The organism is Pseudomonas fluorescens (genome assembly GCF_002022275.1).
Lineage (GTDB): Bacteria > Pseudomonadota > Gammaproteobacteria > Pseudomonadales > Pseudomonadaceae > Aquipseudomonas > Aquipseudomonas fluorescens_AJ.
In genome coordinates this window covers 1-110,367 of sequence record NZ_MSDF01000012.1, presented here as the reverse complement: position 1 = coordinate 110,367, position 110,367 = coordinate 1, and the positions used below count along the sequence as shown (strand labels likewise).

The following is a 110,367-nucleotide window of genomic DNA, read 5'->3' as shown; positions in this document are numbered from 1 at the left end:
GCTTGCTCGCGAATGCGGTCGTTCAGCCAAGAATCTATTACCTGACCCACCGCCATCGCAGGCAAGCCAGCTCCCACACTAGTTTGTGCAAGGCCTGAATTTTGTGCCCGGCGCAGTTCAACTGTGGGAGCCGGGCTTGCCCGCGATGGCGGTTATCCAGGCAAGGATTTATTGGGTCATCGCCTGCGTCAGGTCATCCACCACGGCTTTGCCCATCTCGCACAGGTAATGCGCGGCCCATGCGTATTGCTCGCCGCGTACATCCATGGCGGCTTCCATGGCGAGTTTCTTGGAGTAGAAGAGCAGGGTGGAGGCGTGTTCCAGGGCTTCTTCGATGGGCATGCCGGCATTGACGCGGAATAGCGGTTTTTCGTTTTCGCCGTAATCGCCGAAAGTGACGACGCCGAGGGTGGTGATGGAGGAAAGGGGTGGATCGGGGACGATTTTAGACATGATGTTTCCCAAATTTGCGGTAGGGGTCACCACGGCATGTCGCTAAACATGAAGAGGTGGCAGCTGTACACGGGTTAGCGAACCGGTAAATTTGGGAACCCGGCAGACCCGGAGGTCTCCCGCGTACAGCCGCCATAAAACGGTAACGACAGGTAAAAAAGCCTGGCAATACTCTGGCATCACATCCCAACTAATCCGAGTCGCTAAACCCGATCGCTGATGAGCAGCGAAGTCAGGAGGCTAGTGACCCAGACGGTAAGGCGCAATAGGCTAGAGAGTCTCTAGGAAACGTCCTGCAATTTAAAGCGAATCGTCGTTGATGGCCCTTTAATCCGCAAACCGCATCTCCCTTGTCTCCCCCATCAACAACCCCTGATTCTGCTCCGTCACCTCCCGGAGGTAGTCCCATAACAACGTAATCCGCTTCAACTTCCTCAGATCCTCCCGGCAATACATCCAGAACTGCCGCGTAATCGAAATCTGCTCCCCCAACACCGGCAACAACCGCGGGTCCTGCGCCGCCAAAAAGCACGGCAGTATCGCCATCGACCGCCCTTGCTGCGCCGCCACGTACTGCGCAATCACGCTGGTACTGCGCAAACTCGCGCTGGCGCCGGGCACCACGTTCGCCAGATACAACAGCTCCGAGCTGAACGCCAGGTCATCCACATAACTGATAAACGGATGCTCCGCCAAATCCGCCGGTTTGCGGATGGGCGGGTGTTGGTCCAGATACTCCTGGGTCGCGTACAGCTGCAATTTGTAGTCGCACAATTTGCAGCACACATACGGCCCGTGTTCCGGGCGTTCCAGGGCGATGACGATGTCGGCTTCGCGTTTGGACAAACTGATGAAGTGGGGCAGGGGCAGGATATCGACCGAGATGGCCGGGTAGGTGTCGACGAAATGACTCAACTGCGGCGTGACAAAGAAGCTGCCAAACCCCTCGGTGCACCCCATGCGCACATGCCCGGACAGCGCCACGCCGGAGCCGGATACCTGCTCGCAAGCCATGTGCAAGGTGCTTTCGATGGACTCCGCATACCCCAGCAAACGCTGGCCTTCGGGGGTGAGCACAAAGCCGTTGGTCCGGGATTTTTCGAACAACAGTGTGCCGAGGGACACTTCCAGTGAGCTGATGCGCCGCGACACAGTGGTGTAGTCCACCGCCAGGCGCTTGGCGGCGACGCTGGCCTTGCGGGTGCGCGCCACTTCGAGGAAAAACTTCAGGTCATCCCAGTTCAGGGAGCCCAGGGACGTGATGTTTTTTTGCATATTGGACCGGCTTTTATGTGCGTTCTTATTAGAGATTTGCACATCTATACTCGAAAAACAGTCCGAACGCCTCATTTCCAAGGCGATTCACGCGCCTTGTCTCTGCATAACTACAAGATTGGAGACCACATGAACGCTTCTGCCGATATTTCCGTGCAACAGGTCAAGTTGCTGATCAATGGTGAATGGGTCGAGTCCAAGACCACCCACTGGCAAGACATCGTCAACCCGGCCACCCAAGAGGTGCTGGCCAAAGTCCCGTTTGCCACCGCCGATGAAGTCAACGCCGCCATCGACGCCGCCCATCGCGCTTTCCAGACCTGGAAGCTGACGCCGATCGGCGCGCGCATGCGCATCATGCTCAAGCTACAAGCCCTGATTCGCGAACATTCCAAGCGTATTGCCGTAGTCCTCAGTGCCGAGCAGGGTAAGACCATTGCCGATGCCGAGGGCGATATTTTCCGTGGCCTGGAAGTGGTCGAACACGCGTGCTCCATCGGCACCTTGCAGATGGGCGAATTCGCTGAAAACGTCGCCGGTGGCGTCGACACCTACACCCTGCGCCAGCCGATCGGCGTGTGCGCGGGCATTACTCCGTTCAATTTCCCGGCGATGATTCCGCTGTGGATGTTCCCGATGGCCATCGCCTGCGGCAACACCTTCGTCCTTAAACCGTCCGAGCAGGACCCGCTGTCCACCGTGCTGCTGGTTGAGTTGGCGCTGGAAGCCGGTGTGCCGGCTGGCGTGCTTAACGTGGTGCACGGCGGCAAAGACGTGGTGGATGCGCTGTGCACCCACAAAGACATCAAGGCCGTATCGTTCGTCGGTTCGACTGCCGTTGGCACTCACGTGTACGACCTGGCCGGCAAACACGGCAAGCGCGTGCAGTCGATGATGGGCGCCAAGAACCACGCCGTGGTGCTGCCGGACGCTAACCGCGAACACACCCTCAATGCGCTGGTCGGCGCCGGTTTCGGCGCGGCGGGTCAGCGTTGCATGGCCACCTCGGTGGTGGTGCTGGTGGGCGCGGCCAAACAATGGCTGCCGGATCTGAAAGCGCTGGCGCAAAAACTCAAAGTGAATGCGGGCAGCGAAGCGGGCACGGATGTCGGCCCGGTGATTTCCAAGCGCGCCAAGGCACGCATCCTGGAGCTGATCGAAAGCGGCGTGAAAGAAGGCGCCACGCTGGAGCTGGACGGTCGCGACATCAAGGTGCCGGGCTTCGAGCAAGGTAACTTCGTCGGCCCGACTTTGTTCTCGGGCGTGACCACCGACATGCAGATCTACACCCAGGAAATCTTCGGCCCGGTGCTGGTGGTGCTGGAAGTCGCCACCCTCGACGAAGCCATCGCGCTGGTCAACGCCAACCCGTTCGGCAACGGCACCGGCCTGTTCACCCAAAGCGGTGCGGCGGCGCGCAAGTTCCAGAGCGAAATCGACGTGGGCCAGGTCGGCATCAACATCCCGATTCCGGTGCCCGTGCCGTTCTTCAGCTTCACCGGTTCGCGCGGTTCCAAACTCGGCGACCTCGGCCCGTACGGCAAGCAAGTGGTGCAGTTCTACACCCAGACCAAAACCGTCACCAGCCGCTGGTTCGACGACGACACGGTCAACGATGGCGTCAACACCACCATCAACCTGCGCTGATTTCGGGAGAAGACCATGAAGATTGCATTTATCGGTTTGGGCAACATGGGCGCACCCATGGCCCGCAACCTGATCAAGGCCGGGCACGCGCTGAACCTGTTCGACCTGAACCAAACCGTACTCAAGGAACTGGCCGAGCTGGGCGGCACCATCAGCGACTCGCCGCGTGATGCCTCGAAAGACGCTGAGCTGGTGATCACCATGCTGCCCGCCGCTGCCCATGTGCGCAGCGTGTGGCTCAATGAAGACGGCGTGTTGGCAGGCATCGGCAAAGGTGTGCCGGCGGTGGATTGCAGCACCATCGACCCGCAGACCATTCGCGATGTTTCTGCGGCGGCGGCCAAGCAAGGTGTTGTGGTGGCCGATGCGCCTGTGTCCGGTGGCACCGGTGGCGCGCAGGCGGGCACACTGACCTTCATGGTCGGCGCCACCCCGGAACTGTTCGCCACCCTGCAGCCGGTGCTGGCGCAGATGGGCCGTAACATCGTGCATTGCGGCGACGTCGGTACCGGCCAGATCGCCAAGATATGCAACAACCTGTTGCTTGGTATCAGCATGGTCGGCGTCAGCGAAGCCATGGCGCTGGGCGATGCACTGGGCATCGATACCCAAGTGCTCGCAGGCATTATCAACAGCTCCACCGGGCGCTGCTGGAGTTCGGACACCTACAACCCTTGGCCGGGCGTGATTGAAACCGCGCCGTCGTCCCGGGGTTACACCGGCGGGTTTGGTGCGGACTTGATGCTCAAGGATTTGGGGCTGGCTACCGAGGCGGCGCGCCAGGCCAAGCAGCCAGTGATTTTGGGCGCCGTGGCTCAGCAGTTGTATCAATCGATGAGCCAGCGCGGGGAGGGGGGGAAGGACTTCTCGGCGATTATCAACAGCTATCGCAAGCCCAAGTAAGGGTTGAGCGCGCTTAGTGTGGCGAGCGGGCTTGTTGTGGCGAGCGGGCTTGCCCCGCGTTGGGCTGCGCAGCAGCCCCAATGAAAACGCCGCATTCTTTCAGGAAGAATGCGGCGTCTGGTTTTAGGGCTGCTGCGCAGCCCAACGCGGGGCAAGCCCGCTCGCCACAACAAGCCTGCTCGCCACATCAGGCCCGCTGGCCACAAAAGACGGGTCTGGCTCAGGCAAACACAAAATACTTACGCACCGTCTCCACCACTTCCCACGTCCCCTTCATCCCCGGTTCCACCACAAAGATATCCCCAGCCCGCAAGTGAATCGGTTCCAGGCCTTCTGGCGTGATGATGCAGTAGCCTTCCTGGAAGTGGCAGTACTCCCACTTCACGTAGTTCACGTACCACTTGCCCGGGGTGCAGATCCAGGTGCCCATGATCTTGCTGCCGTCTTCGCTGGTGTAGGCGTTCAGGTTGACGGTGTGCGGGTCGCCCTCGAGTTTTTCCCATTTGCAGGCATCCAGAACCGGCAAAGGGTGGGTGTCGCGCAGTACGGTGATCGGCTGGGTCATGATGGCTCCAAGGCAGGAAAGGGAAAGAGCAACCCTACGGCTTGGGGCGTTGCGTCAGTGGTCTGAACTCGACATCGGGATGCCCAGAAGCGCAAGGCGAGTGCGATCTCTCAGATGCTGCGCCGTCCCTGTGGGAGCGGGCTTGCCCGCGATAGCGGTGTATCTGGCAATGGAGATGCAACCTGTGCCGCCGCCATCGCGGGCAAGCCCGGCTCCCACAGTGGACGTGCTGGTGACAGATGTGTGCGCCAATACGACCTTTCTTCGCAGTAAGTGCGAAAGATTTCCCACTCGGCGCCAGAATTCGCAAGAAAATTCGCAACCGGCCCTCGTATCATTCACCGGAGAACGAGTGAGAGCCTTCAAATGAACCCAATAAAAACGTGGTGGGACATCAGCCCGCCCTTGAGCACGGCGACGCCGACCTGGCCGGGCGATACGCCGTTTCAGGAAGAGCGCGTGTGGCAGTTCGGCCCCGAGTGCCCGGTGAATGTGGGCCGCGTAACCTTGTCGCCGCACACTGGCGCCCATGTGGATGCGCCGCTGCATTACAGCGCGAACGGTGCGCCGATTGGCGAGGTCTCGCTGGACGTGTACATGGGCCCGTGCCGCGTGTTGCATTGCCTGGGCAGCGGCGCGTTGGTCCAACCCCATCAGCTGGAAGGGCGTGTGGATAACTTGCCGGAGCGCGTGCTGTTGCGCACTTATGCACAGGCGCCGCTGACCGAATGGGATTCGAATTTCACCGCCATTGCCCCGCAAACCATCGCGCTGCTCGCCAGTCTGGGCGTGCGCCTGATCGGAATCGACACGCCATCGCTGGACCCGCAACAGTCCAAGACCATGGATTCCCACAACGCCGTGGCGCGCCATGGCATGGCGATTCTCGAAGGCATCGTGCTCGATGACGTGCCGGAGGGCGACTATGAATTGATCGCGCTGCCGCTGCGTTTTGCCAACCTTGACGCGAGCCCGGTCCGCGCCATTCTCCGTCCGCTCAAGGAGCCCACGCGATGAGCCAGTGTCCTTTCTCTGCCGATTACCAACCGCCCGAAGAATGGCATAACGCCGAACTGAATTTCTCCGAGGCCATGAGCTACGGCGACTACCTGGACCTGGGCAAAGTCCTCAGCGCCCAGCACCCGCTGTCGCCGGACCACAACGAAATGCTCTTCATCATCCAGCACCAGACCTCCGAGTTGTGGATGAAACTGATGCTCCACGAACTCAAGGCCGCCCGCGAGCACGTGCGCCTGGGCGAGTTGCCGCCGGCGTTCAAGATGCTGGCGCGGGTGTCGCGGATTTTCGATCAATTGGTGCACGCCTGGGCGGTGCTGGCGACGATGACACCGTCGGAGTACAGGGCGATTCGTCCGTTCCTGGGGCAGTCGTCCGGGTTTCAGTCGTTTCAGTACCGCGAAATCGAATTTATCCTCGGCAATAAAAGCGCGGCGCTGTTGCGGCCGCATGCCCATCGGCCGGAGCTTTTAAACGAGTTGAAAGTGGCGATTGCCACGCCGTCGCTGTATGACGAGGCCGTCAACCTCATGGCCAAAGCGGGTCTGGCGATTGACCCCAAACGCGCCGAGCGCGACCCGACGGCGGCGACGGTTCACGATGATTCCGTGGAGGCGGCATGGCGCGAGGTGTATCGCGACCCGAGCCGGTATTGGGATTTGTATCAGTTGGCCGAGAAATTTATCGACCTGGAGGATTCGTTCCGCCAGTGGCGCTTTCGGCATGTGACCACGGTGGAGCGGATTATCGGTTTCCAGCCCGGCACCGGTGGCACTGAAGGTGTGGGGTATTTGCGCAAGATGCTCGACACCGTGCTGTTCCCCGAGCTGTGGCGAGTGCGTTCAACGCTCTAAACAAAAAGCCCCGGATCACCGGGGCTTTTTGTTTGGAATGCGTTCAAAACTGTGGGAGCGGGCTTGCTCGCGAATGCGGTGGTTCAGTCAACTAATGAATAGCTGACACACCGCATTCGCGAGCAAGCCCGCTCCCACATGGGTTACTGCGCCACGGCTACTTTCGCTTTTCTCATCCGCAACCGGTAAGCCACATAGATAATCCCCACCCACACCGGCATCGCATACACCGACTCGCTGATCCCCGGAATCGCCAGCATCACGCTGATGATCATCACCATGAACGCCAGGCACAGGTAGTTGCTGAACGGGAACCAGAAGGTCTTGAACGTCGGCGTCACGCCTTGCACGCCCATGGCTTTGCGGAACTTGATGTGGGTGATGCTGATCAGCGCCCAGTTGATCATCAGCGAAGCAACCACCAGCGCGAACAGCAGTTCCAGCGCACTTTGCGGCGCGACGTAGTTGACCACCACGCACAGCATCGTCACCAACGCCGAGATCGCCAGGGCCCGGATCGGCACGCCTTGTTTATTCAGTTTCATCAGCGCTTTTGGCGCGTCGCCTTGTTCCGCCAAACCGAACAGCATGCGGCTGTTGCAGTACACGCCGCTGTTGTACACCGACAACGCTGCGGTCAGCACCACGAAGTTGAGGATGTGCGCCGCAGTGTCGTTGCCGATCAGCGAGAAGATCTGCACAAACGGGCTGCCGCTGTAGGCATCGCCCGAGGCGCCGAGGGTTTGCAGCAGCTGGTCCCACGGGTACAGCGACAGCAACACGGTGAGTGCGCCGACGTAGAAAATCAGGATCCGGTACACCACCTGGTTGATGGCTTTGGGGATGACTTTGCGCGGCTCGCTGGCCTCGGCGGCAGTGATGCCGACCAATTCCAGGCCACCAAACGAGAACATGATGAACGCCATGGACATTAACAGACCCATGCCGCCATTCGGGAAGAACCCGCCGTGGCTCCACAGGTTGCTGACGCTCGCTTGCGGGCCGCCGGTGCCGCTGAACAGCAGGTAGCAGCCGAGCACGATCATGCCGACAATCGCCACCACCTTGATGATCGCGAACCAGAATTCGGCCTCACCGAAGAATTTCACGTTCAAGGTGTTGATCAGGTTCACCGCGACAAAGAACACCAGCGCGCTGACCCAGGTCGGGATTTCCGGCCACCAGAACTGGATGTATTTGCCCACCGCCGTCAGTTCGGCCATGCCCACCAGCACGTAAAGTACCCAGTAGTTCCAGCCGGCCAGGAAGCCTGCGTAGCCGCCCCAGTACTTGTGCGCGAAGTGGCTGAAGGAGCCGGCCACCGGCTCTTCGACGATCATCTCGCCGAGCTGGCGCATGATCAGGAACGCGATAAACCCGGCAATCGCGTAGCCGAGGATCATCGACGGCCCCGCCGACTTGAGCACCCCGGCCGAGCCGAGGAACAACCCCGTGCCAATCGCCCCTCCCAAGGCGATCAGCTGAATATGCCGGTTTTTCAGGCCACGCTTGAGGCCCACCGGGTTAACCATGTCATCCGCCATTAACAGTCCCTTCTACTTGTTTTTCTCAGGGTTGAATGCACGCCGCATCCGCCCCTCAAAACGTCTGAGGGTTCAGATATTACTCTGCGTAAACTTTTCGTAATACAGCTGAACGCCATCAAGTGCCTGATCCGCCAGCCATTGCTGTATGGATTCGACCATTGGAGGGGGACCGCACAGGTACATATCCGCCGATCTGTCCCGCAATTCGGCCAGGTCGAAATGCTCGGTGAGGTAGCCGCGTTTGCCGGGCCACTCGGGGGAGGGGGCGCTGAGTACTTCGGTATAGCGAAAGTCAGGGATTTTTGATGCGTAGGCGGCAATGCGCTTGGGCTCGCACAAGTCCTCGGCAGCGCGTACGCCGTAGTACAGGTGCACCGGCTGATTGCAGCCGTTGGCGGCCAATTCATCGAGCATGCCGAGCAATGCCGACAACCCGGTGCCACCCGCTACCAGCATCAGTGGTTTGGTCACGTGGCGCAGGTAAAACGCACCCAAAGGTGCTTCCATCAAAATCGTGTCGCCCGCCTGGCAACGCTCGCGCAGGTAGTTGCTCATCACGCCGTCGGGCAACAGGCGCACCAGAAATTGCAATTGATCGCCCGGAAGGTTGGCGAAGGAATACGACCGCCAACTGTCAGTGCCAGGCACCGACAGGCGGGCGTACTGGCCGGGCAGAAAATCCAGTGGCGCATCCAACTGCACGTGCAAAATCGCCGTGCTGGCCGACACCTGCTGCGCCTCGCTCACCGTGCCACGCACCTGCACCGGCCCCGGCGCGTTGCACAGGCTCGAATCAAAATCGAAGTAAAACGCTGCGTCGGATTTCACCCGGGTCTGGCAGCTGAGCATTTTGCGTTGTTGCAGGTCGAGCGCCGAAAGGGCCTCTTCATCCACATAATCCTGGGTGTAATCGCCAGATTCGCAACGGCCCTGGCAGGTGCCGCACACGCCTTCGCGGCAATCCAGCGGGATCTTGATGCCGTTGCGCAGGGCTGCGTCCAGCAGGATTTCATTTGCGCCTACTGGAAAGAACAGGGTCTTGCCGTCGGCAAAGCTGAAGGCGACTTTGTGATTCATTGATAGATCTCCACGAATTTATGACCTGGGGCGAGCGGGCTTCTTGTGACCGGCGGGCTTGTTGTGGCGAGCGGGCTTGCCCCGCGTTGGGCTGCGAAGCAGCCCCAAAAAGACCACCGCATTTTTCCGGCTGAAAACCCGGTGTCTTCCAGAGGGGCCGCTACGCAGCCCAACGCGGGGGAAGCCCGCTCGCCACAGGAAGCCCGCTCGCCACAACAAGCCCCTGTGCCACAAAAGTTCGCTGCTACAGGTGATAGAAATCCAGCACCGAGTTGATGGTGTCGTTGAGCAGCAACGCGTGCTTGCGGGTGATCAGCCAGCTGTCGCCGTGGGGTTTCAGGCTGTAAGTCGCCCGCCCGTAAAACTGCTCCGAAGTCGCCAGGCGATAGAACAGCGTGTGCCAGTTGAGCCGCACTTCCAGCGTGCCGTCGGCCTGTTCGGCAATCCGTACGTTATTGATCAGGTGCAGCGTGCGCGGCATCGGCGTGGCTGACGCGGCCTTACCGGTACGCAGGCGGAACACGCGGTCTTCCAGCCCCGAGCGGTTGGCGTAATAGATCAGCGACATTTCGCGCTTGGGGTCGCGGGTGTAGACGTGTTCCGAATCCCATTGCGGCAGGTGGAATTCGCTCTGCGGGTCGAACAGCTGCACGTAAGCGTCCCAGTCCTGGGCGTCGCACAGCTCGGATTTGCGGTAGAAGAACTGCTCAATCTGATACTGCAATTGCGCGTTCATCATTCCACCTCCCGCAGTTTCAGCGCTTGTTTGTCGAGGCCGTTGAGCAGGAACCGCTGCCAATTACGGTGCTGGTTCACGTACAAACCTTCATGGGTGAATTCGGTGCCGGTCATCGCCGGCTGAATGCCGATGGCTTCACTGTTTGGCGTCGGCCCAGTTTCCCAGCGATGGCTGCCGCGCGAGATATCGCTCCAGCGCTCCAGCCGTCCCTGAAACCCGCGCTGGGCCTCGCGGAACTCCACCAGGTCATCCGGCGTGCCCATGCCCGACACGTTGAAGAAGTCCTCAAACTGGCGAATGCGGTTTTCGCGGTCGACGTCGGACTCGTTCTTCACCCCCAAACACTGGCTGATGATCTCGGTTTTGTTCCACGCCACCGGGCGGATGATGCGCAGCTGCGAGCTGATCTGGTCGAGGAAAAACAGGCTGGGGTAGATGTTCAGGTTGCGCAGGCGGTGCATCATCCATTCGGCCTTTTGCTGGCCGTGTTCTTCTACCAAACGCGGCATGATCGTGGCGTAACCGGAGCGCACGCTGGGGTTGGGCATGTCGCTGAACAACAGGCTGTGGCCATTGTTGAAGGCGAACCAGCCGTCGTCGGTGTTGGCGTCGCCGGCGCCGAGTTTGCTGTAGTCCAGCGTGGTGCCGGACCCTGTGCCGTTTTCGGTGTTGACCTGTTGGCGATGCTGCACGGTGGCCACGTAGTTGTAGTGCACGGTGCTGACGTGATAACCGTCCAGGCCGTTTTCGTTTTGCAGCTTCCAGTTGCCGTCGTAGGTGTAGGCGGATTTGCCCGGCAGCACTTCCAACTCACCGGTGGCGGACTGGGCGACCATCATGTCGAAGAACACTTTGGCGTCGCCGAGGAAGTCTTCCAGGCTGTCTCTGCCGTGCACGTCAAGGCTGATAAACACAAAGCCCTTGTAGCTCTCTATGCGCGCCTTTTTCAGGCCGCGCGTGGCCTTGTCGAAACCTTCCGGGTATTCACCCGGCGCCTTGACCTTCACCAGCCGGCCGTCGCTCTTGTAGCACCAGGCGTGGAACGGGCAGGTGAAGGTGGACTGGTTGCCCTTGCCCACGCGGGTGAGGGTGGTCCCGCGATGCTGGCAGGCGTTGATCAGCGCGTTGAGTTGGCCTTCGCCGTCGCGGGTGATGATCATCGGTTGGCGCCCGGCGCGCATCGTCACGAAGTCGTGGTTATTCGCCAGTTCACTTTCGTGGCAGGCGTAGATCCAGTTTTTCTCGAAGATCAGTTCCATTTCGAGATCAAACAGTTCCGGTTCGGTAAACATGTCGCGGGCGATGCGGAACACTTCATCCACAGGCCGAAAATCCAGACAGCCTTCGATAAACGTTTTCCACTGCTCGACGCTTCTTGCACCACTCATGGGAGGCACCTTTTTTGACAGGGGCTAATCGGTGGGTCATTAGAGGCAGCGGGGCAGGGGGCGGGCTATCCGCTTAGTGGGGGAAGACAGGCCACATAGTTGGGCAGCAAATACCCACCACGGTGCGAGGTGCGCTACTGTCATGCAGGCAAAAGGCGGCACGTTATCCACATAGTCGGCGGTTGCTATCCACCCGGTTGCAATCCGGCTGGCGTGGCGTAGAACTTGCTGTTGAACAACAACGATGACGCGCCGCCAGAGCGCGCAAACAGCCTGACCGCCGTGGGTGCACCCTGATGAGTAGCCATACACGCGAAATCCATATTCAACGCTTCGACCTGGAAGGCGCCTGCAGCTGGATGTCCGGCATCTGCGGCCCGCACCGGTTGGCGACGTCCACGCCGGAACGCCTGCGTTTTCACCACAGCGCCAATGTGTTCAAGTCCCGCGCCACCACCCTGGGCGTGATCGAATACGGCACGGACGTGACCATCGGCATTGAAGACGCCGAGCATTTCAGCAGCTACAGCCTCAGCCTGCCGCTGGTGGGTGAGCAGGAACTGAGCAAAAACGGTGAACGCCTGAGTTCCAACCGTGATCAGGGCGTGATCCTCGCGCCGAACGAGCATCAGGTGCTGGCGATTTCCGGTGATTGCCGCAAGTTGCAGGTGGTGATTACGCGGGCGGCGATGAGTGAGTCGCTGGAAGGTTTGCTGCAACGACCGATTGAAGCGCCGCTGCGGTTTGAGTCAGTGATGGACGCGGTAGACGGCGCTTCAGCGTCGTGGTGGCGCATGGCGCGGTACTTCATTGCGGAGTTGGAACACGGCAGCGAGTTGTATGAGCAGCCGGCGTTCACCCGCGACCTGGAAAGCTCGTTGATCAAGGGGCTGATCCTCGCCCAGCCGAATAACTACTCAGAAGAATTGCGCGACGTATTGGGCGTGAAGCTGCCGCATTACCTGATCCGCGCGCGGCAATACATTCACGACAATGCCCGCGAAGACGTGCACCTCGAAGACCTCGAAGTGGCCGCCGGTGTGTCGCGGTTCAAGCTGTTTGATGCGTTTCGCAAATACTTTGCGCTGTCGCCCATGGCGTATTTGAAGAAGTACCGGTTGGGGGCGGTGCGTCAGGAAATGCTGGAGCAGGGTTCTACGCGCACCATTTCTGAAATTGCCTTGGGCTGGGGGTTTACGCATCTGGGGCGGTTTTCGGCGGAGTATCGAAAACTGTTTGATGAGACTCCGAGCCAGACACTGCAACGCAAGCGCCTGCGCAGTCTCTGAACTCGATGAAGATCCAAATGTGGGAGCTGCTTGCCTGCGATAGCGGTGGCACATGCACCACCGCCATCGCAGGCAAGCCAGCTCCCACAGGGGTTTTGTGGTGTTTGGGGGATTTCAGATCAACTCTTCCACCAGTTGCAAACAATGACTGAGCCCCGGCGACTGATCATTCACCCGCCGGCTCAGAATAATCGGCGACGTCGCTGTGGCCTCCACCACCGGCGTGTAACCAATATCCGCCCGGTGCAACACCTGCACCGACGCCGGCACCAGCGTCACGCCCATCCCCGCACCGACCAGCCCAATGGCTGTCTGCAATTCATTGGTCCACTGCGCCACCTTGAGGCTCAGCCCGTGGGCGTCAAACAGCGCAATCACATGGTCGGCATAGCTGGGTCGCGGGTTACCCGGGTACAGCACAAAGGGCTCGGCGGCCAACTGCGCGAGGGTGGCGGGCGCGCCCAGCAACGGGTGACCGGCGGGCAGCACGGCGACCAGTCGATCCTCCACCAGCACGCGCTGGACAATCGCCGGATCATCGATACGAATCCGCCCGAAGCCCACATCGATCCGCCCGGCCTTGAGCGCTTCGACCTGCTGCAAGGTGGTCATTTCCGACAGACCCAATTCCAGCTCCAGCGCGTCATGGGTGCGCAGCCGCCGAATCAATTCCGGCAGCACGCCGTACAAGGTCGACGGCGCAAACCCGATGCCCAGCCAGGTCTTCTCGCCCTGGCCGATGCGCCGCGTGTTCTCGCAGACCTTGCCCAACTGTTCGAGCAGCACATTGGCGTGTTCATAGAAAAACCGCCCGGCTTCGGTCAGCCGCAAGGGGCGGCCGCGCTCCAGCAAAATCACACCCAACTCATCCTCGAGTTGCTGGATCTGCCGGCTCAACGGCGGTTGGGCGATGTGCAGGCGTTCGGCTGCGCGGGTGAAGTTGAGGGTTTCACCCAGCACCTGAAAATAGCGCAGATGACGCAGTTCCATGACGGTTCCTTTCATACCTTAAGGGTATCGTGCGAGACCCATTCTATATTGGAAGCCTTGAAAAATACGGCACAGAATCGACGCAAACCTATAAAGAACCCAACGGGTATAGCCATGCCGATTTGCGCCATCGAGTCGATCGACACGATCATCATCGACCTCCCCACTATTCGCCCGCACAAGCTGGCGATGCACACCATGCAAAACCAGACGCTGGTGATCATCCGCCTGCGTTGCGCTGACGGCATCGAAGGCATCGGCGAAGCCACTACTATTGGCGGCCTGAGCTACGGCAATGAAAGCCCCGACAGCATCAAAATCAACATCGACCGCCACTTTGCGCCGCTGCTGATCGGCCAGGATGCGAGCAATATCAACGCGGCCATGTTGCGCCTGGAGCGCAGCATTCGCGGCAACACCTTTGCCAAGTCCGGTATCGAAAGCGCATTGCTGGATGCGTTGGGCAAGCGCCTGAACCTGCCGGTCAGCGAATTGCTCGGTGGCCGCGTGCGTGATGCCTTGCCGGTCGCCTGGACTCTGGCCAGTGGCAACACCGAGCAGGACATTGCCGAGGCGGAAAAGATGCTCGACCTGCGCCGCCACTGCATTTTCAAGTTGAAGATTGGCGCCGGTGAAGTCAGCCGCGATCTGGCCCATGTAATTGCGATCAAAAAGGCTTTGGGCGAACGCGCCAGTGTGCGCGTCGACGTCAACCAGGCCTGGGACGAAGCCGTTGCCCTGCGTGCTTGCAAGGTGCTCGGTGACAACGGCATCGACCTCATCGAGCAGCCGATTTCGCGCAACAATCGCGGCGGCATGGCCCGGCTCAACCTGTCGAGCCCGGCGCCGATCATGGCCGATGAATCCATCGAATGTGTGGAGGATGCCTTCAACCTGGCTCGCGAAGGTGCAGCCTCGGTGTTCGCGCTGAAGATCGCCAAGAACGGCGGCCCGCGTGCCGTGTTGCGCACGGCGGCCATTGCTGAAGCGGCGGGTATTGGCCTGTACGGCGGCACCATGCTTGAAGGCGGCATCGGCACCCTGGCGTCGGCGCACGCCTTCCTCACGCTGAATAAACTGGCGTGGGGCACCGAGCTGTTCGGCCCGTTGCTGCTCACCGAAGACATCCTCACCGAACCGCCGGAGTACCGCGATTTTCAGCTCCATGTGTCCACCGCACCGGGCCTTGGCCTGAGCATTGATGAAGAGCGCCTGGCGTTCTTCCGTCGTGACAAACACTAAGAGGCGACTGCCATGTTGTTCCACGTAAAAATGACCGTGAACCTGCCGCTCGACATGAACCCCGAGCATGCGGCGGGTTTGAAAGCCGAGGAGAAAGCCCTCGCGCAACGTCTGCAGCAGGAGGGCAAATGGCGCCACCTGTGGCGCATTGCCGGGCACTACGCCAACTACAGCGTGTTCGACGTGAGCAGCGTTCAGGAACTGCACGACCTGCTGATGCAACTGCCGCTTTTCCCTTACATGGCCATCGAAGTGAATGCGCTGTGCCGCCATCCTTCGTCGATCCATGAGGACGACCGCTGAGCCTGTTTCCACTCTAATAATGACAAGATGAGGATTGCACCATGTCCATCCGGATTTCCCAGACTGCCCACGCCCAACAGTTTCTCGAAGAAGCCAGCGGCAACCTCAACGACGGCGGCAACCCGCGCGCCAAGGCGCTGATCTACCGGATCCTGCGGGATACGGTGAACATCATCGAAGACCTGGAAGTGACCCCGGAAGAATTCTGGAAGGCGGTCAATTACCTCAATGAGCTGGGTAAAAATCAGGAAGCCGGTTTGCTCGCGGCCGGGTTGGGCCTGGAGCATTACCTGGACTTGCTGATGGACGCCGCCGACGAAGAAGCCGGCAAATCCGGCGGCACCCCGCGCACCATCGAAGGCCCGCTGTACGTGGCCGGTGCGCCGTTGAGCCAATACGAAGCGCGGCTGGATGACGGCACGGACGCGGCGGTGCCGCTGTTCATGCGTGGGCAGGTGCGCGACACCGATGGCAAGCCGCTGGCGGGCGCGATTGTGGACGTGTGGCAGGCCAATACCGGCGGTACCTATTCGTGGTTTGATCCGGCGCAGTCCGAGTTCAACCTGCGCCGCCGCATCGAGACCGATGCCCAGGGCAACTACCGTTTTCGCAGCATCGTGCCGTCCGGTTACGGCTGCCCACCGACCGGTCCCACCCAGCAACTGCTCGATCAACTGGGCCGCCACGGGCAGCGGCCGGCGCATATTCATTTCTTCATTTCGGCAGCGGGGCATCGGCACCTGACCACGCAGATCAACCTGTCGGATGACCCGTACCTGCATGATGATTTTGCCTATGCGACGCGCGATGAGTTGATTGCTGAAATCCGGTTTAGTGACGACCCGCAATTGGCGCGGGAGTTTGGCGTGGAAGGGCGGTTTGCACAGATTGATTTTGACTTTGAGTTGCAACCAGCAGCGGCGCCAGTAGAGCAAAAACGCATGCAGCGCGTTCGCGCTTTGGAAGATTAAACGCAGTTAAAAAATGTGGGAGCTGGCTTGCCTGCGATAGCGGTGGTGAATATTCCTCCGCTATCGCAGGCAAGCCAGCTCCCACAGGTTCCAGTTCCCACAAGTTTTTGCGGTGTTGCGGTTATTTGCGGATAACCAGATCCAGCACCTCATCCCGATCCTTGATCTTCTGCAGCACAATCTCCGAGCGAATATCCACCACCCCCGCCGTACGGTTCAGGTGGTTCACGATAAAGTCCGAAAAGTGCTTCAAATTCCGCGCCTGCACCCTCAGCACATAATTGCTCGCGCCCGTAATCACGTATGCACTGGCCACCTCCGGCCAGCTCTGCACCTTCTTGATAAACGTCTCGTGCCAGTCCTCCACATCCTGGCGCAGCGACAGGTGCACGATGGCCTCCAGCTCAATCCCCAATTGCTCGGCATTCAACACGGCGCGGTAGCCGCTGATGATTCCCTCGCTCTCCAACAGGCGCAAACGGCGCAGGCAGGCGGAGGGTGACAGCGCGACTTTTTCCGCCAGTTCCTGGTTACTGATACGGCCATCCTGTTGCAGGAAATGCAGGAGGCGCAGGTCGGTGGCGTCGAGAATCATGGTTAGAATAAATCCGCGTGTTTGGAGGTTAAATTCGAATTTCCTACTGCTTAATTAGCCTGTTGCCCGGCACTTTGCACGAAAATTCTCTAAATCTTCGTTCATTATTGGGCCCATCTCTACTCATAAAAAGCAGGATCGCTTATGACCACCCGCAGCCATTGCCAAGCCCTCGATGCCCAGGACCCGCTGGCGCCTTTGCGTCAGCAGTTCGCGTTGCCGGAGGGCGTGATCTACCTCGACGGCAACTCCCTCGGCGCACGGCCGGTAGCAGCACTGGCGCGGGCGCAGCAGGTGATCAGTGATGAATGGGGCAATGGCTTGATCCGCAGCTGGAACAGCGCCGGCTGGGCGGAGTTGTCCCAGCGCCTGGGCAACCGCCTGGCGCCGCTGATCGGTGCGCGCGATGGTGAAGTGGTGATCACCGATACCACCTCGATTAACCTGTTCAAGGTGCTCAGCGCCGCCTTGAGCGTGCAGCGCCAACGCCAACCCAAGCGCAAGGTGATCGTCAGTGAAGCGAGCAACTTTCCCACCGACCTGTACATCGCCGAAGGCCTGACCGAGCTGCTGCAACAGGGCTACTCGCTGCGCCTGGTCAACAGCCCGGACGAGCTCACGCAGGCCATCGACGCTGACGTAGCGGTGGTGATGCTCACCCACGTCAACTACAAAACCGGCTACATGTACGACATGCAGGCGCTCACCGCCCTGAGCCATGAATGCGGCGCCCTGAGCATTTGGGACCTGGCCCACTCGGCGGGCGCGGTGCCCATCGATTTGCACAAGGCGGGTGCCGATTACGCGATTGGCTGCACCTACAAATACCTCAACGGCGGGCCGGGCTCCCAGGCGTTTGTGTGGGTCAACCCGGCGCTGGTGGACGTGGTGCGCCAGCCGTTGTCGGGCTGGTTTGGGCACACCCGCCAGTTCGCCATGGAATCGAACTACGCGCCGAGTGCGGGTATCGCGCGTTATTTGTGTGGCACGCAGCCGATTACTTCGCTGGCGATGGTGGAGTGCGGTTTGGAGATTTTTGCCCAGACCGATATGGCCAGCCTGCGCGCGAAATCCCTGGCGCTGACGGACCTTTTTATTACGCTGGTCGAATCTCGGTGCGCCGCCCATGGTCTGGAACTGATCACCCCGCGCGAACATGCCAGACGTGGCAGTCACGTGAGTTTCGAACACCCTGAAGGTTATGCGGTGATTCAGGCCCTGATTGCTCGTGGTGTGATCGGTGATTACCGCGAGCCGCGGATCATGCGTTTCGGGTTTACGCCGTTGTACACGAGCTTCACCGAGGTGTTTGACGCCGTAGAAGTCCTCGGGGAAATCCTCGACAACGGCACGTGGGACCAACCGCAATTCAAAGTCCGCAACAGCGTTACTTAAGCACAACACAAATCCAATGTGGGAGCTGGCTTGCCTGCGATAGCGATAGTGAATTCACCACCGCTATCGCAGGCAAGCCAGCTCCCACAGGGTTCACCGCCAGCAACAACCATCACAATAATAAAGGGGCACACCACGTGACCACGCCAGACACCGGCTTTGCAGAAATCACCCACCGCGAACTGGGCCTGCGGCGCCAGCTCACTTCCGGCCAGATGAGCATGATCGCCATCGGCGGCGCCATTGGCACCGGGCTGTTCATGGGCAGCGCCTACGCCATCGGTTATGCCGGGCCCAGCGTGCTGGTGAGCTACGCCATCGGCGCGTTGATCACTTTGCTGTTGATGGGTTGCCTGGCGGAAATGACGGTGGCGCATTCCACCTCGGGTTCGTTTGGCGCCTACGCCGAGTTCTACATCAGCCCGCTCGCCGGGTTCCTGGTGCGATATGCGTATTGGGCCGCGATTGTGCTGGCGGTGGGCGCCGAGGTCACGGCGGTGGCGATGTACATGAAGTACTGGTTCGCAGACGTGCCGGAATGGGTGTGGATTGTGTCGTTTTCCAGCGTGTTGATCGCGCTCAATGCGATCAGCGTGAAGACCTTCGGCAACTTTGAATACTGGTTCTCGACGATCAAGATCAGCGCCATTGTCGGCTTTATCCTCCTCGCCGTGTACGTGGTGTTCGGCTCCGGCAACCCGGAATACGGCGTGCAGAATTACACCGCCCACGACGGTTTTTTCCCCCATGGGCTGAGCGGCATGTGGGTCGCGGTCATCGTTTCGATCTTCAGCTACCTGAGCGTGGAGATGATCGCCGTGGCCGCCGGTGAAGCCGCCGACCCGGAGCAGGCAGTAAAAAAAGCCTTTCGCGCGACCATCGTGCGGCTGGTGGTGTTTTACCTGCTGACCCTGGCGCTGATGCTCGCCATCGTGCCGTGGAACCAGGCCGGGCAGACCCAAAGCCCCTTCGTTACCGTGATGCAGGCCATCGGTATTCCCGGCGCGACCGGGCTGATGAATTTCGTGATTCTGATCGCGGCGCTGTCGGCGATGAACAGCCAGCTCTACATCACCACGCGCATGATGTTCAGCCTGTCGCGCGCGGGGTTTGCGCCCAAGTCCATGGGGGCGCTGAGCAAGAGCGGTATCCCGCTGAACGCACTGCTGCTGTCCAGTTCGGGCATTGCCCTGGCGACGCTGCTGAACGTGGTGTACCCGGAAAGCTCGTTCACGCTGATGATGGCGATCTCGATGTTTGGCGCGATCTTTACCTGGTTCATGATCTTCCTCACGCACCTGTTCTTCCGCCGTTATCGCAAGCGCCACGGCGGGCCTAAGCTGTCGTTTCAGCTGCGGCTGTTTCCCTACAGCACGCTGTTGGGGCTGGTGCTGATGGGGGCGGTGATGATCACCACGTACTTCACCGAGGCGTTCAAGATGACGCTGGTGTTTGGCGTGCCATTTCTGCTGATTCTATCGGCGGTGTATTACGTGTTTTTCCGCAAGGGCAGGGCCAGGGCGTCGAACAAAGCCTTGGCATAGCCCGGCAGTTGTTCGAATGAGCGCGCGCACAGCAGCAGCGTTCGGCAGGCCCAGTCTTCGCGTAATGGCTGGGCTCTGAAACGCTGTTCTGCGGGCCAGCGGTCCAATGCAGCCTGGGGGACAATCCCCAGGCCTGCGCCGCCGGCGACCATGCGAATCAACCCGTCAAACCCCTCGGCGCGGATGCGCGTTTGCAGGCGGAAACCTGCGTGCAACGCTTGCTCTTCGAGGTAAACCGTCAGCGCGCTGTTGGCCGCCAGGCCCACAAAGTCGTGCTGCAGGCTGTCGATAAAACTCCCCTGGGTGAACGGATGATCCAGCGGCGCGATCAGCACCAGCGGGTCGTCGCGAAAGGGCAGGGTTTGTAAGCCGTGGGTGTCGACGGCGTCGGAGATGATGCCCAGGTCTGCCGTGCCTTGGCGTAACGCGTGAGTGATGCGCAGGCTCGGCAGTTCCTGCAGGTCGATATCGAGGTTGGGGTGTTTGCGCAGGAAGTCCGCGAGCAATTCCGGGAGGTATTCACTGAGCGCCGTGGTGTTGCACAGCAGGCGCACCTGGCCTTTGACGCCGTTGGCGTATTCGGCGAGGTCTTGTTGCAGGTGTTCGGCTTGTTGCAGCAGCAGGCGAGCGTGGCGGGCCAGAGCTTTGCCGGCCGGGGTGGGCGTGACGCCCCGGCGGTTGCGTTCAAGGAACTCGATGCCCAGAGACGCTTCCATCGCTCGGATGCGCGCGCTGGCGGCGGCCAGGGACAGGTGGCTGCGGGCCGCGCCGGCGGTGATGTTGCCGGTATCGAGGATGTGCAGGTAGAGGCGCAGGTCGATCAGGTCAAAGTGCATGGCTTTGTTTCTCGGGTGATATCACTGGCCTCATCGCAGGCAAGCCAGCTCCCACACTTGAATGTATTCACACAGCCAAATGTGGGAGCTGGCTTGCCTGCGATGGCGATTTCAGCCTCATGCAAAACAAGAGGCTGCCTCAGTATATGGCGAATTTCAGACCTCATCGAAATCCCCCACAATCCCCCCATGAATACCTTCCTCGCTTTCTACCAAGACATCGGCCTTACCCTGACCCTGCTGGTGTTTGGCACCTTTCTGCTGGCCGGCACCGTCAAGGGCGTCATCGGCCTGGGCCTGCCCACCGTCGCCATGGGCATGCTCGGCCTGGCTATGCTGCCGGCGCAGGCTGCGGCGCTGCTGATCATCCCGTCCACCGTGACCAACCTTTGGCAACTGGCCTTCGGCGGCTACTTGAGCGCGTTGATCAAACGCGTGTGGCCGATGCTGCTGCTGATCTTCCTCGGCACCGGGCTGGGCACGTTGTGGCTGGGCATGGACGGCGGGCATTGGGTGGTGCGCGCCCTGGGCGGAGCGTTGCTGGTGTATGCGTTGAGTGGTTTGTTGTTGCCCACGTTCAAGGTCAAGCCTGAAACCGAACGCTGGCTGGGCCCGTTGTGTGGTGTGATCACCGGCGTGATCACCTCGGCCACGGGCGTGTTCGTGATTCCGGCGGTGCCGTATCTGCAAGCGCTGGGCTTGAATCGTGATCAGTTGGTGCAGGCGCTGGGGTTGTCGTTCACGGTTTCGACCCTGGCGTTGGCCGCCGGGTTGGCCTGGCGCGGTACCCTGGGCGGCGGTGAACTCAATGCATCCGTGCTGGCGCTGGTCCCCGCGTTGCTGGGCATGTGGCTGGGCCAGGCGGTGCGGCAACGCATCAGTGCTGTGCTGTTCAAGCGCGTATTTTTTATCGGCATGGCGCTGTTGGGCGGGCACCTGCTGATCAGTGGCTGAATCAAGAGTAGGGGTTTATTCGTGCGTTTTGGTCAAATGTATTTTGCGGCGCCGCCGCTTATTCCTCGGGGCCAATGTCGATAGCCTGCCGGCAGACATTTTCCACCCTCTGGATCCCCCCCATGAAGAAAATCCTTCTGCTGAACGGCGGCAAGCAGTTCGCCCACTCCGACGGTCGCTACAACACCACTCTGCACGACGCCGCCGTGGCGGTGCTGGACCGCGCAGGGATCGACGTCAAAGTCACGCACATCGATGAAGGCTACGACGTGGCCGAAGAAGTCGCCAAATACCTCTGGGCCGATGTGGTCATCTACCAGATGCCCGGCTGGTGGATGGGCGCGCCATGGATCGTGAAAAAATACATCGACGAAGTCTTCACCGAAGGCCACGGCCACCTGTATGCCAGCGACGGCCGCACGCGCTCCGATTCGTCGCAGAAATACGGCAGCGGCGGCTTGATTCAGGGCAAGCAGTACATGCTGTCGCTGACCTGGAATGCGCCGCAGCAAGCCTTCGACGACCCGACCGACTTCTTTGAAGCCAAGGGTGTGGACGCCGTGTACTTCCCGTTCCACAAGGCCAACGAATTTCTCGGCATGACCGGCCTGCCGACCTTCCTCTGTGTGGACGTGATGAAGCGCCCGCAGGTTGAGGTCGACGTGGTGCGTTACGAACAGCATCTGGCGCAGGTGTTCAATTTCTCGGTGTAAGCTGCCAGCAACCGATAAAGAGGACAGCCTGTGAAAGCCCGATCCGATGAGCTACAGATCTTCGTCAGCGTGATTGAGTGCGGCTCGATTTCCGCCGCGGCGGAGCAGGTCGGGCAGACGCCGTCGGCGGTCAGCCGCACGTTGTCGCGCCTGGAGGCCAAGCTCGACACCACGCTGATCAACCGCACCACGCGGCGCATGGACCTGACCGAGGAGGGCAAGTACTTCTTCGAGCAGGCCAAGGTGATCCTGGCGCAGATGGACGACCTGGAGGAGCGCCTGTCGTCACGCCAGAAAAAACCGGCGGGGCGGCTGCGCATCAATGCCGCCGTACCGTTCATGCTCCACGGGTTGATGCCCTACATCGCCGAGTTTCGCAGCCTCTACCCGGATATCCAGCTGGAGCTCAACAGCGATGACCTGATCATTGACCTGCTGGAACAAAGCACCGACATCGCAATTCGTATCGGCATCCTGGCTGACTCCACGTTGCATGCGCGCTTCCTCGGTTGTACACCGTTGCACATCCTCGCCAGCCCCGAGTACCTCCAGCGATACGGCACGCCGACCACGGTGGCCGAGTTGGCGGATCACACGTTGATGGGGTTTACCCAGACTGAAACCCTCAACCACTGGCCGCTGCGCCATGTAGAAGGCGACCGCTGGCTGATCCAGCCGAGCATTGCAGCGTCCAGTGGTGAAACCGTGCGCCACCTGGCGCTGGAAGGGCAGGGCATTTGCTGCCTGTCGAATTTCATGACGAGTGCCGACATCGACGCCGGGCGCCTGGTGCCGATTCTGGAGGAGTTCAACAGCGGCTATCGCCAGCCGATCCACGCGGTGTTCTACCGCAACTCGCAATTGGCCCTGCGTATTCAGTGTTTCCTGGATTTCATTCAAGCCAAACTCGTGCGCTATGCCTGCTGATTCGTGACCTTTGCGCAAGAGTGATTTGGGCGGCGGGGGCTTATTCGACGCCGGGCAGGTCTGGATACTGGACCCATCACTTACCCACGCAGGAGAGTCCTCCATGAATGTATTCATTACCGGCGCAGCAGGTTTTATCGGCGGTTCCATCGCCACTGGACTGGTCAAGGCTGGCCATACCGTCACCGGCCTGGTGCGCAGTGCCGAGCAGGCGGCTGAAATGACCGTCTTGGGCATCAACCCGATTATCGGCACCCTCGATGACGCCGCAGTGCTGACCGAGCAGGCACAGAAGGCCGACGCGGTGATCAATGCCGCCAGCAGCGACCATCGTGCCGCTGTGGAAACCTTGCTGGCGGCCTTGCAAGGCTCCAACAAACCTTTCTTGCACACCAGCGGTTCTAGCATCGTCGGTGATGCGTCGGGCGGTAAATCCAGCGACGTTATCTACTTCGAAGACAACCTGCCGGAGCCGACTGTCGACAAGGCCGCCCGTGTGGCGATCGATAACCTGATTCTCGCGGCGGCCAACGACGGCGTGAACTCGGCAGTGATCTGCAACACCCTGATCTACGGCCACAGCCTGGGCGTGAAGCGCGACAGCGTGCAATTGCCACGCTTGCTCAAGCAGGCGCGCAAGAGCGGTGTGGTGCGCCATGTGGGCACCGGGCAGAACATTTGGTCCAATGTGCATATTGAAGACGTGGTGGCGTTGTATCTGCTGGCGCTGACCAAGAACCTGCCGGGCACTTTCTACTTCGTGGAAAGCAGCGAAGCGGCGTTTGTCGACATGACCACTGCCATCGCCGAAGCGCTGAAGCTGGGCAAGCCACAGGATTGGCCGCTGGCCGAGGCGGAGGCCGAGTGGGGTTATGAAATGGCCAACTATGGTTTGGGCTCCAACAGCCGGGTGCGTGGCAAGCATGCGCGTGAACTGCTGGGTTGGGCGCCGAAGCGCACCTCGGTAGTCGAGTGGATTCGTAACGAGATGGTGTGATGTTCGCTTAGCACCGAGGTGCTGCCATCGCAGGCAAGCCAGCTCCCACATTTTGATCAGTGAACACGGTCAAAGGTGGGAGCTGGCTTGCCTGCGATGCAGACCACTCGGTCTCTCAGGCTAGCCCCTTCCGCCGCATTTCCGTACCATCCCCGCCTTATCCCCCGCATGACCCCGGTACCCCATGAACCTAACCCATCTGCGCGCCGATGCCCTGGCCGGCCTCACCACGTCCTTTGCGTTGCTGCCCGAATGCATCGCCTTTGCCCTGGTGGCTCACCTCAACCCGCTGATGGGCCTGTATGGCGCGTTTATCATCTGCACGCTTACCGCACTGTTCGGCGGGCGGCCGGGCATGGTTTCCGGTGCAGCGGGCTCGATGGCCGTGGTGATCGTCGCGCTGGTGGTGCAGCACGGCGTCGAGTACCTGCTGGCGACGGTGCTGTTGGGCGGGCTGATCATGATTGCCTTTGGCGTGTTGCGCCTGGGCAAGCTGGTGCGCATGGTGCCGCACCCGGTGATGCTCGGCTTCGTCAACGGCCTGGCGATCATCATCGCACTGGCGCAACTGGAGCATTTCAAAAGCGGTGACACCTGGCTCTCGGGCACGCCGTTGTACGTGATGACCGGGCTGGTCGTGCTGACCATGGCCATCGTCTACCTGCTGCCGCGCCTGACCCGTGCCGTGCCGCCCGCACTGGTGGCGATCCTCGGCGTCGGCCTGGCGGTGTACCTGCTCGGCCTGCCGACGCGTACCCTGGGCGACATGGCCCATATCGCCGGCGGCCTGCCAACCTTCGCCTTGCCGCAGATTCCGTGGACCCTGGAAACCCTCGGCATCATCGCGCCCTACGCGTTTTTGATGGCAATGGTCGGCCTGCTGGAAACCCTGCTGACCCTGAACCTCACCGACGAAATCACCGAAACCCGTGGCTACCCCGACCGTGAAAGCGTGGCGCTGGGCGCGGCGAATATGGTCTCGGGCCTGTTCGGCGGCATGGGCGGTTGCGCGATGATCGGGCAAACCGTGATCAACCTCAGCTCCGGCGGGCGCGGGCGTTTCTCCGGGGTGTTTGCCGGGGTGATGATCCTGTTGTTCATTCTGTTTTTGTCGCCGCTGATCGAGCGCATTCCGCTGGCGGCGCTGGTGGGGGTGATGTTTGTGGTGTCGCAGCAGACCTTCGCCTGGGCCTCGTTGCGGGTGATCAACAAAGTGCCGCTGAATGACGTGCTGGTGATCGTAGCGGTGACGGTGATCACGGTGTTCACCGACCTGGCCACGGCGGTGTTTTGCGGGATTGTGATTGCGGCGTTGAATTTCGCCTGGCAGCAGGCCCGCGAGCTGTACGCGGATGAGCATCTGGAAGCCGACGGCAGCAAGCTTTATCGCCTGCACGGCACCTTGTTCTTCGCCTCGACCACGCCGTTTTTGAATCAGTTCGACCCGGCCAACGACCCGGTTCAGGTGACGCTTGATTGCCGTCACCTGAGCTTTGTCGACTATTCAGCGATTGCCGCGCTGATGACCCTGCGCGAGCGCTACGCCAAGGCGGACAAGCATTTGCGGGTGCTGCATTTGTCGGAGCGCTGCAAGAAGTTGCTCAAGCGAGCTCGCGTTCATCACGACTGATCGCTTACGGCCCGACCAGGTCTTCCAGCTCCTGGGCGCGGGTCTGGGTCATGTCCAGCAGGCAGCCGGAGCCGTTGATCTGATCGATGGTGCCGCCGGTGGCTGAGCCGGCGAAGCTGCAATTGGCATCACGGTATTTGATCCACAGGCGCTGCACGTCCTGCAGCTTTTGCTTGCGGTCACCTTCTTGGGCGGCAAGGGCAGTTTTGTAGGCTTTATTCAGGCGCTCATCCTGCACCTTGGCTTCCTTGGCGTTGCAATTGACCATGTCGACGGTGGTATTGGCGCCGTCCATGCACTTTTTCAGCGCCGGGTTATCGGCGGCCGAGGCGGTGCCGCACAGGGCCAGCAGCAGGGCGCCGGCAGCGAAGGGAACAAGCAGGGTCTTGCGATTCATTGTTGGTTTTCCTGGTTGTGAATGCGGGTTGCCATGTGAGACTCGGCCCCGGCAGTTGAGTTTCCGCGCGCAAAAAACTTCATGTAAGAACACCCCCCGAATTTTCATCGGCTGGCGTTGGGCATATCCCAAAGCGACAGCGCTTATCCGTGGGCGAAAATTACTTTCATAAAAATTGAAAATAATCCCCGGTAATGATTTATGAGTTTCACAACAGATTCGACGTGACCCTTTCCGAGGAGTACCGCATGGCCGCATCACCGGGCTTCGGGCTATTGGCATACGCTGCCATCGCCATCATTGCTTTGATCGTGCTGATTGCACGTTACCGACTCAACCCGTTTATTGTCATCACCCTGGTGTCGATCGGCCTGGCGCTGATGGCCGGGATGCCGGCGGACACCATTATGGGATCCTACGAGGCGGGCGTCGGTAAAACCCTGGGGCACATCGCTTTGGTGGTGGCGCTGGGCACCATGCTTGGCAAGATGATGGCCGAGTCCGGCGGCGCCGAGCAGGTGGCGCGCACGCTGATCAACCGGTTTGGCGAGCGCAATGCCCATTGGGCGATGGTGTGCATCGCGTTTCTGGTGGGGCTGCCGCTGTTTTTCGAGGTCGGTTTTGTGTTGCTGGTGCCCATCGCCTTTACCGTGGCGCGGCGTGTCGGCGTGTCGATCCTGATGGTCGGCTTGCCGATGGTCGCGGGTTTGTCGGTGGTGCATGCGTTGGTGCCGCCGCACCCGGCGGCGATGATGGCGGTGCTGGCGTATAACGCGTCGGTTGGCCAGACCGTGCTGTATGCGATTTTGATCGGCATTCCCACGGCTATCATCGCCGGCCCGCTGTACGCCAAATTCATCGTGCCGCGCATTCACTTGCCGGCGGAAAACCCGCTGGAACGCCAGTTTATCGACCGCGAGCCGCGCACCCGTTTGCCGAGTTTTGCCATGACCATGGGCACGATCCTGTTGCCGGTGGTGTTGATGATGATCGGCGGTTGGGCCAATGTGCTGTCCACGCCGGGCACCGGGTTTAACCAGTTTCTGCTGTTTATCGGCAACTCGGTGATTGCTCTGCTGGTCGCGACCCTCGTGAGTTTTTACACCCTGGGCCTGGCGCAGGGATTCAACCGCGAATCGATCCTCAAGTTCACCAATGAATGCCTGGCGCCGACCGCGAGTATCACCTTGCTGGTGGGCGCGGGCGGCGGCTTGAACCGTATTCTGGTGGACGCCGGCGTCACCAACGAGATTCTCGGTTTGGCTCACGCCTTCCACCTGTCGCCGCTGGTGATGGGCTGGCTGTTCGCAGCACTGATGCGCATTGCTACCGGTTCGGCGACGGTGGCCATGACCACCGCCTCCGGGGTAGTCGCCCCCGTTGCCATGGGCCTGGGTTATCCACACCCTGAATTGCTGGTGCTGGCCACCGGCGCCGGCTCGGTGATCTTTTCCCATGTGAACGACGGCGGCTTCTGGCTGATCAAGGAATACTTCAATATGACGGTGATCCAGACCTTCAAGACCTGGACCGTGCTGGAGACCCTGATTTCGGTGGTCGCTTTCGGTCTCACTTATGGTTTGTCCTGCATTTTGTAACCCGGAGCCCCCATGGACATCCTCTACCAGATCCGCGCCCGCCAGGACTCCTTCAGCGCCGGCGAAGGGCGTATCGCCAGGCTGATGCTGGATGACGTGGGCTTTGCTGCGTCGGCCAGCCTTGAAGCGTTGTCGCAACGGGCCGAGGTCAGCACCGCCACCTTGTCGCGGTTTGCGCGCAGCGTGGGGTGCCGGGATTTGCGTGATTTGCGCCTGCAATTGGCGCAGGCCAGCGGCGTCGGCAGCCGCTTTTTGGACCCTGCGGGGTTGCCGGAACAATCGGCGTTTCATCGGCAGATTCTGGGTGACATCGAAGCGACATTGCGTCAGCACTTGTCGGGGTTTAACCAGGCGAGTTTTGTCGACGCGGTCAGCTTGCTGGGCAAGGCGCGGATGATTCATGCGTTCGGCATGGGCGGCCCGTCGAGCTTGTGCAGCGATGAGTTGCAGGTGCGCCTGGTGCGTCTGGGCTATCCGATTGCTGCCAGCCATGACCCGGTGATGATGCGTGTCACCGCTGCGACGCTGGGCCCGGAGCATGTGCTGATCGTCTGCTCGCTCACTGGCCTCACGCCTGAATTACTCGACGTGGTTGCGCTGGCACGCAACTACGACGCGCGCATCATCGCCATCACCCTGGCCGAGTCGCCTTTGGCACAGTTGGCGGACGTCGTGCTGCCGCTGCAACCGGCGGAAACCAGTTTTATCTACAAGCCCACTGCGGCGCGCTACGGAATGCTGCTGGCCATCGACCTGCTCGCCACCGAGCTGGCACTGGCCCTGCCGGACGACAACCAGGAACGCCTGCGCCGGATCAAGCTGGCCCTGGACGATTATCGCGGTGGGCCTGACAGCCTGCCGCTTGGAGACTGATATGCAGTACGACACGTTGATTCGCCAGGCGCTGATCATTGATGGCAGCAACACCCCGGGGTATGTGGCAGATGTGGGGCTCCTGGCCGGGCGCATCGAGAGCATTGGGGACTTATCCACCGCGACGGCCGAGCATGAGATTGACGCCAATGGCCGCGTGCTGGCACCGGGTTTCATCGATGTGCACACCCACGATGACACGGTGGTGATCCGTCATCCGCAGATGTTGCCCAAGCTTAGTCAAGGCGTGACCACGGTCATCGTTGGCAACTGCGGCATCAGCGCTTCGCCGGTCAGTTTGCGCAGCGATCCGCCCGACCCGATGAACCTGCTCGGCAGGCGTGAGGCATTCACTTATCCACGGTTTGCCGATTATCGCAGCGCCGTCGAAGCGGCTCATCCGGCAGTCAACGTCGCCGCCTTGATCGGCCATACGGCATTGCGCAGCAACCATATGGACGACCTGCACCGCACCGCCACGCCGGATGAAATCGCCGCCATGCGCGTGCAATTGCAGGAGAGCCTCGAGGACGGCGCCCTCGGTTTATCCACCGGCCTGGCCTACGCCAGCGCGTTCAATGCCGAGACCGACGAAGTACTGCAACTCAGTGAAGAACTGACGGCTTTCGGGGCGGTGTACACCACCCATTTGCGCAGTGAATTCGAGCCGGTGCTGGAGGCGATGGATGAGGCGTTTCAGATTGGCCGGCATGCGCAGGTACCGGTGATCATTTCCCACCTTAAATGTGCGGGCGCGGGGAACTGGGGGCGCAGTCCGCACTTGTTGGCATCGCTGGAGCAGGCGGCGAAAACCCATCCGGTGGGGTGTGATTGTTATCCCTATGCAGCGAGTTCTTCGACGCTGGATTTGAAGCAGGTCACTGATGCGTTCCGCATCACCATTACCTGGTCCACGCCACACCCGGAAGTGGGCGGGCGTGACTTGCAGGACATTGCCGCCGAGTGGGACGTTTCGCTGATGGACGCAGCGCGTCGCCTGCAACCGGCGGGGGCGGTGTATTACGGCATGGATGAGGCAGATGTGCGGCGCATTCTGGCGCATCCGTTGTCGATGGTCGGCTCGGATGGTTTGCCGGAAGACCCTTTCCCACACCCGCGTTTGTGGGGCGCGTTTCCCAGGGTGCTGGGGCATTTCAGCCGGGATGTGGGCTTGTTCCCGTTGCATACGGCGGTGCATAAAATGACGGGGTTGTCGGCTGCCCGTTTTGGCCTGGCCGAGCGCGGCGAAATTCGTGAAGGGCACTGGGCCGACCTGGTGTTGTTCGACCCGCTGCTTGTGCGCGATGTGGCGGATTTCAAGGCGCCGCAACGCGCAGCAGAAGGCATTGATGGCGTGTGGGTCAACGGCGTGTTGAGTTATCGCGACGGGCAGGCGAACGGTCAGCGGCCGGGCCGGTTCCTGGCGCGCAGTGGGGATTTGCGTGGCGGGTTCGTGGCTGGGCGGTAGACCGGGTTATCGTTCATCGCAGGCAAGGAGGCGGCTACATGCACTTGGGAAAAGTTACCCCCATTCTGCGGATTTTCGACGAGGCCAAGGCGTTGGAGTTCTACGTCGACTTCCTCGGGTTCAAGGTGGATTGGCAGCATCGCTTCGAAGCGAATTTTCCGCTGTATCTGCAGGTCTCGCTGGGTAAGTGCGTGCTGCATTTGTCCGAGCATCACGGCGATGCTTCGCCGGGTTCGGCGGTGCGGATTCAGGCGCAGGGTGTGGACGCTTATCAGCAGCAATTGCTGGCCAAGGAATACCGGTATGCCAAGCCTGGGGTTGAAGAAACGCCTTGGGGCTCGCGGGAGATGAGCATCAGCGATCCGTTTGGGAATCGGCTGGTGTTTGTTGAAGAAGGCGAGGGCTGAAGGGTAAATCGCGGGCAATAAAAAACCGCCTTAGTAGGGCGGTTTTTTATTGCAAACCCAGTTAGTGGCTGGGGTTGCTATCTCAAAGGACGCATTCGACCTGCAAGCCGATACTAACGCTGGTTATGTCATCACGCAAGGCGGATCCAGAGCTGGCATGCAGGGTCTTCAGGTATTTGATAATGGCTCGATATGACTGCAAAAGCTTGCAATGAATCTATGGGGGGATATTGGATATATTACGACGGCATGACACACCTTAGGCAGGAATGTTGGTTAGGATCCTCCCCGTTCTGCGTTTGTCGCTCTTTAGGTGAGTTGGGTATGCGCGCGAATTCTGGACCGACCGCCACGGGCTAGTAATCCGTGCCGGATTGATGCGGAAGGACCATTAGCCCGGCCACCTCAAAGGACGCATTCGACCTGCGTCCGAAGGCTCACATGTTCCGGTAAGTGCGCTGGAGGTAAGGCCCAACTCACGGAGGGCCGAGTATGTCCAAGTTTGCACGACATATGTGGAACCTCGTAGTGAATGCCTCGCGTGCTTATCACGTGTGGACATTCCTGCGGGACAGCTTCGATGACCTGTAAGGTCTGAGAAGTGGAGCCGCCCCGGTTTAGGCCGAGGCGGCTTTTTTGTTTCTACACCCGGAAATGACTGACCATCTGCTGCAACTGGCTACCCAGTCGCGCCAGTTCCACACTCGATTTGGCCGTCTCATCGCTCGCCGTTGCGGTCTGCTCCGACACATCACGAACATTCACGATGCTGCGGCTGATCTCTTCCGCCACGGCGCTTTGCTGCTCGGCCGCTGCGGCAATCTGCTGGTTCATCGACTGGATATTTGACACCGTACGCGTGATGTTTTCCAGCGACACGCCGGCTTTGCGCGTCAGCTCGACACTGCTGTCGGTGAGGCTGCGGCTGTTGTTCATCACCGCCGCCACTTGCTGGGTGCCGTTCTGCAAACCGGCGACCAGGCCTTCGATTTCTTCGGTGGATTTTTGCGTGCGCTGGGCCAGGCCGCGCACCTCATCGGCCACCACGGCAAAGCCACGTCCGGCTTCACCGGCACGTGCTGCTTCAATCGCAGCGTTGAGCGCGAGCAGGTTGGTCTGTTCGGCCACGGCTTTGATCACGTCCATCACGCTGCCGATCTTGTTGCTCTCTTGTTGCAGGTGCGTCATGGCGTCGGTCGAGCGTGCCACTTCGGCGGCCAGGCGTTCGATCTGGGCGATGGCCTCGGCTACCACTTTGTCACCTGCGCGGGCCTGGCCATCGGCATCGGCAGCGGCCAAAGAGGCCTGTTCGGCATTGCGCGCAACTTCCTGCACGGTGGCAGTCATTTCATGCATTGCGGTGGCGACCTGGTCGGTCTCGATTTTCTGGCTGTTCACGCCTGCGCTGGTTTGTTCGGTCACCGCCGATAGCTCTTCGGCCGCACTGGAGATTTGCATCACGCCGTCGCGAATGCCGCTGATCAGCTCACGCAAGGTGGTGCCCATGCGCTGGATGCCTTGTTGCAGCACGCCCAGTTCGTCGCGACGGGTGATTTGAATGTTGTGGCTCAGATCGCCGGAGGCAATGCGTTCCACCACCGCCAGGGTTTCCTGGATCGGGCGGGTGATCTGGCGGGTAATCACCAGCGCGGCGATGATGCCGACCAACAATGCAAGCAACGTGCTGATCAATTGCAGGCTGCGGGCCTGGGCGCTTTCGGCGTCACGGCGGTCCAGCTGGATATCGTAGAGCTTGTCGCTGATCGAAACGATATCGGTGCCCTGGGTGGTCATTTCAGCGCGGGCGGTCACGATGTTGGCGTTCGCCGCCTTGTAGCTTTGCACGGCGCTGCGATAGGCGCCGAGCGCTGTTTCCAGAGAAGCCAACGCACTTTGTTGGCTGCCACCGAACGCAGCGCTAAGGCCTTTCAAGCCACTGATGGCTTTCTCGATTTGAGCGGCGGCGCGGGCTTCGGTTTCGGCATTGACGTTGTTGGTGTAGCCGCGCACTTCATAGCGCGCCAGCTGGAAATCTTCTTTGGCGTTGCTCACGGCCTGGTACTGGGTGAAGCGTTCCGGGCTGTCGGCCATCTGCTGCACGCTGGCTTCCAGCGCATTGATCTGCGTATTGGCGACGTCGGCCTTGTCGCCCATCACCTGGCGCGCGCTGGCGCCGTTACGGTAGGCCTCGCGCATCTTGTTCAGGGATTGCTGGTAAGCCGTGATGACGGCCTTTTGCTCGTTGAGCAGCTTGAGGTTTTCCGGGCTCTTGAAGCTGTCGAGCAGCTTCTGCTGCTGGGCGGCGAAAGCGTCGAGGCTGGTCTGGACGTTCTGGGCCACGGCTTCGTCGCCATTGGCCAGCATGTATTGCAGGCGCACGATGCGCAGTTTGGTCAGCGAGGCGTTGAGCTGAGTGATGTCGCTCATCCAGTTGCTGCGATCGATCAGACCGCCCAGGCTGGTCCAGCCGGTGAGGGCCAGAATCGAAGTGAGGACCAGAACGAGGCCAAAGCCCAGGCCCAGTTTGAGATTGACGCTAATGTTGCCGAACCAGCTATTCATCGAAAGCTCCCTGAAGGTGATGTTTGTCTGCTGGGCGGTGTTGTTGTTTGAGCCAGCCAAAGTATGTAGGTCGGTATCGGCGGCAAGAGGTGATTCTGAAATTATTTTTAAGTGGGCTGATGAACGGCGAACCCCGCCCGATTGCCGGGCGAGGTGTTCAGGTTTTGATTGTCAGGTTATCTGCCTTAGCCCAAGGCCCCGAGGAGGTTGCGCTTTGAGCACTTCGATCAGAACCGTCAGGTCATAGAAGCGCTCATTCTTGAGTGCGTCCCAGCGTTCGATGAAGTACTGGCCTTTGTCATTGATTTGAAACGCGGTGGTGATGATTTCATTGCTGCGGGAGCGGTGAACCAGGCTGACCTCGAATTCACTGGGACGCTCAATGAAGAAATGACCGGCTTCGGTGAGCCGTGTACGGTCAGGCAGCGGTGTACGTCGCGGCGCTGGCTGTTTGAGGTTACCCACATCAATCTTGAAGTCACTGCGCAGGGCGACAATCGAGTGTTCTCCGACCGATTGCCAACCGCCGGTGCGCAGCCTTTTGGCCTGTGCCGGGAAGGTATCGCGCACATGCAGGCTCACCGCATCCTGCAACTGGACAATGCCCGGCACTCCCCGATGCATATCGGTATGGGAGTTGCCCATGAAGGCCACCCATTTGTGGGCGCCCTCGGCGAGCTGATCGGCCTTGATCACTTCATTGGCGAAATAGTTGAATAACTCTCCCCGCCCCATATCACCGATGATGCCTTTGACGTGATAGCTGGCTGTGCAGTCCAGTGCTCTGACTCGAATCCCGTATTTATTGGCCGTTTTGACCACGTTGGTAAACGTGTGAGCGCCTTTGTACCCTGGCATCTGGCCGGCATCGAGGGCTACCAGATAGTTTTTCAAGCTCGGGGGCATTTTTGAGGTGCGGTAAAAGGTGTCCAATGCAGCCTGATGCAGGTCGGTGAGCAAATGCTCTATGTACAACGTTTTCACCCCCTGTTTTTTCAGCTGTTTCATTTGGTCTATCAAGAACTGCTTGGCGGACTGCTGGATGTGGCTTTCGCCGATGACCAAGCCAGTTTTTTGCCGATACACCTGCTCGATAAATACCTGTTCGCTCTGTGTCGAGAGTTGAGTCAGCGGTGCGCGCGGAGCGGGCGTGAAGTCGGTAAACGCGGTTTCTGCGGCGCCCGCCAAGCGTTGTCGTATCTCGCTGAATTGGTTCTGTGCAGCCACAAGGTCGGGTTTGGCTGACACATAGTGGGTATCCAGCCCAAAGCGGCTGTGCTTTATTTCCTCTATAGGTGCATGAATGGCAAGGGGCAGGTCGAATTCGGCAAAATGTGTGGCCGCCACAGGCGGGGTCGCAGAGGTAGTCGGTGCGGGCAGCGCCGAGGGGGGAGTTGGCACCGCCAGGGTGTAATCCCCTCGGGACAGGCCCAGTGCAGTGTTGTCGGGCCATACACCGGTTGGCTGCCCAGGTGCTGCGTTCTGCACACGCAAGGCCAGGGTTTTTTGCAGCTCCGCCAGACCCGGGACCCGCTCATACGTACCCAGTCGATCCGCTGTCACCAACGCCACCCAGCCTTCCCCCGGGGTTTCGCTCAGGTTGTGTTCAATGAGGGTGTGGGAATAGAAGTTGCGCAATTTGCTGCTTCGTGGGCTGAAGCGCGAGCTGTCGAGCAGGCTTGTCACCGGTTCGAGATGATAGGAAACACAGCCGTCCAGCCCATCCATCTCGACATTCAGGCGCTGGGTTTCATCCAGCAATTTGCTGTAGGTGAAGGCTGCCTCTTTCGACAACCCCAGGTTGTCATCCGCCAAGTCCAGCTGGCGCTTGAGTGTTCTCAGTGCGCGGGCTTTGTCTCCAGGGCGTTTGTTACTCAAGGTTTTCAGTTTGCTCTGGAACAGGTCTCGTGGCAGGTGCTCGATGTAAACGCGCTTGAGTCCTCCCTCAACCAGGGCAGGCAGTTGCTCGATCAAGAGTTGCAGGCTGGAAGTCTGGTTTTTGGGGGTACCGATGATCAGGCGTTTATCGCGACCAAACAGTGTTTTGACGATATCGCTATGGGCCGCGTCTGCGGCCAGCACGGGAACTGGCGCTTTTGGGGGTGGGGCAGGCAGAGCCTGGAAAAACGTCTCGGCGCGTTGGGTCAATTGCGCAACTCTCGTTGAATAGGCGTCGCGCAGAAACGATGTCCCCGCCTGAAAGTTGTGAAGGATGGCTTCCGGTACGCCCAACTCCATACCGGGCAGGTTTTCCTTGAATGTTGGGTCGAGCATGTCGCGCAGCAGCGTGGCGTCATCGCCGGTCAGGTCGAAGTCGTCCAGCGGGCTGCTCTGCTCGTTTATCAATGATTCATAGCCGTTGGTGCCACCGCGTACGGTCGGACGTACCCAGCGGTCGCCTTCCCGTTTGACCAGGCGTGCGGTCGAATGAAATTGGCCAGTGCCCGCGTCCAGTCGATATAGCACGTAGATGTTCTCGGAATTGGGCGTTTTAGTGGTCCACAACCCGCGCCCGTTGAACAGCGCAGGCTGCATGTTTTCAGGCGTGAGTGCATCGAGCCTGCCGATTGCCGCACTTTGAGCCGCTTGTGGGCGCGGTTTGATCACCGGCCGCAGCGACTTCAAGGCGCCTTTTAGAGCGGGACGAACATCAAACAGCACGGCGCCGCCGAAGTTGGCCAGGTAACCGATGTAGTGCTCCAGCGCACCGCCCTTGTCGTTTTGGTAGTAGGCATTCAGGGCGAGCATGGCGTCCTTGAAGGCCAGCAACCCCCCCAGGGTCAGGCTGAGCAGGGGGAACGGCATGGTGGCGACGGCTGTCACCCATTCGATGCACGTCCACAGAATGCCGGTGATCATCTGGGTGCGGTTGACGGTGGTGCCTTGCACATCGTCGATCTTGCGCTGCAGGCTCATATTGTAGAACTCATGGCGCAAGTCGCTGAGCGGTGAAATATGGCTTGTGCCGTCGTGCCGTGCAGGGCTCGGTGTGGTGCGGTTGATATCCTGTGGCAAGCCGTTTTTCGCGGTTTGTAAAAACACCCCGATGCGTGCCGCTGATGTCAGCGGTACCCGCGCGCGCCAGTAACCGAGCATGCCGTCGACGTGTTTGAGCAGGTAATTGAATAGCTTTGCTTCACGAAAGGCGATGCCGTCCGGCGCATCCGGTGTGTACAACAGCACCGGGTTGTCAGCATGGCTGAACAGGTAGTTACCGATGACCCAATCACCATTGATAAATAATCGGTGGACTTTGTAAGTGTTGCGTACGGTGATGGCGGTATCCGTCAGGCTGTCGATAGCCCGTTCGAGCCAGGCCAGGTCGATGCTGGCTACATGCCCGCGCAGCCGCGACTCCAATGCGCAGCTTTTCATGTGCAATTGCTGGATCGTCAGCACTGCGTTACGGCGCTCGTCGTACTTAGGGCTGCTGCTGTTTTGCAAGCGCTGGCGGACTTCATCGATGTAGCGTTCACCAATCCATACGCCTCTCACCGAGCGCTCTACTTTTTCGGTGGTCAGTGCGCTCAAGTCGATGCCGGTAGGGCCTCGAAACGTGGCGGAGCGGGAAAATTTCTCGTTGAGAAACCCAATGCTGTCGTCGTACCCGTCGCGGTACAGCGTGGTATAGGAGACCGGTTTGTCCCCATCGCCGATCAAGGGCTTGGGGGAGTAGACGAAAATACTGTCAGGGTCGACGTCGTTCTGACGGCGGCCCAGTAATAGATTCAGGCTGCGCTTGGCTTTTTCGTGCAGGTAGCTTTCGAACGTCGTGAAACTGGCTTCCGAGTCAGGCCTTGCGTTATAGGCGTGCAGTGCGCCCGCGGCGTCTTCTGCCAGGGTTGTGAGGCGCGTACGGTCAGCCGCTGAGGCAGATCGGTACCAGGCCGGCGCGCCCAATTCGTAGTCGTCCAGCAAGAGTGCCAGACGGTGCGCCGCCATGGCATCCAGGCAGTCGGTATGGTTGCAGGGTTTACCGAACGTCACTTTCAAGTGTTCCTCGGCGCCAGGCTTGAATCCGATGCCCTGGATGACGGCAGTCATCGATGGGCGGAAGCGCAAAGGCACTTGCTCCAGCACATAGCCAGCCATTGAGCGGTTATCTGCCTGGGGTTTGTCACTCAGCCAGCCGAGGATGTGAGTCTGGCATTCGCGTTCCGTGCTGAAGCTGTAAAACTGCTGTGCGCTGGGTGCATCGGGCGTACACAGCAACAGGCGTTTGGCTTGGCCGCTCGCATCATCTTCGCGCAACAGCCACAGGTCTTTGAGCTGGGCGCCGTGGAACATCACGGTTTGCGCGCAGAGCCCCGGGCGCGGGGTGTCTCGCAATTGCTCAAACAGCTGGAAGTCGGCTTGGCTCAGATGGCCTTGCAGCTTGGCGAGATAAGCCATGGTCACCAGGCGCTGATCGAAAAAGCTGCGCGCGGCGTGTTTGATCTGCGGGGTGCCCAAGGCGATTTTCTGGACGTTGGCAAACTCCAGGCGCGGTTGCAGGCTTTGCAGCGGTGTGATCAGTTTTTGCGGTGTGATCCAGGAGAGCTCTTCATTCAGCGGGGCACCGGCGTAGCTCAGGGTGCTGTGTTCGAGGAAGGCCGAGCCCGCTTTGGCGTCATCCGTGTGCAGGCCACGCAGCGTGAGCTCCACCAGTGAGCGTTGTTGAACGTAGGCGCCTGCTTGAGCCACCGTGCGGCGAGTGGTGATGTGCAGTTTATCCGGGTCCAGGTCGTGTATGTCCCACCGATAGGCCAGGTACTCGGCCCATTGATAGCGAGCGAGGGCATGGGGGGTTGAAGCGGGGCCGATCAGGTCCATGAACGCCTGACGAGCCTGGTTATAGTTGCGCAGATGCAGGTCAAGCATGTTGCGTTGGCTGTCGCCGGCGCTGCGGTACCAGTCCGGAAGGGCGTGATAGAGATCACGTTCCAGCAACAGCTGTGCCCTGAGTTCCAGGCGTGAGGTCAGGTCCGGCAGGGCAGCGTTGACCGCGTTGTCCAACTGTTGCTGTAGCTGTGCGGCGTTGAGCTGGCCGTCTTCGGCGAGGCTCAGGGCGAAGTCGATGTCTTGTGTGCGTTTGTCGAGCAGCGCCTGATAGGCGTGTTCGAACAGCGGTTCACCCTCTATGGGCTGCAGGTTCAGCGGGAATATCTCAAGGGTCTCGAGGTGCTGATACCGCACGGGCAGGTGGCGATTGAACTCTGCCCGTCCGGTATGCGTCGCCATCGCCGATTGCAAGCCTTGGTCCAGTTCGTGCAGCGAGTCGAAGGCTTCCAGGCCGCGAGAAGGCGTGAATAACAGCACCGGGCCCACGGGGTCGGTGCTGCTCAGGCTGTCGATGGCCGGGCTGGCCTTGCGCGTCAGCACGAAGGCGCCGGCGAATGCCACCGTGTGTTCCTGATAGCTGAAAGTGAGCGCGTACAGGCCCGGACGAAAGCTGGGCCCGCGGGAACAATCTTCAAGCATCAGCAGGTCGGCGGGGGACAGCAAATAGTCACTGACGTTGAGTCGAGCCTCGTGTTCCAGGGCGCTGATACCGGCGGTGAAAGTCAGGTAAGTCTTGCGGCTTTGGCCATCGACGGTGCTTGTTTCATTCAGGGTCTGCAGGTTTTTGTTCAGGCCGGATTGCAATTGACTCAGTTTTTGTTTGCCGGCGGTCTGGGTGAGGTCCACCTGGTCGAGGCCTTGATACAGGGCGCGAGCCTGAGTCTGGAATGTGCCGTTGATGCGCTTTAAGGTGGCGCTTGTCTGCTCCAGTGTCGCGCGATCTTTCGGCAGGACGACAGGCCGTCGGCTGTGAGGGCGCAGTGTTGGGTCGATCTCCAGCAAGTGAGTGTGGATCTGCTGCAGCGTGGGTGCGGATGCAAGGGTGTTCGGCGTACTCATTGGCACAGCCCCGGGAGTGGTGAGTTGAATCACCAGCATGGGGATAGAAGCGGTGTGCTCGGCAGTAGATAGGTATGCCCGGGTGCTCATCAACGCCCGGTGTTGTGTGCTAGTCTGCTGGCCCTTTTAGTTCTGGATGGCAAGCAAAGCGCGGCACCTGTGCGGCTTTTTGAATGCCTTCCTACAGCGGAGCACCTTCATGTCCGACGTTAATCTGTCCACCGACGAAACCCGCGTCAGCTACGGTATTGGCCGTCAACTGGGCGACCAACTGCGCGACAACCCGCCACCGGGCGTGAGCATTGACGCGATCCTGGCTGGCCTGACCGACGCCTTCGACGGCAAGCCAAGCCGTGTTGACCAAGAGCAAATGGCTGCCAGCTTCAAGGTTATCCGCGAAATCATGCAAGCCGAAGCGGCTGCCAAAGCTGAAGCGGCTGCTGGCGAAGGCCTGGCTTTCCTGGCTGAAAACGCCAAGCGTGACGGCATCACCACCCTGGCTTCCGGCCTGCAATTTGAAGTGCTGACGGCCGGTGATGGCGCCAAGCCGTCCCGTGAAGATCAAGTGCGCACCCACTACCACGGCACCCTGATCGACGGCACTGTGTTCGACAGCTCCTACGAGCGCGGCCAGCCTGCAGAATTCCCGGTTGGCGGCGTGATCGCCGGCTGGACCGAAGCCCTGCAACTGATGAATGCCGGCAGCAAATGGCGCCTGTACGTGCCGAGCGAACTGGCTTACGGCGCTCAAGGCGTTGGCAGCATCCCGCCGCACAGCGTTCTGGTGTTTGACGTCGAACTGCTCGACGTACTGTAAAACCTGCTCATGAAGGCGCCTGGTTTTGTGTGGGAGCCGGGCTTGCCCGCGATGCAGACGACTCGGTCTGAAGCTTTACCGAGGTGATGCTATCGCAGGCAAGCCAGCTCCCACATGAACCAGGTGCGCTCAGGTTTTTGCGCTGGTTTCATGGATGAAACTTGCCATTCAGCTCAGTGGCCGGGCGCAACGCTCGGGCATAGCAGAACAGAAACAGGTTACGCACCACTTCCTTCAGCACGCCAGGCTCGCTGGAACTCAAGCCATTCACATCCAGGTCGCCCTGGTCCTGCAGTTCATTCAGCGCTTCTTCTTCCAGCACAGCACACACTTCACCGGTTTCCCGATGCAGGATTCGCAGGTAAGGGTGTGGGCGGTCCAGCCAGGCATCTATCAAATACGTCATGGTGCATTCTCCTTGATCGGTTTCAATGAGAATAATTCTTATTCGTAGAATAGCAAGTGCCTATTGGCGGTTTCCTGAGTTTTCTGTGTGGATATTGCGTTCGGTCAACGCAGAGGGCGAAACGCCATCCCGCGGCGGGCGCGGGATGGAGGCAGCAGATTCAGACTTTGCGCACAAACTCGGATTTGAGTTTCATCGGGCCGATACCGTCGATCTTGCAATCGATATCGTGGTCACCGTCGCACAGGCGGATGTTTTTGACCTTGGTGCCGACCTTCACAACGAGTGAGGTGCCTTTAACCTTGAGGTCTTTGATCACAGTGATGGTGTCGCCGTCCTGCAGGACGTTGCCTACAGAGTCTTTCTTCACGGTTTCATCGCCGGCTGCTTCGGCCTCGCCAGTGGCGGACCACTCATGGGCGCATTCCGGGCAGATCAGCTGGGCGCCGTCTTCGTAGGTGTATTCGGAATTGCATTTCGGGCAGGGTGGCAACGTGCTCACTAAAGCTCCTATAGAGTCAGGATGGCTAAAAGTCGCACATTATATAGGGTTTATTGCGCAGATGGGGTGCTGGAGAACTCTGTGGGCTGGCTTGCCTGCGATAGCGGCAGTGAATTCACTGAAGTCATCACAGGCAAGCCAGCTCCCACATGAAGCAGGGGAGTATCAGTGAGTGCGCGCTACCGCAAACTCACTCAGCTCAACCAGGGCATCCCGGTATTCGCTGGCCGGCAGGGCATCCAGGCACTTGATGGCACGGGCCACATAGTCGCGTGCCAGTTGTGCGGTGTACTCCAGCGAGCCCGAGGCTTCCACCGCAGCGCGGATGGCTTCCAGGTCTTCGATCCCGCCTTTCTGGATCGCCTTGCGCACCAATGCAGCCTGTTCCGGCGTGCCTTCGCGCATGGTGTAGATCAGCGGCAAGGTCGGCTTGCCTTCAGCCAGGTCGTCACCGACGTTCTTGCCCAGGGTTTCGGCGTCGCCTTTGTAGTCGAGCAGGTCGTCCACCAGCTGGAACGCGACACCCAGGTGATCGCCAAACGTGCGCAAGGCCTCACGTTGTTCAGGCGACGCTTCGCACAGGGCCGCGGCGCTATGGGTCGAGGCTTCGAAGAGCATCGCGGTTTTGCCGCGAATCACTTCCATGTAGGTTTCTTCGCTGGTGCTGGCGTCGCGAACCTTCGACAGCTGCAACACTTCGCCTTCGGCGATGATGCGCGTGGCTTGTGAAAGAATCTTCATCACCGGCATCGAGCCCAGTTCGACCATCATTTCGAACGAGCGCGAGTACAGGAAGTCGCCCACCAGTACGCTGGGCGCGTTGCCCCACATCGCGTTGGCGGTCTCGCGGCCACGGCGCATGCCGGACATGTCGACCACGTCGTCATGCAGCAGGGTGGCGGTGTGCAGGAACTCGATAGTGGCGGCCAGCAGGCGCAGGTCATCGCCTTCGCGGCCCAGGGCCTTGCCGCACAGCAACACTAATAAAGGACGCAGGCGTTTACCGCCCGCCGACGTAATGTAGTCGCCGATTTTGGAGACCAGCGGCACTTTAGAAGTCAGCTGCTTCTTGATGATGCCGTCGACGGCGCTAAAATCGTCCGCGACCGCGCGGTAGAAGGCTTGGGGTTGCATCAGCGACAGTCGCTCCAGAAGGGTTGCGCGGCATGCTAGGACCCTCACCCCCGGGTGTCAAGGCGCGATAGACGGCCCCTTGCAAGGCTTCTTTACCTTGCGTACAATCGCGCACCCTGAACTTCCTGGGCAGCACCTGCCTTACGCAATTGCATTAGGGACGTCCATCCCATGCAGCCATGCCAGCCAATACCTCTTCTTATAAAGAGCTGGGTGAGCAGGATTATCGGAGAAATACCATGTCGTACGCAGTAATTGTTACTGGTGGCAAGCAATACAAGGTCGCCCCAGGTGAATACCTGAAGATCGAAAAACTGGAAATCGCTACCGGCGAATCCGTTACCTTTGATCGCGTTCTGTTGGTCGCCAATGGCGATGACGTGAACATCGGCGCTCCAGTTGTTGCTGGCGCTACCGTTGTGGCTGAAGTGATCTCCCAAGGTCGTCACGATAAAGTCCGCATCATCAAGTTCCGTCGTCGTAAGCACCACATGAAGCGTATGGGCCACCGCCAGTGGTACACCGAGATCAAAATCACCGGTATTCAGGCTTAATTTCAGCCTAATTCCTCACTAGGAGAATTGACTCATGGCACACAAAAAAGCTGGTGGTAGTACCCGTAACGGTCGCGACTCAGAAGCCAAACGCCTTGGCGTTAAGATGTATGGCGGCCAGAAAATCATTCCGGGCAACATCATCGTGCGTCAGCGCGGCACCCAATTCCACGCCGGTTACGGTGTTGGCATGGGTAAAGATCACACCCTCTTCGCTAAAATCGAAGGCGTGATCAAGTTTGAAGTAAAGGGCGCTTTCAACCGCCGTTACGTGAGCGTTGTCGCCGCTTAATTGCGCGATCGCTGGAAAAGCCCTGTCTCGCGACGGGGCTTTTTCGTTTGTGGAGTGAGTCTCTTGCAAAGCTGTTTGTGATGGGCTCAGGCGCTGGATTGGCGGTCGTTTTCTGAGGTCGCTGCGCTCATTTTTGCAAGAGTCTTATGTCTTGGTTTCTTAAGCTCGTCCACGCGACGAGAGGCGTTTTGTTATGAAGTTCGTTGATGAAGTTTCCATCCGAGTAAAAGCAGGCGACGGCGGTAACGGTTGCATGAGTTTCCGTCGCGAAAAATTCATCGAAAACGGTGGCCCAAACGGCGGTGACGGCGGTGACGGCGGTTCCATCTACATGATGGCCGACGAAAACCTCAACACCCTGGTCGACTACCGTTACACCCGGCACTTTGATGCCGAGCGTGGCTCCAACGGCGGCAGCACCGACTGCACCGGTAAAAAAGGCGAAGACCTGGTACTGCGTGTACCGGTCGGCACCACGATCATCGATTCTGCTACCCAGGAAGTGATTGGCGACCTGACCAAGGCCGGCCAGAAGCTGATGGTTGTGCAGGGCGGCTGGCACGGTCTGGGTAACACCCGATTCAAGTCCAGCACCAACCGTGCACCACGCCAAACCACGCCGGGCAAGCCGGGCGAGCAGCGTGACCTGAAACTGGAAATGAAAGTACTGGCCGACGTAGGCCTGCTGGGCTTGCCGAACGCCGGTAAAAGTACCTTCATTCGTTCGGTTTCGGCCGCCAAGCCGAAAGTCGCCGACTACCCGTTCACCACCCTGGTACCAAACCTGGGGGTGGTCAGCGTTGACCGCTGGAAAAGCTTTGTGATCGCCGACATTCCCGGCCTGATCGAAGGCGCTTCCGATGGCGCCGGCCTGGGGATTCGCTTCCTCAAGCACTTGTCGCGTACTCGCTTGCTGCTGCACCTCGTCGACATGGCGCCGCTGGATGACACCAGTGCACCGGATGCTGCCGAAGTGATTGTCAGCGAGCTGACCAAGTTCAGCCCGGCCCTGGCCGAGCGCGATCGTTGGTTGGTGCTGAACAAGTGCGACCAGATCCTGGAAGAAGAGCACGAAGCGCGCGTCAAGGAAATCGTCGATCGCCTGGAATGGGAAGGTCCGGTCTACGTGATCTCGGCCATCGCCAAAGAAGGCACCGAGCGCCTGACCCGCGACATCATGCGCTACCTCGAAGACCGTGCAGACCGCCTGGCGGCCGACCCGGTATTCAAGGCCGAACTGGCTGAGCTTGATCAGCAGATCGAAGACGAAGCCCGTGCCCAGCTGCAAGCCCTGGACGACCAGCGTGCCCTGCGCCGCAGCGGCGTGAAGTCGGTCCATGACATCGGCGACGATGATTGGGACGAAGAAGATGTAGATGACGAAGACGGTCCGGAAATCATTTACGTGCGTGACTGATTCGTTGCGATAAACTTGAACGCCGCTCCTTTTAGAGCGGCGTTTTGGTATCCGGGTATAACGTTTTGGGCGGCGCTGGGTCGCGCAGCCCTCACTTTAAGGTTGAAGATGATGCGGAGCAAAGTGACAGGTGCGCAGCGCTGGGTCGTAAAGATCGGAAGTGCGCTGCTGACGGCGGATGGCAAAGGCCTGGATCGCGCAGCGATGAGCGTCTGGGTCGAGCAGATGGTGGCCTTGCATGAGGCTGGCGTGGAATTGGTGCTGGTATCGTCCGGGGCTGTTGCTGCCGGAATGAGCCGCCTCGGCTGGACCGCGCGACCCAGCGCGATGCACGAGCTGCAAGCTGCCGCCGCCATCGGCCAGATGGGCCTGGTGCAAGCCTGGGAATCCAGCTTTGCCGAGCACGGCCGCCACACCGCGCAGATCCTGCTGACCCACGACGACCTGTCCGACCGCAAGCGCTACCTCAACGCCCGCAGCACTTTGCGCGCGCTGGTGGAGCTGAAGGTCATCCCGGTGATCAACGAAAACGACACCGTGGTCACCGACGAGATCCGCTTTGGCGACAACGACACCCTGGCAGCCCTGGTGGCCAATCTGGTGGAAGCTGACCTGCTGGTGATCCTCACCGACCGTGACGGCATGTTCGACGCCGACCCGCGCAACAACCCAGACGCCCAGTTGATCTACGAAGCCCGGGCCGATGACCCGGCGCTGGATGCGGTTGCCGGCAGCGTCGGCGGTGCCCTGGGTCGTGGCGGCATGCAGACCAAGCTGCGCGCTGCACGCCTGGCCGCACGTTCCGGTGCCCACACCATCATTGTCGGCGGGCGCCTGGAGCGCGTGCTGGATCGTCTGAAGGCCGGCGAGCGCATCGGTACGCTGCTGTCGCCGGAACGCGGCATGCTGGCGGCGCGCAAACAATGGCTGGCCGGTCATCTGCAAACCCGTGGCACGTTGGTACTGGATGCAGGTGCCGTATCTGCATTGTCCCAAGGCAACAAGAGCCTGCTGCCGGTGGGCGTCAAACTGGTGCAGGGCAGCTTCCGCCGTGGCGAGATGGTGGTGTGCGTGGCGCCCGACGGGCGTGAGATCGCCCGTGGCCTGGCCAACTACAGCGCTCTGGAAGCACAGAAGATTATTGGACAATCGTCCGACGCCATTGTCGGACTCTTGGGTTACATGGCCGAACCGGAACTGGTTCACCGCGACAACCTGATCCTCGTCTAAACATAAGGAATACACGATGCGCGTGATGAAGGGATTGCTCGGCCTGTTAGTGGCCCTGCCACTGTTGGCCTCGGCGGAAGAGATCGGCCAGGTATCGACGGTGTTCAAATTTGTCGGCCCCAACGACCGCATTGTGGTCGAGGCGTTTGATGACCCCAAGGTCGACGGCGTGACCTGCTACCTGTCGCGGGCCAAGACTGGCGGCGTCAAAGGCGGCCTGGGCCTGGCTGAAGACCGCGCCGAAGCTTCGATTGCCTGCCGTCAGGTGGGCCCGATCCACTTCAAGGGCGAGCTCAAGGACGGCGACGAAGTGTTCAAGGAGCGCACCTCGCTGGTGTTCAAGACCATGCAGGTGGTGCGTTTTCTCGACAAGAAGCGCAACACCCTGGTTTACCTGGTTTACAGCGACCGTTTGATTGAAGGCAGCCCGCAGAATGCGGTCACGGCCATCCCGATTTTGCCTTGGCCGACTGCGCAATAACCGGCGGGCGAGTTTTTCAATCGGCGTCTATGATTGCAGGCTTGTGGTCTGTAATCTCGACAAGCCGCAATGCGAAGAACATGGGATATCTGGAGTTCGTCATGAGTGCTTTCCACGACCTGAAACTCAAAGCTTTAGACGGTCATGAGCTGCCGCTGGCGCCCTTCAAGGGGCAAGTTGTGCTGGTGGTCAACGTGGCCTCCAAATGTGGCTTGACCCCGCAATACGCGGCGTTGGAAAACCTCTATCAGCAATACAAGAGCCAGGGTTTCACCGTGCTGGGCCTGCCGTGCAACCAGTTTGCAGGCCAGGAGCCGGGTACCGAGGAAGAGATCCAGGCGTTTTGCAGCCTGAATTACGGCGTAACGTTCCCGTTGGGCAGCAAGCTCGACGTCAACGGGCCTGATCGCCATCAGCTCTACCGCCTGTTGGCGGGCGAGGGTGCCGAGTTTCCGGGAGACATCACCTGGAATTTCGAGAAATTCCTGTTGGGCAAGGATGGACGCGTGCTCGCGCGCTTCTCGCCGCGCACCGCGCCGGATGATCCAACGATCGTGCAAGCCATCGAAAAAGCTTTGGCCTGAATAGCGGGCTTTTTGTGGCAAGCAGACTTGCTGTGGCGAGCGCGCTTGCCCCGCGTTGGGCTGCGCAGCAGCCCCAATAAACTCACCGCGATTCTCCAGACACTCCGAGGTGCATGGTTTCGGGGCCGCTTCGCGCCCCAACGCGGGGCAAGCCCGCTCGCCACAATAAGCTCGCTCACCACAGGCCAGCGCTTCTTCGCCTCCCGCACTTTTACCCCTTAATCACCCAGATCAATAGTGCTTCCACGCGCCGCGCACACGCAATATTATCCACATCATAAATCCCTCTGCCGTGGAGTGCTCCATGTCTGTCCAAGCTTTATTCAAACCCTTCCAGCTCGGTGCACTGCAGTTGTCGACCCGCGTGGTCATGGCGCCCATGACCCGTTCGTTTTCCCCGGGTGGCGTACCCAACTCCAAAGTCATCGAGTACTACCGCCGCCGTGCCGCTGCCGGTGTTGGCCTGATCATCACCGAAGGCACCGTGGTAGGGCATCAAGCCTCCAACGGTTACCCGAACGTCCCGCATTTTTACGGTGAGGCCGCGCTGGCCGGCTGGAAAAAAGTGGTCGACGCCGTGCATGCCGAGGGCGGCAAGATCGTCCCGCAGCTGTGGCACGTGGGCAGCGTGCGCCGTATCGGCACCGAGCCTGACGCCAGCGTGCCGGCCTACGGCCCGATGGAAAAACTCAAGGACGGCACTGTCGTCGTCCACGGCATGACCGCCCAAGACATCAAAGACGTGATCAACGCCTTCGCCCAGGCCGCCAAGGATGCGCAAAGCATCGGCATGGACGGCGTGGAGATCCACGGTGCCCACGGCTATCTGGTCGACCAGTTTTTCTGGGAAGGCACCAACCAGCGCACCGACGAATACGGTGGCAGCCCTGCCAATCGCTCACGTTTTGCCATTGAGTTGATCCAGGCCACCCGCGCCGCCGTGGGTCCGGACTTCCCGATCATCTTGCGTTTCTCCCAGTGGAAGCAGCAGGACTACACTGCGCGCCTGGTGCAAACCCCGGAAGCTTTGGGTGAGTTCCTCAAGCCGTTGTCTGACGCGGGTGTGGATATTTTCCACTGCTCCACGCGCCGTTTTTGGGAGCCGGAATTCGAAGGTTCCGACCTCAACCTGGCCGGCTGGACCCGTCAGCTCACCGGCAAACCGACCATCACCGTCGGCAGCGTGGGCCTTGACGGCGAATTCCTGCAGTTCATGGTCAACACCGACAAGGTCGCGCAACCGGCCAGCCTGGAAAAACTGCTGGAGCGCCTGAACAACGACGAGTTCGACCTGGTCGCCGTGGGCCGCGCCCTGCTGGTGGACCCGGATTGGGCCGTCAAAGTGCGTGAAGGGCGTGAAGGCGACATCCTGCCGTTCAGTCGTGAGGCGTTGACGACCTTGGTGTAATGGGCGACAGGCCTGACGCCATCGCGGGCAAGCCCGGCTCCCACAGTGGAATGCATTTCCTTGTGGGAGCCGGGCTTGCCCGCGATGGCGATCTAACGGCCAACACCTGCGTCAGATCAAGCGCGACTGCCCTGCAATCACCGGCTGCTCGCTGCACACGCCGCGCAACTGCCGTTCAAACTGCTCGATAATCGCCGGCCAACCCTGGCGACTCGCGTGTTGCCGGGCATTCAGGCGCATGCGGCGCAGACTTTCTGCATCTTCCAGCAGCCAATTGGCCGCATCGCAAAACGCTTCCTCATCCCCCGGCATCGCCAGCACACCGTTGTAGCCATGGCGGATATGCTGGGTCGCGGCCGCCTGGTCGTAGGCCACCACGCCCAACCCCGAGGCCATGGCTTCCAGTACCACGTTGCCAAAGGTTTCAGTCAGGCTGGGAAACAGGAACACATCGCCCGACGCGTAATGGCGCGCCAGTTCTTCACCGCGCAATGTGCCGCAGAAAATGGCTTCCGGTAGTTCCTTTTCCATCATCGCCCGTTGTGGGCCATCGCCTACGATGATCAGTTTCATCTGGCGCAGTGGGTAAGTGTCCTGCAAGGTTTCAAAGCAACGTTTGAGCAGCCCCAGGTTCTTCTCCTGCGCAAGCCGCCCCACGTGTATCACCGTGATTTGCTCACTGTTCAATGCCCAGCTTTCACGCAGGGCATTATCGCGCTTGGCCGGGTGAAACAATTGACTGTCGACCCCGCGCGACAACATGCCCAGGCGCTCGAAACTACGGCGCTCCAGCTCCAGACGTTGGCTGGTGCTGGGCACGAGGGTCAAGGTTGAGCGGTTATGGAACCAGCGCAAATAGTGGGTCACCACGCGGCTCAGCAGGCTCAAGCCATATTGATTCGAATACTGCTGGAAATTGGTATGGAACCCGCTGACGACGCTGATTCCCAGGCGACGCGCCGCGCGCAACGCGGATAACCCCAGCGGCCCTTCCGTGGCGATATACAGCACGTCCGGGCGCTGACGGGTCCAGCGCCGCAGCAGTTTGTGCATCGACGACTGGCCCCATTGCAGGCCCGGGTAGCCCGGCAGTGGCCAGCCGCGGCACAGCAGCAATTCGTCATCGCTGGGGCGGCTCTGGTCGACACCCTGGCGCGGGCGCACCAGTTCGACTTGATGGCCACGCGCACGCAAACCGTCACACAGGCGGCCAAGGGTATTGGCCACCCCGTTGATCTCCGGCGGGAAGGTTTCGGTAATCAGGGTGATGTGAAGCGAGGCTGTCGTCATGACCCACAGTGTCACCGTGGGCCATGTCGTCATTGTGTCATCGCGATGATGGATTTATGACTTGGCGACCTGTTGCCGCGTCATGGCTTCGGCGCCTTGCTCACGCACCCAGAACAAGGTGGCGCCAGCCACTGCAGCCGGCATCATCAGCAGGTTGACCACCGGCACCAGCAACACCAGGTAAACAATGCCGCCGAAGCTCATGCTCTGCCAGCGTTTCTGGCGCAGCCAGGCGAGCATCTCGTTCCAGCCCAGCTTGTGGTTGTCGGCCGGGTAGTCGATGTACTGGATCGCCATCATCCACACGCCAAACAACAGCCACAGCGGCGCCGCGACGAGGTTGACCACCGGAATGAACGACAGGATAAACAGGCCGATTGCCCGTGGCAGGAAGTAGCCCAGCTTGCGCATTTCCCGCGCCAGGGTACGCGGCACCATGGCGATCAGCTCGCTCCAGCTGAAGGCCGGAAAGTCATCGGTGCCACGCACCACCACTTCGACTTTCTCCGAGAGAAAACCGTTGAAAGGCGCCGCGATGATGTTGGCCAGCATGGTGAAGGTAAAAAACACCATCAGCACCACCAGCACCACAAACAGTGGCCACAGCAGGTAATTCAGAAAGCTCAGCCAGCTCGGCAGCGTCGGCATCAAGTGGTCGACCCAAAGGCTGAACTGATGGCCGGCGAAATAGATCAAGCCGACGAACAGCACCAGGTTGATCGCCAGCGGCAGCAGCACAAACAGGCGCAGGCCAGGGCTCAACACCAATTTGAGGCCTTCACGCAGGTATTGCGGGCCGGAAAGAGCGGGGGCGGGCATGGGGAACTCCGAGCAGGATGACGAACGCGCCGACCTTACCGGCTTTGTCGCGCAGGCGAAAGCCGCGACATCAACGGTAACAAAGGTGTCGATCAACCCGTTCAATTGCATAGAGATCGCCTATGAGCTGGATTGTCATTCCGTATTTCCTTAATCTTGCCCCCCTCTATACGCTGCACCCATTATTTTCAGGATCTGCGAGTTCAAGCCTTCCCCAAGTGCTTCGCGGTCCTTTTTTATTCCAGCCGCCTTGTTGTCCGGGCGGTCGACAGGAGTGAGTCATGTCTGATACCCGTCATTCGCGAGTGATTATTCTCGGTTCCGGCCCTGCCGGTTACAGCGCTGCCGTCTACGCTGCCCGAGCCAACCTCAAGCCGCTGCTGATCACCGGCATGCAGGCGGGCGGTCAATTGACCACCACCACGGAAGTCGACAACTGGCCGGGCGACGTTCACGGCCTGACCGGCCCGGTGTTGATGGAACGCATGAAAGAACACGCCGAGCGCTTTGAAACCGAGATCGTCTTCGACCACATCAACAAGGTCGACTTCTCCAAAAAGCCTTACAGCCTGACCGGCGACAGCGGCGTCTACACCTGTGACGCGCTGATCATCGCCACCGGCGCCAGCGCCCGTTACCTGGGCCTGCCGTCGGAAGAAGCGTTCATGGGCAAGGGCGTTTCCGCCTGTGCGACTTGCGATGGTTTCTTCTACCGCAACAAACCGGTCGCCGTAGTCGGCGGCGGCAACACCGCTGTGGAAGAGGCGCTGTACCTGGCCAACATCGCCAGCACCGTGACCCTGGTTCACCGTCGCGAGACCTTCCGCGCCGAGAAGATCCTGATCGACAAGCTGCACGCCCGTGTTGCTGAAGGCAAGATCATCCTCAAGCTCAACGCCACCCTGGACGAAGTCCTGGGCGACAACATGGGCGTGACCGGTGCTCGCCTGAAAAACAACGATGGCAGCTTCGACGAGCTGAAAGTTGACGGCGTGTTCATCGCCATCGGCCACACCCCGAACACCTCGCTGTTCGAAGGCGTGCTGGACGCCAAAGACGGCTACCTGGTGGTGCAGGGCGGCCGTGAAGGCAACGCGACTGCGACCAACATCGAAGGCATCTTTGCTGCCGGTGACGTGGCTGACCACGTGTACCGTCAGGCCATCACCTCGGCCGGCGCCGGTTGCATGGCGGCCCTGGATGCCGAGCGTTACCTCGACGGGTTGAAGGACGCTTCGTTCTAAACCGTTGAAATAAAAAAACCGGCTGAGAGGCCGGTTTTTTTATGTCCACAATTTAATCAGCGCCGCAGTTCAAATGTGGGAGCTGGCTTGCCTGCGATAGCGGGGTGACATTCACCACCGCCATCGCAGGCAAGCCAGCTCCCACAGTGACCGTATTGCAAATTGAATCAGCGGCGGGTCAGGGGCTGTGCGGTGAATTTCACACTGGCCAAACCATGCGCGATCAACGCCCGGATATTGCCGTGGTCAGTGCCTTCCGGAGTAGCCACGACCGAACGGTAATGCTCACCAAACGCCAACAGCGCTTCCTGGTCATTCAAGCCTTCCAGCAATGCCAGGCCAAGGGTCTTGCACGAACCTTCGTTCTGCCCGGCAGCATTTTCCACGTCGCCGTTGGTGAAGGCTTGCGGCTGGTAGTCGTAAGCTGCGGCCACAAAAGCCAGTGTGTCAGCAAAAATATGTTCGCCGCTGTTGAGGCTGGCACGCAGGGCATTCAAATCAGTCATGGGTTTTTCCTTTGGCAAACGCCGCCTGTTGGTCGGCGCTGGCTTCTTTCTGGTATTGGGCTTTCCACTCGGCGTACGGCATGCCGTACACCACTTCACGGGCGTCATCGAGGCTTAGTTCGATCTGACGCTCGTCAGCCTCGGCCTTGTACCACTTGGACAGGCAGTTGCGGCAGAAACCGGAGAGGTTCATCAGGTCGATGTTCTGCACATCCTTGCGGCTGTCCAGGTGCGCCACCAGCCGGCGAAAGGCGGCGGCTTCGAGTTCGAGGCGTTGTTGATCGTTCATAAGGCTCACTGAAAATCCGGGGGGTTAGCGGCTGGCCGCCAGGGTAATCGAAACCGACTCGGCAAAACGCAGCGCGTGGGGTTTGTCCACTTCGACTTCGGCGTACAGCACGGACTCATTGCTCATCACCAGGTCCAGCAGTTCCTGAGTCAGGCGCTCCAGCAGGGCAAAACGATTGCCTTCGACGTGAGCGATGATCGCCTTGGTGATGGTGCGGTAGTTCAGCGCGTGGTCAATGTCATTGTCGCGCACGGCTTCCTGGGCGGCATACAGGATGGTCAGGTTGATCAGCACATCCTGCTTGTTGAGGATCTCGTCCTCGTTGATGCCGATAAAGGTGCGCAGGCACAGGTCCTTGACCCGGATGCGCGCCATGCCTGGTTGAAGTTGTGGCATTGCTACTTGCTCCGTCCGATCAGTTGCAGGAACTCCATGCGCGTAGTGTTCGACTCGCGGAACGCGCCGAGCATCACCGAGGTGTTCATGGTTGAATTCTGTTTTTCCACACCGCGCATCATCATGCACATGTGTTTGGCTTCGATTACCACTGCCACCCCGGCCGCCTGGGTGACTTGCTGGATGGCGTCGGCGATTTGCCGCGTGAGGTTTTCCTGAATCTGCAGACGCCGTGCGTACATGTCCACAATGCGCGCCAGCTTCGACAGGCCGAGCACCTTGCCGGTCGGAATATAGGCCACGTGGGCCTTGCCGATAAAGGGCAACAGGTGATGCTCGCACAGCGAATACAGCTCGATGTCCTTGAGGATCACCATCTCGTCATTGTCGGAGGCGAACAGGGCGCCGTTGACGATTTCGTCCAGATCCTGCTCATAGCCATGACACAGGTACTGCATGGCCTTGGCCGCGCGCTTGGGGGTGTCGAGCAGGCCTTCGCGTTCCGGGTCTTCGCCCAGACCTTTGAGAATTTCGCGGTAGTGTTGGGGCAGGGACAAGGTCATACAACATCCTCACAAACGGCTTACTTGATATGCCGCCCGCCGTTGACGGTCAGGGTGGTACCGGTGACATAGGGGTTGTCCAGCAGGTAACGCACGCTCTGGTAGATCACCTCGGGCCCGGGTTCGATGCCGAGTGCGGCCTTTGAAAGCACCTTTTCGCGGTACGCCGTGTCGTCGCCTTCGTTGAACATCACCATGGCCGGTGCAATACCGTTGACCTTGATCAGCGGCGCAAATTGCGCGGCGAACGACAGCGTGAGGCTGTCGAGCCCGGCTTTGGTGGCGCAGTAGGCGATGTGCTGGCGGCTGCCCTTGCGCACGACGTCATCGCTGATATGCACGATATCGGCGGGTGTCGAGCGTTGCAGCAAAGGTGAACAATGCAGGTTGATCAGGTACGGCGCAAGCATGTGCACGCTGAACATGTCGATGAATGCACGGCTTTCGTCGCCAGGGGTTTCCGCCACCCACGCCGAGGCGTTGTGGATGATTGCGCGCAGGCTGTCGGTGTGGGTTTTCAGGGCGGCGATGAAGGCGAGAATCCCCGCTTCGCTGGAAAAATCGGCAAACACGCCGACCGCGCCGCGTTCGCGCAAGGCCTCAACGCCCGGGCGTTCGCTGCGGTAGCTGAAAATCACCCGGTGGCCTTCGTCCAGCAGGCGCTCGGCGCAATGCAGGCCGACACGCTGGCCGGCACCGGTGATCAGGATCGGGGCGTCTGTTGCAGTCATGGGAGGCTCAAGTCGCGGGCAGGTGGAAACTATACCAGCGACCGGCCGCCCCTGTACTCAAGCGGCAGCTTCGCTGACCTTTGCCGGAGGCGGTGAGGGGTGCAGCCAGTTCGCCAACAAGTGCGTCGACAACGGAATAAAGAAGTAAACCATCAGCGGCGTGAGCGCCAGGGTGCTGACCAGTACACGGGTGAACAGGTCCAGTTCGCTGAGCAATGGCCCAAGGCCAAAGTTGAACAGCAGCGACACCGGAAAAAACGCCAGCCAGATTGCGACCGCCTGTTTCCAGCGTGGCGGCCGAGCGCCCACGGTGCCAAACCAGCCGTCGATGCCACTGACGCGATGCTCGGACGGGTCGGCAAACAACTCGCTGCCACGACTCAGCCACGCGCTGCGCGAGGCGGAGAACTCCCAGGCGTGCAGGGTTTTTTCGTCGGCGAAGCGGAAGATAATCTGGAATTCGTCATCATGGGGCGGCGGTGCCAGCACGCCGGAACCCAGGTAACCGGGAAAGTCAGTGGCCAGTTGCTCGCCTTCGCGCAGCCAGGCCATCAGTTCTTCGTAGCGCCCTTTGGCCACGCGGCGCGCAACCATCAAGGTGACGGGAGAGGTAGACATTGTGTATCTCCAAATAGACGGGTGCGCTGAACCGGGTAGGTGGCGCACAAACATAGCGACGGGGTGGTGCCGCTATGTAAAAACAGGCAAGGATTATTCCTGTTTTACCCAAATACGCCAGAGACTTCGGACGGATCGTCGTAGACCTTGAACCGGACGCGGCAATCGGCGTTAAATGGGATCCAAATCCACACGGACGTTTCTGACCTCTGATGCCTGAAATCATTGCTCCTCAGCGCGACGCCACGCACGACATCGACGCTGACTCCGAGGCGTTGTTTCCGATTCGCGAAGTGGCGCGGCTCACCGGGGTCAACCCGGTCACCTTGCGTGCGTGGGAGCGCCGCTACGGCTTGATCCAGCCCACCCGCACCGAAAGCGGGCACCGACTGTATTCGAGTGCCGATATCGACACCGTGCACCGCATTCTCGACTGGATCGAGCGCGGCGTGGCGGTCAGCAAAGTAGGCAAGATCCTTGCGCGCGATGATGTGCACAGCGAACCGCTGACGGCATCGCGTATTGATACCGACCTGGAGTGGCGCCAGTGGCAAGCGCAATTGCGGCTGGCTATCCACGCATTCGACGACCGCCAACTGGACCGCTTGTACGGCCAGATTTTCTCCGCCTACTCAACCGCGGTGGTGTTCCAGGACATTCTCATGCCGCTGTGGCAACAGTTGCTGCGTCATCACGCCAGCTTCGGCCAGGCCAGTGAATGGCTGTTCTTCGACAGCTTCCTGCGATCACGCGCGGCGCAACGCCTGCAGGCGATCTGCGCCTCACCGGCGCCGCGGGTAGTGTTGTCGGCCATCGCCGGAGAATGCCGTGAGCTGGAGTTGCTGGTCGCGGGTTTACTGATTGCCAGTGAAAAGCTTGCAGTGAAGGTGCTGGGGATGGGTCAGCCGTTCGATGAGTTGACGCTGATCTGTGAGAAAACCCGGCCGCAAGCCCTTGTCCTGTTCTCCAATCGCGCTCCCGGCAGCGAGTTGCCGGCGCGGCTCAAACGCCTGGCAATGACGCTGGATTGCCCGCTGCTGCTCGCCGGTGATGCGGCGGATTTTGCCGAGCAAAGCCTGGCGGGTTCGCCCATCGGCTGCCTGGGTAACGACGCACGGTTAATGCAGCGCCGCCTGCAGCAATTTCTCAGCGGTCAGCTGGATACCTGATTTCAGGCGTGGACGTGCGGGTGCACCAAGCGGTGCTGGTGCAGTATGAACTGGCGCAGGCGCTCGATTTCATCCGCATCACTCTGGCTCAGGCGGTAAGCGAACAAGCCACGCGCGGTTTCCCTTTCCAGGGTGCCGCGCAGCGCAATGCGCTCATAGCCCGAGGGGCTGAACCACAGGGAAAAGGTCTTCGGCGCCTTGACCCGGCCACGAATCTCCACCAACACACCTTTGAATGACACCTCATGCACCCACAGCGCTGCGGGGTTGCCCCTGACGTTTTCCAGTGCCACCGGGGTTTCCAGCGCCAGGCGCCAGGGCCGGATCATCGGGCCGTCTTCAAAAATGCTCGGCACCCCCAAACGCAGATGCACCGCATGAAACTCGTCTTCCACCAAATGCAGGGGGAAGGTGAGCTGCTGGTTGTCGAACTGTGCCTGGATCGTGACCTGGTCATGCGCGGCGAGCCGGGTGAGCAAATCACGAATCTGCGAACCGCCGTTGACGGTCAGGCTCGACCACGCATCCCGCAGGTTGAGCTGCGGGTTGTGCTGCATGTCCTGGATGAAATCCAGTTCGTCCTGGGTCAAGAGAGTGTCGCGCTGCATTGATGTGGCTCAAGGATGAGACATTAAAAAGCCATTATCGCCCTAAAGGCCGCATTTTCTACAACTTGTTAACTCCACTCGTCGCTTGGAGGGCCGCTAACTGGTCTTTCAGCTCGGCCACCTGGGCTTCCAGCTGGGCAACACGCTGCTGCGCCTTGACCTGAGTGGTGACGTCTTTTTGCACGCCAACAAAATAGGTTTGCTTGTCGGCCTCGTTATAAACCGTAGACAGCGACAGCTCATTCCAGAAATGCGTGCCGTCCTTGCGGTAGTTACGCAGGATTTCCCGGCACGACCCGCCGCTGTCGAGCGCCTCGCGAATGGCCATCAGGGCCGGCTGATCGCGGTCGCCGGACTGCAGGAAGCGGCAGTCCTGGTACAGGATGTCGTCCAGGGAGTAGCCAGTCAGGCGTTCAAAAGCCGGGTTGACGTAAATCAGCGGCTTGTCCTGGCCTTCCCGCTCGGCGACGACGATGCCGTCGTTGGAGGCGTTGATCACCATTTGCATCAGGTTGGCGTTAATCATTGAGCGGTCCATGGCTTGTTTTTGGAAGCTTGAGTTTATGGCAAGTCTTGAATCTTGCACCGGGTGCGCTGAAATAGTTGCACCAGCTGCTAATATCCCACGCTTTCGCTCAACCACAGGATCAGATTGATGAAAGTCGCCATCCTTTCCGGCTCGGTCTACGGCACGGCTGAAGAAGTCGCCCGTCACGCCGCCGGTCTCCTCAACGCGGCGGGTTTTGAGGCCTGGCACAATCCTCGCGCCACCCTGGCCGATGTGCAGGCCTTCGCCCCCGAAGCGTTTCTGGCGGTGACCTCGACCACCGGCATGGGCGAGCTGCCCGACAACCTGCAACCGCTGTACTCGACGATTCGTGACCAACTGCCCGCCGCCTGGCGCGGCCTGCCCGGCGCCGTCATCGGTTTGGGGGATGCGAGCTATGGCGACACCTTCTGCGGCGGCGGCGAGCAAATGCGCGAACTGTTCGGCGAGCTGGGCGTGCGTGAAGTACTGCCGATGCTGCGCCTGGACGCCAGCGAGAGCGTCACCCCCGAAGCCGACGCCGAGCCGTGGCTGGCCGAACTGGTCACTGCACTGCGCGGTTGACCGGAAACTCACGCAGCAACGCCAGCCAGGCCTGGGCGGCTTTCGACAGATAGGCGCCCTCACGCCAGATAAAGGCGATGTCCCAACGCAGGTAATCGGGAGCCTTGAGCGTCAGGCGCACCACGCCGGGACGCACCAGGCCGCGCGCGACCACGCTGGGCAGCAGCACCACGCCCTGGCCGGCGGCGACCAGTGCGGCAAGAAAATCCGCCTGGCCGCTGCGCCCGATTTCCTTCGGCGTAAAGCCCAATTGCTGACAGGCCTGCATCAGCCGATCGTTCAGCACAAAACTGCGCTGGTACATCAGGAACGGCGTATCGGCCAATTCTTCCAGACGCACCTGGGCGTTTTGCGCCAGCGGATGGTCCATCGGCAACAGGGCATCCAGCGGTTCGTCGCAGAACTTTTGCCAGGCGAAGGCTGGGTCGCTGGGCATCAAGCTGCCGCCCACGTCCAGCTCACCGTTCAAAATTGCGCGCTCGATGTTGCGGCTGCCTTCTTCCATCAACTGGATGGTCACGTTGGGGTAACGCCTGCGGTATTCGGCGTACAGGCCCGCGAACAACGTATCGCCCGCCAACAGCGGCAGGCCCAGGCGCAATTCGCCACGGGTCAGTTGCTGCATGTCATCCAGCTCGCTGAGCAATTCACTCTGCTGGCGCAACATGGCTTCTGCACGTTGCAGCACCACCTCGCCGGCGGCGGTCAGGCGGATCTGCGAACCTGTGCGCTCCAGCAACGGCGTGCCCAGGCTTTGCTCAAGCTGCGCCACTTGTTTGCTGACGGCGGACTGGCTGATATGCAGGGTTTTCCCTGCCTGGGTGAAGCCGCCGCGTTGGATGACTTCGACAAAACTGCGCAGCTGTTTGAATTCCATGGGCCCGATTCCAGTTTGGAATAGTTGGCAGTCTAACAATTCGCTGTGGGGATGGGTGTGGCGTCTTTAAACTGAGCGCCTGCGAGGACCCAAAGCCCATGAAACGTTTCACGCGTTTGCTCACCGAACTGGTCATATTGCTGGCTATCTACCTGCTGGGCTGCGAATTGTCCGTGTGGTTCGCGTGGCCGATCCCCGGCGGCGTGGTGGGGCTGGGCCTTTTACTGGCAACGTTCGCCAGTGGGCTGGTCAAACCTGCGGCCCTGGAGCTGGGCGCAGGTGTGTTGATGGCCGAGATGCTGCTGTTTTTTATCCCGGCGCTGATGAGCCTGCTCGACTACGGTGGCCTGTTGCGCAACGAAGGCTGGCGCATTCTGTTGGTGATTGGCATCAGCACGCTGTCGGTCATGCTGGTGACTGCGTTCACCGTGGAAATGGTCTGCCGCTGGAAGCTGCGCCGTGAAGCTTGAATTGATGCCGGTGTTCTGGCTCGCCCTGACCCTGGGCGCCTACCTGTTCAGCCGCTGGATCTACCGGCGCACCGGGCGTTACCTGCTGTCCCCTTTGATTCTGGTTCCGGCGCTGCTGCTGGCAGTGGCCGTGCCTATGAAAACCGCCTACGCCGAATACGCCACTGACACTCACTGGCTGATGCTGGTGCTGGGCCCGGTGACCGTAGCGTTCGCAGTGCCGATCTGGCAGCAACGGCGCTTGCTCGCACGGCACTGGTCGGCATTGCTGCTCGGGATGGTGGCCGGTAGTGCGGCGTCGATCGCCACCTCGTTCGGCCTGGCCAAGGCGCTGGCGCTGGACAGCTCGGTGACGATGTCGCTGGTGCCGCGCTCGATCACCACGCCGTTTGCCATGCCGGTGTCGTCCGACCTCGGCGGCGTCCCGGAGCTTACGGCCGTGTTCGTGATGTTCACCGGTGTGTTCGGCGCCATGCTCGGCGGTGTGTTGCTCAAGTGGTTGCCGCTGCGTACGCCGCTGGCGCGAGGTGCATTGTTTGGCGTGGGCGCACACGGCGCGGGTGTCAGCCGCGCGCGCGAAGTGGGCGGCGAAGAGGGCTCGGTGGCGGGCCTGGTGATGGTGTTGACGGGCTTGCTCAACCTGTTCGCCGTGCCTTTATTGGCGGCGCTTCTCTGACGCCACATGGACTATTCTTCTTTGTGACTCGCTCAGTCATCAAGCTGGCTGCGAAGGCAACTCCTTCCGCCATGGCGTCTGTCTAGACTGACCCTTCACTCAAAAAAACAATAAAAAAGTGCGCCAAGGAGGTCATCGTCGTGAGCCTAGCCCCCGTTCTATCGCCACAGAATGTCAAAGACCACGTCAGCCCTGCCGAGTGGCAAGCGCGTATCGACCTTGCCGCGTGCTATCGCTTGGTGGCGCTGCACGGCTGGGACGACCTGATCTTCACCCACATCTCGGCCAAAGTGCCGGGTACCGACGACTTCCTGATCAACCCCTACGGACTGATGTTTCACGAGATCACGGCATCAAGCCTGGTCAAGGTCGACCAGGCCGGCAACAAGCTGATGGACAGCCCCTACGAGATCAACCCGGCGGGCTACACCATCCACAGCGCCATCCACGAAGTGCGCCACGACGTGACCTGCGTGATCCACACCCACACCGCCGCCGGTGTAGCGGTGGCGGCGCAGAAACAAGGCGTGTTGCCCATCAGTCAGCAATCGATTTTCGTGTTGTCGAGCCTGGCCTATCACGCTTACGAGGGCGTGGCGCTGAACCACGAAGAAAAGGCGCGCTTGCAGGCGGACCTGGGAGACAAGAATTTCCTGATGCTGCACAACCATGGCCTGCTGACCTGCGGCGGCACCATCGCTGACACCTTCCTGATGATGTTCACCTTTCAGCGCGCCTGCGATATTCAGGTGCTGGCGCAAAATGGCGGGGCCGAGTTGATCCGCATCGAGCCGCAGATTCTGGCGGGTGCCAAAGCCATGATGACGGCTGTCACAAAGAGCGCTCAAGGTATGGGAGGCGCGCTGGCCTGGCCGGCGCTGCTGCGTAAATTGGACAGCCAAGACCCCGGGTATAAAAGCTGATGCCACTCGCCGAAATCCCGCTCAGAGCCTGGCGCAAACGCAGTCAGGTGTTCCTGTTTCGTGGCCGCGCCATTCGTTACTGGGTGGCCGGGCAGGGCGAGCCGCTGCTGTTGATTCATGGCTTTCCCACGGCCAGCTGGGACTGGCATTACCTGTGGCAACCTCTGGCCCAGCGCAACCTGGTGATCGCCTGCGACATGCTCGGGTTTGGCGAATCGGATAAGCCACTGGATCACGATTATTGCCTGCTGGAGCAAGCGGACCTGCAACAGGCACTGCTCGACCATCTGCGTGTGGAGCAGCCGGTGCATGTGCTGGCTCATGACTATGGCGACAGCGTTGCCCAGGAATTGCTGGCGCGGCATTACGAAGGCCGGTTTCAGATGGCCAGCTGCGTGTTCCTCAACGGCGGCCTGTTTCCGGAAACCCACCGCCCGGCGCTCGTGCAAAAGCTTTTGCTCAGCCCGCTCGGCTGGATGGTGGGCCGCGCGTTTGGGCGCAATGCCTTGTCGAACAGCTTCAGCCAGATTTTCGGCCCGACTACGCGACCCAGTGAAAGCGCGCTGGATGATTTCTGGAGCCTGATCAATTGCAATGACGGTACGCGCATCCTGCACAAACTCATCGCCTACATCCCCCAGCGCCGCCGCCAGCGTGAACGTTGGGTGGACGCGATGCAGCGCGACGAAGTGCCCCTGCGGGTGATTGACGGCGAGGTCGACCCAATCTCCGGTGCGCACATGGTGGAGCGTTATCACCAACTGGTGCCCCACGCCGACACGGTGTTGCTGGCCAATATCGGGCATTACCCGCAGATCGAAGCGCCGGTGCTGGTGCTCAAGCATTATCTGGCGTTTCGCGAGCGAATCGCCGGGCCTGTGCGGGAGCTGGCTTGCCTGCGATAGCCTCATCGCAGTCTTCCAGATAGACCGAGGCGCCTGTATCGCAGGCAAGCCAGCTCCCACAGTGGAGCTTCATCGCTGGCTAAAAATTGCCCGACACGATGGCCCTGCCAGCGGAGGTATTTCAAACACCGCAGATCCCCTGTGGGAGCTGTCGAGCTTTAGCGAGGCTGCGAAAACGGTAGGTCAGGCGACACCTGTGTTGGCAATGCCACCGCCTTCGCAGGCAAGCCAGTTCTCACGGTGGAGCTTCATTGCAGGCTAAAAATTGCCCGGCACGATGGGCCCTGCCAGCGGAGGTATTTCAAACACCGCAGATCCCCTGTGGGAGCTGTCGAGCTTTAGCGAGGCTGCGAAAGCGGCAGGTCAGGCGACACCTGTGTTGGCAATGCCACCGCCTTCGCAGGCAAGCCAGCTCCCACAGTGGAGCTTCATCGCTGGCTAAAGAATTGCCCGGCACGATGGCCCTGCCAGCGGAGGTATTTCCAACACCGCGGATCCCCTGTGGGAGCTGTCGAGCTTTAGCGAGGCTGCGAAAGCGGCAGGTCAGGCGACACCTGTGTTGGCAATGCCACCGCCTTCGCAGGCAAGCCAGCTCCCACACAAGCCAGCTCCCACGCAATCATCCCGCTGCCTTATCGAGCACCATTCAGCCTCGGCCGTGTTTATTGTGACCAGAGGCCGCCTGCGTGACACTCAACCCATTCCTATTGTCGCCAGCGGAGTTCGGTATGAGTGAGTCAGTGCAGTTCAAGGATAAGGTCGTGATCGTCACCGGTGCCGGCGGCGGGTTGGGCCGGGCCCATGCACTGCTGTTTGCCCGGCACGGCGCCAAAGTGCTGGTCAATGACCTCGGCGGTTCGACCCAGGGCGAGGGCGCCAATGCGTCGGCGGCGGACCGTGTTGTGGCTGAAATCCGGGAGGCGGGCGGGGTTGCCGAAGCCAATCACGACTCCGTCACCGACGGCGACAAGATTGTGCAGAACGCCCTCGACGTGTTTGGCCGTGTCGACGTGGTGGTCAACAACGCCGGCATCCTGCGCGACAAGACGTTCCACAAAATGGAAGACAGCGACTGGGACCTGGTTTACCGGGTGCATGTCGAAGGCGCCTACAAAGTCACCCGTGCCGCCTGGCCGCATATGCGCGAGCAGGGTTATGGCCGGGTGATCTTTACCGCGTCCACCTCGGGCATCTATGGCAACTTTGGCCAGTCCAACTACGGCATGGCCAAGCTTGGCCTCTATGGGTTGACCCGAACCCTGGCGCTGGAAGGGCGTAAAAACAACATCCTGGTCAATGCCATTGCCCCCACCGGCGGCACGCGCATGACCGAAGGCCTGATTCCGCCGCAAGTATTCGAGCGCCTCAAGCCCGAACTGGTCAGCCCGCTGGTGGTGTTCCTCGGCAGCGAAGCCTGCCAGGAAACCTCGGGGCTGTTTGAAGTGGGCGGCGGCTGGATCGGCAAGACCCGCTGGGAGCGTAGCCTCGGTATGGGCTTTGACCCAGAGGCCGGCTTTACGCCGGATGATGTGGTGGCGCATTGGGCGCAGATCTGCGACTTTGAAGGCGCAGCTCACCCAAAGGACAATATCGAAGCGTTGAAAGAGATGATGGCCAACTTGCAGAAGTTCAGCCTCTGATCGTTGCTTGAACGCTGTTTAATCCCACGGGGCGCTGATGGCGCCCTGTTTTTTTTGAGGCATAAAAAAGGCCGCTGCAAAGGCAGCGGCCGAAGTAAGACGTTGGATCAAGGAGCGACAAATCAACGTCAGTGAACAGCGGTAATAGATTGATACATTGGGACAATCTATTGGAATCTGACTTTTCCGGCATTTACGCCGGCGGGCCATTTGCCCTGAAAGCCCGGCAAGCATAGTCGCTTGTAACAAAATGAGTAATAGCGGTTCACGACAAGGACTGTTACACAAAACGTAATGATCGTTCCCGCGCAGAGCGTGGGAACGAGCGTTCAGGGTGTCGCGATCCATCCCCCTGATAACGGCCCATCTACCCGATCCATGGCCCCGCCCAAACCCCGGCCCGCGCGTCCTCTAATCCTTTCGAGCGACAACACGAATACCTCCTTGGTGCGCTTATCCCTCCTGATAGCCGGCAGTAGGGTGGGGCCTTCTGTCACTCACCGGGGAAGACGCATGACAAAAACAACAATGCGCGCCATCTTCACGCCACAGGCGCTCGCCGCGGCGGTTGCGCTGGGGTGCTGTGCCCAGGCGCAGGCTGTTTCGTTCAACATTGGCGAGATCGAAGGGCAATTCGATTCTTCGCTGTCAGTCGGCGCCAGTTGGGGCATGCGCGATGCCGACAAAAAGTTGGTGGGCATTCCCAACGGCGGCACGGGGCAGGCGTCCACCGGTGATGACGGGCGGTTGAACTTCAAGAAGGGCGAGACCTTCTCCAAGATCTTCAAAGGCATTCACGACCTGGAGCTCAAATACGGCGACAGCGGCGTGTTTGTGCGCGGCAAGTACTGGTACGACTTCGAGCTGCAGGACGAAGACCGCGAATTCAAGCAGATCAGCAATCACCACCGCGACGAAGGCGCGCGCTCGTCCGGCTATGAGCTGCTGGATGCCTTCGTCTATCACAATTATTCCATCGGCGACCTGCCGGGCAACGTGCGCGTGGGCAAGCAGGTGGTGAGCTGGGGCGAAAGTACGTTTATCGGTAATTCGATCAACAGCATCAACCCCATCGACGTCTCGGCGTTCCGCCGTCCGGGCGCCGAAATCAAGGAAGGCCTGATTCCGGTCAACATGCTGTTTGCCTCCCAGAGCCTGACCAACCAACTGTCCGTCGAAGGTTTTTACCAGTTGAACTGGGAAAACACCGTGGTGGATAACTGCGGCACCTTCTTCGGCAACGACGTAGTGGCTCACGGCTGCAACAACAACTACACGGTTGGCAGCCCGGCCATTGCGCCGTTGCAGCCGGTGGCGGCGCGCTTTGGTCAGGGCTTTCAGGTGACCCGCGAAGGCGTGGTGGTGCAACGTGCCAACGACCGCGAGGCGCGCGACGGTGGCCAGTTCGGCGCGGCCTTGCGCTGGCTCGGCGATGACACCGAGTACGGCCTGTACTTCATGAATTACCACAGCCGCACACCAACCGTGGGCACCATCACAGCCAACACCAACCTGGCCACCATCGGCCGTATCGCCGCCACCGCCAACGCCATTGCGCCCGGCAGCGGCGCAGGCTTGGCGCAGAGCACCATGCTTGGCCGTGGCCAGTACTACCTCGATTACCCGGAAGACATCCGTCTTTACGGCGCCAGCTTCTCCACCACCTTGCCCACCGGCACGGCATGGACCGGCGAGATCAGCTACCGGCCGAATGCGCCGGTGCAACTCAACACCACCGACCTGACGCTGGCCCTGGTCAACCCGATTGCGGGCAACACCGCCTCACCGATCAGCAGTTCGTTTGGCTCGGATAACGCAGGCTACCGCCGCAAGGAAATCACCCAGATCCAGAGCACCATGACCCAGTTCTTCGACCAGGTGCTGGGCGCTGAACGCCTGACGCTGGTAGGCGAAGCAGCCTTTGTGCATGTGGGCGGGCTGGAAGCCAAAACCAGGCTGCGTTACGGCCGCGACTCGGTGTTCGGCGCCTACGGGTTCCAGGGCGATACCGACGGTTTTGTCACCGCCAACTCCTGGGGTTATCGCGCCCGGGCGATCCTCGATTACAACAACGTATTTGCCGGGGTGAACCTCAAGCCCAATCTGTCCTGGTCCCATGACGTCAGCGGCTACGGCCCCAACGGCATCTTCAACGAAGGCGCCAAGGCGATCAGCGTCGGCGTGGACGCGGACTACCGCAACACCTACACCGCGAGCCTGAGCTACACCGACTTTTTTGGCGGCGACTACAACACCCTGACCGACCGCGACTTTATCGCCCTCAGCTTCGGCGTGAACTTCTGATCTGGTTTAAAGAAGGACAACAACCTATGCACAAGATGATTGCAGTGATGGCCCTGAGTTTGCTCGCCACCCACGTCATGGCGGCCGTGTCGCCCGAAGAGGCGGCCAAGCTCGGCACCACCTTGACTCCGGTCGGCGCCGAAAAAGCCGGCAACGCCGACGGCTCGATCCCGGCCTGGACCGGCGGCATCCCGAAAAACGCTGGCGCGGTGGACAGCAAGGGCTTCCTCGCCGACCCGTTCGCCAATGAAAAGCCGCTGTTCGTGATCACCGCCGCCACGGTGGACAAGTACAAAGACAAACTCTCCGACGGCCAGGTGGCGATGTTCAAACGCTACCCCGAGACCTACAAGATCCCGGTGTACCCGACCCACCGCACGGTCAACCTGCCACCCGACATTTACGAGTCGATCAAGCGCAGCGCACTGAACGTCAAGGCCATCAACGACGGTAACGGCCTGGAAAACTTCACCGGCAATCGCTACTACGCGTTTCCGATTCCGAAAAATGGCGTAGAAGTGCTGTGGAACCACATCACCCGTTACCACGGTGGCAACCTCAAGCGCATCATCACCCAGGCCACCCCGCAGACCAACGGCAGCTACACGCCGATCCGCTTTGAAGAAGAAGTGGCGGTGCCACAGGCCATTCCGGATATCGATGCGGCCAAGGCGGCCAACGTGCTGAGCTTCTTCAAGCAATCGGTGACGGCCCCGGCGCGCTTGGCCGGCAACGTGCTGCTGGTGCACGAAACCCTCGACCAGGTGAAGGAACCGCGTCTGGCGTGGATCTATAACGCCGGCCAGCGCCGCGTACGCCGTGCGCCGCAAGTCTCCTATGACGGCCCGGGCACCGCGTCCGACGGCCTGCGCACCACTGACAACTTCGACATGTTCTCCGGCGCCCCCGACCGCTATGACTGGAAATTGGTCGGCAAAAAAGAGATGTACATCCCTTACAACAGCTACAAGCTTGATTCGCCAACCCTCAAGTACGACGACATCATCAAGGCCGGGCACATCAACCAGGACCTGACCCGCTATGAGCTGCACCGCGTGTGGGAAGTGGTCGGCACCGTGAAGCCGAGCGAGCGGCATATCTACGCCAAGCGCCACATGTACATCGACGAAGACAGCTGGCAGGTTGCGCTGGTGGATCACTATGACGGCCGTGGTCAACTGTGGCGCGTCGCTGAAGGGCATGCGCAGTTTTACTACGACCACCAGGTGCCGGCGTACACCGTGGAAACGCTGTACGACATCATCGCCGGGCGCTACATCGCGCTGGGCATGAAGAATGAGGAGAAGCACAGCTTTGTGTTCGGCTTCGCGGCGAAGGCGGCGGATTACACGCCGGCGGCGCTGAGGTCCGAGGGCGTTCGCTAACCCTCATCTGAAACACCTCCCATGTTGCTGATCGTTCCCACGCTCTGCGTGGGAATGCATCTTGTGACGCTCTGCGTCACCTGGCGCAGGAGCTTAACTGTCCGCCGACTTCGGGACGCGGAGCGTCCAGGGCGGCATTCCCACGCAGAGCGTGGGAACGATCAACCTGAAATACCGAGTCGTCTGCATCGCGGGCAAGCCCGGCTCCCACACAGGCCAGCTCCCACATTGGGTTTTGTGCATGCCTTTCAATCATTGCGCTGAATACTTCTTCAACAACCGCCAGCCACAGGACTAGGGTAAGCGTCAGGTTGCATAACAATAAAAAAGCAGGATGCAGCAATGACCGCCATGACACGCCTCCTGGACCGTCCTGGATTCATGCCCCGGCTGTCCGCCCACCATCTGTTGCGCCCTCATCTCACCGAGCCTTTGCTGGCCGCACCCGCCAGGGTGAAATTGCTGTGCGCGCCGGGAGGCAGCGGCAAGAGTGCGTTGCTCGCCGAGTGCGCCCTGCAAGCACCGGCGGGATGCCAGGTGTATTGGCTGGCGCTCAATGGCGGTAAGCTCAATCCCGCTGATTTCTGTCAGCGCTTGGCCCAACACCTGGGTCTGGCCTTTGTCGATGAAGCCACGTTGCTGCTGGACCTGAGCCGTTGGCACATCACGGCCTGGATTTTTCTCGATGATTTCTGCCGCCAACCCGCGCCCGAACTGGACGCCTTGCTCGACCGTTTGCTCACCACCGCCAGCTCCGCGCTGACTTGGTGGCTGGGGGCACGGCGGCGGCCGCTGTGCAATTGGCCGCGCCTGTTGCTCGACGATGAGTTGCTGGAGTGCAGTGACTTGTCATTCACCCAGGCGCACATCCAGGAGATGCTCCGTCCCGGGCAAACCGTCGACAGTGTCATGCAATTCAGTGCCGGCTGGTGCGCCGGTGTGCGCATCGCCATGCTGGGCGACGGCCATCCCGACAAGACGCTGCTCGACTACCTGCAACACGAACTGTTCAGCACCTTGCCTGCGGAGTTGGCCGAAGCCTGGCGCGTGCTGGCCCATCTGCCGCGTTTCAACCCGAGCCTGTGTGGGCATCTGTTCGGCGCGGGCGACGGCGCTCAGTACCTGCGCGATTTACAGGCCCTCGGCGCGTTTATCCAGCCGTGGGAAGACACCAGCGACTGGCTGCAGGTCTTCCCGCCGCTGGCGCGGCTACTGCGTGATGAACCCTGGCCGGCCAAGCGTTCCTGGCATCGGCGCGCGTGCCAGTGGTTCACCGCCGAGCGTGACTGGCAGGCAGCGTTCGAGCAGGCGCTGCTGGCCGAAGAATACGAAGTGGCGGTGAGCCTGTTGCAGCACTTCAGCTTCGAGGATTTGTTTCGCGAGCAAAACGCCGCCCTCTTGTTACGCCTGCATGAGCAGCATGGCGACGAGTTGATGCTTGGCTCGGCGCAATTGGTCGGGCTGGTGACGGCGGCCTTGTTGTTTGCCGGGCGCTTTGATCAGGCGGGCGTGTGCATTGATCAGTTGGCCCGGTTTGCGCCACAGCCGACGGCGGCGCAGCAACGCTATTTGTTGGCGCGCTGGCAGGCGCAATGCGGCTGGCTGTTGCATTTGAGTGGTGATGCCGAGCGTTCCCGCACGCATTTTCTGGAAGCCCTGCAGGCGTTGCCCGACAGCGCCTGGACCTCGCGCCTGATGTGCCTGTCGGGCCTGACCCAGCAAGCCTTGCTGCGCGGCGAACTGGACGTGGCCCAGGCCTTGAATCGCGAAGCCCTGTGTCTGGCGCGCGCCCATGGCTCGCTGGTGCTGGAAGCGCTGCTTGAACTGGATCACGCTCAACTGCTGGAGCAGCGCGGCGCGCCCTATCGCGCGCAAAGTCTGTTGGAAAACGTGCAGGCAATGCTGCAGCAGCAGCGCCTCAACGCCGGGCCTTTGGTGGGGCGGATCGCTTTGCGGCGCGGGCATCTGGCGTTGCGCCAGGGGCAGGACAGCCTGGCCAGCGAGTGCTTGGCCGCCGGTTTGAAGAAGTGCCTGCACAGCCAGGACAAGCGTGTGTTGTACGGCTTTCTCGGCTTGGCGCTGCTGGCCGCCAACAGCGGTGATTACGCCCAGGCGTTTATTCAACTGCGCGAGGCCGAGCGGCTTATGCAGCAACGCCATGTGCCGGATACGGTGTACCGCGCGGTGCTGCTGTTGGTCAGTGGGCATTTCTGGCTGCAACAGGGCCGCGCTGAATTGACCGTCGAAGCGGTGCGCCGGGTGTTGCGTCACTTTCGCGGACCACAGGCGCGGCAGGCGCCACCGGCCACCCTGGAGCTGATCCCGCGCCTGGAATATCTGCTGGTGCTGGCCGAGGTGAAACTGGGGTGCGCCGATCAGCCGATCGTGCGGCTCACCGCCTTGCTGGAGGGCGCGCAACAACGCGGCATGCTGTGCCTGGAAACCGAGCTGCAGTTGGTGCTGGGCGAAGTCGCCTGGCAGTTGGGGGATTCGAGCTTGGCGCGTTTCACCCTGCAAACCGGCCTTGGCCTGGCCGCGCGCTGCCAGGTGCAGCAGGCTGTTCGCGAGTTGCGTTTACGCTCGCCGGGGCTGCTGAGCGAGTTGGGTCTGGACACTCAAGCGTCGCCCACCGGGGCGGTGGAAAACCCCTTGAGCCATCGGGAGCTGGAAGTGCTGCAATTGATCGCCTCGGGCAATTCCAACCTGGAAATCGCCGACCGACTGTTTATTTCCCTGCACACGGTGAAGACCCACGCGCGGCGTATTCACAGCAAGCTGGGTGTGGAGCGAAGAACTCAGGCGGTGGCCAAGGCCAAGACGTTGGGGTTGATGGCCTAGCTTTTGTGGCGAGCGGGCTTGCCCGCGTTGGGGTGCGAAGCGCCCCCAGTAAGGATGAATGCGGTGTATCAGGTATTCCTCTGCGTTGGTTTTTAGGGCTGCTTCGCAGCCCAACGCGGGCAAGCCCGCTCGCCACAAAAGCTCGCTTGCCACACAAGCCCCGCTCGCCATAGAAGCTCAGCCCCTCAGCTACAGAACGCTTGGCGGTATTCCCCGGGTGTGGCGCCCATGGCTTGGCGAAAGCGGTGGGTGAAGTGGCTGGCGCTGGAGAAGCCGCACATCCAGGCGATTTCACCCAAGGGCAGCGCGCCGCCGCGCAGTAAGGCTTGCGCGCGGGCCAGGCGTCGCGCCAACAGGTATTGGTGGGGTGGCAAGCCGAAGCTTTGGCGGAACATCCGCGCGAAATGGTATTCGGACAGCGCACACAACCCGGCCAATTGGCCCAGGCTGATCGGGTCTTGCAGATGATGGTCGATGTAGTCCACCAACAGCCGCCGCTGGTGCGCAGCCAGTCCGCCTTTCAAGCGCAAGCCTTCACGCGCGCCGACCTGGCTGAGCAGGGTGTGGCTGAGCATTTCGTGGGCCAGGCTGCTGGTCAGCAAGCGTTCGGCGGGCTCGTGCCAGTTAAGGGCGATCAACTGGTGAAAGCGCCGGGCCTGGCTGGCGTCTTCAAGGAAGGTGCTTTCGCGCAACTGTAATTCACGCGGCTCGCGATCAAGCAGGGTGACGCAACCAAGGGCGAATTGCTCCGGGCTGAAATACACGTGGGCCAGGCGGATTTCGCCGTTGATCACCCAAGCCGACTGATGCTCGGCGGGCAGGATGCACAGCTTGTCGGGGCCGCCCTTCGTGCCGGGCCTGTCGCGGCGAAAGGTGCCGGTGCCGCCGCCGACGTAGCACGACAGGGTGTGATGGGTCGGCGCCTGATAGTCCTGAGAATCGTGGTGGTTGCTCCACAAGGCCGCAGACAAGCCGTCACCGAGCTCGGCGCAGGCTTCAAGGCGTGCATGGGGCGAGCGGTTAAGGGCTTGAAAGACTTGCAGGGATTCCAGATCAGGCATGGCGTGTACTCTCCGACGCCTTGCATCCTACTCCGCGCGGCGTGCGCTGTGATCCCGCTACCCGACAAAAGCGCAAGAATGTGCAAGAGGTCAGGCCTGAAGGCGGGGGACACTGTGGCTCAATCACCGGAGCCCGCTATGAACCTTTTCTTGTATTTACTCACCGTGCTGATCTGGGGCACCACCTGGATTGCGCTGAAATGGCAACTGGGCGTGGTGGCGATTCCCGTGTCGATCGTTTATCGCTTTGGCCTCGCGGCGCTGGTGCTGTTTGTGCTGTTGCTGCTCAGCCGCAAGTTGCAGGTGATGAACCGGCGCGGGCATTTGATCTGCCTCGCGCAGGGGTTGTGCCTGTTTTGCGTGAACTTCATGTGTTTCCTCACGGCCAGCCAGTGGATCCCCAGCGGCTTGGTGGCGGTGGTGTTTTCCACGGCCACGTTGTGGAACGCCTTGAATGCGCGGGTGTTCTTCGGCCAGCGCGTGGCGCGCAATGTGTTGATGGGCGGCGCGCTCGGGTTGATAGGGCTGGGCTTTTTGTTCTGGCCGGAACTGGTGGGCCACACCGCCAGCCCGCAAACCCTGATGGGGCTGGGTTTGGCGCTGCTGGGGACGATGTGTTTTTCGGCCGGCAATATGCTCTCGAGCCTGCAACAAAAGGCCGGGCTGCGGCCGTTGACCACCAATGCCTGGGGCATGGCCTATGGCTCGGCGATGCTGGCGACTTACTGCGCGGTGCGCGGGATTCCGTTTGAGATGGACTGGAGCGCGCGGTATGTCGGGGCGCTGTGGTACCTGGTCATTCCGGGGTCGGTGATTGGTTTTACCGCGTATCTCACGCTGGTAGGCCGCATGGGGCCGGAGCGGGCGGCGTATTGCACGGTGCTGTTTCCGGTGGTGGCGTTGAATGTGTCGGCGTTTGCCGAGGGCTATCAGTGGACGGCGCCGGCATTGATGGGGTTGGTGTTGGTGATGCTGGGGAATGTGTTGGTGTTTCGTAAGCCGAAGCCTGCAAGCCCGGTTTTCAGAGCGAAACAGGCTTAAAACTGTGGGAGCTGGCTTGCCTGCGATGGCGGTCTGTCAGCCAGCTCATCTTTCACTGACGCACCGCTATCGCAGGCAAGCCAGCTCCCACAGTTGACTGAGTTCCTCCCACATTTGACAGGGTTATTTGAGGCCCAGGCGCTTGGCCATGCGGCCGAGGTTGGCGCGGTCCAGGCCGAGTTCGCGGGCGGCGCTGGCCCAGTTGTGCTGGTGGCGCTCCAGGCAGTCGCTGATGATCTGGCGCTGATAGTGCTCGGTGGCCTGGCGCAGGTCGCCCGTGACGACAGGGGCCGGCTCGGTCGGTGCTTCAATCACCGGCGGCGCGCTCACATCCGGCAAATCCAGGTCCTGGGCACTCAGGCTCAAAATCTTCGGACGTTCGCGACAGTTTCCCAGGGCTTTGAGCGCGCTGCGTCCGATCAAATGTTCCAGCTCGCGCACATTGCCCGGCCAGTTGTAGGCCAGCAGCGCCGTTTGCGCGTCGTTTGTCAGGCGCAGGCTGCCCAGGCCCATGCGCGAGCGGTTCTGTTCGAGGAAAAACCCGGCCAGCAGCAACACATCGCGTCCACGTTCACGCAGCGCCGGCACTTGCAGCGGGTACACGCTCAGGCGGTGGTAGAAGTCGGCGCGGTAGCGACCATTACGCACCTCTTCGGCGAGGTTGCGGTTGGTGGCGGCGATCAGGCGCACGTCCACCTGGTGTTCCTTGTCCGAGCCCAGGCGCTGCAACTGCCCGCTTTGCAGCACGCGCAGCAACTTGGCCTGCACGGTCAGCGACAACTCGCCGACCTCATCCAGAAACAAGGTGCCGCCATTGGCCAGCTCGAACTTGCCCCGGCGCTCATTCAGCGCGCCGGTAAAGGCGCCGCGCACGTGGCCGAACAGCTCGCTTTCCACCAGGGTTTCCGGCAGGGCCGCGCAGTTGAGGCTGATCAGCGGTTTATCGGCGCGTGATGATGCGGCGTGGATCGCCTGGGCGACCAACTCCTTGCCCACCCCGGTTTCGCCGGTGATCAGCACGGTCAGGTCACTGCCACCCACCAGTTTGATTTCTTCCACCAGACGCTTGTGCGCCTTGCTCTGGCCGATCATTTCCTTGTGCTGCTGGCCGCTGGCCTGGCGGTAGATCTCGGCGCGCTGGTGCTCATCTTCGGCGCGCAGGGCCAGGCGTTCGATGCGTTCGGCGACGTTGACCGTGGCCGCCGCAAGGCTGGCGAAGGCTTGCAGGGCGTCGAGTTCGACGCGCTCGAAACGCTCGGTGTCGAGCGCGTCCAGGGTCAGCAGGCCCCAGGGTTCGTCGTCGATAAACAGCGGGCAGCCCATGCAGTCGTGCACTTCCAAATGGCCATGCAGGCCATCGACCAGGCCGTCGTAAGGGTCGGGCAATTCGCTGTCGCTGTCGAAGCGGGTAGGGCCGGGGCCGCTCAGCAGCACCTCAAAGCGCGGATGTTCGCTGACCTTGAAGCGCCGACCCAGAGTGTCGGCGCTCAAGCCGTCTACGGCCAGCGGCACCAGCCACTCGCCATCCAGGCGCAATAACGCGGCGGCGTCGCACGGCAGCAGGGCGCGCATGGCGTGCAGCAGGCGGCGGTAGCGCTCGCCCTCAGGCAGTTCGCGGGACAGGTCAGCGACCAGAGGCAGCAGGGTGGTGAGCAGCGATTGCGCAGTCATAATGACTCCTTGTAGTCCTTATGACTATAAATCGTATGAAGTCATTCTGACTACATTATATTTAAGCTGTTGAAATATAACGATATATAAGTTGGCACGAATACTGAGTAACCAAGGGTAATCAGTTAATAGACCCAGGAGTCTGCCATGCTTAGTGCCCAAGACCGTGCCATCGTCAAATCCACTGTGCCCCTGCTGGAAAGCGGTGGCGAAGCGCTGATCACTCATTTTTACCGGATGATGCTCTCCGAGTACCCGGAAGTTCGCCCGCTGTTCAATCAGGCCCACCAGGCCAGCGGCGACCAGCCCCGCGCGTTGGCCAATGGCGTGCTGATGTATGCGCGGCATATCGATCAGTTGGACCAATTGGGCGACTTGGTCGCCAAGATCATCAACAAACATGTGGCCCTGCAGATCCTGCCGGAGCACTACCCGATTGTCGGTGCTTGCCTGTTGCGCGCCATTTCTGAAGTGTTGGGCGACGAGATCGCCACGCCTGAAGTGATGAGTGCCTGGGGCGCCGCGTATGGCCAGTTGGCCGATATCCTGATCGGCGCTGAAGCCGCCATCTACGACGAAAAAGCCCAGGCCCCGGGCGGCTGGCGCGGTGCGCGGCCATTCCTGCTGGTCAAACGTGTGGAGGAGAGCGACGAGATTATCTCGTTCTATTTCGCCCCGGTGGATAACGGCCCGATCCTGGCGGCCGCGCCGGGCCAGTACATCGGCATGAAGCTGGTGCTCGATGGCGAAGAAGTGCGCCGCAACTATTCCTTGTCGGCGCTGAGCGATGCCGGCCTGTACCGCATCAGCGTCAAGCGCGAAGCCGGTGGGCGGGTGTCCAACTATCTGCACGACCAGATGCACGTCGGCGCAACCATCGACCTGTTCCCGCCGTCCGGTGAGTTCACACTGGCTGCCAGCGACAAGCCGCTGGTGCTGATCAGCGGCGGGGTGGGCATTACGCCAACATTGCCGATGCTTGAAGCGGCGCTGGCGACCCAGCGGCCGGTGCACTTTATTCACTGCGCGCGTAACGGCGGGGTGCATGCGTTCCGTGATTGGGTGGATGCTCTTGCGGCCAAGCACCCGCAACTCAAACGCTTTTACTGCTACGCCGAAGATGACGGCGTGAGCCCGGCGGCGGATAAAGTCGGCATGCTGAGCCAGGAGCAACTGGCCGAGTGGTTGCCTGAGAGGCGTGATCTGGATGCGTACTTCCTCGGCCCTAAAGGCTTTATGGCGGCAATCAAGCGCCATCTCAAAGCCTTGGGCGTGCCGGACAAACAAGCGCGCTATGAATTCTTCGGCCCGGCCTCGGCCCTGGAATAATTTATCCGGCAACAACACCGGCACAAAATGTGGGAGGGGGCTTGCTCCCGATAGCGGTGGGTCAGTCAGCTTATCTGAGGCTGACCCACTGTCATCGGGAGCAAGCCCCCTCCCACATTTGTTTCTCTATTCCTCCAGATTAATCCCCCGTTAACCCCTCTCTGTTTTAACCACACTCTGTGTGTAAACTTGCGGCCATCAGGCACAACGACAAAGGGAAACGGGGATGAGTGACGAATTGCGATTGGGCCGGGAGCGGCGCTTTCTGGTGTTGCTGGGCATCATCTGCCTGGCGCTGATCGGCGGGGCGCTGTACATGCAAGTGGTGTTGGGCGAGGCGCCGTGCCCGCTGTGCATCCTGCAACGCTATGCCTTGCTGCTGATCGCGGTGTTCGCGTTTATCGGCGCCGCGATGCGCAAAAAAGGCGCGGTCAACCTGTTTGAAGGGTTGGTAGTGCTCAGCGCCCTGGGGGGCGTGGCGGCAGCCGGTCACCACGTGTACACCCAGTTCTTCCCTGAAGTCAGCTGCGGCATCGACGTGCTGCAGCCGATCGTCGATGACCTGCCGCTGGCCAAGGTGTTCCCTCTGGGCTTCCAGGTCGATGGCTTCTGCAGCACGCCGTACCCGCCGATCCTGGGTCTGTCCCTGGCGCAGTGGGCGCTGGTGGCGTTCGTGCTGACGGTGATCCTGGTGCCTCTGGGTATTTACCGCAATCGCCAACGCAAAGCCTGAGTCCTTTCACCTGAACGCCCCGGCCCTCCTTGAAGGTAGGCCGGGGCGTTTTCGGTTGTAGGGTTTTGTGAAAGGGCTGTGACGAGCGGCAACTTCAGGTGCGCACAGCGTGCGACATGTTGTCACACGGACGCTGTCGCAGGACGTTTCTGACACGCCGCACCGGCCCATAAATTTGCGCCAGATGGTCAATTTGTGCTGTCAGTTCGTGGTTTGCACGGCGCCGCGATCATCGCGCCTCGCCAACGGATCACGGTTGTCCAAATGCCTTGTTTTCTGGGGGCTTGGATCCGTTTTGCATGCCCTTACAAGCTGTAAGGGAAGTGGCGCTTTGCCCAATAACACGGCAATTTTTGTGGTTTTTGTGAAGAATCGAACACGATAAGATCCCGAACCTTTGCAAGATTGGTGAAGGATTGTTGCTTGAATCGATAAAAATTATTTCTTTATAAGACATGGTTTATACATCGCTAGCTAACTACAATCGCCCGCACTGAATGTCCGGTGCTGTTCAATCTTTGAGCATTGGAGCGGTCGAGGGGCAGATGGATGGCTCTGTGCGACCCCAGGTTCCGGTAGCCTTTCAACTTTCCGCACCAAATGGAATTGGTCTGTAACAAGGCCTTTAACCACGAAATCGAATAAGAACTCACCGCAGGTCCGTGAAACGTACAGATATGGCGTGACGGGCAGGCTCTTATTCAATCGAAGAGAAATGCCAACCCTTGGCAGGGTGAAGTGTTGGCGATCAAAACCCAACTGCATTGCGCAAGCTGCTTTAGAGGTCGTGAGATGAGTAAAAACAGGTACCCCCGATTACTAGGCTTTTTGCCGCTGCTCGGCATGATGTTAATGCTGGGAGGCTGCAAGTGGACCTTGCTCGACCCTAAAGGTCAGGTCGGTCTGGATCAACGAAACCTGATCATCACCGCCACCCTGCTGATGCTGTTGGTCGTGGTGCCTGTGATCATCATGACCTTCGCCTTCGCCTGGAAATACCGCGCGTCGAACACCAGCGCTACCTACGCGCCGAAGTGGTCGCACTCCACCAAGATTGAAATCGCGGTGTGGCTGGTTCCGATCCTCATCATCATCGCCCTGGGTTACATCACCTATAAGTCGACCCACGAGCTGGACCCGTACCGTCCGCTGGAATCCGACGTCAAGCCGATCAACATCGAAGTGGTCGCGCTGGACTGGAAGTGGCTGTTCATCTACCCGGACCTGGGTATCGCCACGGTCAACGAAATCCGTTTCCCGGAAAACACCCCGCTTAACTTCCGGATCACCTCCGACGCCGTGATGAACTCGTTCTTCATCCCTGCTCTGGGCGGCCAGATCTATGCGATGGCAGGCATGCAGACCCGCCTGCACCTGATCGCCAACGAAAAAGCTGAAATGGAAGGCATCTCCGCTAACTACAGCGGCGCTGGCTTCACCGGCATGAAATTCAAAGCGATCTCGACGAGCCAGGAAGATTTCAACGCCTGGGTAGCCGATGTCAAGGCCGCACCTAAACAGCTTGATCAAGCTGGATACGACGCCCTGACCAAACCAAGCCAGAACAACCCAGTCGCTCTGTACTCCACGTATGAGCCGGACCTGTTTCAGAAAATCGTCGACAAGTACGAAGGTATGAAGCCAGGCAAGCCGGTCAAGCACGAGAAGAAAGAAGTGGCCGCGGTTGAAGGTTCTGACACGGGCTCGCATTCAACTGCTGGGGCAGAGGAGTAAACGATGTTTGGTAAATTAAGTTGGGATGCGGTCCCGTTCCACGAGCCGATCGTGATGGTGACCATCGCCATGATCGCGCTGGGTGGTCTGGCACTGTTTGCTGCAATCACGTATTTCAAGAAATGGACCTACCTGTGGACCGAGTGGTTGACCTCTGTTGACCACAAGAAAATCGGTGTCATGTACGTCATCGTTGCCATGGTCATGCTGCTGCGTGGTTTTGCCGACGCCATCATGATGCGTACCCAGTTGGCCATGGCCACCGAGGGCTCGCCTGGCTACCTGCCGCCTGAACACTATGACCAGATCTTCACCGCTCACGGTGTGATCATGATCATCTTCATGGCGATGCCATTCTTCACCGGCCTGATGAACCTTGCCTTGCCGCTGCAGATCGGTGCGCGTGACGTTGCCTACCCGTTCCTGAACTCCCTGAGCTTCTGGCTGCTGGTGTCCGGCGTTGTGCTGATCAACCTGTCCCTGGGCGTCGGCGAATTCGCCAAGACCGGCTGGGTTGCGTATCCGCCGTTGTCGGGTATCCAGTACAGCCCTGGCGTGGGTGTGGACTACTACATCTGGGCGCTACAGTTATCAGGGCTCGGGACGACATTGACGGGGGTCAACTTCCTGGCCACCGTCCTGAAAATGCGCGCCCCTGGCATGAAACTGATGGACATGCCGATCTTCACCTGGACCTGCACCTGGGCCAACGTCCTGATCGTGGCTTCGTTCCCGATCCTGGCCGCTACCATGGCGCTGCTGTCGCTTGACCGTTACCTGGATTTCCACATTTTCACCAATGAACTTGGTGGCAATCCAATGATGTACGTGAACCTGTTCTGGGCATGGGGGCACCCTGAGGTGTACATCCTGATCCTGCCAGCGTTCGGTATCTTCTCCGAAGTGATCTCGACCTTTACCGGCAAGCGCCTGTTCGGTCACCACTCGATGGTTTACGCATCGGGCGCGATCTCTGTACTGGGCTTCATGGTTTGGCTGCACCACTTCTTCACCATGGGCTCGGGGGCCAGCGTCAACGCCTTCTTCGGGCTGGCGACGATGCTGATTTCCATCCCGACGGGGGTGAAGCTATTCAACTGGCTATTCACCATCTACCACGGCCGTTTGCGCATCACCAGCCAGGTTCTGTGGACCCTGGGCTTCATGGTGACCTTCGCCATCGGCGGCATGACCGGCGTACTGCTGGCCATCCCGGGTGCTGACTTCGTACTGCACAACAGCCTGTTCGTGATCGCTCACTTCCACAACGTGATCATCGGCGGCGCGGTATTCGGTTACATCGCTGGTTTCAGCTTCTACTTCCCGAAAGCGTTCGGCTTCAAGCTGCACGAAGGCTGGGGCAAGGCTGCATTCTGGTTCTGGATCTCGGGCTTCTTCGTCGCATTCATGCCGCTCTATGCACTGGGCTTCATGGGCATGACCCGTCGTCTGAACGCTACCACCAACCCTGAGTGGGTACCGTACCTGTACGTTGCCATGTTCGGTGCGTTGATGATCGCTGCCGGTATCGCCTGCCAGTTGATCCAGCTGTACGTGAGTATCCGTGACCGTAAGCAGAACGCTTGCGACTCCGGCGACCCATGGAATGGCCACACCCTGGAATGGTCGACTTCGTCGCCTCCGCCGTTCTACAACTTCGCTGTGATTCCTACCGCGAACACGATCGATGCCTTCACCGAAGCCAAGGAAGACGGTACTGCGTACCAGAAGCCTGCGCACTACGAGCCGATCCACATGCCGAACAACACCGCCACTGGCGTGGTGATGGGCGCGCTGTTGACCGTGTTCGGTTTCGCGATGATCTGGCACATCTGGTGGCTGGCAATCGTGGGCCTGGTTGGCACCATCGGTTACTTCATCATTCACGCAGCGCGTGATGATCAAGGCTACATGGTGCCGGTCGAGACGATCGAACGCATCGAAGCCGAGCAACACGCTCGCCTGGTAGCCGAGAAGAAGATCCCGGCCAACCGTGTAGAAACCTCGTTGGAACAGGCTTAAACCATGTCGAACTTAGTGACCAATGCTGGACACGCCCATGTCGATGACCATGGGCACGATGACCATCACCACGACTCGGGGCCGATGACCGTTTTCGGTTTCTGGCTCTACCTGATGACCGACTGCATTTTGTTTGCGTCGATCTTCGCGGTGTACGCGGTACTGGTAAATAACGTAGCGGGTGGCCCGTCGGGCCACGACATCTTCGAACTGCCTTACGTGCTCGGCGAAACCGCCTTGCTGTTGTTCAGTTCGATCACCTACGGCTTCGCCATGCTGGCCTTCTACAAGGGCAGCAAGAAAGGCGTACTGAGCTGGTTGGCACTGACCTTCCTGTTCGGCCTGGGCTTCATCGGCATGGAGATCAACGAGTTCCACCTGCTGATCTCCGAAGGCTACGGCCCGCACCGTTCCGGCTTCCTGTCCGCGTTCTTCACGCTGGTAGGCACCCACGGTCTGCACGTATCTGCCGGCCTGCTGTGGATGGCGGTGATGATGTATCAGGTCAATAAACACGGCCTGACCAACACCAACAAGACTCGCCTGAGCTGCCTGAGCCTGTTCTGGCACTTCCTGGACGTGGTCTGGATCTGCGTCTTCACCGTTGTTTACCTGATGGGGACTCTGTAATGGCTAATGCACACTCCCATGACCATGACAGCCATGATGCAAGCCACGGCAGCGTCAAGTCGTACGCCATCGGCTTCATCCTGTCGGTAATCCTGACGCTGATCCCGTTTGGTCTGGTGATGTACCCGACCCTGCCGAAATCCATCACGATGATGATCGTGCTGGCCTTCGCAGTGATTCAGGTTCTGGTTCACCTGGTGTACTTCCTGCACCTGGACCGTTCGAAGGCTCAGCGCGATAACGTGATTGCGTTCGTGTTCGCAGGTCTCGTAATCCTGCTGCTGGTTGGCCTGTCGGTATGGATCATGTTCAGCATCCATACGTTCATGATGGCGAAGTGAGGTAAGACCCGATGTCGCTTAAGCACTTTATCCAAATCACCAAACCGGGGATCATTTTCGGTAACGTGCTTTCTGTGGCAGGCGGTTTCTTCCTGGCCTCCAAGGGACATGTCGATCTGGCCATTTTCCTGGCCGCCATGATCGGTACGTCCCTGGTGGTAGCTTCCGGTTGCGTGTTCAACAACTGCATCGACCGTGACATCGACATCAAGATGGAACGCACCAAGAACCGCGTGCTGGTGCAGGGCCTTATCTCCCTGAAACTGGCACTGTTGTTCGCGACCGTCCTGGGTGTTGCCGGTGTAGTCCTGTTGTACAAGGTGGCCAACCCGTTGGCGGCGCTGTTTGCCGTGATCGGCTTTGTCATCTACGTTGGCCTCTACAGCCTGTACCTCAAGCGCAAGTCGGTTCACGGCACGCTGGTGGGCAGTCTGTCGGGGGCGATGCCGCCGGTGATTGGTTATGTGGCTGTAACCAATAGCTTCGACATGGCCGCGCTGGTGCTGCTGGTGATGTTCAGCCTCTGGCAGATGCCGCACTCCTATGCCATCGCGATCTTCCGCTTCAATGACTACCTGGCTGCGTCGATTCCGGTATTGCCGGTTAAACGTGGCATCCAGGTCGCCAAGAAACACATCCTGCTCTACATCCTGGCTTTCCTCGTGGCGACCTTGATGTTGACCTTCAGTGGCTACGCCGGCATGAGCTACCTCGCCGTCGCGGCGGCCATGGGCATGTACTGGTTGTACATGGCCTGGACCGGCTACAAAGCGGTGGATGACACCGTGTGGGCGCGCAAGCTGTTCGTGTTCTCGATTTTCACCATCACCGCGCTCAGCGTGATGATGTCTCTGGATTTCCAGGTACCCAAAGAGCTGTTGCTGACCTACGCACGCTGAGTCAATGAGTCGTAAAAAACCCCGCCTTCGAAAGAAGCGCGGGGTTTTTTATGGCCGGGCCTTTAAACTATCCCCACCTTTTTAAACTGCAGGAAGCAACGTAATGACCAAGAAAGCCGTGATGGTGTTCAGTGGCGGCCAGGACTCGACGACCTGTCTGATCCAGGCACTGCCACTGTATGACGAAGTGCACTGCATCACCTTCGACTATGGCCAGCGCCATGTGGCCGAAGTTGAAGTCGCCCAGAAGCTCGCCAAACAGCTGGGCGCCACCGTGCACAAAGTGATGGATGTGTCCTTGCTCAACGAGCTGGCCATCAGCAGCCTGACCCGCGACAACATTCCCGTGCCGACCGTGGACAGCTCGGGCGACAGCCTGCCCAGCACCTTTGTGCCGGGGCGCAATATCCTGTTTCTGACCCTGGCGTCGATCTACGCCTATCAGGTGAAGGCTGAGACCGTCATCACCGGTGTGTGCGAAACCGACTTCTCCGGCTACCCGGATTGCCGCGACGAGTTCGTCAAGGCGTTGAACAAGGCGCTGGAACTGGGCATGGAATACAAGCTGCGCCTGGACACGCCGCTGATGTGGCTGAACAAGGCCGAGACCTGGGCGCTGGCCGACTACCACAACAGCCTGGACCTGGTACGCGAACAGACCCTGACCTGCTACAACGGCATCCTCGGCACGGGCTGCGGCAATTGCGACGCGTGTAACCTGCGTGCACGCGGTTTGAATGAGTATTTGCAGAACCAGGCGGCTGTGATGCAAAGCCTGAAAGGCAAGTTGCAGCTGAGCTAGCGTGTAGGGACGCAAACTGTACTCGGTCAAAATGTGGGAGCTGGCTTGTGTGGGAGCTGGCTTGCCTGCGATAGCATCACCCCGGTTCATCTGAAACACCGAGGTGTCTGTATCGCAGGCAAGCCAGCTCCCACATTTAGAGCGAATTACATCAGCTGGCCGTACCGGTAATCCAGCGCTTGAACAGCGCCCGCGCGCCGTAGGCGGGCAGGATGTTGAAGAATGCAAAGCCGACTTTGATAGCGATCTGCACGTAAATCATGCTCAGGATGTCACTGGTCTGCATCGCACCGTAGAAGGCGATAAAGCAGAACAAAAAGCTGTCGATGATCACTGCAAAGAACGTACTGAGGAAAATACGCAGGTACAGGTATTTGGAATTGGTCAGCTCTTTGATCTTGCACAGCAAGTACGAGTTTATATTCTCCGAGACCAGGAACGACACCGAAGACGCCACCAGTACCGAGGACACTTGAATGATCACATCATTGTAAGGCCCATCGAGTTTCCAGCCCGGCAGCCCCGGCAGGAACGTCGAGCCGTAGAGCAGGATAATGATCATCGCGTTACTGGCAAACGCAAACAGAATGGCCCGTCTGGCCAGGCGCAGGCCGAATTGCTCGTTGAGCAGGTCCACGATCAAAAAGGTCAGCGGGTAAAGAAACGTGCCCGGCGTGACGATGATGCCCATCGATTCCAGGTAAATGGGTTTGGTCGCGGCAATGCTGGTGAATATATAAAACGTGAACAGCAACAGGTTCAGGATGATGTAGATCATCCAGGAGTTCTCATTGCGGTCGTTTATGTCATAGGCCGTGAGGGTTCCTCCCTGTGAATAAAACTTCTTGTACATGTTCTTAACTTCCATTTTATTGAGGTTGTCCATTATTTCGCTGTTGATGACTTCACTCAGCTTGATCTTGATGACCTTGCCGGTGGCAATCACCATGATCACCGCCAGGCTCTTGTCATTCTCAAAACCCAGCAGTTTGTATTTGCTGTTTTCCAGGCCCGCCTCATACGTGGTCATTGAAGCGCTCCTCAATGATATCGCCGACCACACACAGGCGGTCTGAGCTGACGCAGGCTTCAAGGGTGATGAACATCTTTTTGGTGGCCCGGTCGTACACCAGCTTTTCTTTGCCGGGGCTCGACGCGCCTTTTTGCACGATCAGCAAATCGCCCGGCTCATTGATGCCGGGAATCGCGTGCTCAAGGCGCACGCCGATCAGGTTGTGGCAAGCGCCGAAGTAGTAGGTCAGCGGGTACAAGGTCGCCAGCTCGCCAATGCGCTTGTCGAGGTTTTGGATAACCAGGCTTTCCTTGAGAACCGGCACCGCCGCCGGGTTCATGTTGCCCTGAGGGGAAACACTGCTTTCGATGATTTCCTTGGCTTCAAAATCGACGGTCTCGATTTCGTCGTAGGAAACGCCGAAGAAGTCGGAGATCTTGCGGATGGTCGACTGCTGTACGTTGACGACCTTGCCTTCGAGGATGTTGTAGATGGTGGTCCTGGTCAGGCCGGCGGCACTGCACAACGACAGCTGCGTTTCGCCACGGCTCTTGATCAAATACTTGATGTTGCTCTTCAAGTTCGCGGTTTTTTCCCGTCTGTGTATCACGTGCTCACCACTTCCTTTTCGTCATAACCGTCCGTTTTTACACCGCAGCACGAGGGCGCGCCCGCGCCTCAGGCCTCGCGGCGGCGGGAGTGTTGCACGCGTGGGGCCCAATAATAAAGTCCCGGTTGTTTGTCCTCGCGGTTGAGCTGAGGCGCGGGCGTGCAAAAAAGAACATTTAATTTGGAAAATGTTTAATTTCCTGTTTAATTGAACGCCTCGGTTCAGGACGAACCGGCACGCAACAACAGGGAAGGGAAGCGCACTGATGGCAGTCAACACCGCACCACTTGAAGTCCAGGCCGACCTGCTGCGTCGTGGCCTGGCGGATCTGCAAGCCGAAGACCCCGAGCTTGCCAGCCTCCTCGATGCCGAAGTCAGCCGGCAGCATCACACACTCTCTCTGATGTCCTCCTCCAGTACCGTCAGGCCGAGCATCCTGGTCTCTTGCGCCTCGGCGCTGGTCAACGTGACGGCCGAAGGCATGCCGGGCAAACGCCACGGCACCGGCTGCGAGGTTGCCGACCGGGTCGAGTTGCTGGCCATCCGCAGGGCACGGGAGCTGTTCGACGCCCACTACGCCGCGGTGCAATCCCACTCGGCCTCCAGCGCGATCTCTCAGGTGCTCTCGGCGCTGCTTGAACCCGGCGACACCCTGCTCGGCATGGCCCATGACCAGGGGGGCGACCTGACCCTCGGCAGCCCGGCAGTCTTCACCGGCGCCTACTACAAAGCCATTCGCTACGGCACCACCTCCGCGGGTTTGATTGACTATGAACAGGTGCGCAGCCTGGCCCTCGCACATCGCCCGCGCATCATCCTCTGCGGCGCCTGGGCCTATTCGCGGGTGGTGGATTTCGAGCGGTTTCGCGCCATTGCCGACGAGGCGGGTGCCATCCTCCTCGCTGATATTTCCCACATCGCCGGGCTGGTGGCGACGGGGCGCCATCCGAACCCGATCAACGCGGCCCATGTGACCGTGACCTGCACCCACAAGCAACTGGGCGGGCCCCGTGGCGGGCTGATTCTGTCTGGCCGTGATGCGCACACCAAAGTGCCCGGCTTGCGTTCGACCTTCAGCCGCGTCCTTGATCACGCGGTGTTCCCGCGCATGCAGGGAGCGCCGGCGATGAACATGATTGCCGCCAAAGCGGCGGCGCTGGGCTACGCGAAGTCGGCTGAGTTCGACGCTTGCATGGGCCGGGTTCGTACGCTTGCCGATGAATTGGCCCGTGGGTTTGAGGCGCGTGATGTCGAGGTGGTGGGCGGGTGCAGTGAAAACCACACGGTGCTGATCCGCCTGCGTGGCGCCCTGACCGGTGCCATCGCAGAGTCAGCGCTGGGAAGCTGTGGCCTGCTGCTGAGCAAACACCGTGTGCCTGGCGATACACGCTCCTCGGCGGTCACCAGCGGCGTGTGCATCGGTACAGGCGCCCTCGCGCAACGCAAGCTTGACCGCGAAGGCGCTTGCCAGGTTGTGGCGCTGGTGTGCCGGGTACTCGACAGCGTGACGCCGCTGGACGAGCTGGAGTACCACCTGGAACCTTCGGTGCGTGAGCAATTGCGTTCGGAAGTGGACGCCTTGTGCGCCCGCTACCCGATTGCCGACTACCTGGAGCACTGAGTCCTCGGCGGCCCGGCTAAATCGGCCGACACTTTCCTCGTCATACTCCTCTGTACGAGCCGTGCGAATTCATTCCCCGTCTGCCAGGAGTTGTCACCATGGTCAGCGTAAGTCGTCGTTCTCTTCTCGCCCTCGGTGCTGCATTGCCGGTGCTGGGCCGCCTGGATTGGGCGGTTGCCAGCCCGCTGCCGGTAACGTCTGACAAGGTGCTTCTCAACTACAACGAAAGCCCCTACGGCCCCTCCGGCGCTGCCCGTGAGGCCATGCAGCGGGGAATTACAACGTCCGGGCGCTATCCCTACCCGGATATGTACGCGTTGGCTGCCTTGTTTGCCGAGCAGCAAGGCATCGCCGAAGAGCAAGTGGCTGTGTTTGCAGGGTCCATGGCGGCGCTGCGCTACGCGGTCCTGGCGTTCACCGACGCAACTCGTGGCCTGGTGATGGCCACGCCGTCCTACGAAGTACCGCGCCAGGCCGCCGAGTCACGCAAGGTGCCGGTGCATGAGGTGAACCTGGACGCCACGCACGCCCATGACATCCCCGCCATGCTCGCCGCTGATCCTCGGGCGGGCATGCTGTACCTGTGCAACCCCAACAACCCGACCGGCACCCTGACGCCCACCGAGGCGATCCGCCACGCCTTGGCGAACAAACCCCAAGGCAGCGTGCTGGTGGTGGACGAAGCGTATATCGATTTCGCCGACGCCCCCAGTTGTGTCAGTTGGGTCAAGGACCACGACGACCTGCTGGTGCTGCGCACCTTCTCGAAAATCTACGGCATGGCCGGCGCACGCCTGGGCCTGGCGATCGGCCATCCGGCGTTGCTGGAACGGCTGGCGGTGTTTGGCGGTGACAACGTGCCCGCAGCCTCCACCTTGCTTGGCGCCCGGGCCAGCCTGCAAGACATCAAGCTGCTGCCGCAGCGCAAGGCGCTCAATGTGCAAGTGCGCGACGAAACCGTGGCGTGGCTCAAAGCCCGCGGGTTCGCCTGCACGGTATCGCAGAGCAACTGCTTCATGATTGACGTGAAGCAGCCCGCCGAACAGGTGGTGGAGCGGTTGGCGGCGCACAACGTGATGATCGGACGGGTCTGGAAAAACTGGCCGCAATGGGTGCGCGTCACTGTGGGCAACCGGCGAGAGATGCAGCGTTTTCGCGAAGTCTTCGCGGCGCAGGTTCAGCGCGTTGGTTGAGCTGGAACACATACTTGATCGTTCCCACGCTCCGCGTGGGAATGCCGCCTTGGACGCTCCGCGTCCCGAACTCGGCGGGTAGTTAAGGTCCTGCGCCAGGTGACGCAGAGCGTCACAACATGCATTCCCACGCAGAGCGTGGGAACGATCGGCACATTTAGTTCAGCGGCATTACTGCTGCGCGATGCTGTACCCATCGAACGCGGTCTGCTGCTGAAGCGCCGTGATCACACTTTTGCGGCTCAGCGGCTGCTCGGCACCCGAATTGTCCACAAAGCTTTCAACGTCCAGCTCGGCTTCATCACCTTCCCCGACAAAGCTGAACCCCAGGAATTCAAACGCCTCACGGTCAACGTTCAGCTTGGAACGCGGCGTGCGCAGCGGCAGGGTGACGCTGATGCCATCTTTGCTGATCACAAACACTTCGGCTTCTTTCTTCGGCCGTGCAGCCTTGCCCTTGCCGGCGCTTGGGTTGCTGATGGCCTGGTGGCTCTGGTTCAGCACCTTGAGGGCCAGGCCGTAGACCAACTCCTGAAACGCCGGGTCGTCCTTGAAGCTGGACAGGATGCGGCTGATCGAGAACTTGCTGCTGAGGTCTTCCAGAGCGATGTTGTCGGCGGCTTCGGCGTCTTTGAGTTGCTTGAGCTCGCCCATCAGGTCGTAGGCCTTGTCGTCGTCAAAGGCGTCGTGAGCCTGGCGGATAGCGATGCGCAATTCGCGGATCTGGTCGCTTTCCTTGGAGGTGTGAAAGGCGTCCAGCACCATCTCGCTGATGATCTTGGCCGCTGGCACGTGCTGTGAAAGATTGATGGCGTTTTCGTATTCAGCTTTGGCGTGCAAAGCGACTACGGATTCTTCGGGGGTATAGGAATCGGACATTGAAATTTCACTACTTCAGTAAACGGGAGACAAAAAGCGTCGCGCATTTTCAGCGCCGAGGGGGATCAGGTCAAGGCAGCACACTGCCCTTATCACGCCGCAAAGCGTTCAGCGCCCGCTGCAGCCGCACGGCCCGTCCACAGAACAGACCAACGGTAAAACCCGACACACCGCCCACTGCCATCAGCATCTCTGGCGTGCTCAGCAACAGCGGGTGCACCGCTTGCTGGTAGCCAAAGTAGTATTTCACCGCGAAGAACAGCTGCGAGATCAGCAGGGTTTTCCACGTGCCCGGCAACACCAGGGTCTCGCCATTGGCATCGAGCCGGGCGCCGTTGGCGTTGAACAGCACCAACCCCACCAGACTGCCCAGCACCGCGCCGCCTACCCAAGCGCTGCTCGATAACAGCGATGGCGCGAGCGACATCAGCGACCACACCACCAGCACCACCGGCAGGATCATCAGCGACCGGCGATTCTCACGGCCGCCCAGGCAGGCCTTGATGCCGTAGTAACAAATCAGCAGGTAGACGGCGTATACCCACAGGGGCGTGCCTTGGAGGATGTCGAGCATGGCGGGGCTTTCCTTGCAGAAATGTTGTAGGGCGGGGGGGGCGCGTCAGTAGTGATAACGGCACATCAAAATCTGTACCTCATCATCTTTTATTCCATACACCAGACGATGCTCCGCGGTGATTCGCCTGGACCAAAAACCACTCAGGTTGTGCTTGAGCGGTTCAGGTTTCCCTACGCCATCAAATGGGTCCCTTTGAATAGCTTTGATCAGTAGGTTTATACGCTTGAGCCCTGCCTTGTCGTTCTGTTGAAACCAGAGATAGTCGTCCCAGCCTTCAGGGGTAAAGAGTATTTTCATTCTTCAATTAACCGCCTTGGCTTGGCTTTACCAGCTCGCAAACTGTTGACCGAGTTGATCAGGCGTTCGGCGTTTTTAGGCGAGCGCAGCAGGTAGGCCGTCTCTTCAAGGGCATTAAATTCAGATAACGAGATCATGACCACCGGCTCACCTTTTTGCCGGGTGAGCAACAGTGGGATGTGATCTTCGTTAACCCGATCCATTGTTTCAGACAGATGAGCGCGGGCGTTGGTGTAATTGATGGTTTCCATTGGGATGTCCTCAGTCGATGGCTGAAACGTACAGAAATACGTACAGGTCTTCAAGGGGCATCTTATCAACGGTCATGCGGATTGCGCTGCCTTTGATGGGGCGTTGTCCCCCGCACTATCAAGTCAGTTGCTTCAGGCACGCCTCAAGGATATCCAGGCCTTCCTCAAGCACCGCCGCCTCAGTCGTCAGCGGTGCCAGCAAACGGATGATGTGTCGCGACTTGCCGCTGGGCATCAGCAGCAAGCCGGCATCCCGCGCCAGGCCCAATAGCTGGGCCAATTGTTTGGCGGCAGGCGTGCCGTCAGCGTTTGCCAGTTCGATGCCGCGCATGGCACCGACGCCAGTCAGGCGGCCCAGATAGGGCGAGAGCCCTTGCGCGCGCCAGGCTTGGTAACGACTGACGATGGCTTCCTCCTGCTGCTTGCCCCAACTGCTCAGGTGTTCGTCGGTCATTGCATCCAGCGTGGCCAACGCTGCGGCGCAGGCAATCGGATTGCCTGAATACGTGCCACCCAGGCCGCCTTTGGGCAAGTTGTCGAGCAAGGCCTTGCGCCCGACCACTGCGCCGAGTGGCACGCCGCCGGCGATGCTTTTGCCGAGCAGGATCAGATCCGGTTCGATGTTCAGTCGCGAAAAGGCAAAGCGCTGGCCGGTGCGGCCGAAGCCGGACTGGATTTCATCGGCGATCAGCAGAATCTTGTGCTCGTCGCAGAAGTGGCGCAGAGCCTGAGCGAATTCGATGTCCAGTGCGATGAAACCGGCTTCACCCTGCACCGGTTCGATGATGAAACAGGCCACGTCGTTCACGTCGATTTCCACGCTGAACAGGCGGTCCATGGCCTTGATGGCTTCAGCGCAAGTCGCGCCGTTGTCAGCGCTGGGGTAGGGCAGGTGATACACCGGGCCCGGTAGTACGCCGACCTTTTGCTTGTAGGGCGCGACCTTGCCATTGAGGTTGAGCGTGGCCAGGGTGCGCCCATGGAACGCGCCGTCAAACGCGATCACGGCGGTTCGGCCGGTGGCGCCGCGTACGATCTTCAAGGCGTTTTCGGCAGCTTCCGCGCCACTGTTGGTGAGCATGCCGCTGACGGCGTAGTCCACCGGAATAAACGCTGTCAGGCGATCCATCAGTTCAATGTAGGGCGCATGCGGCGCAGCGTTGAAGGCGTAGTGAGTCAGCTTCGTCGCCTGCTCGCGAATGGCGTCCACCACACCCGGGTGGCAATGCCCCAGGTTGAGCACGCCGATGCCGCCCACAAAGTCGATATAGCGCTTGCCCGTGGTGTCCCAGACCTCTGCGTTTTTGCCGTGGCTGAGGCTGATGGGGTGAACGATGGAAATCGACTGGCTGATGGTTTCGCGGCTCATGAATCGGGGACTCGGCAATGGCGGGCGTCTTTTTATCTAAGCCGCGCCACGGGCTTTGCCGCAAACGAAATAAAGTCGCCGGGTCATTATTAAAAGTCGGGATGTGCCTTCACATAAGCCACCATCCAGTTGAGGAAGGCTTTCACTTTCGGAATGTCGCCTGCGTGCTCGGCATGGGCGACAAAGTGCGCGCCGGCGCTGGGCATTGTGTAATGCCACGGGATGGTCAGGCTGCCGTTGGCCAGCTCTTCGGCCACCAGGTACTGCGGCACCAGCGCCACGCCGTAGCCCGATTGCGCGGCGCGAATGCACATGTAAAACGTGTCGAAGCGCGGCCCGTGGTAACTGTTTTGTGAGTGCAGGCCCTGTTCCAGAAACCATTCATGCCAGGCTTCCGGGCGCGAGGTGCATTGCAGCAAGGTGTGGTGCAACGAAGCATCGCTGCCCTCGGCGACAAACCCCGGCGCACACACCGGTACCACGGCTTCGCGAAACAACTCGATGCACGTCGCCCCCGGCCACGCGCCCTGGCCGAAGAAGAACGCGATATCGGCCTTGGCCTGCAGCACGTCGAAAGGCTCCAGCTCGTTGCGTACGTCCAGGTGGATATTCGGGTGTTTGGCGGCGAAATGCTTGAGTTTGGGCACCAGCCAGCGGTCGCCGAAGGTCGGCTGAGTGGCGATGCGCAGCACTTCGGTTTCGCCGCCGTAGGTGAGGATATAGCGGCTGGAAATGTCCACCTGATTCAGAATTTTGCGCACTTCTGCGAGGTACAGCGCGCCGGCCGGCGACAGGTACAAACGCTGGCGCACCCGTTCGAACAGGTTGTGGCACAGCATCTCTTCAAGCTGCGCCACTTGCTTGCTCACCGCACTCTGGGTCAGGTGCAGCTCTTCGGCGGCGCGGGTGAAACTCAGGTGGCGGGCGGCGGCTTCGAAGCACTGCAAGGCGGTCATCGAAGGGGTCAAGCGTTTTGAAATCATGCAGTTCATTCCAAACAGGAAGGAGCCTTTGCCTAAAGGTCGTTTGTGGCAGGGGTGTAAAGCCGTCGATACTGCCCGGCGACACTATAAACCGGCGCGGGCTGTGAGGCGCCGAATAATAAGGAACGACAGGGAGTGCCGCGCATGAAAAACCTCAAGACCACCTTGGCTGCCATCACCGCAGCCGTAGCCGTGAGCCTGGCTGCCAGCGCCCACGCGGGCGTGACCCTGGACGCGATCCAGAAAAAAGGCTTTATCCAGTGCGGCGTCAGCGACGGCCTGCCGGGTTTTGGCGTGCCGGACAGCACCGGCAAGATGATCGGCATCGATGTGGACGTTTGCCACGCAGTCGCCGCCGCTGTGTTCGGCGATACCTCGAAGGTCAAGTTCAGCCAATTGACCGCCAAGGAACGGTTCACCGCGCTGCAATCGGGTGAAGTCGATGTGATCTCGCGCAACACCACATGGACCAGCTCCCGCGATGCGGGCATGGGCCTGGTGTTTACCGGCGTGACCTACTACGACGGCATCGGTTTTCTGGTGAACAACAAGCTTGGCGTGACAGCCGCCAAACAGCTGGACGGCGCGACCGTGTGCCTGCAGGCCGGCACCACCACCGAACTGAATGTTTCGGACTACTTCCGCACCCACGGCATGAAGTACACGCCGATCACCTTCGACACCGCTGATGAAAGCGCCAAGGGCCTGGAGTCCGGGCGCTGCGACGTGCTGACCACCGACCAGTCGGGCCTCTACGCGCAACGCATCAAGATGGCCCACCCGGATGAGTTTGTGGTGTTGCCGGAAGTGATCTCCAAGGAACCTCTCGGGCCGTTGGTGCGCAAGGGCGATGACGAGTGGTTCAGCATCGTCAAATGGACGCTGTTTGCGATGCTCAATGCCGAGGAAATGGGCATCAACTCCAAGAACGTCGAAGAGCTGGCCAAGACCACCAAGAATCCCGACATTGCACGGCTACTGGGCGCCGACGGTGAGTACGGCAAAGATTTGAAGCTACGCAAGGATTGGGTGGTGCAGATCGTCAAGCAAGTGGGCAACTACGACGAAGTGTTCGAACGTAACATCGGCCAGGGCAGCGTGCTGAAGATCAAGCGCGGGCTGAATGCGCTATGGAGCAATGGCGGCATCCAGTACGCGCCGCCGGTGCGTTAAACCCACAATTGCAGTGTGAAAACAGTTGGGCCTTGGTGATGCACGTGCTGCGCTCTGGCAGTTACAGCGCGGTGATGCCGATCGTTCCCACGCTCTGCGTGGGAATGCATCCTGTGACGCTCTGCGTCACCTGGCGCAGGACCTTAACTCCCCGCCGACTTCGGGACGCGGAGCGTCCAGGGCGGCGTTCCCACGCAGAGCGTGGGAACGATCAACAACGCCGGTCAAACTGTGGGAGCTGGCTTGCCTGCGAAGGCGGCGGCACTGGCGAAAGAGATGCCGCCTGACCCACCGCCTTCGCAGCCTCGCCAAGGCTCGACAGCTCCCACAGGGATTCTCTGTTGTCTGTTGGGCCGTTTTTACTCTGAAACGATGTCCTTTCCAGCGGCCTTTGACCGGTACAACGCCTGATCGGCGCGCGCCATCAGGGCGGCAGGAGACTCACCGCTCCGGCGCTCCACCACCCCCAGGCTCAGGGTGACTTTGAAGTCACCCACGGCCGGCACCTGTTTGATCTGTTGGCGAATCTTTTCGGCCAGCACCTTTGCATCAGCCAGGACGCTCTTGGGCAGCACCACCATGAACTCGTCGCCGCCCCAGCGCGCCAGCAGATCACCCGGTCGGACGCAGGCTTTCAGACCTTGCACCACGCGTATCAGCGTCTGGTCGCCCACGGCATGACCGTGGGTGTCATTGATCGGCTTGAAGTCATCGATATCCATGGTCACCAACGCCAGCGGTACCCGAAAACGGTCGGCGCGGTCGCAGGCTTCCAGCAATACTTTTTCCAGGCGATAGCGATTGGCAATGTGGGTCAGCGTGTCACGTTCGGCGAGTGAACGGTTTTCATCGAGCTGGGCTTGCAACTGTTGATTGACCCGCGACAGTTCGCGGGTGCGCTCTGCCACCAGCGCTTCAAGGGACTGATTGCGTCGTTCAAGCTGTTCGATGGAGGATTTTCGCGAGTGAATATCACGGTGCGCACCCACCATGCGCGCCACCGAACCGTCGGGGTTACGCGCGATCACGTAGCCACGGTCTTCGATCCACAGAAAAGAGCCATCTTCCTTGCGGCAGCGGTATTCGGCTTGGTAATGGGCCACGCGTTGGCTGATGTAGGCATCAAACACCGTCATCACGCGGGGATAGTCATCGGGGTGGATCACGTTTTCCCAGGTGAACACGCTGTTTTCCAGGGAATGGCGGGGGTAGCCGAGCATTTCGTACCAACCGGGGTTTCGGTACACAAAACCGGTATTGGCGTTCCAGTCCCAGATTCCGTCGCTGACCAGCTCCATCACCGCATGCAACATGTCGGCGTTGAGGTCGGAAAAGTCGTTCCTCAACGGCTTGTTGCCGGATGTATCGTCCATCTTTGCGCTTCCTTGCGTGTGCTGGCTCCCAAGGCCAGTCTTCGTTGACGCCGATACTCCGTGGCTGGCGCTACTGTACAGCGGGGGCGGCAAGGATTGAATAGGGCGGGTGTGCTGCTTTAGTGGGGGGAGGTGAGTCAACTTACTCCGGCGCCACCATCCTCGTCCTCGGCTTCCCATCCGCGTTGTGCTGGTAAATCGTCTCTGGCTGGCCTTTGTCATTGAAAAACACCTGGCCAATGCCCGCCGAATTCCATAGCCGTTCACCCGCCTGCGCATGATCGGGAATATGCGGCACCACTTGCATCGTGCGTCGACGCGTGAAGCCGTTGAGGGGCGAGCGTGGCGAGTAGAGCCAGCGGTTGAGGCGGTCGAACCATTCCAGCAGGCGCGGCGGGAATTCATTTTTGATGCCGCTGCTGGTGATCTGCCAGAGGTTGGGGCCGGCGTTGCGATGGCGGATCAACACCTTGTAGACGAACGAGTAATGCACGTCGCCCGAAAGGATCACGTAGTTACCCGGCGTACGCGAGTGACGGAAGATGTTGAGAATCACCTGGGCAGCGCCGCGATGGGCCATCCAGTTTTCGGCGTCTACCAGCAGCGGGTAGCCGCACCAGCTGAACACCTTTTGTACTGTCTCGATCAGCTTGACGCCAAAAATCGGCGCCGGGGAGACGATAATCGCCGACGGGTGGTCCAGCAGTTCCTGCTGCAATTCGCACAAGGCTTCCCAGTCGAGCAGGCCGGAGGGTTGTTTAAGCGCGAACTCGCTGCGCCAGCGCCGCGTGCGGGTGTCGAGTACCACCAGTGCGGGGGAGGTGGGCAGCACGTAGTGCCAGTGTTGACAGGTCAAAAGCGTTTCGAGCAGTTCATCCTGCGCGGTTGCGTCGAGATGATCGTGGTGCGTGCGCGTCGTCAGCGTCTGGGTCTGACTGATCAGCGCGCCAAACACCTCCGGCTGGTTACCCCAGCCCTGACACAGCAGATAAGCGAGCAAAGCGTTGCCGATGATGCGTTTGGAGAAGGGGTGGCCGTAAGCGGTTTGTTCCCACTGAGCGCTGAGGTTCCAGTCGTCAGTGATGTCGTGATCATCAAATATCATCAGGGTGGACAGGTGCGCGAACACTCGCGCAACGCCCGGCAAACCTTCGCTGAAGCGCTCAACCTGCACCTGCTCGCGGGCATAGCGCGCCAGTTCTTCGCCGTGCAGTTGCGGTGGCTGCGGCGTGATCAGCGTCCAGGGTGTGGGTGACCACACCAGCAGATACATGGCGATGACTTCGGCGAAGGTCACCAGGTGATTGTCCGCCGTGCTGCTGGTGAAAATCGGCTTCTTCACCCCGCCGAAAAACCGCTCGCGCAGGGTCTCGTTGCTGTCCAGTGCGGGCAGCAGGTCGGCGCGATGGTAATAGCTGGCGCGGTGCCCGTAGAGGCTGGCGCTGTCATCCACCACAGCGCCTTCCAGGTATTCGTCAAACAACCCCAAGCGCGCGATCAGTGCATGAATCGCCCGCAGCATGGGGCCCGCGACATCGTCGGCGTAGATCTGGTCGCCGCTCATCATCAGCAGGGCCGGGCGATCGCTGGGGGCTTGTGCATCAGCCAGCAACTTGTCGACGCAGAGCAAGCCTTCGTCAGCGCGGTGATGGGGCTTGCGGCACGAGCCATGAACCAACTGATGGAGGCGGCTGTGCAGGACGAAATTGGGCTGCCGGGCGTTGGCATACAACAAGTGCGGTGCCCATTCGGCGATGCCACAGCCTTCGATCAGCAGGTCATAGTCGATCACCACGTCTTGAGGCAGGGCGTCGTCCAGCGGCACATCGATCAAGTGAATAACGGCGTGGCGCCCCACGTGGACGACTTGGCATTGGCCCTGGTCCAGCGTGATCTCGCGGGTTTGGCCTGTGGCCTGCAACCTGAGTGTCAACGCCAGTTCACGACTGCCCACCAGCCACAGCACCAGGCGCTTGGGTTCCAGGCGGCGCAGCAGTGGCCCGGCGAGGACGGCGGGCAGTGTGTCGGCGTTTGGCATGCAGGCAAGGGCTCAAGGAAAGATCAAGCCAGCAAGGTTAGCGCAGTAAATGTCAGCGTTTTGTTAAGCCACTGGGCAGCATCTGTATCAAAAATCGTCGCCGCTGCCGTTCGCACACCCACTGGCAACAGGGGTGGTCGCGCCTTGCTTACCCTCCACCACGAACGCCGCCCGATGCTCCGCCACCACATTACGTAACGCGCTGTAGTAATCCGGCAGCTTTTGCAGGCTGTCGGTGAGCGGCAGCAACGACGCCCGCGTGTCCACCGTGCCGCCGACCATGCTGACGGTACCGAGGGTTTGCACGGTGTCGCTGTCGCCCAGCGGCGAGACCAGGAAACTCAACACTTTGCCGGCGGCATCACGGCTGTTGCCGGTGCCCAGCAGCGGCAATTCGACAATCGGCCCATTGCCCACGCCCCACACGCCAAACGTCTGGCCAAAATCGGCGGTGTGGCGGGGGATGCCCAGGCGGTCCGACACATCGAACAGGCCGACCACCCCGACAGTGGTGTTCACCGCAAACCGTCCCAGGGTATTGATCGAACGACGTGGGTTGCCTTGCAGCAAGTCGTTGATGAACACCTTTGGCTCGCTGAAGTTGGTGGCGAAGTTATGCACACCTTGCTGGAAAAAATCCGGCAGGTAACGGTAACCGCGTGCCACCGGTGCCAGGGCGTAATCATCCACAACCCGGTTAAACGCAAACACCCCACGGTTGACCGGCTCGGCCGGGTCATACACCGGGTAGCTCGTCTGCGCGCACTGGGTGGTGGGCGCCACGGGCGTCTGGCTGGCGCAGCCTGTCAGGTAAGACACAGTCAACAACAGCACCGCCTGGCGGGCCAGGTGCTGGGGATAGGTCAGCGAGCGCATAGTGAGTCTCCGCAAAAGGGAGGCCGATGCTCGCAGCCGCTTCTTGCGCAAAGATGTCTGGTTTATTGCGCGCTTGACGCTTTATTGCACGGTTGAAATATATGACGCGCCGCGCCGAATGGTTTTAGATAGCGCCTCGACCAACCCAGGTGATGTGTGCCGGTGAGTAACCTTTTGATCGTGGACGATGACCTTGAAGTCCTCGCGCTGCTGAAGAAATTTTTCCTGCAACACGGCTACACGGTCGAGACCGCTGCCAGTGGCGCCGGCCTGTGGGCGGCCATGGAGCGCGAACCCGCGGACCTGATCATCCTCGATCTGATGTTGCCGGGCGATAACGGCCTGCTGCTGTGCCAGCGCTTGCGCCAGGAGTACGCGACCCCCGTGATCATGCTGACCGCCATGGGCGAACTCAGTGACCGCGTGGTCGGCCTGGAAATGGGCGCCGATGATTACCTGAGCAAACCTTTCGATGCCCGTGAACTGCTGGCCCGGGTGCGCGCGGTGTTGCGCCGTGCGGGTGAAAGCCGTCAGCCGATGGGAGAGATCGCCCGCCCGTTGATCCGCTTCGCCGGCTGGCAGCTCGACCTGATGCGGCGTGAGTTGCGCTCGCCCGATCAGGTGATGATCCCGCTGTCCTCCGGCGAGTTCGACCTGCTGCTGGTCTTCGCCGAGCATCCCCAACGCGTGCTTACTCGCGAGCAATTGCTGAACCTGGCGCGTGGCCACAGCCACGATGCGTTCGACCGCAGCATCGACGTGCAGGTCAGCCGCCTGCGGCGCAAGCTGGAATTCGATACCAAGCGCCCGGCGATGATCCGCACCGTGCGCAACGGCGGCTACCAATTCACCGTCAACGTGACCCGCTCATGAAGCGCTTGCCCCGCGACACGGTGGCGCGCTGGATCGCTCTGACCATTCTGCTCGCCATGTTCACCGCGCTGGCATTCAATGCCTTGTTTGTGCAGTTGGCAGGCGTGTGGGCGCGGCCGCCTCTGACTGAAACCGGGCTATTGGAAAAAATTGCCGTGGTGGTGCGAGCGGTCGAAGCGTCCGAGCCCGCGCAGCGAGGGCGCCTCACCCAGGCGGTGGGCGATAAGCAATTCAGCGTGGTATGGGCCCCCGAGCGTGAAACATTTGGCTTGCCCGAGCAGCGTGACCAGGACTTTCATACGGGCGATGAAGTCTTCAAGCATCTGCTCCCCGGCACGCCCCGGCTGATGGCAGGCTACGAGCCTTCCGACTGGCCGGACGACAAGGGCTACTATGCCTTGGTCGTCCGCTTGGTCGATCATTCCTGGCTGATGTTCAGCGCCCCGTCGCGCAGTTGGGGGCTGAAGGAAGGCGAGCGCAGCCTGATCGTGTTGCTGCTGGTGTTGGTCTCTACCGCGTTGGTGACCCTGGTGGCGACGCGACGCCTGGCGCGGCCCTTGCAGCAGTTCACTCAGGGGGCGCGGCGCTTTGGTTCGGATTTTCGTGCGCCGCCCATTGAGCCGGTCGGCCCCCACGAAATTCGCCAGGCGATCCTCGCCTTCAATGGCATGCAGGCGCAGTTGCAGCACTTCATCCAGGACCGCACGCAAATGCTCGCGGCCATCTCCCACGACCTGCGCGCGCCCCTCACACGCCTGCGTTTGCGCGGCGAATTCATCGAGGACGCCGAGCAGCAGCAACGGCTGTTTCGTGACGTGGATGAAATGCACGCAATGATCAACACGGCCCTGGAGTTTTTCCGCGATGACGCGCGCCTTGAGCAAGCGACTCAGCTGGACCTGGCGGAACTGCTGCAAACCCTGATCGACGACTACCGCGACCAGAATATCGACATCAGCTTCCGGGGCCCGCCACGGCTTGTGTACTTCGGGCGGCCCTTGGGCCTTAAGCGTGTCATCACCAACCTGGTAGAAAACGCCATCCATTACGGCGTGACGCCCGAGATCGAGCTGTTGTACATCCCGGGCGAGGTAGTCATTCACGTGCTGGACCGCGGGCCGGGCATCCCGGCCGAATACCGCGAACAGGTGTTCCTGCCGTTCTACCGCCTGGAAGCTTCACGCAACAAAAGTACCGGCGGTGTAGGGCTGGGACTCTCAACCGCGCGGGCGATTGTGTTGGAACATGGCGGCACACTGACCCTGTCAGAACGCCAGGGCGGTGGCTTGGTGGCGATGGTGGTGTTGCCGGTGTAACACCCGGCGACATGGCAAGTGAGCTTCTTGTGGCAAGTGGGATTTGTGGCCAGCAGGCCTGTTGTGGCAAATGGGCTTTCTGTGGCGAGCGGGCTTGTTGTGGCGAGCGGGCTTGCCCGCGTTGGGCTGCGAAGCGGCCCCAAAACCAGACGCCCCGGTTTAACCGGAAAAACGCGGTGAGCTGATTGGGGCTGCTGCGCAGCCCAACGCGGGCAAGCCCGCTCGCCACAGAAAGCCAGTTCTCCACAGAAAGCCGGTTCTTCACAAAGAGCCTGCTCTCCACAAGAAGCCCGCTCTCCACAATAAGGCGCACTTGCCACATCAGAGCAGGAGGTTGCTCGGGTATCACGGCCACGGCCAGGATACATCCGCTCAACTATCCAACCATCGACAACTGACACCGATTGCTAGCCTCAAGAGGTATTGATACTTCCAGGGCAAAGGAATGCGTCGTCAACCAAACTCTCATCTGCTGCGTCGTGGTCGGTACTCCGAGCCGGGGCGTGCTTACCTGATCACCGTAGTCGTGCATGAGCGGCACCCGTTGTTCAGCGATTTCTATCTGGGACGGTTATTGGTCGCAGTACTGAAGCAGGCTCACGATTCAGGCGAGGTCAAATCGTTGGCGTGGGTCATCATGCCTGACCACTTTCATTGGCTGCTGGAGATCACAGATAGGGAGCTAGCCCAGGTTATGGGGCGTATCAAGTCGCGCAGTACGCTGTCCATAAATCGTGCGCGCGGTACCACGGGACCCTTCTGGCAACGTGGCTATCACGACCGTGCCGTACGTGCTGAAGAAGACCTCCGAAAAATCGCACGCTACGTCATTGCCAACCCGCTCCGGGCTGGGCTCGTGGAGAAAGTGGGCGACTATTCGCTATGGGATGCGGCCTGGCTCTGAAATGAGAACACCTGTGGTGAGTGGGCCTGTTGTGGTGGGTGTGCTTTCTGAGGTGGGCGAGCTTGTTGTGGCGAGCGGGCTTTCTGTGGCGAGCACCCGTCAGGTGTGCGAATCCTCAATCACCTTGGGCACGGTGAAGCGGAACTCACTGCCATGGCCCACTTCACTTTCAGCGACGATTTTGCCGCCGTGGGCCTGAACGATACCCTGCGTGATATACAGCCCCAGCCCGCTGCCGGTCGGGTTGTTTTCGGTTTGAGTCCAGTAACGATCAAACACATGGGGCAGTTGCTCCGGCGGGATGCCTTCACCGGAGTCGCGCACCACGAAAATGATTTCCTCGCCATTGCTCATGGCGCTGATACCGATATTGCCCTGGCGCGGGGTGAATTTGATGGCGTTGCCGATCAGGTTCGACAACACCTGGAACAGGCGCTCCGGGTCGGCGTTGATCTGCAGGCCCGGCTCGGCGTTGAACGACAGGTCGATGCCTTTCTCCATCGCCAGCGGCGTCAGCAGTGAATAGGCCTCCTCAAACATCTGGCTGACGTCCAGCTTCACCGGCTTGACCACATAACGCCCGGCCTCGATTTTCGAGGTGTCGAGCAAGTCTTCCAGCAACACGTTCATACGCCCGGCGGCTTGCTGCATGGTGTCGATGGCCGAGGAAATGCGCCGTGAGGTGTGTGGGCCGTCGGAGCTGAACGCTTTTTGCATCATGCCGCAGAGCATCGAGATGACGGTCATCGGGTTGCGCAGGTCGTGGGACACCACCGCGACCAGCTCGTCACGCGCACGCACGGCTTGCTGCTCGCGCAGCACCTGGCGGGCCAAGTCGTTTTCCAGTGCCGAGCGGCGCAGGTCGTTGGCGGCAAACAGGTCGCCGTGGCTCCACTTGGTGGAGATGCCAGCCATTTCAACTTTCCAGATTTCAAACGAGGTGCGTGGGCGAAGGCGCAAGCCGGCGTCGGAGTTTTCCAGGTCCAGGGGCTTGTTCGGGTCGCCGCTCCAGTGGATGTTTTCCTTCACTTCCGGGCGGAACCACAGCACGCCGTTGTCCACCGGCTTGGGCAAACTCATGGCCAAAACGCCGCTGGCGACCTGTTGAAACTCGGCGGCAGGCGGGTAGACCGACGACAGGTTGTGGCTGGAAAACACCGGCTCGCCGGTCTCGATCAGCCGCTTGTGCAACGCCCGAATCTGCGCCGGTTCCGGGCAGTTGCCGTAGCGATGCAATTGTTTGTCTTCGATGATCGCGACGCCGCCGGACAGGGTCAGGTCCAGCAGCCACTGCGGCTGCTTGGCGAGGCCGTCGAACACGTTTTCCTTGGAGGCTTTCATCGCTTGGTCAAGAGAGGCCAGGGTTTCGACCTTTTCTTCGCGCTGGCGGCTCAGTTCCAAGGCTTCCATGGCGCTGATCTGCAACGACAGCACTTGGCCGATGGTCTGGCACGCGGTGCGTAAATCGTTCGGCACCAACAAGGGCTCGCGGTTGCCGCAACTGATCAGGCCCCAGAGTTTGTCGCCCTTCATCAGGGAAATGCTCATGGACGACAGCACGCCCATGTTCTGCATGTACTGGCAGTGAATCGGCGACACACTGCGCAAGGTCGCAAAGCTCAAGTCCAGCGGCTGCTCGTTGTCCGGGCGCAGCTTGGGCAGCAGCGGCACCGGCTCGTACGCAGCATTGGGGATGATGCGCAACCAGTTGGTGCGGTACAGCTCACGGGCTTGCTCCGGGATATCGGACGCGGGGAAGAACAGCCCATTGAACAGCTCCATGGAAGGCGCCGACGCTTCGGCGATCACCTGGCCATGGCCTTCGTCTTCGAAGCGATAGATCAGCACGCGGTCGTAACCGGTCATGGCCTGGATTTCATTCACGCTGATTTCGTACAGCGCCTGCAGGGTTTTGGCCGACTGCAAGCGTTGCAGCATCTTGCCCAGGTCACTGGTGCGACCGTTGAGCGCGCGGGGTTTGAAGTCTTCAAGACGTGGTTCGAATTCCAGTATCAGCACCTGTTGATGGCGATGCAGCAGGCCTTCGAATTCGGCGCCGTTCAGCGTGACGTGCAGCGGTGGGGCGTCGAAAAACGTGTTGTTCTCAGCCATGGCCCGCACGGCCTGGGCATGCTCGGCGCCAATCAGCGTGTGCAACGGCTGGCCCAGCAGCGCCTCGGGGGTATGGCCGAACAAGGCGCTCACGTTGGCGCTGATTTGCACGATGGTGAGCTCGGGTTCCGACAGGGTCAGCAGCACACCATGAGGCTGAATCGCACCCGGGAAGCGAATGGGTTCGTCCGCACAGTTGGCAAGCAGCTCTTCAAAATCTTCGGGTTTCATAGCAATACCTCCTGGCCTTCGAGCCATTGCTCAAAGCCGCTGAATGTTGAACGGGCTGCGTCTACCGCGCGCTGTTTAGCTTGCGCGTCCAGCGGCAGGCGGCCCAGGTAATCGAGAAAGTCTTTCCAGCGTCGACCGGTGTCGGCGCCGTACACATTGAGAAATGCACCGCCGTTGTCCGCATCAATCGCTAACCGCTGCGCCATCTCGCGGCGCAATACCTGGCCGCCGAGGGTCGCGCCTTCGAGCACATACAAGGCGCCAAGGCAGGCGGCAGGGGTGTCGAACATCGGGAGCTCAGAGCAGACCGGCAGGGCGCCGATGGCGTCGTCATCCAGGCCGAGGGCATAGAGGTCGCTCACCAGAGTCGGCGTTTTCGCACGCAGCGTCTGGTCGAATCCGTCGGGGATCAAGCCACTGTCGTACAGCGCAGCTTCCATCGGCCCATAAAACCCGTAATACGCCCGGACCAGTCGCCGGTACCAATCGGCATCCAGGCGCTCGGAGAAAAACGGCAGGCGCTTTTCCAGCGCTACGTGCAGCAGGCCGGTGCCTGTGCGCAACGCTTCCAGCAATGTGGGCACACCAAATTCATGGGCCTGTGAATGCATTCAATGAGCTCGAACTGTGGGCCTCTCGGCCATGAATGACGCGTGAAAATGGGCGACGATTCTACACAACTCATTGCCGTCAACTGTACGCACAAAGCGAAAAGGCTGACCGGCGGATCAGAAAAGTCGCTCCTAGCATCCTTAATGACCACAGGGCATTGCTTGAAGTTCGGTTCAGGTGATGTCGCTGCGATATCAGTGCAAAGACCCTTGTTGAGTCAGTGCCGTTTGCACGCACTCCAGCAAATGTTCGGTGCTCCACGGCTTGGGCAGGAACCGCACACTGCTGCCCAATTGCGCCGCCAGCTTGGTATTGCCGGACGTCAGTACCACTGGCACCGACGGCCAGCGATGGGCGACCACCCGACTGAGGTCATAGCCGTTGAGCAAACCCGGCATCTGGATATCAGTGACAATCAAGTCCACCGGGTCATCGGCCCGCTCCAGAAAGATCATCCCTTCATCTGCCGAGGGAAAAGAGGTGACATGCGCCCCGAATTCTTCCAGTACATCCACCATCAACGAGCGAATGATCTCGTCGTCTTCCAATACTAAAATCGATGGCTGAGCCATGATCCTTCTCCACCATCAGGGTTCAGTAAGGTTGAGTGGCGCGCGATTGCGAGAGTTTCGGCAGCGCGAATTTTTGCCGATGGATGGTCATATAGACGTGTTTGGCAAGCTGTTGTCCCTGGAATCCGGGCTTTCAGGGGGCGGGAACTTTGGGTTTCATCAGGAATAAATCACCACTCCCAGGCGTTGTGCGTAAAGGGGTGCCTGCAAGCGGTGCCGAACTGTCTGAACCTTCCTTGAAAGACTGCGCCTTTGAACCGACCCGTACTGCCCATTTCCTAAGAACACCTGGACCGCTGGATTGCGTCTTTGCAACCGGCGTTGCTCGACGACGCGTTCACGTGCGTCATCGGCATCCTGCGCGGCGGTGGGCCCCTGGCGTTGATGGTGTCCCACGTCACCGGCGTGGCTCCGGCGTTCTTGCGCTACCAGCGCGCCGACCGCAGCGTGGCTTGGGACTCATCCATCCCGATCCCGCCACCCGGCAGCCACGTGCTGCTGTGCGAAGACATCGCCGGTGCCGGGCATACCCTCAAGGACTGCTCCAGCTTCCTGCAGCGCCAGGGCCTGAGGGTAAAAATTCTGACTGCCGGCTTCGACGACCTCAGCGCCACCCGGCCCGATTACGGGATTGATGGGCGCGGCTACTTCCTGCAATTTCCCTGGGAGCGCCAATCGCGCACTGCCGCATACCGTGACCACTGGGTGGAAACCCGTGGCGGACGCACCGGCGATCTGGCTCAGGACCATGAGTACGACGCCTACGCCATCGACCTCGACGGCATCCTGTTGCCAGACATTCCCGAAGCGCAGTACAGCGCCGATCTGCAAGGCGCGCTGCTGCAACGTGACCGGTTGGCTCCGTTTGAACAGCTGCCGGCATTGGGCACCGTCAAAGCCATCATCACCGGCCGCCCGGAAATGGACCGTGCCCGCACGCAAGCCTGGCTCGACCGCCACGGCCACGGCGACACGCTGTTGATCATGCGCGACACGGCGCGCTACAGCGACACACCCGAACACGTCGCCACCCACAAGGCCAGTGCCACCCTGCAACTAGCCTGTACCCACTTTGTGGAAAGCGACCCGGTGCAGGCAATTTTGATCGCGCAGCAAGCGCCGCTGTTGCGTGTGATCTGGTGGGACGCCCAATCCCGCCAAGCGCGGCTGCTGGGTGCGGCGCAGTGGGGCTGATACAGGCATAATCGGCTCACCGTTGCCCGCTGTGGAGCCCTCCATGAAGTACGCCTTGTTGACCCTTGCCCTGATCCTGAACACCGCCCCGGCCTTCGCGGCGGGCGATGCCGAGGCGGGCGGCAAACTCTTCAGCAAAACCTGCGGCGGCTGCCACAGCATCGGCGAAGGCGCGCGCGGCGGGTTCGGGCCGGAACTCAATGGGATCATCGGGCGACCTGCCGGGACTACCACCGATTATCAATATTCCGACGCGATGAAGAACTCCGGCGTGGTCTGGACCCGCGACAAGCTGGCGGCCTACATCGAGGCGCCGAAGAAAGTTGTCAGCGGTACGCGCATGATTTTCTGGGGCATCAGCGACCCCGACAAAATCCAGGACATCCTCGCGTACCTCGAAACCTTCCAGCCCAAATGATTACTCGCGCACGTTCTTGAACAGCATCAGCCGCGCACTCTCATGCAGCCCGCGTGTCAGCCCTTGCAAGCGCTGGAACTCCTGCGGATTCTGCTCGGCCACATCCTCCCGAGGCGTTTGCGAGGCCAGGTCGTGCAACGTTGGCGAGCTGCCGTCGTGCTGCATCTGTAGGAGGAAATGCTGAGTCACGCCGCCGATGATCGGGAAGGTGCCTTCGTGCAGCACCAGCGGCACCACGCGCTCACCTTCCGGCGCCGGTTGCTGGATGTCCCGGCCCATCGCGCCGTTGGTAAACGGGATGCCCGCCATGCCGGCCACGGTGGGCAGCAAGTCGGCAAGGCCCACGGCTTCGTCGATCACCCGAGGTGCAAGGCCCGGTGCATGAATCAGCAGCGGCACGTTGTTGCTTTCCAGGCCCAATTGCTCGAACGCTGGTGCCATGTGCGGGATCTGGCTGATGCGTGTGTTGTGGTCGCCGAAGAGCACAAAAATAGTGTTGTCGTACCAACCGCCCGCTTTGGCGATTTCCATCAGGCGGCCGATGTTGAAGTCCAGCAAGCGCACGGCGTTGTACTGCTCGACACTGCGCGAGCCGGCGTTCTGGGCTTGCTCCAGTGTCACGTTGTTTAACTGAAAGCCGTCATTAAGTTTGGGAATGGTAAACGGCCGGTGGTTGCCGGACGTTTGCAGGTAAGCGAAAAACGGCTGGTCTTTGGGCACGGCGCGCAACAGTTGGTCGCCTTCCTTGAACAGGTCCAGGTCGGAGACGCCCCACACGTCCACCCGTGGCGAGCGCCAGTGACTTTCGTCAAACAGCTGCACGCCATCGATGCTCTGGCGAATCAGCGCGTTGATGTTCGCCCAACCGGCGTTGCCGCCGATCATGTAGAACTTCTGGTAATCCTCGAATGCGTTGATCAGCGTGTGTTGCCGCGTGATCAGCGGGTTGCGCGTGGCGGTTTCCTGGCGCGTCACGTCCGGCACGCCGGTGATGCTCGCCCACACGGTTTTCGCGGTGCCGGTGACGGGTACGTAGAAGTGCTTGAAGAACAGGCTTTGCGTCGCGAGTTTGTCCAGGTTTGGCGTGGGGTTCAGCGGGTTGCCGTAAGCCCCGACGGCGCTGGTGCCGAGGGATTCGAGCATCACGAAGACCACGTTGGGCGGGCGATCGCCGGCCAGCTTGTAGGGCTGAACCCCTTGTTCGCGTACGAAATTCAGTTGCTGGGCGTCGGGTTTGTCGACACCCAAGTACTGGGCCACCTGTGGGTAAAGTGTGCGCACCTGGGCTTCATCGTATTGCGATTGGCCGACCTTGAGGGTGTCGTACAAAAACAGCACCGGGTTCAAGCCCACGGCAGCGACTTGGCTATTGCCGGAAAAAAACGCATCGCTCCAGCGCAGAGGCACCGGGTTTTCCAGGTTCAGATTGGCCACGCGGCCGAGCAAGGCCAGTAGCACCACGACCACGCCAGCGACGGAGATAGAGGTCACTGCCAATTTGCCGATGGCCTTGGGCTCGCGGTCCAGGGTCAGTCGCTCCAGGCAGACCAGCGCCCACACCCACAACGCCACTGCCGCCAGCCAGCAGGCGGTTATCCACAGCACCGGGTAGGTTTCCCACACCATCTGTTGAGAAATCTGCGCGTCTTGCAGGTAACGCAGCACCGTCGCGTTGATGCGCACACCGAGGTAGGCGTAGTGGCCGAAGTCGAGGATGTACACCAAGCCGACCACGGCCAGTGCAATCACCAGATAACCGCGCGCCAGCCAGCGCAGGGCGGGCAGGGTGGTGAGGTTCCAGCGCGGCAGCCAGGCCAGCACGGCCAGCGGCAACAGCAGCAACACGGCCAGACGCAGGTCGAAGCGCAGGCCGATGCCGACGGTTTCCAGCAGTGCCGGGGTGTTCAGGGGCAGACCGGAAAACGCCAGTACAAATACCAGCCGCAGCGCGGCCAGCAGCGCAAACACCAACCCGATCGCGCCCACGCCATAGCGCAGGCGGCGTGATTGCAACACACTCATTGTTGACCTCTATTCAATCTTAAAAACACCACAAGACCCATCTGGGAGCTGCGGTGCGACGATTCGACTTGCCTGCGATAGCGGTATATCAGTGCCAGATGTGTTGCCTGACACTGCGCATTCGCGAGCACGCCCGCTCCCACAATTTGAATTGCATTAATCCAGCGACTACGCAGTAGATCGCCAAGAGCGGATCTACTAGGTAGTCCCAATAGTTTTCCGACGCCTTTAACCGCAGCGCAAAGGCCAAAGTGCCCACCGCCAACATCCACACCACCAACCCATTACGCAGCCACAACGCCATCAAGGCGACGGCCGCCATCAGCACAATCATCGGCCGAGGGTTAAACCCCCACCGGTAAGGATCGAAATACGTCAGCCCTAACGTCGCCGGGTACAACACCAGGCACAGCACGCCAAACAGCGCCAACATCTGCACCCGATGCGGTCGCTCAAGTGGCTGCACTACGCCCAACCGACTCAACGTCACCCACGCCAACAACACCAACGTGCTGATCGCCAAATCATCGGTAAAACTGCGCACGTACGCCGCCAACGACAGCCCGTTCACCGGGATGACACCCAGCACCACCAGCATCGGCAACAACCACGGCCGCCAGCGCGCGGTAAAAGGAAGCAGGCTTAGAAGCACAAACCCCAGCAACACAAAACTCAAATGGGCCTGCCATAACGACATCATCACAAACGCTCCGACAGCCAGGCTTCGTTGAAGCTGACATGTTTGATAAAGGTGTTATTCCACGAGTACACCAAGTGATACATGCCGTCCGGGCTGCGGCTGAAATACGGGTACTCGTATTCGAATTCGCAGCCACGCGGTTTGCACACGCGGTAGTCCAGGCTGCTGAGAAAGCGTTGCTCCAGCGGCAAGCGCTTGGCGCCGCTGGACGCGCGGAAGCCTTCGCCGATGATTTCTTTATAAGCCTGTGGGGTGAACGGTTGGCCGAGCGGGTCTGGCGACTGGTCCAGCTGCGCGACGGTGTGCCACTGGCTCATGTTGGCGTCGGTGCCGTAGAGGCTCAGCTTGAAGCGGCCGTCTTGCAGGTCGTTCAAGGCCACCAGCAAACCGTCTCCTTGGGTGCCGACCGCTGCCAGCGACGAATTGGGGTTGGACGGCGCCAGCGGATACGGCTCGCTCCAGGTCTGCCCGGCGTCTTCAGTGCGGCTGGCGAGGACGCGGTGATGGGTCTCGCCGGCGTAGCGCAACATGGCGATGGCGCGGTTGCCGTCCAGCGGCACTATGGTTGGTTGCAGGGAATGCTTGCCACGGCTGATGCGGAATTTGTCGATTACCGCGCCGTCGGCGCTCAAATACAGGTACTCGGCAAACTTGCCCATGAACTCGTGGTACACCGGTAGCCCGATGGAACCGTCGGCGTGGAACACCGGCGCTGCGCGCACCAGGGTGCTGACATTGAAGAACGGCGACGTCACCAATTGCCTCGGCGCCGACCAGTTCGCGCCGAGGTCATCCGACACCATCACATTGATCGCGCTGGCGGCCCAACCGCCGACCGACACCGACACATAAAACATCCACAGGCGTTTATCCGGGCCCAGGGCAATCACCGGGTTGCCCAGCTTGCGGATATAGCGCCCGGTGCCATCACGCGTGCTTTCGCGGGTCGCCAACACCTGTTCGGCGCCCCATTCGCGGGTGCGCGCATCAAACCGTGCGGTGCGCACCTGCACGTCGGCCGCGCCTTCGCGGGAGCCGGCAAACCACACCGCCATCAGGTCGCCGCCGGGCAGCGCGGTGACGGAAGACGAGTGCACAAAATCAGTGAACTTCGAGGACACAAAACGGCTGGTGTATTCCGGCGCCGTGGCCACCTTTGAGGTGTTCGGGCTTGCCTGGGCAAACGGCGCCAGCACGTGGGGCGGATGGCTCAGCCATGCGGCAACAAAAACGCCGAGCAAGCTGATGATCAATAGGGCGGGGCGCATAAGGAACCTGTCAGGGAAAAGGATTACTGCGCACGTTCATCCGGCAGGCGCTTCCTGCGACCGGTGAGCATGGATAACGGCAGGTTGTCCTTCACCTGAATACTTTCAAACACCGCTGCCAGCACATGCACACTCACCAGGCCCAGCAGCACATTGGCGGCGGTCTCGTGGAGTTGCAGCGGCCAATCCGCGCCCCATAAAGCGTCGACTTCCTGCATCAGGAAGCCGCTGATGCCGAGGGTCAGCAGCGCCGACATCATCAACAGCATCACCAGCGCGCCAAGGGGCGAATGGCCCAGGCGATGCAGCGCTCGCCCGGTGACCAGCCTACGCACATGAGCGCTGAGCCGCGCAGGCGATGGCCAGAAATCCGACCAACGCGCGCTGCGCGGCCCGACAAATCCCCACACCGCGCGTACCAGCAGCCAGGCCATGGCGTAGTAACCCAGCCAGACATGCCAGTCGCCGCCGGTTTCGTTAAAGAAGTAATTGGCGACAAAGACCCCGGCGATCGACAGATGAAACAGGCGAATCAGCGGGTCCCACAGGCGCAGGGAGTCGCCTGGCATCAGCCCTTGATCTCGGTCTTCACGGCTTTGCCGGTGACCGGGTCGTGGTAGATCTCGACCTTGCGCTTGTCCTTGTCGAAACCGTAGATCTCGTAGCAGTTGCCGTCGGTGACCTTGAACTTGCTGATCGTGTAACCGTCGCCCTTGAGCTTGTCCTGAAAAGCTTTTTCGTCCTGCCATTGCGAGCGCTCGGCGGTGGTGCACTGCGGGCCGGCGAGGGCCATTGGGCTGGCGATAAGCAGAGACAGCAGGAGAATTTTGCGCATGGAAAAGCTCTCAGCAGGTGTGGGAGATTTCACAGTGCAAAACCAACCTTAGCGCAACCTTAGTTGGCAACGCGCCGTAACATCTTTCCCGGAATAATCGACGCGGGAACCCTGCATGATGCCGCCGTTTCCCACAGAGATATCTCTATGCGCCTACTCCTCGTCGAAGATGACCGCGCCCTCGGCCAGGGCATTCGCGTGGCATTGGGCGCCGAAGGCTACACGCTGGATTGGCTGCAAGATGGCCTCAGCGCCTTGCACGCCCTGCGCACCGAAAGCTTCGATTTGTTACTGCTCGACCTCGGCCTGCCACGCCTCGACGGCCTCGACCTGTTGCAGCAACTGCGCGCCGAGCAACACGACTTGCCGGTGCTGATCCTCACCGCCCGCGACGGCACCGCTGCACGCATCGCCGGCCTAGACGCTGGCGCCGACGACTACCTGATCAAACCCTTCGACGTCGAAGAACTCAAAGCCCGCGTGCGCGCCCTGTTGCGCCGCAGCCAGGGCCGAGCGCAACCGATGCTCGAACACGCTGGCATCAGCCTCGACCCGGCCACCCAGCAAGTGCGCTATCAAGAGGAAGACATCGTCGTCACTCCGATGGAATACCAACTGCTGCACCAACTGATAGTGCGCCCCGGCAAAGTCGTGACCCGCGAGCGCCTGTCCCGCGCCCTGTATGGGTGGCAAGACCGGGTGGAGAGCAACACGTTGGAGGTGTTGATTCATAACCTGCGCAAGAAGTTATCCACAGAGCTGATTCGCACCGTGCGCGGCGTTGGCTACGTGCTGGTACTTGAACCATGAATTCGGTGCGTGCGCGCATCCTTATTCCCGTGCTGGTGCTGATCCTGCTCGGTGACGCCCTCATCACCTGGCTGGTGCTGCGCGACAGCCACCACGAAATCGCAGAAGTCTACGACGCCCAACTCGCCCAAAGCGCCCGCCTGCTGCAAGGCGTGCTGCGCCAGCGCGACCCCGGTGACGCGGATTGGTCGCGGCTGTATGAGGCGTTCGACCATGCCATGAGCCGCGTCGGCGAGGAGGGTGTGGCCCACCCGTACGAAACCCGCCTGACCTTTCAGGTATGGCGCAGTGACGGTGAGTTATTGATGCGCTCCGCCGAAGCCCCGGTGCTCGCCGCGCCGCCTGCCACCCTCGGCTCACACGACCTGATGGACAACGGCAACGACTGGTGCGCTTTTTTGCTGGCCGACCCGCAACAGGGGCTGTTGATTTGGGTGGGAGAGCGCGACGACATCCGCCAGGACCTCATCGAACGCATCGTGCGCCACACCCTCTGGCCGAGCCTGATCGGCGTACCACTGCTGGCCGTACTGATCTGGCTGACCATCGGCTGGGGCCTCACACCCCTGCGCGCCATGGTGCTGTCCATCCGTGGGCGCAACACCGACACCCTGCAACCTCTGCACCTCAAGCCACTGCCCACCGACCTGGAACCGATGCAAACCGCGATCAATCGGTTGTTGGTGCAGATGGACAACCTGCTGGAGCGCGAACGCCGCTTCATCGCCGACGCCGCCCACGAACTGCGCACGCCGCTGGCGC

106 protein-coding genes and 2 pseudogenes are annotated in these 110,367 nt (G+C 60.4%); 58 read left to right on the top strand and 50 right to left on the bottom strand.

The window, feature by feature from the left end:
• Nucleotides 1-168 precede the first annotated feature (168 nt).
• Both BFW87_RS06470 and BFW87_RS06465 read right to left on the bottom strand, forming a co-directional pair.
• Nucleotides 169-453, bottom strand: a complete 285-nt coding sequence (locus BFW87_RS06470) for a DUF3077 domain-containing protein (protein WP_078739103.1) — start codon at nucleotides 451-453, stop codon at nucleotides 169-171.
• A 327-nt stretch (nucleotides 454-780) separates the two neighbouring features.
• On the bottom strand, nucleotides 781-1,728 hold the full coding sequence (locus BFW87_RS06465; protein ID WP_078739102.1) for a LysR family transcriptional regulator: 948 nt from the start codon (nucleotides 1,726-1,728) through the stop codon (nucleotides 781-783).
• A 129-nt stretch (nucleotides 1,729-1,857) separates the two neighbouring features.
• Here BFW87_RS06465 and BFW87_RS06460 point away from each other — a divergent pair, with 129 nt between their 5' ends.
• Together BFW87_RS06460 and mmsB are read left to right on the top strand one after the other, a co-directional pair.
• Nucleotides 1,858-3,375, top strand: coding sequence for a CoA-acylating methylmalonate-semialdehyde dehydrogenase (locus BFW87_RS06460; RefSeq protein ID WP_078739101.1), 1,518 nt, complete (start codon nucleotides 1,858-1,860; stop codon nucleotides 3,373-3,375).
• Between the two features lie 15 nt (nucleotides 3,376-3,390).
• Entirely contained in the window at nucleotides 3,391-4,278 is an 888-nt protein-coding gene (mmsB, locus tag BFW87_RS06455; protein WP_078739100.1) for a 3-hydroxyisobutyrate dehydrogenase, read from the top strand.
• A 220-nt stretch (nucleotides 4,279-4,498) separates the two neighbouring features.
• Here mmsB and BFW87_RS06450 read toward each other — a convergent pair whose 3' ends face one another.
• A complete protein-coding gene (locus BFW87_RS06450; RefSeq protein ID WP_016971018.1) occupies nucleotides 4,499-4,843 on the bottom strand; it encodes a cupin domain-containing protein in 345 nt (114 codons plus the stop codon).
• A gap of 366 nt (nucleotides 4,844-5,209) precedes the next feature.
• Between BFW87_RS06450 and kynB the strand changes: the two genes are divergently transcribed.
• Both kynB and kynA read left to right on the top strand, forming a co-directional pair.
• Nucleotides 5,210-5,860, top strand: coding sequence for an arylformamidase (kynB, locus tag BFW87_RS06445; protein WP_078739099.1), 651 nt, complete (start codon nucleotides 5,210-5,212; stop codon nucleotides 5,858-5,860).
• A complete protein-coding gene (kynA, locus tag BFW87_RS06440; protein ID WP_078739098.1) occupies nucleotides 5,857-6,714 on the top strand; it encodes a tryptophan 2,3-dioxygenase in 858 nt (285 codons plus the stop codon). Before kynB ends, kynA begins: the two co-directional genes overlap by 4 nt.
• Nucleotides 6,715-6,857: 143 nt before the next feature.
• Here the strand turns inward: kynA and BFW87_RS06435 are convergent, their stop codons facing one another.
• The 4 genes from BFW87_RS06435 to antA form a co-directional block, all read right to left on the bottom strand.
• On the bottom strand, nucleotides 6,858-8,258 hold the full coding sequence (locus tag BFW87_RS06435; protein WP_078739097.1) for an amino acid permease: 1,401 nt from the start codon (nucleotides 8,256-8,258) through the stop codon (nucleotides 6,858-6,860).
• A 72-nt stretch (nucleotides 8,259-8,330) separates the two neighbouring features.
• Nucleotides 8,331-9,338: an anthranilate 1,2-dioxygenase electron transfer component AntC gene (antC, locus tag BFW87_RS06430; RefSeq protein ID WP_078739096.1), complete on the bottom strand. Its 1,008-nt coding sequence runs from the start codon at nucleotides 9,336-9,338 to the stop codon at nucleotides 8,331-8,333.
• A gap of 244 nt (nucleotides 9,339-9,582) precedes the next feature.
• Nucleotides 9,583-10,074, bottom strand: a complete 492-nt coding sequence (gene antB / locus BFW87_RS06425) for an anthranilate 1,2-dioxygenase small subunit (RefSeq protein WP_078739095.1) — start codon at nucleotides 10,072-10,074, stop codon at nucleotides 9,583-9,585.
• The gene (gene antA / locus BFW87_RS06420) at nucleotides 10,074-11,465 is read right to left on the bottom strand and encodes an anthranilate 1,2-dioxygenase large subunit (protein ID WP_078739094.1); all 1,392 of its coding nucleotides are present in this window, start codon (nucleotides 11,463-11,465) and stop codon (nucleotides 10,074-10,076) included. Before antA ends, antB begins: the two co-directional genes overlap by 1 nt.
• 296 nt (nucleotides 11,466-11,761) lie before the next feature.
• On the opposite strand from antA, the gene BFW87_RS06415 reads away from it, so the two are divergent.
• Nucleotides 11,762-12,754, top strand: coding sequence for an AraC family transcriptional regulator (locus tag BFW87_RS06415; RefSeq protein ID WP_078739093.1), 993 nt, complete (start codon nucleotides 11,762-11,764; stop codon nucleotides 12,752-12,754).
• A gap of 114 nt (nucleotides 12,755-12,868) precedes the next feature.
• On the opposite strand, the gene BFW87_RS06410 is transcribed toward BFW87_RS06415, so the two are convergent.
• On the bottom strand, nucleotides 12,869-13,744 hold the full coding sequence (locus tag BFW87_RS06410) for a LysR family transcriptional regulator (protein WP_078739092.1): 876 nt from the start codon (nucleotides 13,742-13,744) through the stop codon (nucleotides 12,869-12,871).
• A 114-nt stretch (nucleotides 13,745-13,858) separates the two neighbouring features.
• Between BFW87_RS06410 and BFW87_RS06405 the strand changes: the two genes are divergently transcribed.
• Genes BFW87_RS06405 through catA form a run of 3 tightly spaced genes read left to right on the top strand, consistent with a single transcriptional unit; the run spans nucleotide 13,859 to nucleotide 16,260 of the window.
• Nucleotides 13,859-14,986: a muconate cycloisomerase family protein gene (locus BFW87_RS06405; RefSeq protein WP_078739091.1), complete on the top strand. Its 1,128-nt coding sequence runs from the start codon at nucleotides 13,859-13,861 to the stop codon at nucleotides 14,984-14,986.
• A gap of 12 nt (nucleotides 14,987-14,998) precedes the next feature.
• Nucleotides 14,999-15,289, top strand: a complete 291-nt coding sequence (gene catC / locus BFW87_RS06400; protein WP_078739090.1) for a muconolactone Delta-isomerase — start codon at nucleotides 14,999-15,001, stop codon at nucleotides 15,287-15,289.
• Between the two features lie 41 nt (nucleotides 15,290-15,330).
• Nucleotides 15,331-16,260 (top strand): catechol 1,2-dioxygenase, encoded by a 930-nt coding sequence (catA, locus tag BFW87_RS06395; protein WP_078739089.1) that lies wholly within the window; start codon nucleotides 15,331-15,333, stop codon nucleotides 16,258-16,260.
• Between the two features lie 121 nt (nucleotides 16,261-16,381).
• Here catA and BFW87_RS06390 read toward each other — a convergent pair whose 3' ends face one another.
• Nucleotides 16,382-16,855, bottom strand: a complete 474-nt coding sequence (locus tag BFW87_RS06390) for an Lrp/AsnC family transcriptional regulator (RefSeq protein ID WP_078739088.1) — start codon at nucleotides 16,853-16,855, stop codon at nucleotides 16,382-16,384.
• Nucleotides 16,856-16,999: 144 nt separating this feature from the next.
• Between BFW87_RS06390 and kynU the strand changes: the two genes are divergently transcribed.
• Nucleotides 17,000-18,250, top strand: a complete 1,251-nt coding sequence (gene kynU / locus BFW87_RS06385) for a kynureninase (protein ID WP_078739087.1) — start codon at nucleotides 17,000-17,002, stop codon at nucleotides 18,248-18,250.
• Between the two features lie 137 nt (nucleotides 18,251-18,387).
• Nucleotides 18,388-19,794 carry an amino acid permease gene (locus tag BFW87_RS06380; RefSeq protein WP_078739086.1) on the top strand — a complete coding sequence of 469 codons (1,407 nt, stop codon included), beginning with the start codon at nucleotides 18,388-18,390 and terminating at the stop codon, nucleotides 19,792-19,794.
• On the opposite strand, the gene BFW87_RS06375 is transcribed toward BFW87_RS06380, so the two are convergent.
• A complete protein-coding gene (locus BFW87_RS06375) occupies nucleotides 19,740-20,630 on the bottom strand; it encodes a LysR family transcriptional regulator (RefSeq protein ID WP_078739085.1) in 891 nt (296 codons plus the stop codon). The genes BFW87_RS06380 and BFW87_RS06375 overlap by 55 nt on opposite strands.
• Nucleotides 20,631-20,819: 189 nt before the next feature.
• Between BFW87_RS06375 and BFW87_RS06370 the strand changes: the two genes are divergently transcribed.
• The 5 genes from BFW87_RS06370 to BFW87_RS06350 all read left to right on the top strand — a co-directional run bounded on the left by BFW87_RS06370 (nucleotide 20,820) and on the right by BFW87_RS06350 (nucleotide 25,851).
• Nucleotides 20,820-21,584 carry a sulfite exporter TauE/SafE family protein gene (locus BFW87_RS06370; RefSeq protein ID WP_078739084.1) on the top strand — a complete coding sequence of 255 codons (765 nt, stop codon included), beginning with the start codon at nucleotides 20,820-20,822 and terminating at the stop codon, nucleotides 21,582-21,584.
• 122 nt (nucleotides 21,585-21,706) lie between these two features.
• Nucleotides 21,707-22,297, top strand: a complete 591-nt coding sequence (locus BFW87_RS06365; RefSeq protein WP_078739083.1) for an NAD(P)H-dependent oxidoreductase — start codon at nucleotides 21,707-21,709, stop codon at nucleotides 22,295-22,297.
• Between the two features lie 30 nt (nucleotides 22,298-22,327).
• The gene (locus BFW87_RS06360; RefSeq protein ID WP_078739082.1) at nucleotides 22,328-23,224 is read left to right on the top strand and encodes a LysR family transcriptional regulator; all 897 of its coding nucleotides are present in this window, start codon (nucleotides 22,328-22,330) and stop codon (nucleotides 23,222-23,224) included.
• A 103-nt stretch (nucleotides 23,225-23,327) separates the two neighbouring features.
• Complete coding sequence (locus tag BFW87_RS06355) at nucleotides 23,328-24,221, top strand: NAD-dependent epimerase/dehydratase family protein (protein ID WP_078739081.1); 894 nt, start codon at nucleotides 23,328-23,330, stop codon at nucleotides 24,219-24,221.
• Nucleotides 24,222-24,405: 184 nt separating this feature from the next.
• Nucleotides 24,406-25,851 carry a SulP family inorganic anion transporter gene (locus BFW87_RS06350; protein ID WP_078739080.1) on the top strand — a complete coding sequence of 482 codons (1,446 nt, stop codon included), beginning with the start codon at nucleotides 24,406-24,408 and terminating at the stop codon, nucleotides 25,849-25,851.
• A 4-nt stretch (nucleotides 25,852-25,855) separates the two neighbouring features.
• Here BFW87_RS06350 and BFW87_RS06345 read toward each other — a convergent pair whose 3' ends face one another.
• A complete protein-coding gene (locus BFW87_RS06345) occupies nucleotides 25,856-26,248 on the bottom strand; it encodes a lysozyme inhibitor LprI family protein (protein ID WP_078739079.1) in 393 nt (130 codons plus the stop codon).
• A 248-nt stretch (nucleotides 26,249-26,496) separates the two neighbouring features.
• Here BFW87_RS06345 and BFW87_RS06340 point away from each other — a divergent pair, with 248 nt between their 5' ends.
• From BFW87_RS06340 to BFW87_RS06325, 4 genes are read left to right on the top strand one after another with little or no spacing between them, the layout of a single operon-like run.
• On the top strand, nucleotides 26,497-27,846 hold the full coding sequence (locus tag BFW87_RS06340) for a GntT/GntP/DsdX family permease (RefSeq protein ID WP_139372400.1): 1,350 nt from the start codon (nucleotides 26,497-26,499) through the stop codon (nucleotides 27,844-27,846).
• A gap of 12 nt (nucleotides 27,847-27,858) precedes the next feature.
• Nucleotides 27,859-28,719, top strand: a complete 861-nt coding sequence (locus BFW87_RS06335; protein ID WP_078739077.1) for a MurR/RpiR family transcriptional regulator — start codon at nucleotides 27,859-27,861, stop codon at nucleotides 28,717-28,719.
• Nucleotide 28,720: 1 nt separating this feature from the next.
• Nucleotides 28,721-30,187 carry an N-acyl-D-amino-acid deacylase family protein gene (locus BFW87_RS06330; RefSeq protein WP_078739076.1) on the top strand — a complete coding sequence of 489 codons (1,467 nt, stop codon included), beginning with the start codon at nucleotides 28,721-28,723 and terminating at the stop codon, nucleotides 30,185-30,187.
• A gap of 38 nt (nucleotides 30,188-30,225) precedes the next feature.
• Nucleotides 30,226-30,594 (top strand): glyoxalase superfamily protein, encoded by a 369-nt coding sequence (locus BFW87_RS06325; protein WP_078739075.1) that lies wholly within the window; start codon nucleotides 30,226-30,228, stop codon nucleotides 30,592-30,594.
• Between the two features lie 642 nt (nucleotides 30,595-31,236).
• Here BFW87_RS06325 and BFW87_RS32580 read toward each other — a convergent pair.
• From BFW87_RS32580 to BFW87_RS06315, 3 genes and pseudogenes are all read right to left on the bottom strand, one after another.
• Nucleotides 31,237-31,830 (bottom strand): annotated as a pseudogene (locus BFW87_RS32580) (methyl-accepting chemotaxis protein); the annotation flags it as partial.
• Between the two features lie 309 nt (nucleotides 31,831-32,139).
• Nucleotides 32,140-33,156 (bottom strand): annotated as a pseudogene (locus BFW87_RS32575) (methyl-accepting chemotaxis protein); the annotation flags it as partial.
• 171 nt (nucleotides 33,157-33,327) lie between these two features.
• Entirely contained in the window at nucleotides 33,328-39,036 is a 5,709-nt protein-coding gene (locus BFW87_RS06315; RefSeq protein WP_176159718.1) for a membrane-targeted effector domain-containing toxin, read from the bottom strand.
• A gap of 199 nt (nucleotides 39,037-39,235) precedes the next feature.
• Here BFW87_RS06315 and BFW87_RS06310 point away from each other — a divergent pair, with 199 nt between their 5' ends.
• The gene (locus tag BFW87_RS06310; protein ID WP_078739072.1) at nucleotides 39,236-39,853 is read left to right on the top strand and encodes an FKBP-type peptidyl-prolyl cis-trans isomerase; all 618 of its coding nucleotides are present in this window, start codon (nucleotides 39,236-39,238) and stop codon (nucleotides 39,851-39,853) included.
• A gap of 148 nt (nucleotides 39,854-40,001) precedes the next feature.
• Here the strand turns inward: BFW87_RS06310 and BFW87_RS06305 are convergent, their stop codons facing one another.
• From BFW87_RS06305 to BFW87_RS06295, 3 genes are all read right to left on the bottom strand, one after another.
• Nucleotides 40,002-40,259 (bottom strand): PA4570 family protein, encoded by a 258-nt coding sequence (locus BFW87_RS06305; RefSeq protein WP_003194088.1) that lies wholly within the window; start codon nucleotides 40,257-40,259, stop codon nucleotides 40,002-40,004.
• A 160-nt stretch (nucleotides 40,260-40,419) separates the two neighbouring features.
• Nucleotides 40,420-40,761: a zinc ribbon domain-containing protein YjdM gene (locus BFW87_RS06300; protein WP_024077373.1), complete on the bottom strand. Its 342-nt coding sequence runs from the start codon at nucleotides 40,759-40,761 to the stop codon at nucleotides 40,420-40,422.
• A 165-nt stretch (nucleotides 40,762-40,926) separates the two neighbouring features.
• Nucleotides 40,927-41,895, bottom strand: a complete 969-nt coding sequence (locus BFW87_RS06295; protein ID WP_078739071.1) for a polyprenyl synthetase family protein — start codon at nucleotides 41,893-41,895, stop codon at nucleotides 40,927-40,929.
• 239 nt (nucleotides 41,896-42,134) lie between these two features.
• Between BFW87_RS06295 and rplU the strand changes: the two genes are divergently transcribed.
• From rplU to BFW87_RS06260, 7 genes are all read left to right on the top strand, one after another.
• Complete coding sequence (rplU, locus tag BFW87_RS06290) at nucleotides 42,135-42,449, top strand: 50S ribosomal protein L21 (RefSeq protein WP_003176051.1); 315 nt, start codon at nucleotides 42,135-42,137, stop codon at nucleotides 42,447-42,449.
• Nucleotides 42,450-42,483: 34 nt separating this feature from the next.
• Nucleotides 42,484-42,741, top strand: coding sequence for a 50S ribosomal protein L27 (gene rpmA, locus BFW87_RS06285; RefSeq protein ID WP_003176049.1), 258 nt, complete (start codon nucleotides 42,484-42,486; stop codon nucleotides 42,739-42,741).
• Between the two features lie 193 nt (nucleotides 42,742-42,934).
• The gene (cgtA, locus tag BFW87_RS06280) at nucleotides 42,935-44,158 is read left to right on the top strand and encodes an Obg family GTPase CgtA (RefSeq protein WP_078739070.1); all 1,224 of its coding nucleotides are present in this window, start codon (nucleotides 42,935-42,937) and stop codon (nucleotides 44,156-44,158) included.
• 111 nt (nucleotides 44,159-44,269) lie between these two features.
• The gene (gene proB, locus BFW87_RS06275; RefSeq protein WP_057013120.1) at nucleotides 44,270-45,388 is read left to right on the top strand and encodes a glutamate 5-kinase; all 1,119 of its coding nucleotides are present in this window, start codon (nucleotides 44,270-44,272) and stop codon (nucleotides 45,386-45,388) included.
• 16 nt (nucleotides 45,389-45,404) lie between these two features.
• Nucleotides 45,405-45,869, top strand: coding sequence for a CreA family protein (locus BFW87_RS06270; RefSeq protein WP_078739069.1), 465 nt, complete (start codon nucleotides 45,405-45,407; stop codon nucleotides 45,867-45,869).
• A gap of 101 nt (nucleotides 45,870-45,970) precedes the next feature.
• On the top strand, nucleotides 45,971-46,453 hold the full coding sequence (locus BFW87_RS06265; RefSeq protein WP_078739068.1) for a glutathione peroxidase: 483 nt from the start codon (nucleotides 45,971-45,973) through the stop codon (nucleotides 46,451-46,453).
• Nucleotides 46,454-46,757: 304 nt separating this feature from the next.
• Entirely contained in the window at nucleotides 46,758-47,861 is a 1,104-nt protein-coding gene (locus BFW87_RS06260) for an NADH:flavin oxidoreductase (protein WP_078739067.1), read from the top strand.
• A gap of 111 nt (nucleotides 47,862-47,972) precedes the next feature.
• Here BFW87_RS06260 and BFW87_RS06255 read toward each other — a convergent pair whose 3' ends face one another.
• Nucleotides 47,973-49,151 (bottom strand): glycosyltransferase family 4 protein, encoded by a 1,179-nt coding sequence (locus tag BFW87_RS06255; RefSeq protein ID WP_078739066.1) that lies wholly within the window; start codon nucleotides 49,149-49,151, stop codon nucleotides 47,973-47,975.
• A 54-nt stretch (nucleotides 49,152-49,205) separates the two neighbouring features.
• Nucleotides 49,206-49,970 carry a sulfate transporter CysZ gene (gene cysZ, locus BFW87_RS06250; RefSeq protein WP_078739065.1) on the bottom strand — a complete coding sequence of 255 codons (765 nt, stop codon included), beginning with the start codon at nucleotides 49,968-49,970 and terminating at the stop codon, nucleotides 49,206-49,208.
• Between cysZ and BFW87_RS31955 the strand changes: the two genes are divergently transcribed.
• Together BFW87_RS31955 and trxB are read left to right on the top strand one after the other, a co-directional pair.
• Complete coding sequence (locus BFW87_RS31955; protein ID WP_176159717.1) at nucleotides 49,969-50,124, top strand: hypothetical protein; 156 nt, start codon at nucleotides 49,969-49,971, stop codon at nucleotides 50,122-50,124. The two genes, cysZ and BFW87_RS31955, sit on opposite strands and share 2 nt — an antisense overlap.
• A gap of 127 nt (nucleotides 50,125-50,251) precedes the next feature.
• Nucleotides 50,252-51,214 carry a thioredoxin-disulfide reductase gene (gene trxB, locus BFW87_RS06240; RefSeq protein WP_078739064.1) on the top strand — a complete coding sequence of 321 codons (963 nt, stop codon included), beginning with the start codon at nucleotides 50,252-50,254 and terminating at the stop codon, nucleotides 51,212-51,214.
• Between the two features lie 167 nt (nucleotides 51,215-51,381).
• On the opposite strand, the gene BFW87_RS06235 is transcribed toward trxB, so the two are convergent.
• Genes BFW87_RS06235 through BFW87_RS06210 form a run of 6 tightly spaced genes read right to left on the bottom strand, consistent with a single transcriptional unit; the run spans nucleotide 51,382 to nucleotide 54,317 of the window.
• Entirely contained in the window at nucleotides 51,382-51,720 is a 339-nt protein-coding gene (locus BFW87_RS06235) for a HopJ type III effector protein (RefSeq protein ID WP_078739063.1), read from the bottom strand.
• Complete coding sequence (locus BFW87_RS06230; protein WP_010206472.1) at nucleotides 51,713-52,009, bottom strand: DUF1244 domain-containing protein; 297 nt, start codon at nucleotides 52,007-52,009, stop codon at nucleotides 51,713-51,715. The genes BFW87_RS06235 and BFW87_RS06230 overlap by 8 nt, the downstream gene beginning before the upstream one ends.
• Nucleotides 52,010-52,033: 24 nt before the next feature.
• Entirely contained in the window at nucleotides 52,034-52,405 is a 372-nt protein-coding gene (folX, locus tag BFW87_RS06225; protein WP_003194073.1) for a dihydroneopterin triphosphate 2'-epimerase, read from the bottom strand.
• Between the two features lie 2 nt (nucleotides 52,406-52,407).
• Nucleotides 52,408-52,968 carry a GTP cyclohydrolase I FolE gene (gene folE / locus BFW87_RS06220; protein ID WP_078739062.1) on the bottom strand — a complete coding sequence of 187 codons (561 nt, stop codon included), beginning with the start codon at nucleotides 52,966-52,968 and terminating at the stop codon, nucleotides 52,408-52,410.
• A gap of 20 nt (nucleotides 52,969-52,988) precedes the next feature.
• Complete coding sequence (gene folM, locus BFW87_RS06215) at nucleotides 52,989-53,699, bottom strand: dihydromonapterin reductase (RefSeq protein ID WP_078739061.1); 711 nt, start codon at nucleotides 53,697-53,699, stop codon at nucleotides 52,989-52,991.
• A gap of 57 nt (nucleotides 53,700-53,756) precedes the next feature.
• Entirely contained in the window at nucleotides 53,757-54,317 is a 561-nt protein-coding gene (locus tag BFW87_RS06210; protein ID WP_078739060.1) for an antibiotic biosynthesis monooxygenase, read from the bottom strand.
• Nucleotides 54,318-54,529: 212 nt separating this feature from the next.
• Here BFW87_RS06210 and BFW87_RS06205 point away from each other — a divergent pair, with 212 nt between their 5' ends.
• On the top strand, nucleotides 54,530-55,486 hold the full coding sequence (locus tag BFW87_RS06205; protein ID WP_078739059.1) for a MerR family transcriptional regulator: 957 nt from the start codon (nucleotides 54,530-54,532) through the stop codon (nucleotides 55,484-55,486).
• 2 nt (nucleotides 55,487-55,488) lie between these two features.
• Here the strand turns inward: BFW87_RS06205 and BFW87_RS06200 are convergent, their stop codons facing one another.
• The gene (locus BFW87_RS06200) at nucleotides 55,489-56,094 is read right to left on the bottom strand and encodes a hypothetical protein (protein WP_078739058.1); all 606 of its coding nucleotides are present in this window, start codon (nucleotides 56,092-56,094) and stop codon (nucleotides 55,489-55,491) included.
• A 58-nt stretch (nucleotides 56,095-56,152) separates the two neighbouring features.
• Nucleotides 56,153-56,620, bottom strand: a complete 468-nt coding sequence (locus BFW87_RS06195) for a PAS domain-containing protein (protein WP_078739057.1) — start codon at nucleotides 56,618-56,620, stop codon at nucleotides 56,153-56,155.
• Nucleotides 56,621-56,749: 129 nt separating this feature from the next.
• Here BFW87_RS06195 and BFW87_RS06190 point away from each other — a divergent pair, with 129 nt between their 5' ends.
• Nucleotides 56,750-57,205 (top strand): flavodoxin, encoded by a 456-nt coding sequence (locus BFW87_RS06190; RefSeq protein ID WP_078739056.1) that lies wholly within the window; start codon nucleotides 56,750-56,752, stop codon nucleotides 57,203-57,205.
• On the opposite strand, the gene BFW87_RS06185 is transcribed toward BFW87_RS06190, so the two are convergent.
• Nucleotides 57,186-58,082 (bottom strand): LysR family transcriptional regulator, encoded by an 897-nt coding sequence (locus BFW87_RS06185; RefSeq protein ID WP_078739055.1) that lies wholly within the window; start codon nucleotides 58,080-58,082, stop codon nucleotides 57,186-57,188. The genes BFW87_RS06190 and BFW87_RS06185 overlap by 20 nt on opposite strands.
• Nucleotides 58,083-58,180: 98 nt before the next feature.
• Between BFW87_RS06185 and BFW87_RS06180 the strand changes: the two genes are divergently transcribed.
• The 8 genes from BFW87_RS06180 to BFW87_RS06140 all read left to right on the top strand — a co-directional run bounded on the left by BFW87_RS06180 (nucleotide 58,181) and on the right by BFW87_RS06140 (nucleotide 69,223).
• Nucleotides 58,181-58,552, top strand: coding sequence for a CidA/LrgA family protein (locus tag BFW87_RS06180; RefSeq protein WP_078739054.1), 372 nt, complete (start codon nucleotides 58,181-58,183; stop codon nucleotides 58,550-58,552).
• Entirely contained in the window at nucleotides 58,542-59,228 is a 687-nt protein-coding gene (locus tag BFW87_RS06175; RefSeq protein ID WP_078739053.1) for an LrgB family protein, read from the top strand. Before BFW87_RS06180 ends, BFW87_RS06175 begins: the two co-directional genes overlap by 11 nt.
• Before the next feature lie 140 nt (nucleotides 59,229-59,368).
• Nucleotides 59,369-60,151: a class II aldolase/adducin family protein gene (locus BFW87_RS06170; protein ID WP_078739052.1), complete on the top strand. Its 783-nt coding sequence runs from the start codon at nucleotides 59,369-59,371 to the stop codon at nucleotides 60,149-60,151.
• Nucleotides 60,151-61,056, top strand: a complete 906-nt coding sequence (locus BFW87_RS06165) for an alpha/beta fold hydrolase (protein WP_078739051.1) — start codon at nucleotides 60,151-60,153, stop codon at nucleotides 61,054-61,056. Before BFW87_RS06170 ends, BFW87_RS06165 begins: the two co-directional genes overlap by 1 nt.
• 728 nt (nucleotides 61,057-61,784) lie before the next feature.
• Nucleotides 61,785-62,696, top strand: a complete 912-nt coding sequence (locus BFW87_RS06160; protein WP_078739050.1) for an SDR family oxidoreductase — start codon at nucleotides 61,785-61,787, stop codon at nucleotides 62,694-62,696.
• Nucleotides 62,697-63,209: 513 nt separating this feature from the next.
• A complete protein-coding gene (locus BFW87_RS06155) occupies nucleotides 63,210-65,000 on the top strand; it encodes a DUF1302 domain-containing protein (RefSeq protein WP_078739049.1) in 1,791 nt (596 codons plus the stop codon).
• Between the two features lie 26 nt (nucleotides 65,001-65,026).
• On the top strand, nucleotides 65,027-66,385 hold the full coding sequence (locus tag BFW87_RS06150; RefSeq protein WP_078739048.1) for a DUF1329 domain-containing protein: 1,359 nt from the start codon (nucleotides 65,027-65,029) through the stop codon (nucleotides 66,383-66,385).
• A 342-nt stretch (nucleotides 66,386-66,727) separates the two neighbouring features.
• Complete coding sequence (locus tag BFW87_RS06140) at nucleotides 66,728-69,223, top strand: LuxR C-terminal-related transcriptional regulator (protein WP_078739047.1); 2,496 nt, start codon at nucleotides 66,728-66,730, stop codon at nucleotides 69,221-69,223.
• Between the two features lie 185 nt (nucleotides 69,224-69,408).
• On the opposite strand, the gene BFW87_RS06135 is transcribed toward BFW87_RS06140, so the two are convergent.
• Nucleotides 69,409-70,284, bottom strand: a complete 876-nt coding sequence (locus tag BFW87_RS06135; RefSeq protein WP_078739046.1) for a helix-turn-helix domain-containing protein — start codon at nucleotides 70,282-70,284, stop codon at nucleotides 69,409-69,411.
• Nucleotides 70,285-70,422: 138 nt separating this feature from the next.
• On the opposite strand from BFW87_RS06135, the gene BFW87_RS06130 reads away from it, so the two are divergent.
• Nucleotides 70,423-71,325: a DMT family transporter gene (locus BFW87_RS06130; protein WP_078739045.1), complete on the top strand. Its 903-nt coding sequence runs from the start codon at nucleotides 70,423-70,425 to the stop codon at nucleotides 71,323-71,325.
• A gap of 123 nt (nucleotides 71,326-71,448) precedes the next feature.
• Here BFW87_RS06130 and norR read toward each other — a convergent pair whose 3' ends face one another.
• On the bottom strand, nucleotides 71,449-72,996 hold the full coding sequence (gene norR, locus BFW87_RS06125; protein WP_078739044.1) for a nitric oxide reductase transcriptional regulator NorR: 1,548 nt from the start codon (nucleotides 72,994-72,996) through the stop codon (nucleotides 71,449-71,451).
• Nucleotides 72,997-73,143: 147 nt separating this feature from the next.
• On the opposite strand from norR, the gene hmpA reads away from it, so the two are divergent.
• Together hmpA and BFW87_RS06115 are read left to right on the top strand one after the other, a co-directional pair.
• Nucleotides 73,144-74,325: an NO-inducible flavohemoprotein gene (hmpA, locus tag BFW87_RS06120; protein WP_078739043.1), complete on the top strand. Its 1,182-nt coding sequence runs from the start codon at nucleotides 73,144-73,146 to the stop codon at nucleotides 74,323-74,325.
• Between the two features lie 226 nt (nucleotides 74,326-74,551).
• A complete protein-coding gene (locus BFW87_RS06115; RefSeq protein WP_078739042.1) occupies nucleotides 74,552-75,058 on the top strand; it encodes a disulfide bond formation protein B in 507 nt (168 codons plus the stop codon).
• Between the two features lie 474 nt (nucleotides 75,059-75,532).
• Here BFW87_RS06115 and BFW87_RS32505 read toward each other — a convergent pair whose 3' ends face one another.
• Nucleotides 75,533-75,823 (bottom strand): hypothetical protein, encoded by a 291-nt coding sequence (locus BFW87_RS32505; protein ID WP_078739041.1) that lies wholly within the window; start codon nucleotides 75,821-75,823, stop codon nucleotides 75,533-75,535.
• 27 nt (nucleotides 75,824-75,850) lie between these two features.
• On the opposite strand from BFW87_RS32505, the gene cyoA reads away from it, so the two are divergent.
• The 6 genes from cyoA (at nucleotide 75,851) to queC (ending at nucleotide 81,486) form a co-directional block, all read left to right on the top strand.
• On the top strand, nucleotides 75,851-76,792 hold the full coding sequence (gene cyoA / locus BFW87_RS06105; protein WP_078739040.1) for a ubiquinol oxidase subunit II: 942 nt from the start codon (nucleotides 75,851-75,853) through the stop codon (nucleotides 76,790-76,792).
• Nucleotides 76,793-76,795: 3 nt separating this feature from the next.
• Complete coding sequence (cyoB, locus tag BFW87_RS06100; RefSeq protein WP_078739039.1) at nucleotides 76,796-78,814, top strand: cytochrome o ubiquinol oxidase subunit I; 2,019 nt, start codon at nucleotides 76,796-76,798, stop codon at nucleotides 78,812-78,814.
• Nucleotides 78,815-78,817: 3 nt separating this feature from the next.
• Nucleotides 78,818-79,444: a cytochrome o ubiquinol oxidase subunit III gene (locus BFW87_RS06095; protein WP_056858318.1), complete on the top strand. Its 627-nt coding sequence runs from the start codon at nucleotides 78,818-78,820 to the stop codon at nucleotides 79,442-79,444.
• The gene (gene cyoD, locus BFW87_RS06090) at nucleotides 79,444-79,785 is read left to right on the top strand and encodes a cytochrome o ubiquinol oxidase subunit IV (protein WP_078739038.1); all 342 of its coding nucleotides are present in this window, start codon (nucleotides 79,444-79,446) and stop codon (nucleotides 79,783-79,785) included. The genes BFW87_RS06095 and cyoD overlap by 1 nt, the downstream gene beginning before the upstream one ends.
• An 11-nt stretch (nucleotides 79,786-79,796) precedes the next feature.
• Nucleotides 79,797-80,684: a heme o synthase gene (cyoE, locus tag BFW87_RS06085; RefSeq protein WP_078739037.1), complete on the top strand. Its 888-nt coding sequence runs from the start codon at nucleotides 79,797-79,799 to the stop codon at nucleotides 80,682-80,684.
• A gap of 103 nt (nucleotides 80,685-80,787) precedes the next feature.
• Nucleotides 80,788-81,486 (top strand): 7-cyano-7-deazaguanine synthase QueC, encoded by a 699-nt coding sequence (queC, locus tag BFW87_RS06080; RefSeq protein ID WP_078739036.1) that lies wholly within the window; start codon nucleotides 80,788-80,790, stop codon nucleotides 81,484-81,486.
• 151 nt (nucleotides 81,487-81,637) lie between these two features.
• Here the strand turns inward: queC and BFW87_RS06075 are convergent, their stop codons facing one another.
• Together BFW87_RS06075 and BFW87_RS06070 are read right to left on the bottom strand one after the other, a co-directional pair.
• Nucleotides 81,638-82,516 (bottom strand): queuosine precursor transporter, encoded by an 879-nt coding sequence (locus BFW87_RS06075; protein ID WP_078739035.1) that lies wholly within the window; start codon nucleotides 82,514-82,516, stop codon nucleotides 81,638-81,640.
• The gene (locus BFW87_RS06070; RefSeq protein WP_078739034.1) at nucleotides 82,503-83,108 is read right to left on the bottom strand and encodes a helix-turn-helix domain-containing protein; all 606 of its coding nucleotides are present in this window, start codon (nucleotides 83,106-83,108) and stop codon (nucleotides 82,503-82,505) included. Before BFW87_RS06070 ends, BFW87_RS06075 begins: the two co-directional genes overlap by 14 nt.
• A gap of 265 nt (nucleotides 83,109-83,373) precedes the next feature.
• On the opposite strand from BFW87_RS06070, the gene glyA reads away from it, so the two are divergent.
• Both glyA and ptaA read left to right on the top strand, forming a co-directional pair.
• Nucleotides 83,374-84,729, top strand: coding sequence for a serine hydroxymethyltransferase (gene glyA, locus BFW87_RS06065; protein WP_078739033.1), 1,356 nt, complete (start codon nucleotides 83,374-83,376; stop codon nucleotides 84,727-84,729).
• 98 nt (nucleotides 84,730-84,827) lie between these two features.
• Nucleotides 84,828-85,922, top strand: a complete 1,095-nt coding sequence (gene ptaA / locus BFW87_RS06060) for a pyoverdine biosynthesis transaminase PtaA (RefSeq protein ID WP_078739032.1) — start codon at nucleotides 84,828-84,830, stop codon at nucleotides 85,920-85,922.
• Between the two features lie 171 nt (nucleotides 85,923-86,093).
• Here the strand turns inward: ptaA and BFW87_RS06055 are convergent, their stop codons facing one another.
• From BFW87_RS06055 to BFW87_RS06030, 6 genes are all read right to left on the bottom strand, one after another.
• Nucleotides 86,094-86,801, bottom strand: a complete 708-nt coding sequence (locus tag BFW87_RS06055) for a hypothetical protein (protein WP_078739031.1) — start codon at nucleotides 86,799-86,801, stop codon at nucleotides 86,094-86,096.
• A gap of 70 nt (nucleotides 86,802-86,871) precedes the next feature.
• Complete coding sequence (locus tag BFW87_RS06050) at nucleotides 86,872-87,375, bottom strand: DUF6622 family protein (RefSeq protein ID WP_078739030.1); 504 nt, start codon at nucleotides 87,373-87,375, stop codon at nucleotides 86,872-86,874.
• A gap of 45 nt (nucleotides 87,376-87,420) precedes the next feature.
• Complete coding sequence (locus tag BFW87_RS06045; RefSeq protein WP_078739029.1) at nucleotides 87,421-87,675, bottom strand: Txe/YoeB family addiction module toxin; 255 nt, start codon at nucleotides 87,673-87,675, stop codon at nucleotides 87,421-87,423.
• Nucleotides 87,672-87,926, bottom strand: a complete 255-nt coding sequence (locus tag BFW87_RS06040; RefSeq protein ID WP_078739028.1) for a type II toxin-antitoxin system prevent-host-death family antitoxin — start codon at nucleotides 87,924-87,926, stop codon at nucleotides 87,672-87,674. The genes BFW87_RS06045 and BFW87_RS06040 overlap by 4 nt, the downstream gene beginning before the upstream one ends.
• A gap of 118 nt (nucleotides 87,927-88,044) precedes the next feature.
• On the bottom strand, nucleotides 88,045-89,295 hold the full coding sequence (locus BFW87_RS06035) for a 2-aminoadipate transaminase (RefSeq protein WP_078739027.1): 1,251 nt from the start codon (nucleotides 89,293-89,295) through the stop codon (nucleotides 88,045-88,047).
• An 89-nt stretch (nucleotides 89,296-89,384) separates the two neighbouring features.
• On the bottom strand, nucleotides 89,385-90,278 hold the full coding sequence (locus BFW87_RS06030; RefSeq protein ID WP_078739026.1) for a LysR substrate-binding domain-containing protein: 894 nt from the start codon (nucleotides 90,276-90,278) through the stop codon (nucleotides 89,385-89,387).
• Between the two features lie 144 nt (nucleotides 90,279-90,422).
• Here BFW87_RS06030 and BFW87_RS06025 point away from each other — a divergent pair, with 144 nt between their 5' ends.
• Nucleotides 90,423-91,451 carry an amino acid ABC transporter substrate-binding protein gene (locus BFW87_RS06025; RefSeq protein ID WP_078739025.1) on the top strand — a complete coding sequence of 343 codons (1,029 nt, stop codon included), beginning with the start codon at nucleotides 90,423-90,425 and terminating at the stop codon, nucleotides 91,449-91,451.
• 359 nt (nucleotides 91,452-91,810) lie between these two features.
• Here BFW87_RS06025 and BFW87_RS06015 read toward each other — a convergent pair whose 3' ends face one another.
• The 3 genes from BFW87_RS06015 to BFW87_RS06005 all read right to left on the bottom strand — a co-directional run bounded on the left by BFW87_RS06015 (nucleotide 91,811) and on the right by BFW87_RS06005 (nucleotide 95,738).
• A complete protein-coding gene (locus BFW87_RS06015) occupies nucleotides 91,811-92,824 on the bottom strand; it encodes a sensor domain-containing diguanylate cyclase (protein WP_078739024.1) in 1,014 nt (337 codons plus the stop codon).
• Nucleotides 92,825-92,966: 142 nt separating this feature from the next.
• Nucleotides 92,967-94,862 carry an alkaline phosphatase D family protein gene (locus tag BFW87_RS06010; RefSeq protein ID WP_078739023.1) on the bottom strand — a complete coding sequence of 632 codons (1,896 nt, stop codon included), beginning with the start codon at nucleotides 94,860-94,862 and terminating at the stop codon, nucleotides 92,967-92,969.
• 87 nt (nucleotides 94,863-94,949) lie between these two features.
• Complete coding sequence (locus tag BFW87_RS06005; RefSeq protein WP_078739022.1) at nucleotides 94,950-95,738, bottom strand: MlaA family lipoprotein; 789 nt, start codon at nucleotides 95,736-95,738, stop codon at nucleotides 94,950-94,952.
• Between the two features lie 162 nt (nucleotides 95,739-95,900).
• Between BFW87_RS06005 and BFW87_RS06000 the strand changes: the two genes are divergently transcribed.
• The 3 genes from BFW87_RS06000 to BFW87_RS05990 all read left to right on the top strand — a co-directional run bounded on the left by BFW87_RS06000 (nucleotide 95,901) and on the right by BFW87_RS05990 (nucleotide 98,831).
• Complete coding sequence (locus tag BFW87_RS06000) at nucleotides 95,901-96,611, top strand: response regulator (RefSeq protein ID WP_078739110.1); 711 nt, start codon at nucleotides 95,901-95,903, stop codon at nucleotides 96,609-96,611.
• Nucleotides 96,608-97,927, top strand: coding sequence for an ATP-binding protein (locus BFW87_RS05995; protein ID WP_078739021.1), 1,320 nt, complete (start codon nucleotides 96,608-96,610; stop codon nucleotides 97,925-97,927). The genes BFW87_RS06000 and BFW87_RS05995 overlap by 4 nt, the downstream gene beginning before the upstream one ends.
• 445 nt (nucleotides 97,928-98,372) lie before the next feature.
• Nucleotides 98,373-98,831, top strand: a complete 459-nt coding sequence (locus tag BFW87_RS05990; RefSeq protein WP_078739020.1) for an REP-associated tyrosine transposase — start codon at nucleotides 98,373-98,375, stop codon at nucleotides 98,829-98,831.
• Nucleotides 98,832-98,930: 99 nt separating this feature from the next.
• Here the strand turns inward: BFW87_RS05990 and BFW87_RS05985 are convergent, their stop codons facing one another.
• From BFW87_RS05985 to BFW87_RS05975, 3 genes are all read right to left on the bottom strand, one after another.
• A complete protein-coding gene (locus BFW87_RS05985; protein ID WP_078739019.1) occupies nucleotides 98,931-101,174 on the bottom strand; it encodes an ATP-binding protein in 2,244 nt (747 codons plus the stop codon).
• A complete protein-coding gene (locus BFW87_RS05980) occupies nucleotides 101,171-101,785 on the bottom strand; it encodes a biliverdin-producing heme oxygenase (protein ID WP_078739018.1) in 615 nt (204 codons plus the stop codon). Before BFW87_RS05980 ends, BFW87_RS05985 begins: the two co-directional genes overlap by 4 nt.
• 195 nt (nucleotides 101,786-101,980) lie before the next feature.
• Nucleotides 101,981-102,358 carry a response regulator gene (locus BFW87_RS05975; RefSeq protein WP_078739017.1) on the bottom strand — a complete coding sequence of 126 codons (378 nt, stop codon included), beginning with the start codon at nucleotides 102,356-102,358 and terminating at the stop codon, nucleotides 101,981-101,983.
• 309 nt (nucleotides 102,359-102,667) lie between these two features.
• On the opposite strand from BFW87_RS05975, the gene BFW87_RS05970 reads away from it, so the two are divergent.
• Nucleotides 102,668-103,552, top strand: coding sequence for a phosphoribosyltransferase (locus BFW87_RS05970; protein WP_254865856.1), 885 nt, complete (start codon nucleotides 102,668-102,670; stop codon nucleotides 103,550-103,552).
• 43 nt (nucleotides 103,553-103,595) lie between these two features.
• Nucleotides 103,596-103,970 carry a c-type cytochrome gene (locus tag BFW87_RS05965; RefSeq protein ID WP_078739016.1) on the top strand — a complete coding sequence of 125 codons (375 nt, stop codon included), beginning with the start codon at nucleotides 103,596-103,598 and terminating at the stop codon, nucleotides 103,968-103,970.
• On the opposite strand, the gene BFW87_RS05960 is transcribed toward BFW87_RS05965, so the two are convergent.
• The 5 genes from BFW87_RS05960 to BFW87_RS05940 all read right to left on the bottom strand — a co-directional run bounded on the left by BFW87_RS05960 (nucleotide 103,971) and on the right by BFW87_RS05940 (nucleotide 108,795).
• On the bottom strand, nucleotides 103,971-105,992 hold the full coding sequence (locus BFW87_RS05960) for an LTA synthase family protein (protein ID WP_078739015.1): 2,022 nt from the start codon (nucleotides 105,990-105,992) through the stop codon (nucleotides 103,971-103,973).
• Nucleotides 105,993-106,080: 88 nt separating this feature from the next.
• Nucleotides 106,081-106,692, bottom strand: a complete 612-nt coding sequence (locus BFW87_RS05955) for a hypothetical protein (protein ID WP_078739014.1) — start codon at nucleotides 106,690-106,692, stop codon at nucleotides 106,081-106,083.
• Complete coding sequence (locus BFW87_RS05950; protein ID WP_078739013.1) at nucleotides 106,692-107,960, bottom strand: sialidase family protein; 1,269 nt, start codon at nucleotides 107,958-107,960, stop codon at nucleotides 106,692-106,694. The genes BFW87_RS05955 and BFW87_RS05950 overlap by 1 nt, the downstream gene beginning before the upstream one ends.
• A 23-nt stretch (nucleotides 107,961-107,983) precedes the next feature.
• Nucleotides 107,984-108,529 (bottom strand): cytochrome b/b6 domain-containing protein, encoded by a 546-nt coding sequence (locus BFW87_RS05945; RefSeq protein WP_078739012.1) that lies wholly within the window; start codon nucleotides 108,527-108,529, stop codon nucleotides 107,984-107,986.
• Complete coding sequence (locus BFW87_RS05940) at nucleotides 108,529-108,795, bottom strand: PepSY domain-containing protein (RefSeq protein ID WP_078739011.1); 267 nt, start codon at nucleotides 108,793-108,795, stop codon at nucleotides 108,529-108,531. Before BFW87_RS05940 ends, BFW87_RS05945 begins: the two co-directional genes overlap by 1 nt.
• Before the next feature lie 147 nt (nucleotides 108,796-108,942).
• On the opposite strand from BFW87_RS05940, the gene BFW87_RS05935 reads away from it, so the two are divergent.
• Entirely contained in the window at nucleotides 108,943-109,605 is a 663-nt protein-coding gene (locus BFW87_RS05935; RefSeq protein WP_078739010.1) for a response regulator, read from the top strand.
• Nucleotides 109,602-110,367: sensor histidine kinase N-terminal domain-containing protein (locus tag BFW87_RS05930; protein ID WP_176159716.1), on the top strand; the 766-nt coding region annotated here is incomplete at its 3' end. The genes BFW87_RS05935 and BFW87_RS05930, both read left to right, overlap by 4 nt.

Coding starts and splice junctions, on each gene's coding strand:
- BFW87_RS05950 (WP_078739013.1), bottom strand. CDS start 107,960: ATGCGCCCCGCCCTATTGATCATCAGCTTGCTCGGCGTTTTTGTTGCC.
- BFW87_RS06465 (WP_078739102.1), bottom strand. CDS start 1,728: ATGCAAAAAAACATCACGTCCCTGGGCTCCCTGAACTGGGATGACCTG.
- BFW87_RS06030 (WP_078739026.1), bottom strand. CDS start 90,278: ATGATTTCAAAACGCTTGACCCCTTCGATGACCGCCTTGCAGTGCTTC.
- BFW87_RS06050 (WP_078739030.1), bottom strand. CDS start 87,375: ATGCTCGACATCCTCCAAGGCACGCCCCTGTGGGTATACGCCGTCTAC.
- BFW87_RS06135 (WP_078739046.1), bottom strand. CDS start 70,284: ATGCCTGATCTGGAATCCCTGCAAGTCTTTCAAGCCCTTAACCGCTCG.
- antA (WP_078739094.1), bottom strand. CDS start 11,465: ATGAGTGGTGCAAGAAGCGTCGAGCAGTGGAAAACGTTTATCGAAGGC.
- folE (WP_078739062.1), bottom strand. CDS start 52,968: ATGACCTTGTCCCTGCCCCAACACTACCGCGAAATTCTCAAAGGTCTG.
- hmpA (WP_078739043.1), top strand. CDS start 73,144: ATGCTTAGTGCCCAAGACCGTGCCATCGTCAAATCCACTGTGCCCCTG.
- BFW87_RS06305 (WP_003194088.1), bottom strand. CDS start 40,259: ATGACGTATTTGATAGATGCCTGGCTGGACCGCCCACACCCTTACCTG.
- cyoA (WP_078739040.1), top strand. CDS start 75,851: ATGAGTAAAAACAGGTACCCCCGATTACTAGGCTTTTTGCCGCTGCTC.
- BFW87_RS06405 (WP_078739091.1), top strand. CDS start 13,859: ATGCCGATTTGCGCCATCGAGTCGATCGACACGATCATCATCGACCTC.
- BFW87_RS06415 (WP_078739093.1), top strand. CDS start 11,762: ATGAGTAGCCATACACGCGAAATCCATATTCAACGCTTCGACCTGGAA.
- BFW87_RS06095 (WP_056858318.1), top strand. CDS start 78,818: ATGTCGAACTTAGTGACCAATGCTGGACACGCCCATGTCGATGACCAT.
- BFW87_RS06180 (WP_078739054.1), top strand. CDS start 58,181: ATGAAACGTTTCACGCGTTTGCTCACCGAACTGGTCATATTGCTGGCT.
- proB (WP_057013120.1), top strand. CDS start 44,270: ATGCGGAGCAAAGTGACAGGTGCGCAGCGCTGGGTCGTAAAGATCGGA.
- cgtA (WP_078739070.1), top strand. CDS start 42,935: ATGAAGTTCGTTGATGAAGTTTCCATCCGAGTAAAAGCAGGCGACGGC.
- BFW87_RS06005 (WP_078739022.1), bottom strand. CDS start 95,738: ATGCGCTCGCTGACCTATCCCCAGCACCTGGCCCGCCAGGCGGTGCTG.
- BFW87_RS06325 (WP_078739075.1), top strand. CDS start 30,226: ATGCACTTGGGAAAAGTTACCCCCATTCTGCGGATTTTCGACGAGGCC.
- BFW87_RS06210 (WP_078739060.1), bottom strand. CDS start 54,317: ATGTCTACCTCTCCCGTCACCTTGATGGTTGCGCGCCGCGTGGCCAAA.
- BFW87_RS05940 (WP_078739011.1), bottom strand. CDS start 108,795: ATGCGCAAAATTCTCCTGCTGTCTCTGCTTATCGCCAGCCCAATGGCC.
- rpmA (WP_003176049.1), top strand. CDS start 42,484: ATGGCACACAAAAAAGCTGGTGGTAGTACCCGTAACGGTCGCGACTCA.
- BFW87_RS05975 (WP_078739017.1), bottom strand. CDS start 102,358: ATGGCTCAGCCATCGATTTTAGTATTGGAAGACGACGAGATCATTCGC.
- BFW87_RS06390 (WP_078739088.1), bottom strand. CDS start 16,855: ATGATTCTCGACGCCACCGACCTGCGCCTCCTGCATTTCCTGCAACAG.
- BFW87_RS06460 (WP_078739101.1), top strand. CDS start 1,858: ATGAACGCTTCTGCCGATATTTCCGTGCAACAGGTCAAGTTGCTGATC.
- BFW87_RS06410 (WP_078739092.1), bottom strand. CDS start 13,744: ATGGAACTGCGTCATCTGCGCTATTTTCAGGTGCTGGGTGAAACCCTC.
- queC (WP_078739036.1), top strand. CDS start 80,788: ATGACCAAGAAAGCCGTGATGGTGTTCAGTGGCGGCCAGGACTCGACG.
- catA (WP_078739089.1), top strand. CDS start 15,331: ATGTCCATCCGGATTTCCCAGACTGCCCACGCCCAACAGTTTCTCGAA.
- BFW87_RS06150 (WP_078739048.1), top strand. CDS start 65,027: ATGCACAAGATGATTGCAGTGATGGCCCTGAGTTTGCTCGCCACCCAC.
- catC (WP_078739090.1), top strand. CDS start 14,999: ATGTTGTTCCACGTAAAAATGACCGTGAACCTGCCGCTCGACATGAAC.
- norR (WP_078739044.1), bottom strand. CDS start 72,996: ATGACTGCGCAATCGCTGCTCACCACCCTGCTGCCTCTGGTCGCTGAC.
- BFW87_RS06450 (WP_016971018.1), bottom strand. CDS start 4,843: ATGACCCAGCCGATCACCGTACTGCGCGACACCCACCCTTTGCCGGTT.
- BFW87_RS06370 (WP_078739084.1), top strand. CDS start 20,820: ATGAATACCTTCCTCGCTTTCTACCAAGACATCGGCCTTACCCTGACC.
- cyoB (WP_078739039.1), top strand. CDS start 76,796: ATGTTTGGTAAATTAAGTTGGGATGCGGTCCCGTTCCACGAGCCGATC.
- antC (WP_078739096.1), bottom strand. CDS start 9,338: ATGAATCACAAAGTCGCCTTCAGCTTTGCCGACGGCAAGACCCTGTTC.
- BFW87_RS06330 (WP_078739076.1), top strand. CDS start 28,721: ATGCAGTACGACACGTTGATTCGCCAGGCGCTGATCATTGATGGCAGC.
- BFW87_RS06365 (WP_078739083.1), top strand. CDS start 21,707: ATGAAGAAAATCCTTCTGCTGAACGGCGGCAAGCAGTTCGCCCACTCC.
- BFW87_RS05995 (WP_078739021.1), top strand. CDS start 96,608: ATGAAGCGCTTGCCCCGCGACACGGTGGCGCGCTGGATCGCTCTGACC.
- BFW87_RS06165 (WP_078739051.1), top strand. CDS start 60,151: ATGCCACTCGCCGAAATCCCGCTCAGAGCCTGGCGCAAACGCAGTCAG.
- BFW87_RS06155 (WP_078739049.1), top strand. CDS start 63,210: ATGACAAAAACAACAATGCGCGCCATCTTCACGCCACAGGCGCTCGCC.
- BFW87_RS06260 (WP_078739067.1), top strand. CDS start 46,758: ATGTCTGTCCAAGCTTTATTCAAACCCTTCCAGCTCGGTGCACTGCAG.
- BFW87_RS06025 (WP_078739025.1), top strand. CDS start 90,423: ATGAAAAACCTCAAGACCACCTTGGCTGCCATCACCGCAGCCGTAGCC.
- BFW87_RS06235 (WP_078739063.1), bottom strand. CDS start 51,720: ATGACTGATTTGAATGCCCTGCGTGCCAGCCTCAACAGCGGCGAACAT.
- rplU (WP_003176051.1), top strand. CDS start 42,135: ATGTCGTACGCAGTAATTGTTACTGGTGGCAAGCAATACAAGGTCGCC.
- BFW87_RS05955 (WP_078739014.1), bottom strand. CDS start 106,692: ATGATGTCGTTATGGCAGGCCCATTTGAGTTTTGTGTTGCTGGGGTTT.
- BFW87_RS06470 (WP_078739103.1), bottom strand. CDS start 453: ATGTCTAAAATCGTCCCCGATCCACCCCTTTCCTCCATCACCACCCTC.
- BFW87_RS06200 (WP_078739058.1), bottom strand. CDS start 56,094: ATGCAGCGCGACACTCTCTTGACCCAGGACGAACTGGATTTCATCCAG.
- ptaA (WP_078739032.1), top strand. CDS start 84,828: ATGGTCAGCGTAAGTCGTCGTTCTCTTCTCGCCCTCGGTGCTGCATTG.
- BFW87_RS06295 (WP_078739071.1), bottom strand. CDS start 41,895: ATGCAACCCCAAGCCTTCTACCGCGCGGTCGCGGACGATTTTAGCGCC.
- BFW87_RS06355 (WP_078739081.1), top strand. CDS start 23,328: ATGAATGTATTCATTACCGGCGCAGCAGGTTTTATCGGCGGTTCCATC.
- BFW87_RS06230 (WP_010206472.1), bottom strand. CDS start 52,009: ATGAACGATCAACAACGCCTCGAACTCGAAGCCGCCGCCTTTCGCCGG.
- BFW87_RS06185 (WP_078739055.1), bottom strand. CDS start 58,082: ATGGAATTCAAACAGCTGCGCAGTTTTGTCGAAGTCATCCAACGCGGC.
- folX (WP_003194073.1), bottom strand. CDS start 52,405: ATGCCACAACTTCAACCAGGCATGGCGCGCATCCGGGTCAAGGACCTG.
- BFW87_RS06375 (WP_078739085.1), bottom strand. CDS start 20,630: ATGCACTTTGACCTGATCGACCTGCGCCTCTACCTGCACATCCTCGAT.
- BFW87_RS06340 (WP_139372400.1), top strand. CDS start 26,497: ATGGCCGCATCACCGGGCTTCGGGCTATTGGCATACGCTGCCATCGCC.
- BFW87_RS05980 (WP_078739018.1), bottom strand. CDS start 101,785: ATGCATTCACAGGCCCATGAATTTGGTGTGCCCACATTGCTGGAAGCG.
- mmsB (WP_078739100.1), top strand. CDS start 3,391: ATGAAGATTGCATTTATCGGTTTGGGCAACATGGGCGCACCCATGGCC.
- BFW87_RS06345 (WP_078739079.1), bottom strand. CDS start 26,248: ATGAATCGCAAGACCCTGCTTGTTCCCTTCGCTGCCGGCGCCCTGCTG.
- BFW87_RS06140 (WP_078739047.1), top strand. CDS start 66,728: ATGACCGCCATGACACGCCTCCTGGACCGTCCTGGATTCATGCCCCGG.
- BFW87_RS31955 (WP_176159717.1), top strand. CDS start 49,969: ATGGGGAACTCCGAGCAGGATGACGAACGCGCCGACCTTACCGGCTTT.
- cysZ (WP_078739065.1), bottom strand. CDS start 49,970: ATGCCCGCCCCCGCTCTTTCCGGCCCGCAATACCTGCGTGAAGGCCTC.
- cyoD (WP_078739038.1), top strand. CDS start 79,444: ATGGCTAATGCACACTCCCATGACCATGACAGCCATGATGCAAGCCAC.
- BFW87_RS05935 (WP_078739010.1), top strand. CDS start 108,943: ATGCGCCTACTCCTCGTCGAAGATGACCGCGCCCTCGGCCAGGGCATT.
- BFW87_RS06310 (WP_078739072.1), top strand. CDS start 39,236: ATGTCCGACGTTAATCTGTCCACCGACGAAACCCGCGTCAGCTACGGT.
- BFW87_RS05960 (WP_078739015.1), bottom strand. CDS start 105,992: ATGAGTGTGTTGCAATCACGCCGCCTGCGCTATGGCGTGGGCGCGATC.
- trxB (WP_078739064.1), top strand. CDS start 50,252: ATGTCTGATACCCGTCATTCGCGAGTGATTATTCTCGGTTCCGGCCCT.
- BFW87_RS06130 (WP_078739045.1), top strand. CDS start 70,423: ATGAACCTTTTCTTGTATTTACTCACCGTGCTGATCTGGGGCACCACC.
- BFW87_RS06040 (WP_078739028.1), bottom strand. CDS start 87,926: ATGGAAACCATCAATTACACCAACGCCCGCGCTCATCTGTCTGAAACA.
- BFW87_RS05965 (WP_078739016.1), top strand. CDS start 103,596: ATGAAGTACGCCTTGTTGACCCTTGCCCTGATCCTGAACACCGCCCCG.
- BFW87_RS06045 (WP_078739029.1), bottom strand. CDS start 87,675: ATGAAAATACTCTTTACCCCTGAAGGCTGGGACGACTATCTCTGGTTT.
- kynA (WP_078739098.1), top strand. CDS start 5,857: ATGAGCCAGTGTCCTTTCTCTGCCGATTACCAACCGCCCGAAGAATGG.
- BFW87_RS06205 (WP_078739059.1), top strand. CDS start 54,530: ATGCCTGAAATCATTGCTCCTCAGCGCGACGCCACGCACGACATCGAC.
- antB (WP_078739095.1), bottom strand. CDS start 10,074: ATGAACGCGCAATTGCAGTATCAGATTGAGCAGTTCTTCTACCGCAAA.
- BFW87_RS06315 (WP_176159718.1), bottom strand. CDS start 39,036: ATGAGTACGCCGAACACCCTTGCATCCGCACCCACGCTGCAGCAGATC.
- BFW87_RS06190 (WP_078739056.1), top strand. CDS start 56,750: ATGAAAGTCGCCATCCTTTCCGGCTCGGTCTACGGCACGGCTGAAGAA.
- BFW87_RS06255 (WP_078739066.1), bottom strand. CDS start 49,151: ATGACGACAGCCTCGCTTCACATCACCCTGATTACCGAAACCTTCCCG.
- BFW87_RS06265 (WP_078739068.1), top strand. CDS start 45,971: ATGAGTGCTTTCCACGACCTGAAACTCAAAGCTTTAGACGGTCATGAG.
- BFW87_RS06055 (WP_078739031.1), bottom strand. CDS start 86,801: ATGTCCGATTCCTATACCCCCGAAGAATCCGTAGTCGCTTTGCACGCC.
- BFW87_RS05985 (WP_078739019.1), bottom strand. CDS start 101,174: ATGAAACCCGAAGATTTTGAAGAGCTGCTTGCCAACTGTGCGGACGAA.
- BFW87_RS05945 (WP_078739012.1), bottom strand. CDS start 108,529: ATGCCAGGCGACTCCCTGCGCCTGTGGGACCCGCTGATTCGCCTGTTT.
- BFW87_RS06435 (WP_078739097.1), bottom strand. CDS start 8,258: ATGGCGGATGACATGGTTAACCCGGTGGGCCTCAAGCGTGGCCTGAAA.
- BFW87_RS06075 (WP_078739035.1), bottom strand. CDS start 82,516: ATGACCACGTATGAGGCGGGCCTGGAAAACAGCAAATACAAACTGCTG.
- kynB (WP_078739099.1), top strand. CDS start 5,210: ATGAACCCAATAAAAACGTGGTGGGACATCAGCCCGCCCTTGAGCACG.
- cyoE (WP_078739037.1), top strand. CDS start 79,797: ATGTCGCTTAAGCACTTTATCCAAATCACCAAACCGGGGATCATTTTC.
- folM (WP_078739061.1), bottom strand. CDS start 53,699: ATGACTGCAACAGACGCCCCGATCCTGATCACCGGTGCCGGCCAGCGT.
- BFW87_RS06195 (WP_078739057.1), bottom strand. CDS start 56,620: ATGATTAACGCCAACCTGATGCAAATGGTGATCAACGCCTCCAACGAC.
- BFW87_RS06160 (WP_078739050.1), top strand. CDS start 61,785: ATGAGTGAGTCAGTGCAGTTCAAGGATAAGGTCGTGATCGTCACCGGT.
- BFW87_RS06335 (WP_078739077.1), top strand. CDS start 27,859: ATGGACATCCTCTACCAGATCCGCGCCCGCCAGGACTCCTTCAGCGCC.
- BFW87_RS05990 (WP_078739020.1), top strand. CDS start 98,373: ATGCGTCGTCAACCAAACTCTCATCTGCTGCGTCGTGGTCGGTACTCC.
- BFW87_RS06350 (WP_078739080.1), top strand. CDS start 24,406: ATGAACCTAACCCATCTGCGCGCCGATGCCCTGGCCGGCCTCACCACG.
- BFW87_RS06010 (WP_078739023.1), bottom strand. CDS start 94,862: ATGCCAAACGCCGACACACTGCCCGCCGTCCTCGCCGGGCCACTGCTG.
- BFW87_RS06270 (WP_078739069.1), top strand. CDS start 45,405: ATGCGCGTGATGAAGGGATTGCTCGGCCTGTTAGTGGCCCTGCCACTG.
- kynU (WP_078739087.1), top strand. CDS start 17,000: ATGACCACCCGCAGCCATTGCCAAGCCCTCGATGCCCAGGACCCGCTG.
- BFW87_RS06115 (WP_078739042.1), top strand. CDS start 74,552: ATGAGTGACGAATTGCGATTGGGCCGGGAGCGGCGCTTTCTGGTGTTG.
- BFW87_RS06015 (WP_078739024.1), bottom strand. CDS start 92,824: ATGGACGATACATCCGGCAACAAGCCGTTGAGGAACGACTTTTCCGAC.
- glyA (WP_078739033.1), top strand. CDS start 83,374: ATGGCAGTCAACACCGCACCACTTGAAGTCCAGGCCGACCTGCTGCGT.
- BFW87_RS32505 (WP_078739041.1), bottom strand. CDS start 75,823: ATGCAGTTGGGTTTTGATCGCCAACACTTCACCCTGCCAAGGGTTGGC.
- BFW87_RS06035 (WP_078739027.1), bottom strand. CDS start 89,295: ATGAGCCGCGAAACCATCAGCCAGTCGATTTCCATCGTTCACCCCATC.